Origin of the sequence: Amycolatopsis granulosa (assembly GCF_011758745.1) — a bacterium.
GTDB lineage: Bacteria > Actinomycetota > Actinomycetes > Mycobacteriales > Pseudonocardiaceae > Amycolatopsis_E > Amycolatopsis_E granulosa.
Map to the genome: position 1 here is coordinate 1,968,070 of NZ_JAANOV010000001.1, position 110,237 is coordinate 2,078,306.

At 71.3% G+C, this 110,237-nt stretch carries 120 protein-coding genes, 1 tRNA gene and 2 pseudogenes (2 of these 123 only partly in view); 47 read left to right on the top strand and 76 right to left on the bottom strand.

All coding sequences use genetic code 11. The annotated features are described in order from the left end of the window. Window positions 1-324, top strand: partial view of a mechanosensitive ion channel family protein gene (locus FHX45_RS09435; RefSeq protein ID WP_167098844.1) — the 3' end only. It extends 825 nt beyond the left edge of the window; the window shows 324 of its 1,149 coding nt (coding positions 826-1,149); its start codon lies beyond the left edge, outside the window; its stop codon occupies window positions 322-324. Between the two features lie 87 nt (window positions 325-411). On the opposite strand, the gene FHX45_RS09440 is transcribed toward FHX45_RS09435, so the two are convergent. Both FHX45_RS09440 and FHX45_RS09445 read right to left on the bottom strand, forming a co-directional pair. Next, complete coding sequence (locus FHX45_RS09440; protein WP_167098847.1) at window positions 412-1,368, bottom strand: electron transfer flavoprotein subunit alpha/FixB family protein; 957 nt, start codon at window positions 1,366-1,368, stop codon at window positions 412-414. 18 nt (window positions 1,369-1,386) lie between these two features. Then, entirely contained in the window at window positions 1,387-2,172 is a 786-nt protein-coding gene (locus FHX45_RS09445; RefSeq protein WP_167098850.1) for an electron transfer flavoprotein subunit beta/FixA family protein, read from the bottom strand. Between the two features lie 211 nt (window positions 2,173-2,383). Between FHX45_RS09445 and FHX45_RS09450 the strand changes: the two genes are divergently transcribed. The 5 genes and pseudogenes from FHX45_RS09450 to FHX45_RS09470 form a co-directional block, all read left to right on the top strand. After that, window positions 2,384-3,223: a DegV family protein gene (locus FHX45_RS09450; protein WP_167098853.1), complete on the top strand. Its 840-nt coding sequence runs from the start codon at window positions 2,384-2,386 to the stop codon at window positions 3,221-3,223. A 71-nt stretch (window positions 3,224-3,294) separates the two neighbouring features. Continuing rightward, window positions 3,295-3,465, top strand: a complete 171-nt coding sequence (locus FHX45_RS09455; protein ID WP_167098856.1) for a hypothetical protein — start codon at window positions 3,295-3,297, stop codon at window positions 3,463-3,465. 36 nt (window positions 3,466-3,501) lie between these two features. After that, the gene (locus FHX45_RS09460) at window positions 3,502-4,269 is read left to right on the top strand and encodes a methyltransferase domain-containing protein (RefSeq protein ID WP_167098859.1); all 768 of its coding nucleotides are present in this window, start codon (window positions 3,502-3,504) and stop codon (window positions 4,267-4,269) included. Next, window positions 4,266-5,747, top strand: coding sequence for a 1,4-alpha-glucan branching protein domain-containing protein (locus FHX45_RS09465; protein ID WP_167098862.1), 1,482 nt, complete (start codon window positions 4,266-4,268; stop codon window positions 5,745-5,747). The genes FHX45_RS09460 and FHX45_RS09465 overlap by 4 nt, the downstream gene beginning before the upstream one ends. Before the next feature lie 579 nt (window positions 5,748-6,326). Next, window positions 6,327-7,577: pseudogene (locus FHX45_RS09470) on the top strand (glycosyltransferase family 4 protein); the annotation flags it as partial. Between the two features lie 243 nt (window positions 7,578-7,820). On the opposite strand, the gene FHX45_RS09475 reads toward FHX45_RS09470, so the two are convergent. Continuing rightward, the gene (locus tag FHX45_RS09475) at window positions 7,821-8,279 is read right to left on the bottom strand and encodes a nuclear transport factor 2 family protein (protein ID WP_167098868.1); all 459 of its coding nucleotides are present in this window, start codon (window positions 8,277-8,279) and stop codon (window positions 7,821-7,823) included. A 90-nt stretch (window positions 8,280-8,369) separates the two neighbouring features. On the opposite strand from FHX45_RS09475, the gene FHX45_RS09480 reads away from it, so the two are divergent. After that, the gene (locus tag FHX45_RS09480; RefSeq protein WP_167098871.1) at window positions 8,370-8,909 is read left to right on the top strand and encodes a TetR/AcrR family transcriptional regulator; all 540 of its coding nucleotides are present in this window, start codon (window positions 8,370-8,372) and stop codon (window positions 8,907-8,909) included. Between the two features lie 667 nt (window positions 8,910-9,576). Here the strand turns inward: FHX45_RS09480 and FHX45_RS09485 are convergent. The 3 genes from FHX45_RS09485 to aceA form a co-directional block, all read right to left on the bottom strand. Next, complete coding sequence (locus FHX45_RS09485) at window positions 9,577-10,365, bottom strand: S1 family peptidase (RefSeq protein WP_167098874.1); 789 nt, start codon at window positions 10,363-10,365, stop codon at window positions 9,577-9,579. Window positions 10,366-10,578: 213 nt separating this feature from the next. Next, entirely contained in the window at window positions 10,579-12,186 is a 1,608-nt protein-coding gene (gene aceB, locus FHX45_RS09490) for a malate synthase A (protein ID WP_167098877.1), read from the bottom strand. A 66-nt stretch (window positions 12,187-12,252) separates the two neighbouring features. Beyond that, window positions 12,253-13,539: an isocitrate lyase gene (aceA, locus tag FHX45_RS09495; RefSeq protein ID WP_167098880.1), complete on the bottom strand. Its 1,287-nt coding sequence runs from the start codon at window positions 13,537-13,539 to the stop codon at window positions 12,253-12,255. 226 nt (window positions 13,540-13,765) lie between these two features. Here aceA and FHX45_RS09500 point away from each other — a divergent pair, with 226 nt between their 5' ends. Next, entirely contained in the window at window positions 13,766-15,190 is a 1,425-nt protein-coding gene (locus tag FHX45_RS09500) for a short-chain fatty acyl-CoA regulator family protein (protein WP_167098883.1), read from the top strand. 9 nt (window positions 15,191-15,199) lie between these two features. Then, on the top strand, window positions 15,200-15,736 hold the full coding sequence (locus tag FHX45_RS09505; RefSeq protein WP_167098886.1) for an NADPH-dependent FMN reductase: 537 nt from the start codon (window positions 15,200-15,202) through the stop codon (window positions 15,734-15,736). 125 nt (window positions 15,737-15,861) lie between these two features. Here the strand turns inward: FHX45_RS09505 and FHX45_RS09510 are convergent, their stop codons facing one another. Continuing rightward, the gene (locus FHX45_RS09510; protein WP_167098889.1) at window positions 15,862-16,617 is read right to left on the bottom strand and encodes an acyltransferase; all 756 of its coding nucleotides are present in this window, start codon (window positions 16,615-16,617) and stop codon (window positions 15,862-15,864) included. Between the two features lie 11 nt (window positions 16,618-16,628). Here FHX45_RS09510 and FHX45_RS09515 point away from each other — a divergent pair, with 11 nt between their 5' ends. Continuing rightward, window positions 16,629-17,591 carry a nucleoside hydrolase gene (locus FHX45_RS09515; RefSeq protein ID WP_167098892.1) on the top strand — a complete coding sequence of 321 codons (963 nt, stop codon included), beginning with the start codon at window positions 16,629-16,631 and terminating at the stop codon, window positions 17,589-17,591. 30 nt (window positions 17,592-17,621) lie between these two features. Here the strand turns inward: FHX45_RS09515 and FHX45_RS09520 are convergent, their stop codons facing one another. Both FHX45_RS09520 and FHX45_RS09525 read right to left on the bottom strand, forming a co-directional pair. Beyond that, window positions 17,622-19,115 carry a plasmid pRiA4b ORF-3 family protein gene (locus FHX45_RS09520; RefSeq protein ID WP_341771410.1) on the bottom strand — a complete coding sequence of 498 codons (1,494 nt, stop codon included), beginning with the start codon at window positions 19,113-19,115 and terminating at the stop codon, window positions 17,622-17,624. A gap of 111 nt (window positions 19,116-19,226) precedes the next feature. Further along, window positions 19,227-19,616, bottom strand: a complete 390-nt coding sequence (locus tag FHX45_RS09525) for a nitroreductase/quinone reductase family protein (RefSeq protein WP_167098895.1) — start codon at window positions 19,614-19,616, stop codon at window positions 19,227-19,229. Window positions 19,617-19,739: 123 nt separating this feature from the next. Here FHX45_RS09525 and FHX45_RS09530 point away from each other — a divergent pair, with 123 nt between their 5' ends. The 5 genes from FHX45_RS09530 (at window position 19,740) to dprE2 (ending at window position 23,230) form a co-directional block, all read left to right on the top strand. Continuing rightward, window positions 19,740-20,180, top strand: a complete 441-nt coding sequence (locus tag FHX45_RS09530; protein ID WP_341771411.1) for a MarR family winged helix-turn-helix transcriptional regulator — start codon at window positions 19,740-19,742, stop codon at window positions 20,178-20,180. Beyond that, window positions 20,177-20,983 (top strand): ABC transporter ATP-binding protein, encoded by an 807-nt coding sequence (locus tag FHX45_RS09535; protein WP_167098898.1) that lies wholly within the window; start codon window positions 20,177-20,179, stop codon window positions 20,981-20,983. The genes FHX45_RS09530 and FHX45_RS09535 overlap by 4 nt, the downstream gene beginning before the upstream one ends. Beyond that, entirely contained in the window at window positions 20,943-21,755 is an 813-nt protein-coding gene (locus FHX45_RS09540) for an ABC transporter permease (RefSeq protein WP_167098900.1), read from the top strand. Before FHX45_RS09535 ends, FHX45_RS09540 begins: the two co-directional genes overlap by 41 nt. A gap of 80 nt (window positions 21,756-21,835) precedes the next feature. Then, entirely contained in the window at window positions 21,836-22,468 is a 633-nt protein-coding gene (locus tag FHX45_RS09545) for a DUF4383 domain-containing protein (RefSeq protein ID WP_167098903.1), read from the top strand. Window positions 22,469-22,489: 21 nt separating this feature from the next. Next, window positions 22,490-23,230, top strand: a complete 741-nt coding sequence (gene dprE2 / locus FHX45_RS09550) for a decaprenylphospho-beta-D-erythro-pentofuranosid-2-ulose 2-reductase (RefSeq protein ID WP_167098906.1) — start codon at window positions 22,490-22,492, stop codon at window positions 23,228-23,230. Between the two features lie 56 nt (window positions 23,231-23,286). Here the strand turns inward: dprE2 and FHX45_RS09555 are convergent, their stop codons facing one another. Beyond that, a complete protein-coding gene (locus FHX45_RS09555; protein WP_243868969.1) occupies window positions 23,287-24,066 on the bottom strand; it encodes a hypothetical protein in 780 nt (259 codons plus the stop codon). A 256-nt stretch (window positions 24,067-24,322) separates the two neighbouring features. Here FHX45_RS09555 and FHX45_RS09560 point away from each other — a divergent pair, with 256 nt between their 5' ends. The 3 genes from FHX45_RS09560 (at window position 24,323) to bcp (ending at window position 25,725) form a co-directional block, all read left to right on the top strand. After that, window positions 24,323-24,505, top strand: a complete 183-nt coding sequence (locus FHX45_RS09560; RefSeq protein WP_341771649.1) for a hypothetical protein — start codon at window positions 24,323-24,325, stop codon at window positions 24,503-24,505. 199 nt (window positions 24,506-24,704) lie between these two features. Continuing rightward, a complete protein-coding gene (locus FHX45_RS09565) occupies window positions 24,705-25,232 on the top strand; it encodes a hypothetical protein (RefSeq protein WP_341771412.1) in 528 nt (175 codons plus the stop codon). Window positions 25,233-25,245: 13 nt separating this feature from the next. Then, on the top strand, window positions 25,246-25,725 hold the full coding sequence (bcp, locus tag FHX45_RS09570; protein WP_167098912.1) for a thioredoxin-dependent thiol peroxidase: 480 nt from the start codon (window positions 25,246-25,248) through the stop codon (window positions 25,723-25,725). 85 nt (window positions 25,726-25,810) lie between these two features. Here the strand turns inward: bcp and FHX45_RS09575 are convergent, their stop codons facing one another. Continuing rightward, window positions 25,811-26,500, bottom strand: coding sequence for a GntR family transcriptional regulator (locus tag FHX45_RS09575; RefSeq protein ID WP_208406848.1), 690 nt, complete (start codon window positions 26,498-26,500; stop codon window positions 25,811-25,813). A gap of 226 nt (window positions 26,501-26,726) precedes the next feature. Here FHX45_RS09575 and FHX45_RS09580 point away from each other — a divergent pair, with 226 nt between their 5' ends. Genes FHX45_RS09580 through FHX45_RS09595 form a run of 4 tightly spaced genes read left to right on the top strand, consistent with a single transcriptional unit; the run spans window position 26,727 to window position 30,311 of the window. After that, complete coding sequence (locus FHX45_RS09580) at window positions 26,727-28,049, top strand: MFS transporter (protein ID WP_243868971.1); 1,323 nt, start codon at window positions 26,727-26,729, stop codon at window positions 28,047-28,049. After that, window positions 28,046-28,822: a LamB/YcsF family protein gene (locus FHX45_RS09585; protein ID WP_167098920.1), complete on the top strand. Its 777-nt coding sequence runs from the start codon at window positions 28,046-28,048 to the stop codon at window positions 28,820-28,822. Before FHX45_RS09580 ends, FHX45_RS09585 begins: the two co-directional genes overlap by 4 nt. Continuing rightward, window positions 28,819-29,436, top strand: coding sequence for a 5-oxoprolinase subunit PxpB (gene pxpB / locus FHX45_RS09590; RefSeq protein ID WP_167098922.1), 618 nt, complete (start codon window positions 28,819-28,821; stop codon window positions 29,434-29,436). Before FHX45_RS09585 ends, pxpB begins: the two co-directional genes overlap by 4 nt. Continuing rightward, window positions 29,433-30,311, top strand: a complete 879-nt coding sequence (locus FHX45_RS09595; RefSeq protein WP_167098925.1) for a 5-oxoprolinase subunit C family protein — start codon at window positions 29,433-29,435, stop codon at window positions 30,309-30,311. The genes pxpB and FHX45_RS09595 overlap by 4 nt, the downstream gene beginning before the upstream one ends. 46 nt (window positions 30,312-30,357) lie before the next feature. Here the strand turns inward: FHX45_RS09595 and rdgB are convergent, their stop codons facing one another. Together rdgB and rph are read right to left on the bottom strand one after the other, a co-directional pair. Further along, window positions 30,358-30,966, bottom strand: coding sequence for an RdgB/HAM1 family non-canonical purine NTP pyrophosphatase (gene rdgB, locus FHX45_RS09600; RefSeq protein ID WP_167098928.1), 609 nt, complete (start codon window positions 30,964-30,966; stop codon window positions 30,358-30,360). Continuing rightward, window positions 30,963-31,739, bottom strand: a complete 777-nt coding sequence (rph, locus tag FHX45_RS09605; protein ID WP_167098930.1) for a ribonuclease PH — start codon at window positions 31,737-31,739, stop codon at window positions 30,963-30,965. Before rph ends, rdgB begins: the two co-directional genes overlap by 4 nt. A 35-nt stretch (window positions 31,740-31,774) precedes the next feature. Here rph and FHX45_RS09610 point away from each other — a divergent pair, with 35 nt between their 5' ends. After that, the gene (locus tag FHX45_RS09610; RefSeq protein ID WP_167098933.1) at window positions 31,775-32,593 is read left to right on the top strand and encodes a hypothetical protein; all 819 of its coding nucleotides are present in this window, start codon (window positions 31,775-31,777) and stop codon (window positions 32,591-32,593) included. Here FHX45_RS09610 and FHX45_RS09615 read toward each other — a convergent pair. From FHX45_RS09615 to clpS, 11 genes are all read right to left on the bottom strand, one after another. Then, a complete protein-coding gene (locus FHX45_RS09615) occupies window positions 32,581-33,348 on the bottom strand; it encodes an MBL fold metallo-hydrolase (RefSeq protein WP_167098935.1) in 768 nt (255 codons plus the stop codon). The two genes, FHX45_RS09610 and FHX45_RS09615, sit on opposite strands and share 13 nt — an antisense overlap. Before the next feature lie 19 nt (window positions 33,349-33,367). Then, the gene (gene murI, locus FHX45_RS09620) at window positions 33,368-34,168 is read right to left on the bottom strand and encodes a glutamate racemase (protein WP_167098938.1); all 801 of its coding nucleotides are present in this window, start codon (window positions 34,166-34,168) and stop codon (window positions 33,368-33,370) included. Beyond that, window positions 34,165-34,788: a rhomboid family intramembrane serine protease gene (locus FHX45_RS09625; protein WP_167098939.1), complete on the bottom strand. Its 624-nt coding sequence runs from the start codon at window positions 34,786-34,788 to the stop codon at window positions 34,165-34,167. Before FHX45_RS09625 ends, murI begins: the two co-directional genes overlap by 4 nt. A 196-nt stretch (window positions 34,789-34,984) precedes the next feature. Next, window positions 34,985-35,935, bottom strand: coding sequence for a PLP-dependent cysteine synthase family protein (locus FHX45_RS09630; protein ID WP_167098942.1), 951 nt, complete (start codon window positions 35,933-35,935; stop codon window positions 34,985-34,987). A 2-nt stretch (window positions 35,936-35,937) separates the two neighbouring features. Then, window positions 35,938-36,216, bottom strand: a complete 279-nt coding sequence (locus tag FHX45_RS09635; protein ID WP_167098944.1) for a MoaD/ThiS family protein — start codon at window positions 36,214-36,216, stop codon at window positions 35,938-35,940. Window positions 36,217-36,270: 54 nt separating this feature from the next. Next, window positions 36,271-36,696 (bottom strand): M67 family metallopeptidase, encoded by a 426-nt coding sequence (locus FHX45_RS09640; protein ID WP_167098947.1) that lies wholly within the window; start codon window positions 36,694-36,696, stop codon window positions 36,271-36,273. Window position 36,697: 1 nt separating this feature from the next. Further along, entirely contained in the window at window positions 36,698-37,198 is a 501-nt protein-coding gene (locus FHX45_RS09645; RefSeq protein ID WP_167098950.1) for a hypothetical protein, read from the bottom strand. Window position 37,199: 1 nt separating this feature from the next. Further along, a complete protein-coding gene (locus FHX45_RS09650; protein WP_341771414.1) occupies window positions 37,200-37,442 on the bottom strand; it encodes an ATP-dependent Clp protease adaptor ClpS in 243 nt (80 codons plus the stop codon). A 30-nt stretch (window positions 37,443-37,472) separates the two neighbouring features. Continuing rightward, on the bottom strand, window positions 37,473-38,462 hold the full coding sequence (locus tag FHX45_RS09655) for a P1 family peptidase (RefSeq protein ID WP_167098955.1): 990 nt from the start codon (window positions 38,460-38,462) through the stop codon (window positions 37,473-37,475). 7 nt (window positions 38,463-38,469) lie between these two features. Further along, window positions 38,470-39,027, bottom strand: a complete 558-nt coding sequence (locus tag FHX45_RS09660; protein WP_167098957.1) for a DUF2017 family protein — start codon at window positions 39,025-39,027, stop codon at window positions 38,470-38,472. Next, complete coding sequence (gene clpS, locus FHX45_RS09665) at window positions 39,024-39,323, bottom strand: ATP-dependent Clp protease adapter ClpS (protein ID WP_167098960.1); 300 nt, start codon at window positions 39,321-39,323, stop codon at window positions 39,024-39,026. Before clpS ends, FHX45_RS09660 begins: the two co-directional genes overlap by 4 nt. Before the next feature lie 97 nt (window positions 39,324-39,420). Here clpS and FHX45_RS09670 point away from each other — a divergent pair, with 97 nt between their 5' ends. From FHX45_RS09670 to FHX45_RS09680, 3 genes are read left to right on the top strand one after another with little or no spacing between them, the layout of a single operon-like run. Further along, a complete protein-coding gene (locus tag FHX45_RS09670; protein WP_167098962.1) occupies window positions 39,421-40,725 on the top strand; it encodes a nicotinate phosphoribosyltransferase in 1,305 nt (434 codons plus the stop codon). Further along, on the top strand, window positions 40,725-41,294 hold the full coding sequence (locus tag FHX45_RS09675; RefSeq protein ID WP_167098964.1) for an isochorismatase family protein: 570 nt from the start codon (window positions 40,725-40,727) through the stop codon (window positions 41,292-41,294). The genes FHX45_RS09670 and FHX45_RS09675 overlap by 1 nt, the downstream gene beginning before the upstream one ends. Next, entirely contained in the window at window positions 41,294-41,953 is a 660-nt protein-coding gene (locus FHX45_RS09680) for a bifunctional 4-hydroxy-2-oxoglutarate aldolase/2-dehydro-3-deoxy-phosphogluconate aldolase (protein WP_167098967.1), read from the top strand. The genes FHX45_RS09675 and FHX45_RS09680 overlap by 1 nt, the downstream gene beginning before the upstream one ends. A gap of 4 nt (window positions 41,954-41,957) precedes the next feature. On the opposite strand, the gene FHX45_RS09685 is transcribed toward FHX45_RS09680, so the two are convergent. Continuing rightward, entirely contained in the window at window positions 41,958-42,608 is a 651-nt protein-coding gene (locus FHX45_RS09685; RefSeq protein ID WP_167098970.1) for a choice-of-anchor P family protein, read from the bottom strand. A 162-nt stretch (window positions 42,609-42,770) separates the two neighbouring features. On the opposite strand from FHX45_RS09685, the gene FHX45_RS09690 reads away from it, so the two are divergent. Beyond that, window positions 42,771-44,816, top strand: a complete 2,046-nt coding sequence (locus FHX45_RS09690) for an ATP-dependent DNA helicase (protein WP_341771415.1) — start codon at window positions 42,771-42,773, stop codon at window positions 44,814-44,816. A gap of 73 nt (window positions 44,817-44,889) precedes the next feature. Here the strand turns inward: FHX45_RS09690 and FHX45_RS09695 are convergent, their stop codons facing one another. From FHX45_RS09695 to ctaD, 4 genes are read right to left on the bottom strand one after another with little or no spacing between them, the layout of a single operon-like run. Beyond that, complete coding sequence (locus tag FHX45_RS09695; RefSeq protein ID WP_167098973.1) at window positions 44,890-45,285, bottom strand: OsmC family protein; 396 nt, start codon at window positions 45,283-45,285, stop codon at window positions 44,890-44,892. A 19-nt stretch (window positions 45,286-45,304) separates the two neighbouring features. Continuing rightward, entirely contained in the window at window positions 45,305-46,060 is a 756-nt protein-coding gene (locus FHX45_RS09700) for a peptidyl-tRNA hydrolase (RefSeq protein WP_167098976.1), read from the bottom strand. Further along, window positions 46,057-47,280, bottom strand: coding sequence for a phosphoserine phosphatase SerB (gene serB, locus FHX45_RS09705; protein ID WP_167098979.1), 1,224 nt, complete (start codon window positions 47,278-47,280; stop codon window positions 46,057-46,059). The genes FHX45_RS09700 and serB overlap by 4 nt, the downstream gene beginning before the upstream one ends. Window positions 47,281-47,308: 28 nt before the next feature. Further along, on the bottom strand, window positions 47,309-49,090 hold the full coding sequence (gene ctaD, locus FHX45_RS09710; protein WP_167098982.1) for an aa3-type cytochrome oxidase subunit I: 1,782 nt from the start codon (window positions 49,088-49,090) through the stop codon (window positions 47,309-47,311). A 110-nt stretch (window positions 49,091-49,200) separates the two neighbouring features. Between ctaD and FHX45_RS09715 the strand changes: the two genes are divergently transcribed. Further along, window positions 49,201-50,034 carry a phosphotransferase gene (locus tag FHX45_RS09715; RefSeq protein ID WP_167098985.1) on the top strand — a complete coding sequence of 278 codons (834 nt, stop codon included), beginning with the start codon at window positions 49,201-49,203 and terminating at the stop codon, window positions 50,032-50,034. 38 nt (window positions 50,035-50,072) lie between these two features. Here the strand turns inward: FHX45_RS09715 and FHX45_RS09720 are convergent, their stop codons facing one another. Continuing rightward, window positions 50,073-50,825, bottom strand: a complete 753-nt coding sequence (locus FHX45_RS09720; protein ID WP_167098988.1) for an alpha/beta fold hydrolase — start codon at window positions 50,823-50,825, stop codon at window positions 50,073-50,075. 40 nt (window positions 50,826-50,865) lie between these two features. On the opposite strand from FHX45_RS09720, the gene FHX45_RS09725 reads away from it, so the two are divergent. Then, window positions 50,866-51,396 carry a GNAT family N-acetyltransferase gene (locus tag FHX45_RS09725; protein WP_167098991.1) on the top strand — a complete coding sequence of 177 codons (531 nt, stop codon included), beginning with the start codon at window positions 50,866-50,868 and terminating at the stop codon, window positions 51,394-51,396. Window positions 51,397-51,424: 28 nt separating this feature from the next. Here the strand turns inward: FHX45_RS09725 and FHX45_RS09730 are convergent, their stop codons facing one another. Next, entirely contained in the window at window positions 51,425-51,724 is a 300-nt protein-coding gene (locus FHX45_RS09730) for a hypothetical protein (protein WP_167098994.1), read from the bottom strand. A 16-nt stretch (window positions 51,725-51,740) separates the two neighbouring features. Beyond that, window positions 51,741-53,174 carry an MFS transporter gene (locus FHX45_RS09735; RefSeq protein WP_424923799.1) on the bottom strand — a complete coding sequence of 478 codons (1,434 nt, stop codon included), beginning with the start codon at window positions 53,172-53,174 and terminating at the stop codon, window positions 51,741-51,743. Window positions 53,175-53,301: 127 nt separating this feature from the next. Between FHX45_RS09735 and FHX45_RS09740 the strand changes: the two genes are divergently transcribed. Further along, window positions 53,302-53,865 (top strand): TetR/AcrR family transcriptional regulator, encoded by a 564-nt coding sequence (locus FHX45_RS09740; protein ID WP_167098997.1) that lies wholly within the window; start codon window positions 53,302-53,304, stop codon window positions 53,863-53,865. A 6-nt stretch (window positions 53,866-53,871) separates the two neighbouring features. Here the strand turns inward: FHX45_RS09740 and FHX45_RS09745 are convergent, their stop codons facing one another. Further along, window positions 53,872-54,993: an alkaline phosphatase family protein gene (locus FHX45_RS09745; protein WP_167099000.1), complete on the bottom strand. Its 1,122-nt coding sequence runs from the start codon at window positions 54,991-54,993 to the stop codon at window positions 53,872-53,874. Between the two features lie 57 nt (window positions 54,994-55,050). On the opposite strand from FHX45_RS09745, the gene FHX45_RS09750 reads away from it, so the two are divergent. Beyond that, window positions 55,051-55,257, top strand: a complete 207-nt coding sequence (locus tag FHX45_RS09750) for an FmdB family zinc ribbon protein (protein WP_167099003.1) — start codon at window positions 55,051-55,053, stop codon at window positions 55,255-55,257. A 66-nt stretch (window positions 55,258-55,323) separates the two neighbouring features. Here the strand turns inward: FHX45_RS09750 and dhaM are convergent, their stop codons facing one another. From dhaM to nucS, 7 genes are all read right to left on the bottom strand, one after another. Then, window positions 55,324-56,001, bottom strand: a complete 678-nt coding sequence (gene dhaM, locus FHX45_RS09755; protein WP_167099006.1) for a dihydroxyacetone kinase phosphoryl donor subunit DhaM — start codon at window positions 55,999-56,001, stop codon at window positions 55,324-55,326. Further along, window positions 55,998-56,621, bottom strand: coding sequence for a dihydroxyacetone kinase subunit DhaL (gene dhaL / locus FHX45_RS09760; RefSeq protein ID WP_167099009.1), 624 nt, complete (start codon window positions 56,619-56,621; stop codon window positions 55,998-56,000). The genes dhaM and dhaL overlap by 4 nt, the downstream gene beginning before the upstream one ends. A 4-nt stretch (window positions 56,622-56,625) precedes the next feature. Beyond that, window positions 56,626-57,627 carry a dihydroxyacetone kinase subunit DhaK gene (gene dhaK / locus FHX45_RS09765; RefSeq protein ID WP_167099012.1) on the bottom strand — a complete coding sequence of 334 codons (1,002 nt, stop codon included), beginning with the start codon at window positions 57,625-57,627 and terminating at the stop codon, window positions 56,626-56,628. 35 nt (window positions 57,628-57,662) lie between these two features. Further along, window positions 57,663-58,658 (bottom strand): DUF3558 domain-containing protein, encoded by a 996-nt coding sequence (locus FHX45_RS09770; RefSeq protein ID WP_341771416.1) that lies wholly within the window; start codon window positions 58,656-58,658, stop codon window positions 57,663-57,665. A gap of 47 nt (window positions 58,659-58,705) precedes the next feature. Next, a complete protein-coding gene (locus FHX45_RS09775) occupies window positions 58,706-58,978 on the bottom strand; it encodes a hypothetical protein (protein ID WP_167099015.1) in 273 nt (90 codons plus the stop codon). A 13-nt stretch (window positions 58,979-58,991) separates the two neighbouring features. Continuing rightward, complete coding sequence (locus FHX45_RS09780; protein ID WP_167099018.1) at window positions 58,992-60,692, bottom strand: sodium:solute symporter family transporter; 1,701 nt, start codon at window positions 60,690-60,692, stop codon at window positions 58,992-58,994. 236 nt (window positions 60,693-60,928) lie between these two features. Next, window positions 60,929-61,588: an endonuclease NucS gene (gene nucS / locus FHX45_RS09785; RefSeq protein WP_167099020.1), complete on the bottom strand. Its 660-nt coding sequence runs from the start codon at window positions 61,586-61,588 to the stop codon at window positions 60,929-60,931. Between the two features lie 88 nt (window positions 61,589-61,676). On the opposite strand from nucS, the gene FHX45_RS09790 reads away from it, so the two are divergent. After that, window positions 61,677-62,228: an NUDIX hydrolase gene (locus FHX45_RS09790; RefSeq protein WP_243869656.1), complete on the top strand. Its 552-nt coding sequence runs from the start codon at window positions 61,677-61,679 to the stop codon at window positions 62,226-62,228. Window positions 62,229-62,271: 43 nt separating this feature from the next. On the opposite strand, the pseudogene FHX45_RS09795 reads toward FHX45_RS09790, so the two are convergent. The 7 genes and pseudogenes from FHX45_RS09795 to FHX45_RS09825 form a co-directional block, all read right to left on the bottom strand. Continuing rightward, window positions 62,272-63,270: pseudogene (locus tag FHX45_RS09795) on the bottom strand (MFS transporter); the annotation flags it as partial. A 208-nt stretch (window positions 63,271-63,478) separates the two neighbouring features. Beyond that, entirely contained in the window at window positions 63,479-64,252 is a 774-nt protein-coding gene (locus FHX45_RS09800) for an enoyl-CoA hydratase-related protein (protein ID WP_167099026.1), read from the bottom strand. A 64-nt stretch (window positions 64,253-64,316) separates the two neighbouring features. Beyond that, entirely contained in the window at window positions 64,317-65,081 is a 765-nt protein-coding gene (gene ehuA / locus FHX45_RS09805; RefSeq protein ID WP_167108690.1) for an ectoine/hydroxyectoine ABC transporter ATP-binding protein EhuA, read from the bottom strand. Between the two features lies 1 nt (window position 65,082). Further along, a complete protein-coding gene (gene ehuD / locus FHX45_RS09810; protein ID WP_167099029.1) occupies window positions 65,083-65,739 on the bottom strand; it encodes an ectoine/hydroxyectoine ABC transporter permease subunit EhuD in 657 nt (218 codons plus the stop codon). Further along, window positions 65,739-66,446 carry an ectoine/hydroxyectoine ABC transporter permease subunit EhuC gene (gene ehuC, locus FHX45_RS09815; RefSeq protein WP_167099032.1) on the bottom strand — a complete coding sequence of 236 codons (708 nt, stop codon included), beginning with the start codon at window positions 66,444-66,446 and terminating at the stop codon, window positions 65,739-65,741. The genes ehuD and ehuC overlap by 1 nt, the downstream gene beginning before the upstream one ends. Before the next feature lie 22 nt (window positions 66,447-66,468). Continuing rightward, the gene (gene ehuB / locus FHX45_RS09820; protein WP_167099035.1) at window positions 66,469-67,362 is read right to left on the bottom strand and encodes an ectoine/hydroxyectoine ABC transporter substrate-binding protein EhuB; all 894 of its coding nucleotides are present in this window, start codon (window positions 67,360-67,362) and stop codon (window positions 66,469-66,471) included. Between the two features lie 154 nt (window positions 67,363-67,516). Further along, entirely contained in the window at window positions 67,517-69,538 is a 2,022-nt protein-coding gene (locus FHX45_RS09825; protein ID WP_167099038.1) for a protein meaA, read from the bottom strand. Between the two features lie 131 nt (window positions 69,539-69,669). On the opposite strand from FHX45_RS09825, the gene FHX45_RS09830 reads away from it, so the two are divergent. Next, complete coding sequence (locus FHX45_RS09830) at window positions 69,670-70,293, top strand: LysE family transporter (RefSeq protein ID WP_167099042.1); 624 nt, start codon at window positions 69,670-69,672, stop codon at window positions 70,291-70,293. 1 nt (window position 70,294) lies between these two features. Here the strand turns inward: FHX45_RS09830 and FHX45_RS09835 are convergent, their stop codons facing one another. Then, window positions 70,295-70,870: a Uma2 family endonuclease gene (locus FHX45_RS09835; RefSeq protein WP_167099045.1), complete on the bottom strand. Its 576-nt coding sequence runs from the start codon at window positions 70,868-70,870 to the stop codon at window positions 70,295-70,297. 5 nt (window positions 70,871-70,875) lie between these two features. Continuing rightward, window positions 70,876-72,150 (bottom strand): UDP-N-acetylglucosamine 1-carboxyvinyltransferase, encoded by a 1,275-nt coding sequence (gene murA / locus FHX45_RS09840; protein ID WP_167099048.1) that lies wholly within the window; start codon window positions 72,148-72,150, stop codon window positions 70,876-70,878. A gap of 153 nt (window positions 72,151-72,303) precedes the next feature. On the opposite strand from murA, the gene FHX45_RS28000 reads away from it, so the two are divergent. From FHX45_RS28000 to FHX45_RS09850, 3 genes are read left to right on the top strand one after another with little or no spacing between them, the layout of a single operon-like run. Continuing rightward, window positions 72,304-73,329, top strand: a complete 1,026-nt coding sequence (locus FHX45_RS28000; RefSeq protein WP_279588856.1) for a M16 family metallopeptidase — start codon at window positions 72,304-72,306, stop codon at window positions 73,327-73,329. Between the two features lie 12 nt (window positions 73,330-73,341). Continuing rightward, window positions 73,342-73,809 (top strand): hypothetical protein, encoded by a 468-nt coding sequence (locus FHX45_RS28005; protein ID WP_243868973.1) that lies wholly within the window; start codon window positions 73,342-73,344, stop codon window positions 73,807-73,809. Between the two features lie 10 nt (window positions 73,810-73,819). Next, on the top strand, window positions 73,820-74,395 hold the full coding sequence (locus FHX45_RS09850; RefSeq protein ID WP_167099051.1) for a cob(I)yrinic acid a,c-diamide adenosyltransferase: 576 nt from the start codon (window positions 73,820-73,822) through the stop codon (window positions 74,393-74,395). Between the two features lie 53 nt (window positions 74,396-74,448). Here the strand turns inward: FHX45_RS09850 and FHX45_RS09855 are convergent, their stop codons facing one another. From FHX45_RS09855 to prmC, 13 genes are all read right to left on the bottom strand, one after another. Further along, entirely contained in the window at window positions 74,449-74,883 is a 435-nt protein-coding gene (locus FHX45_RS09855; RefSeq protein WP_167099054.1) for a DUF2550 family protein, read from the bottom strand. A gap of 24 nt (window positions 74,884-74,907) precedes the next feature. Continuing rightward, window positions 74,908-75,273, bottom strand: coding sequence for a F0F1 ATP synthase subunit epsilon (locus tag FHX45_RS09860; RefSeq protein WP_167099057.1), 366 nt, complete (start codon window positions 75,271-75,273; stop codon window positions 74,908-74,910). A 113-nt stretch (window positions 75,274-75,386) separates the two neighbouring features. Then, a complete protein-coding gene (gene atpD, locus FHX45_RS09865; RefSeq protein ID WP_167099060.1) occupies window positions 75,387-76,811 on the bottom strand; it encodes a F0F1 ATP synthase subunit beta in 1,425 nt (474 codons plus the stop codon). Next, a complete protein-coding gene (locus FHX45_RS09870; RefSeq protein ID WP_167108693.1) occupies window positions 76,812-77,759 on the bottom strand; it encodes a F0F1 ATP synthase subunit gamma in 948 nt (315 codons plus the stop codon). A gap of 8 nt (window positions 77,760-77,767) precedes the next feature. Further along, on the bottom strand, window positions 77,768-79,411 hold the full coding sequence (gene atpA, locus FHX45_RS09875; protein ID WP_167099063.1) for a F0F1 ATP synthase subunit alpha: 1,644 nt from the start codon (window positions 79,409-79,411) through the stop codon (window positions 77,768-77,770). A 50-nt stretch (window positions 79,412-79,461) separates the two neighbouring features. Then, on the bottom strand, window positions 79,462-80,280 hold the full coding sequence (locus FHX45_RS09880; protein ID WP_167108696.1) for a F0F1 ATP synthase subunit delta: 819 nt from the start codon (window positions 80,278-80,280) through the stop codon (window positions 79,462-79,464). 11 nt (window positions 80,281-80,291) lie between these two features. Beyond that, window positions 80,292-80,846, bottom strand: coding sequence for a F0F1 ATP synthase subunit B (locus FHX45_RS09885; RefSeq protein ID WP_167099066.1), 555 nt, complete (start codon window positions 80,844-80,846; stop codon window positions 80,292-80,294). Between the two features lie 29 nt (window positions 80,847-80,875). After that, the gene (locus FHX45_RS09890; RefSeq protein ID WP_167099069.1) at window positions 80,876-81,124 is read right to left on the bottom strand and encodes an ATP synthase subunit c family protein; all 249 of its coding nucleotides are present in this window, start codon (window positions 81,122-81,124) and stop codon (window positions 80,876-80,878) included. Window positions 81,125-81,180: 56 nt separating this feature from the next. Beyond that, window positions 81,181-81,963, bottom strand: coding sequence for a F0F1 ATP synthase subunit A (gene atpB / locus FHX45_RS09895; protein ID WP_167099072.1), 783 nt, complete (start codon window positions 81,961-81,963; stop codon window positions 81,181-81,183). Between the two features lie 370 nt (window positions 81,964-82,333). Beyond that, on the bottom strand, window positions 82,334-82,765 hold the full coding sequence (locus FHX45_RS09900; RefSeq protein WP_167099075.1) for a Cg1360 family ATP-synthase-associated protein: 432 nt from the start codon (window positions 82,763-82,765) through the stop codon (window positions 82,334-82,336). Beyond that, on the bottom strand, window positions 82,762-83,922 hold the full coding sequence (locus tag FHX45_RS09905) for a glycosyltransferase family 4 protein (RefSeq protein WP_167099078.1): 1,161 nt from the start codon (window positions 83,920-83,922) through the stop codon (window positions 82,762-82,764). Before FHX45_RS09905 ends, FHX45_RS09900 begins: the two co-directional genes overlap by 4 nt. Beyond that, window positions 83,922-84,572 carry an L-threonylcarbamoyladenylate synthase gene (locus FHX45_RS09910; protein WP_167099081.1) on the bottom strand — a complete coding sequence of 217 codons (651 nt, stop codon included), beginning with the start codon at window positions 84,570-84,572 and terminating at the stop codon, window positions 83,922-83,924. The genes FHX45_RS09905 and FHX45_RS09910 overlap by 1 nt, the downstream gene beginning before the upstream one ends. Window positions 84,573-84,715: 143 nt before the next feature. After that, window positions 84,716-85,579, bottom strand: a complete 864-nt coding sequence (prmC, locus tag FHX45_RS09915) for a peptide chain release factor N(5)-glutamine methyltransferase (protein ID WP_167099084.1) — start codon at window positions 85,577-85,579, stop codon at window positions 84,716-84,718. A gap of 110 nt (window positions 85,580-85,689) precedes the next feature. On the opposite strand from prmC, the gene FHX45_RS09920 reads away from it, so the two are divergent. Next, a complete protein-coding gene (locus FHX45_RS09920; protein WP_167099087.1) occupies window positions 85,690-86,460 on the top strand; it encodes an alpha/beta fold hydrolase in 771 nt (256 codons plus the stop codon). 32 nt (window positions 86,461-86,492) lie between these two features. Here FHX45_RS09920 and prfA read toward each other — a convergent pair whose 3' ends face one another. Next, window positions 86,493-87,563 (bottom strand): peptide chain release factor 1, encoded by a 1,071-nt coding sequence (gene prfA / locus FHX45_RS09925; protein WP_167099090.1) that lies wholly within the window; start codon window positions 87,561-87,563, stop codon window positions 86,493-86,495. Between the two features lie 79 nt (window positions 87,564-87,642). Next, entirely contained in the window at window positions 87,643-87,870 is a 228-nt protein-coding gene (gene rpmE, locus FHX45_RS09930; protein WP_167099093.1) for a 50S ribosomal protein L31, read from the bottom strand. Between the two features lie 219 nt (window positions 87,871-88,089). Here rpmE and FHX45_RS09935 point away from each other — a divergent pair, with 219 nt between their 5' ends. Continuing rightward, a complete protein-coding gene (locus FHX45_RS09935) occupies window positions 88,090-88,581 on the top strand; it encodes a CHAP domain-containing protein (RefSeq protein WP_167099096.1) in 492 nt (163 codons plus the stop codon). 58 nt (window positions 88,582-88,639) lie between these two features. Here the strand turns inward: FHX45_RS09935 and rho are convergent, their stop codons facing one another. From rho to argS, 6 genes are all read right to left on the bottom strand, one after another. Then, a complete protein-coding gene (gene rho, locus FHX45_RS09940) occupies window positions 88,640-90,562 on the bottom strand; it encodes a transcription termination factor Rho (RefSeq protein WP_167099099.1) in 1,923 nt (640 codons plus the stop codon). A 392-nt stretch (window positions 90,563-90,954) separates the two neighbouring features. Then, the gene (gene thrB, locus FHX45_RS09945) at window positions 90,955-91,836 is read right to left on the bottom strand and encodes a homoserine kinase (protein WP_167099102.1); all 882 of its coding nucleotides are present in this window, start codon (window positions 91,834-91,836) and stop codon (window positions 90,955-90,957) included. Continuing rightward, complete coding sequence (thrC, locus tag FHX45_RS09950) at window positions 91,833-92,897, bottom strand: threonine synthase (RefSeq protein WP_167099105.1); 1,065 nt, start codon at window positions 92,895-92,897, stop codon at window positions 91,833-91,835. Before thrC ends, thrB begins: the two co-directional genes overlap by 4 nt. Further along, entirely contained in the window at window positions 92,894-94,201 is a 1,308-nt protein-coding gene (locus FHX45_RS09955; RefSeq protein ID WP_167099108.1) for a homoserine dehydrogenase, read from the bottom strand. The genes thrC and FHX45_RS09955 overlap by 4 nt, the downstream gene beginning before the upstream one ends. 5 nt (window positions 94,202-94,206) lie before the next feature. Next, on the bottom strand, window positions 94,207-95,643 hold the full coding sequence (lysA, locus tag FHX45_RS09960; RefSeq protein ID WP_167099111.1) for a diaminopimelate decarboxylase: 1,437 nt from the start codon (window positions 95,641-95,643) through the stop codon (window positions 94,207-94,209). A gap of 6 nt (window positions 95,644-95,649) precedes the next feature. Further along, complete coding sequence (argS, locus tag FHX45_RS09965; RefSeq protein WP_167099114.1) at window positions 95,650-97,305, bottom strand: arginine--tRNA ligase; 1,656 nt, start codon at window positions 97,303-97,305, stop codon at window positions 95,650-95,652. Between the two features lie 102 nt (window positions 97,306-97,407). Between argS and FHX45_RS09970 the strand changes: the two genes are divergently transcribed. Together FHX45_RS09970 and FHX45_RS09975 are read left to right on the top strand one after the other, a co-directional pair. Continuing rightward, on the top strand, window positions 97,408-98,214 hold the full coding sequence (locus FHX45_RS09970; RefSeq protein WP_167099117.1) for a DUF3105 domain-containing protein: 807 nt from the start codon (window positions 97,408-97,410) through the stop codon (window positions 98,212-98,214). Window positions 98,215-98,219: 5 nt separating this feature from the next. Next, the gene (locus FHX45_RS09975) at window positions 98,220-98,930 is read left to right on the top strand and encodes a DUF305 domain-containing protein (protein WP_167099121.1); all 711 of its coding nucleotides are present in this window, start codon (window positions 98,220-98,222) and stop codon (window positions 98,928-98,930) included. 12 nt (window positions 98,931-98,942) lie between these two features. Here the strand turns inward: FHX45_RS09975 and FHX45_RS09980 are convergent, their stop codons facing one another. Continuing rightward, the gene (locus tag FHX45_RS09980; RefSeq protein WP_167099124.1) at window positions 98,943-99,860 is read right to left on the bottom strand and encodes a cation diffusion facilitator family transporter; all 918 of its coding nucleotides are present in this window, start codon (window positions 99,858-99,860) and stop codon (window positions 98,943-98,945) included. Window positions 99,861-100,045: 185 nt separating this feature from the next. On the opposite strand from FHX45_RS09980, the gene FHX45_RS09985 reads away from it, so the two are divergent. Beyond that, a tRNA-Arg gene (locus FHX45_RS09985) sits at window positions 100,046-100,118 on the top strand. A 99-nt stretch (window positions 100,119-100,217) separates the two neighbouring features. Here the strand turns inward: FHX45_RS09985 and FHX45_RS09990 are convergent. After that, complete coding sequence (locus tag FHX45_RS09990) at window positions 100,218-100,793, bottom strand: CGNR zinc finger domain-containing protein (RefSeq protein ID WP_167099127.1); 576 nt, start codon at window positions 100,791-100,793, stop codon at window positions 100,218-100,220. Between the two features lie 91 nt (window positions 100,794-100,884). On the opposite strand from FHX45_RS09990, the gene FHX45_RS09995 reads away from it, so the two are divergent. Continuing rightward, window positions 100,885-102,057, top strand: a complete 1,173-nt coding sequence (locus tag FHX45_RS09995) for an epoxide hydrolase family protein (protein ID WP_167099130.1) — start codon at window positions 100,885-100,887, stop codon at window positions 102,055-102,057. Window positions 102,058-102,120: 63 nt separating this feature from the next. Beyond that, entirely contained in the window at window positions 102,121-102,543 is a 423-nt protein-coding gene (locus tag FHX45_RS10000) for a VOC family protein (protein WP_167099133.1), read from the top strand. Here FHX45_RS10000 and FHX45_RS10005 read toward each other — a convergent pair. The 3 genes from FHX45_RS10005 to pdxR form a co-directional block, all read right to left on the bottom strand. Next, window positions 102,533-103,744, bottom strand: coding sequence for a cytochrome P450 (locus tag FHX45_RS10005; RefSeq protein ID WP_167099136.1), 1,212 nt, complete (start codon window positions 103,742-103,744; stop codon window positions 102,533-102,535). The genes FHX45_RS10000 and FHX45_RS10005 overlap by 11 nt on opposite strands. Before the next feature lie 101 nt (window positions 103,745-103,845). Then, window positions 103,846-104,757, bottom strand: a complete 912-nt coding sequence (locus tag FHX45_RS10010; protein WP_167099139.1) for an NADP-dependent oxidoreductase — start codon at window positions 104,755-104,757, stop codon at window positions 103,846-103,848. A 40-nt stretch (window positions 104,758-104,797) separates the two neighbouring features. Then, a complete protein-coding gene (gene pdxR, locus FHX45_RS10015) occupies window positions 104,798-106,315 on the bottom strand; it encodes a MocR-like pyridoxine biosynthesis transcription factor PdxR (RefSeq protein ID WP_167099142.1) in 1,518 nt (505 codons plus the stop codon). Between the two features lie 28 nt (window positions 106,316-106,343). On the opposite strand from pdxR, the gene FHX45_RS10020 reads away from it, so the two are divergent. Genes FHX45_RS10020 through FHX45_RS10035 form a run of 4 tightly spaced genes read left to right on the top strand, consistent with a single transcriptional unit; the run spans window position 106,344 to window position 109,438 of the window. Beyond that, the gene (locus FHX45_RS10020; RefSeq protein ID WP_167099145.1) at window positions 106,344-106,943 is read left to right on the top strand and encodes a LysE family translocator; all 600 of its coding nucleotides are present in this window, start codon (window positions 106,344-106,346) and stop codon (window positions 106,941-106,943) included. Beyond that, window positions 106,940-107,620, top strand: a complete 681-nt coding sequence (locus FHX45_RS10025) for a B3/B4 domain-containing protein (RefSeq protein ID WP_208405867.1) — start codon at window positions 106,940-106,942, stop codon at window positions 107,618-107,620. The genes FHX45_RS10020 and FHX45_RS10025 overlap by 4 nt, the downstream gene beginning before the upstream one ends. Before the next feature lie 31 nt (window positions 107,621-107,651). After that, window positions 107,652-108,248, top strand: a complete 597-nt coding sequence (locus tag FHX45_RS10030) for a PadR family transcriptional regulator (protein ID WP_167099148.1) — start codon at window positions 107,652-107,654, stop codon at window positions 108,246-108,248. Further along, window positions 108,245-109,438, top strand: a complete 1,194-nt coding sequence (locus FHX45_RS10035; protein WP_167099151.1) for an FAD-dependent oxidoreductase — start codon at window positions 108,245-108,247, stop codon at window positions 109,436-109,438. The genes FHX45_RS10030 and FHX45_RS10035 overlap by 4 nt, the downstream gene beginning before the upstream one ends. Window positions 109,439-109,481: 43 nt before the next feature. Here the strand turns inward: FHX45_RS10035 and fdhA are convergent, their stop codons facing one another. Continuing rightward, window positions 109,482-110,237, bottom strand: partial view of a formaldehyde dehydrogenase, glutathione-independent gene (gene fdhA, locus FHX45_RS10040; RefSeq protein WP_167099154.1) — the 3' portion only. It continues 465 nt past the right edge of the window; only the last 756 of its 1,221 coding nucleotides appear in the window; the start codon falls outside the window, past its right edge — the gene reads right to left on this strand; the stop codon is at window positions 109,482-109,484.

The window sequence follows — 110,237 nt, forward strand, 5'->3', positions numbered from 1 at the left end:
GAGTTGACCGACCTGTGGGACGGCCGGGTGAGCGTGTTGCAGGTGACGGACGCGACGCACACGCTGGTGCGGGTGCGCGCGCTGGTGAGCGCGGTGGACGCGCCGACCCTGTGGGACCTGCGATGCCTGGTGCGGGAACGGCTGGTGCACTGGGTCCGCGGCAAGCACCCCTACGCGGTGCCGCGGCTGCGGGCCGAGCAGGTGCCGGCCACTCCGGCCCACCGGGTCGAGGAGCAGCCCTCCGGCCACGACGCCCGGGTGTTCGGCGACAGCGTCGACGGCGTGGTGCGCGAGCACGCGTTCAACGGGCCGGGGAAAGCCTGACGCCGTGGCCACACGGACCGCGGGCCCGCGAACGCCGGAGGGCCACCGCCGGATGCCGGCGATGGCCCTCGGGCAGTGCGCGAGACGTCAGCTCTTGCGCTTGGTGACCTCTTCGGTCAGCTGCGGCGCGACGTTGAACAGGTCGCCCACGACACCGAAGTCGGCGATCTCGAAGATCGGCGCCTCCGGGTCCTTGTTGACCGCGACGATCGTCTTCGACGTCTGCATGCCGGCCCGGTGCTGGATCGCACCGGAGATGCCCAGCGCGACGTACAGCTGCGGCGAGACCGTCTTGCCGGTCTGGCCGACCTGGAACTGCGCCGGGTAGTAGCCGGAGTCGACCGCGGCGCGCGAGGCACCGACCGCGGCGCCGAGCGAGTCGGCCAGCTTCTCCACGACCTCGAACTTCTCGGCCGAACCGACACCGCGGCCACCGGACACCACGATGGTCGCCTCGGTCAGCTCGGGCCGGTCACCGCCCACGACCGGCTCGACGCCGGTGATCTTCGCGGACTTGGCGGCGTCCACCGCGGGCAGCTCGACGGCCTCCTCCGCCGCCGCGCCCTCGGCCTGCGCGGCCTCGACCGCACCGGGCCGCACCGAGATGATCGGCAGCCCCTGGGCCTTGGACTTCACCGAGTACGCGCCACCGAAGATGGACTGCTCCACGGTGCCGTCGGAGTTCACGCCGACCGCGTCGTAGACCAGGCCACCGCCGACGCGGATCGCCAGCCGCCCGGCGACCTCCTTGCCCTCGGCGGACGCGGTGACGAGCACCGCCGCCGGGGAGGTCTGCTCGACCAGCTTGGCCAGCGCGTCGACCTTCGGCGTTACCAGGTAGTTCGCCGCGTCCTCGGACTCGGCCACGTACACCTTCTGCGCGCCGTAGGCGCCCAGCTGCTCCTTGAACTTGCCGGCGGTGCCCGGGGCACCGACGACGACGGCCGACGGCTCGCCCAGCTCGCGGGCGGCGGTGAGCGCTTCCAGCGTGGTCTTCTTCAGCTCGCCGTTCAGGTGGTCGACGAGAACCAGAACTTCAGCCATTGCTCCGTTGCTCCTGCCTCAGATGATCTTCTGGCCGACCAGGTACTCGGCGATCTTGACGCCGCCGTCGCCCTCGTCCTCGACGCGCTCACCCGCGGTGCGCGGGGGCTTCGGCGCCGCTTCGACCACAGTGGACAGCGCGCTGCCCAGGCCGACCGCGCCCGCGTCCACACCGAGATCGGCGATCGTCAGGGTCTCGACCGGCTTCTTCTTCGCGGCCATGATGCCCTTGAAGGACGGGTACCGCGGCTCGTTGATCTTCTCGGTGACGCTGACCACCGCGGGCAGGCTCGCCTCGAGGTGGGTCAGGCCGTCGTCGGTCTCCCGGTCCGCCTTGACGGTGCCGCCCTCGACCGTCAGCGACCGCACCTGGGTCAGCTGCGGCAGGCCGAGCAGCTCGGCCAGCATCGCGGGGACCGCACCGGCGCGGCCGTCGGAGGCCTCGTTGCCGGCGATGACCAGGTCGAAGCCCTCGACCTTGCCGACGGCGGCGGCGAGCACCTTGGCGGTGGCCACGGCGTCGGAGCCGTGCAGTGCCTCGTCGGAGACGTGGATGGCCTTGTCCGCGCCCATGGACAGGGCCTTGCGGATGGCGTCGGTGGCACGGTCCGGGCCGACCGAGATCACGGTGACCTCGCCCTCGCCGGCTTCTTTGATCTTCAGCGCCTCCTCGACGGCCTTCTCGTTGATCTCGTCGAGCACGGCGTCCGCGGATTCGCGGTCAAGCGTGTGGTCACCGTCGGAGAGCTTGCGTTCCGAATAGGTGTCCGGTACCTGCTTGACCAGGACAACGATGTTCGTCATTGGTCCCCTTCGACCTCCCTGAACCAGCCTTACTGGTCGGTAGCGTAGGGAGATTTCACTGTCCTGGCGCCCCGAGGTGACGGCATTCACCCGGAATCCCGATTTACCGGGACGATCGTTCAGCTTTATCTCCGACCACCTCAGGCTACCCGGGCGCCGCCCGGGGCAGACGGGTTACCCGGGTGGCGCTTTCCGTCTAACCTCACTTCCCGTGTCCCACGTCGCCATCGTCACCGACTCGACCGCATCCATCCCGGAGCAGCTCCGCAGGCAGTGGGACATCACCGTGATCCAGCTCCAGCTGCAGGTCGGGGACCACGCCGACGCGGAGAACCGCTTCGACCGCGGCGCTCTCGCGGCGGCCCTGCGGGCCGGTCGGCGGATCAGCACCAATCCCCCGGACCCCGGGGCGTTCTTCTGGGCCTACCAGGAGGCCGCGAGCGCCGGGGCGAGCGCCGTGGTCAGCCTGCACATCTCGCAGCGCATGTCCGGCACCCTGCAGGCCGCGCAGGAGGCGGCCCGGCAGGCGCAGATCCCGGTCCACGCGGTGGACAGCGGCACGACCGGGATGAGCCTGGGGTTCGCGGTGCTGTCCGCGGCCAGGGCCGCCGCCGCGGGCGGGCGGGTCGAGCGCGTGCTCGAGGCGGCGCACCGCCGGTTTTCCACCAGCAGCGAGCTGGTCTACGTCGACACGCTGGAGTACCTGCGCCGCGGCGGCCGCATCGGCAGCGCGGCGGCACTGCTGGGCAGCGCGCTGTCGATCAAGCCGCTGCTCACCGTGCGCGGCGGTGAGGTGGCCCCGCTGACCCGGGCGGCCGGCAGCAGGCGGGCACTCGCGAAGCTGGTCGACCTGGCCGCCGAGCGGGCCGGGAACCGTCCCGCCGACCTGGCCATCTCGTGCTTCCGCCCCAGTGATCGCGAGCTGACGCTGGTGCAGCGGCTGCGGGAACGGATCCCCAATCTCAAGGAGCTGAGCATCGTCGAGGCCAGCACCGTGATCGGTGCGCACGTCGGCCCGGGTGCGCTGAGCATCACGGTCTCCGCGGGGTAGCCGCGGAACCGGCGGGGTAACCGGTTCGTTGACCCGGTGACGAAACCGGCAAATCGCCCAGGAGGACGGCCATGGCTTCGCTGTTCGGCAAGATCGCCCGCTTCGCCAACTCGCCGCAGGGCCGGCGTGCCATCGAGCAGGCGAAGGAGTTCGCGAACGACCCGCGGCGCCGCGCCCAGGCGAAGTCCGCGCTGGACAAGCTCAAGGCCCGGGTGAACGGACGTGGTCCCCGGCCGCGCTGACCTTCCTCCGCATTACCACCCAGTAGGGTCGCCGGGGTGAGCACGTCACGCGCCGAAGCACTGCACCTGACCGGGGAACGCACCGTTCCCGGCGTCGCCGAGGAGAACTACTGGTTCCGGCGGCACGAGGCTGCCTACCACGCGCTGCTGCCGTGGTGCGCGGACGCGGTGGTCCTGGAGGCCGGCTGCGGTGAGGGCTACGGCGCCGGGCTGATCGCGACGGCGGCGGAAGCCGTGCTCGCACTCGACTACGACCAGCCGACGATCGAGCACGCCGCCCGGCGCTATCCCCACGTGCGGACGGCGCGGGCGAACCTGGTGCACCTGCCGGTGCGCGACGCCTCGGTGGACGTGGTCGTCAACTTCCAGGTCATCGAACACCTGTGGGACCAGGGCGCGTTCCTCGCCGAATGCCGGCGGGTGCTGCGGCCGGGTGGCCGGCTGCTGGTGACGACGCCGAACCGGCTCACGTTCACGCCGGACAGCGACACGCCGCTGAACCCGTTCCACACCAGGGAACTCGCGCCGGCCGAGCTGCATTCGCTGTTGCGCGAGGCGGGGTTCGCCGTCGAGCTGATGCACGGGCTGCACCACGGTCCGGGGGTCCGGGCACTGGACGCCCGTTACGGCGGGTCGCTCATCGACGCCCAGCTGGAGGTCGTGATGGGCCACCTGCCCGGACGGGCTCCGTGGCCGCCGGAGCTGCTCGCCGACATCGCATCGATCGGGGCAGCGGATTTCGAGATCCACGGTGCGCGCCTGGACGAGAGCCTGGACCTGGTCGCGGTGGCGGTGCGGCCGTGACCGGCGAGGGCACGTTCTGCCTGGTGCTGCACAGCCATCTGCCGTGGCTACCGCACCACGGGTCGTGGCCGGTCGGCGAGGAGTGGCTGTACCAGGCGTGGGCGCACTCGTACCTGCCGGTGGCGGACCTGTTGCACCGGTTCGCGTCCGAGGGCAGGCGGGACGTGCTGACGCTGGGTGTGACGCCGGTGCTCGCGGCGCAACTGGACGATCCGTACGCGTTGCGGGCGTTTCACGAGTGGCTCGGGCACTGGCAGCTGCGGACGGTGCAGGCGGGCACCTTGTGGCGTGCCGACCCCTTGCTGCGTGAGCTGGCCGCGGTGGAGTACCGCACGGCGACGCGGTCGTTGGCTGACTTCGAAACCCGGTGGCGGCACGGCTTTTCCCCGTTGCTCCGGTCGCTTGTGGACTCGGACGTGATCGAGCTGCTGGGCGGCCCGTACGCGCATCCGTTCCAGCCGTTGCTGGAACCGCGGATCCGGTCGTTCTTCCTGCGGGGCGGCCTGGCGGACACCGCGTTGCGCATCGGGCACCGGCCGGCCGGGATCTGGGCGCCGGAGTGCGGTTACGCGCCGGGCATGGAGAGCGGCTACGCGGCCGCCGGGGTGCAGCGGTTCCTGGTGGACGGTCCGGCGCTGCACGGGGACACCGCGTTCGCCCGGCCGGTGGGTTCGTCGGACGTGCTGTGCTTCGGGCGGGACCTCGACGTCACCTACCGGGTGTGGTCGCCGCGCGCGGGCTATCCGGGACACGCGCACTACCGGGATTTCCACACGTGGGCGCACGAGGTCGGGTTGAAACCGTCGCGGGTGACGGGCAAGCAGGTGGAGCCGGCGGACAAGGCACCCTACGACCCGGCGCTGGCGGCGGACACGGTGCGCACCCACGTGAAGGACTTCGTCGAGACCGTGGTGTCGAGGCTGCGCACGTTGCGCTCGGCGCACGGCCGGGAAGCGATGGTGGTGGCGGCCTACGACACCGAGTTGTTCGGCCACTGGTGGCACGAGGGCCCGGCGTGGCTGGAAGGCGTGCTGCGCGCGCTGCCGGAGGCGGGGGTGCGGGTGACCACCCTGCGAGGCGCGGTGGAGGCCGGGCTCCTCGGAGCGCCGGTGGAGCTGCCCGCGTCGTCGTGGGGGTCGGGCAAGGACTGGCGCGTCTGGGACGGCGAACAGGTGGCCGACATGGTGGCCGACAACGCGGCGTTGCAGCAGCGGTTGCTGGCGCTGCCCCGCCCGGACGTGCGCGACCGGGTGGCGGACTGGGCCGTCGGCGAGGCGATGATGGCCCTGTCGAGCGACTGGGCGTTCATGGTGACGAAGGACAGCGCGGCGGACTACGCCCGCCGCCGGGCCGCCGTGCACACGTCCCGCTTCGACGAGCTGGCCGGCTGGATCGGCCGCGGCCCCGTGCCGGCGGCCGTGGAGCGATGGGCGCGTCAGGACAATCCCTTCGGCCAGCTGGACGCGCGCCTGCTCTGACACACGCCTGCTCTGACGGAAGCCGCGGAACTGCCGCCGCCCGCCAGCCGCCCGCGCACCGCCCGGCCGTGGCCGGTCGCGGCCGGGCAGGTTCGTCGGGCCGGACAGCCTCGGCACGCCCGCGCACCCGGCCACCTGCCCACGCCAGGCGAGCCACCCCAGCACCTCCGCGCAGCAAGCGACTTCCCCGCCACGGCAACGCATCCCCGCCACCTCCGCGCAGTCAGCCCCCTCCGCACCCCAGGGCAACACACCCTCCGCTCGCCCAGCCGCCTCCCCACGCCACGGCCACCCACCCTCGCACCTCCGCGTCCGGCCACCTGCCACGCCAGGTGCGCGCCGCACAAGCGTCACCGCTCGGTCACCGCACCACCCGCGGCGCCGACCGTGCGCCCACCGCTCGACACCCGCGCAGCCACACCGCCACCAGCCATCCCCTCGCCACTCGGTGTCCCGGCACCATCACCAGCCACCACGGCGCCGACGTCCACTCGCCCAAGTTGTGATCGACATCACGCCCGTCCACGTGGGTCGTTCAGGTGGTTCTGTTCTTAGTTGACCAGTGAGTAACCTCCTGGCATGCGCGTGCTGATGCTGTCCTGGGAGTACCCGCCCGTCGTGGTCGGCGGGCTCGCTCGCCATGTGCACGCGCTCGCCCGGCACCTCGCCCGGGACGGGCACGAGGTCGTGGTGCTCTCCCGCCACCCGGCCGGCACCGACGCCCACACGCATCCCACGACGGACCTCGTGGTCGAGGGCGTGCGGGTGATCCGGGTGGCCGAGGATCCGATGCACGTGACGTTCGAGCGCGACCTGGTGGCGTGGACGCTGGCGATGGGCCACGCCATGGTCCGCGCCGGGCTCGAGCTGGCGCGCACATGGCAGCCGGACGTCGTCCATGCCCACGACTGGCTGGTGGCGCACCCGGCGATCAGCCTGGCCGGCACCCTGCGCCGGCCACTGGTGGGGACGGTCCACGCCACCGAAGCCGGCCGGCATTCCGGGTGGTTGTCGCAACCGCTCAACCAGCAGGTGCACTCCGTGGAGTGGTGGCTGGCGAACCGGTCGGACGCGCTGATCACCTGCTCGCAGGCGATGCGCGCCGAGGTCGCGAAGCTGTTCGACGTCTCCGCGGACGAGATCACGGTCATCCACAACGGCATCGAGGAACGGGGCTGGCAGGTCGCGGCGGACGAGGTCGCCCGGGCGCGGGAGAAGTACGTGCCGCGCGGTGAGCCGTTGCTGTTGTTCTTCGGGCGCCTGGAGTGGGAGAAGGGGGTCCAGGACCTGATCGCGGCGCTGCCGAAGATCCGGCGGGCGCATCGCGGGACGCGGCTGGTCGTCGCCGGGCGGGGACGGCACCTGGACGAGCTGGTCAAGCAGGTGCGGCGGATGCGGATGCAGCACGCGGTGGAGTTCGCCGGGCATCTGCGCGACCGCGAGTTGCGCGCGGTGCTGGCGGCGGCCGACGCCGTGGTGCTGCCCAGCCGGTACGAGCCGTTCGGGATCGTCGCACTCGAAGCGGCAGCCGCGCGGGCACCACTGGTGGCTTCGACGGCCGGCGGGCTGGGCGAGGTCGTCGTCGACGGTGTCACCGGATTGTCGTTCTCGCCAGGTGATGTGGCCGCGCTGACGACGGCGGTGAACTCGGTGCTCCGCGATCGCGACGCCGCGGCGAGCCGGGCCCGCACCGCACAGGCCCGCCTCGCCGACGACTTCGACTGGGCCCGGATCGCCGCGACGACCGTGGAGGTCTACCGGCGGGCGCGGGTCCGCGATCACGGTGAGCTCGGCCGGCCCAAGATCCCGACGGGCAACGTGCTCAACCCGGAACCACCGCAAGCCCCCGCGCCCAGGGAGGCCCCTGCGGCACTGAACACCCCGGCGGCACTAAGCACCTCGGCAGCACGGAACACCTCCGCGGCGCGGAAGAGGGTGCCGCAGGGAAGTCCAGCGGGGACACGCAAGTCCGCGCGCTGACCGTTCCACCGTCCAGCCGCGGCCGGCGCCCGGATCACCCGCCCGCCGGCCGCCGCGTTCCGGCCTCACTGGTCCGTACCGATCCCGCGCCGCTCAGAACACCGGCAGCGAACGGCCCCGTTCGGAATCCGGGCGGGGACCGAAGATGCGGCGCTCGGACTCGGCGATGGGCACGTCGTTGATGCTGGCCTCGCGGCGGCGCATCAGGCCGTTGTCGGTGAACTCCCAGAGTTCGTTGCCGTAACTCCGCCACCACTGGCCGGCGGCGTCGTGGCATTCGTACTGGAAGCGGACGGCGATGCGGTTGCCGCGGAAGCCCCAGAGCTCCTTGCGCAGCGCGTAGTCGAGCTCGCGTTCCCACTTGCCGCGCAGGAACTCGACGATGGCGTCGCGGCCGACGACGTGCTGATCACGGTTGCGCCAGACCGAATCGACCGTGTAGGCGAGCGCGACCTTTTCCGGGTCCCTCGTGTTCCACGCGTCCTCGGCGGCTTGGACCTTCTGGGCGGCGGTGTCCTCGTCGAACGGCGGGAACGGCGGGCGGTCGGACATGACGGCTCCTCACGACAGGTGGAGAACGATCGTTCTCCGTTCGTGCGATACGATAGAGAACGAACGTTCTCCACACAAGGACCGGGTGTGATGGACCACGACGAGGCACGGACCAAGCTGCTCGACGCGGCGGAAGCGCTGTTTTATGCGCGTGGAATTCAGGCGGTGGGCATGGACGCGATCCGCGCGGCGTCCGGTGTGTCGCTGAAGCGGCTGTACCAGTGTTTCCCGGCGAAGGGTGATCTGGTCGAGGCATACCTGCGCCGCCGGGACGAGCGGTGGCGGAAGTCGCTGACGGAGTACGTGGAGGCCCGGCCGCCGGACGAGCGGGTGCCGGCGGTGTTCGACTGGCTTCGGCGGTGGTTCAGCGAGGACGGGTTCCGGGGGTGCGGGTTCATCAACTCCTTCGGCGAGCTGGGCGAAGCGGCGCCCGGTGTCGTGGCGGTGGTGCGGGAGCACAAGGATCTGCTGCGGGACTACCTGCGAGCACTTGCTGGTTCCGAGGCGCTGGGCGACCAGATCTTCGCGCTGGTGGAGGGCGCGACCGTGATCGCCGGAATCACCGGCGACCCGGCCGCGGCCGACAGCAGCAAGACGGCGGCGGAGACCCTGCTGCGGACGGCTTCCTAGCGCGGCGCCAGCCGGATCCCGCGCCGGTGTGCCACCGGAGTAGCTGCACCGAATCGGGGACAGCCGGCCGACCGAGCGGCCCAACCAGTCGGCGTCAATCCCACCGGAGCGTTCGGCCGCCCACCGGGGAACGCCAGCCGAGCGAGTGCATGAGTCAGCGCCAACCGGGCCCAGCCATCCGGTGGGGGCCGGCCGGGCCGGCCGCCACCGACCGAAAGCCCTGCCGGGTTGGCCACCGATCCAGGCAACCCCGGCCGTGACGGCCACCATCCGAAGCAGCCCCGCTCAGTTCGCCGGTGCCCGCAGCCTGCCCGGCCAGTCCGACTACCCAAGCCAGCCCCGCCAGGCCGACCACAAACCGAACCAGCCCGGCCCGGTTCGGCCAGTGAACGAGGTGACCAAGCCGGCTGGACCACCCCACTGACCACCTGGCAGCCCGACCAGGCGGCCGGCGGAACCGGCCAGGCGGACGCCGCTCCCACGCTGCCGCAAGGAAGACCGGGCAGTAAGCAGGAGACCGCGCCCGCACACCCGCAAGACACCACCAGTCCGCGCGCAACCCAATCCCGCAAGAACCCCGAGACCATGGGCAGTGCGACCGGAAGTGGCAGGAGCCACGGCAGCGCTGGTGTGGCTGCCGCAGGGTCCAGACCTGGGCGCCGCAGGGTTAAGGCAGCACCTCCGGCGGGGTCAGCTGCGCTTGCAGTTCGTCGTGATAGGAGCCAACGCGGGCGTAGACTCCGGGCTTCCCCGGTTCGGCACAGCCCTCACCCCAGGAGACGACTCCGATGAGGTGTCCGCCGGCCACCAGAGGACCTCCGGAGTCACCCTGGCAGGTGTCCACCCCACCCTGGGGAAACCCCGCGCACACCATCGCCGTGGGGACGTATTGCGAGTACGCCTTCGCGCAATAATCGTCGCTCGTGATGGGGACCGTGGCCTTCAGCAGGACGTCCGACGAGTCGCCCATCGGCGCCGTGTTGCCCCACCCCAGGATCGTCGCGTCCGTGCCCGCCTGGTAGCCGGGATCGTCCTTCGTGGCCATCGGCAGCGGCTGCCCGGACGCGGGCTGTGTCAAGGACAGCATGGCCACGTCGTAGCCCTTCGTGGCGTCCCTGAACTTCGGGTGCACCCAGACGCGGGACACAGTGGACACCGTGCCGTCACGTCCACTGAGGCGCGTCCGACCGCTCACGACCCGCAGGGCGGACGGGCTTTCCCCTTGTGCGCAGTGCGCCGCCGTCAGCACCTTGTCCGGCGCGACCAGGGTGCCACCGCAGAACTGGAGGCCGGTGGGATCGGTCAGCGCCACGATGAACGGGTAGTCGGCGATGTTCGCGGGTGCGCCACCCACGACCCCCGGCTCCGCCTGTGCGGCCGGCGCGAAGGCACACGCGGCGACCACGGCCGCCAGCACGGCCATCGAACGGGTGAAACGGCGGACGACAGGGATCATGACCAGCTCCTTCGGCACCCCTGGATCAACATTGCTGCACTCCAGGATTGCGCTTCGAGCCGGTTCTACACATCTACCGAAAGACAGAAATTTCCTGGCACAAGTCGGGCCCGGTAGGCGGAGCATACCTACCGGGCCCGAGTGTCCGCGCTGTCCGGCCACAGCCAGCGCGAGCCGGCTTTCCCCGTCAGGAGAGGGAAAACCGGAGTCCCTCTACACCAGATCGGTCAGATAACGCGCGTACGCACCGGTGGTGAGGAAGTTCGGCAGCTTCTCGCCGAGAGCCGTCTCGACGAAGATCGCCCGCGCGTCGTCCAGTTTGGCCTCCGCACCCAGGTCGGCGCGGATCCCCGCGAGCTCCTCGTCCAGCATGGACCGCACCAGCTCCGGGGTGACCGCGGTGCCGTCGTCGAGCTTCGTGCCGTTGCGGATCCACTGCCACACCTGCGCCCGCGCGATCTCCGCGGTCGCCGCGTCCTCCATCAGGTTGAAGATCGCCGCGGCTCCCGTCCCCCGGAGCCACGAGTCCACATAGCGCAGAGCGACGTTGATGTTGGACCGCAGACCCTTCTCGGTGACTTCGCCACCCGCACCAGCGACGTTCAGCAGATCCGCGGCGGTCACCGAGACGTCCTCACGCAGCCGGCCGAGCTGGTTCGGCCACCCGCCCAGCACCTCGTCGAAGACCTCGCGGCAGACCGGCACCAGGCCGGGGTGCGCGACCCACGAGCCGTCGAACCCGTCGTGCGCCTCGCGCTCCTTGTCCTGCCGGACCTGCTCGAACGCCAGCGCGTTCGCCTCCGGGTCCTTGCTCGGGATGAAGGCCGCCATGCCCCCGATGGCATGCGCACCGCGCTTGTGGCAGGTCTGGACCAGCAGCTCGGTGTACGCACGCATGAACGGCGCGGTCATCGTCACCTGGGCGCGGTCGGGCAGGACGAAGTCCGCGCCCGCATCGCCGAAGTTCTTGATGATGCTGAAGATGTAGTCCCAGCGCCCGGCGTTCAGGCCGGCCGCGTGCTCCCGCAGCTCGTAGAGGATCTCGTCCATCTCGAAGGCCGCGGTGATCGTCTCGATCAGGACGGTCGCCCTGATCGTGCCCTGCGGGATGCCCAGTTCCTGCTGCGCGAAGCGGAACACGTCGTTCCACAGCCGCGCCTCCAGGTGGTTCTCCAGCTTGGGCAGGTAGAAGTACGGCCCGCTGCCCCGCGCCAGCAGCTGGCGCGCGTTGTGGAACAGGTAGAGCCCGAAGTCCACGAGGCTGGCCGAGACCGGCCGGCCGTCGATGCGCAGGTGCTTTTCGACCAGGTGCCAGCCCCGCGGCCGGACCACGATGGTTGCCGGGTTGTCACCGATGGTGTAGCGCTTGCCCGACTCGGTGGTGAAGTCGATGTTGCGCCGGATGGCGTCGTACAGGTTCAGCTGCCCGCCGATGACGTTCGGCCAGGTCGGCGAGGTCGCGTCCTCGAAGTCGGCCAGCCACACCTTCGCGCCGGAGTTCAGCGCGTTCACGGTCATCTTGCGGTCGGTCGGGCCGGTGATCTCCACGCGGCGGTCCTCCAGGCCGGGCGCCGCGGGCGCCACCTGCCAGGAGTCGTCGTTGCGGATCCACCGGGTCTCCGGGCGGAAGTCGAGGGGCTCCTCGCCGCTGGCGAGCTTCTCCCGCCGCAGCCGCCGCTCGTCGAGCAGTTCGCACCGCCGTCCCGCGAACTCGTTGTCCAGCTGCGCGATGAAGGCCAGCGCCGCCGGGGTGAGGATCTCGTCGTACCGCTCGCCGGCCGGGCCGGCGACCTCGATCTGCGAGGTGAACCTGTGAGACATGGCAAGCCTTCCTGGAGGGGCCGCGAGCGGCCAGGGCGAGCGCACCCTGGCCGCTCGCGACTCTTTCTAGAACTGGGCTTCTTCGGTGGAACCGGTGAGCGCGGTGGTCGAGCTCTCCGGGTTCAGCGCGGTGCTGACCAGGTCGAACCAGCCGGTGCCGACCTCGCGCTGGTGCTTCGTGGCGGTGTAGCCGCGCTCCTCCGAAGCGAACTCGCGCTCCTGCAGGTCGACGTAGGCGGTCATGCCCTCCCGGGCGTAGCCGTGCGCCAGGTCGAACATCGAGTAGTTCAGGGCGTGGAAGCCGGCCAGCGTGATGAACTGGAACTTGTAGCCCATGTGGCCCAGCTCCCGCTGGAACTTCGCGATGGTCGCGTCGTCGAGGTGCTTGCGCCAGTTGAACGACGGCGAGCAGTTGTAGGCGAGCATCTGGTCCGGGTACTTCGCCTTGATCGCCTCGGCGTACTGGCGGGCGACCTCGAGGTCCGGCGTGGAGGTCTCCATCCACAGCAGGTCGGCGTACTCGGCGTAGGCCAGGCCGCGGTCGATGCACGGCTCGATGCCGTTGCGGACCTTGTAGAAGCCCTCGGAGGTGCGCTCACCGGTGATGTACTTCTGGTCGCGCTCGTCCACGTCGCTGGTGATCAGCGTGGCGGCCTGCGCGTCGGTGCGGGCGACGACCAGGGTCGGCACGTTCAGCACGTCCGCGGCCAGGCGAGCCGCGTTCAGCGTGCGCTCGTGCTGCTTGGTCGGGATGAGCACCTTGCCGCCGAGGTGGCCGCACTTCTTCTCGGACGCGAGCTGGTCCTCCCAGTGCACGCCCGCGGCGCCGGCGGCGATCATGCCCTTCATCAGCTCGAACGCGTTCAGCGGGCCACCGAAGCCGGCCTCGGCGTCGGCGACGATCGGCGCATACCAGTCGATGTCGTTGTTGCCCTCGGCCCAGTTGATCTGGTCGGCGCGGCCGAGCGCGTTGTTGATGCGGCGGACGACGGCGGGCACCGAGTTGGCCGGGTACAGGCTCTGGTCCGGGTAGGTCTGCCCGGCGAGGTTCGCGTCGGCCGCGACCTGCCAGCCGGACAGGTAGATGGCCTTGAGGCCGGCCCGCACCTGCTGAACCGCCTGGTTACCGGTCAGGGCGCCGAGCGCGTGGATGTAGTCCTCGCTGTGCAGCAGCTTCCAGAGCTTCTCCGCGCCGCGGCGGGCGAGCGTGTGCTCCTCGACGACGCTACCGCGCAGCTTCACCACGTCGGCTGCGCTGTAGGAGCGCTTGACGCCCTTCCACCGCGGGTTGGTCGCCCACTCCTGCTCCAGCTTCGCGGCTTCCTGCTGCAACTCGTTGGGCTGCTCTGCCATGGGAGTTCTCCACCTTTGCGAACGTTGCGATGACTCGCTTGCTGTCTCGACCATGACATGCGCTGCGCAAACACCGCCAGCGCTCCAATTTGCCAATTTCTGCGAATTTTGGCGTAGCATGTTGTGAAGGTTGCGAAACAGCGTTTCGCAGCCGCCGCAAAGTCCGGGGACTGAATCGGTCACGTGATCGGTGCGGTCTGGAAAAGCTCTTCGGAAAGGGCCTGTCGTGGAGAAGACTTTCGCCGGCGCGAAGCTGCGCCACCTGCGGGAGAGCCGGTCGATGAGCCAGGCGGACCTGGCCAGGTTGCTCGAAATCAGCCCCAGCTACCTCAACCAGATCGAGCACAACTCGCGTCCCTTGACCGTTCCGGTGCTGCTGCGCATCACCGAGGCGTTCGGCGTCGACACCGAGTTCTTCGCCAACAACGACACCAGCCGCCTGGTCGCCGACGTGCGCGAAGCCCTGCTCGACGAGGCGATCGGCATCGACGCGACGACCAGTGAGCTCAACGAGCTGGCGAAGAACCTGCCCACGATCGCGCAGGCCCTGGTCCGGCTGCACCGCAGCTACCGGGCGGCGGTGGAGAGCACGGCCGCGCTGGTCACCGAGAACGGCCTGGGACCGCACGGCAGCGCCGCGGCCCCCCTGCCGCACGAGGAGGTCCGCGACTTCTTCTACGAGCGGGAGAACTACGTCGCCGAGCTGGACGAACGCGCCGAACGCATGGCCGAGGACATCGGCCTGCGGCGCGGAGCCGTGCACAACACCCTGCAGGAACGGCTCGCCAACCACTACGGCGTGCAGGTGACCAGCGAGGGCATCGACGAGGCAGCCGGGCAGCAGCACCGCTACTCCCCCGACGCGAAGATCCTGCGGCTCGCCCCGAGCCTGCGCGTCGGCCAGCGGGCGTTCCGGATGGCTTCGCAGATCGCGCTGCTCGAGTACGACGACCTGATCACCGAGCTCGCCGACTCGTGGGCGTTCTCCGGCCCGGCGGCCCGGTCACTGGCCAGGGTGGGGCTGGCCAACTACTTCGCCGGGGCACTGATCCTGCCGTACGGGCCGTTCCTGTCCACTGCGGAGAGCTTCCGCTACGACATCGAGCGGCTGTGCGACCACTTCGGCGTCGGCTTCGAGACGGTGTGCCACCGCCTGTCCACCCTCCAGCGGCCGAAGCGGCGCGGCGTGCCGTTCTCCTTCGTGCGGGTGGACCGTGCGGGCAACATGTCGAAGCGGCAGTCGGCGGCCGGCTTCCACTTCTCCCGCGTCGGCGGGTCGTGCCCGCTGTGGAACGTCTACGAGGCGTTCAGCTCCCCGGGCAAGATCCTCACCCAGATCGCGACGCTGCCGGACGGCAAGAGCTACTTCTGGATCGCGCGGACGGTGTCCCGCAACATCGGCGGGTACGGCAGCCCGGGCAAGATGTTCAGCGTCGGGCTCGGCTGCGAACTCCGCCACGCCGGCCGGCTGATCTACTCGACGGGCCTGGACCTGGACGCCAGGGCGGCCGCCACCCCGATCGGCATGGGCTGCAAGGTGTGCGAACGCCCGGCCTGCCCGCAGCGCGCGTTCCCGACGATCGGCAAACAGCTCACGGTCGACGAGAACACCAGCACCTTCGTTCCGTACCCGGCGGTGCCCAAGGGCTGACGTAGCGACATGACGAAGATCTTTCGGATCCTTGCGATCAGCGGGAGCACGCGGGCGGGCTCGACCAATTCGGCGATGCTCGCCACCGCGCGAGCCGTCGTGCCCGAAGGCGCTGCGGTCGACATCTACGAGGGTCTGCGGTCGCTGCCGCACTTCGATCCGGACGACGACCGGGACCCGTTGCCGGCGGCCGTTGCCGACCTGCGCGGACAGCTGACGGAAGCGGACGCGGTGCTGCTGTGCACCCCGGAGTACGCGGGTGCACTGCCCGGGTCCTTCAAGAACCTCCTGGACTGGGCGGTCGGCTCCGAGGCGATGGACGGCAAGCCGGTGGCATGGATCAACGTGTCGTCCTCGATCACCGGAGCCGCCGGGGCGCACGCGTCATTGCGGACCGTGCTCGGCTACCTGAGCACGCGGATCGTCGAGGACGCATGCGTGCACATCCCCGTCCCGCGGAACGCGGTCGGCGTGGACGGTCTCGTCCACGACGACGCCGTCCGCGAGCAGGCGCGGAAGGCGCTCAGCGCGCTGGCCACCGGCTGAGCCGGCCAACACTCCGGCAAACACGGCGCCACGAGCGGCGAACACGGCGCGACCAACGGCAAACACGCGCACCTACCGGCGTGTTCGCCGCTCCCGGCGGCGGCTTGGCCGACCGCGGCTGCGCGCTAGTGCTGTTCCAGCGTTTTCTGCAGCGCCTTGCTCGCCTTGCGGGCCATGTCCGCGACGGCCTCGCGGCGGGCGGCGTCGGCCTCGTAGTCGGCCCGCCGGTCCCGCACCACCCGGGCCGGGGAGCCGACCGCGATGGCGTAGTCCGGGATGTCGCCGCGCACGACCGCGTGGGCGCCGAGCACGCAACCGCGGCCGACACGGGTTCCGCGGAGGACCGACACCTTGGTGCCGATCCAGGTGTCCGGTCCGATCCGGACCGGGGTCTTCACGATGCCCTGGTCCTTGATCGGCAGGTTGATGTCCGCTGTGACGTGGTCGAAGTCACAGATGTAGACCCAGTCGGCCACCAGTGTCGCGGCGCCGAGTTCGATGTCGAGGTAGCAGTTGATGACGTTCTGCCGCCCGAAGACCGCCTTGTCGCCGATCCGCAACGAACCTTCGTGGCAGCGGATGGCGTTGCCGTCGCCGATGTGCACCCAGCGGCCGATCTCCAGGCGGCCGTATCCGGGCCGGCAGTGGATCTCCACGTCCTTGCCGAGGAAGACCATGCCGCGCAGGATGATGTGCGGGTTGGCGAGCCGGAACTTGAGCAGCCGCCAGTACCGCACGAGGTACCAGGGCGTGTAGGCCCGGTTGCGGAGGACCCAGCGCAGGGACTCGGCGGTCAGGAACCTCGCCTGTCGCGGATCGCGCCGGGCGCGGCGCCAGGCCTGCACCCGGGACAGCACCGGCGATCCCCACATCGATGTCATAGGTTGACAGTATGCCGCTCCCGTTGATCATCGATACGGACCCGGGCGTGGACGACGCCTTCGCGATCGCCATGGCGGCGCTGAGCGAGGACGTGGAACTGCTGGGTATCACCACCGTGTTCGGCAACGTCCCGCTCGAGGCGACCACGCTCAACGCCCGCCGGGTGCTGGCGTTGTGCGGGCGTGCCGACGTGCCGGTGGCCGCCGGTGCCGCGCGCCCGCTGGTGCACGCGCAGCTGCGGCGCGCCAGTCACGTGCACGGGCCGGACGGGCTGTCCGGGCGCTCGGCGGCGCTGCCCGAGCCGCACCGGGCGCTGGAGCCGGGCGGCGCGGTCCGCCTGCTGGTGTCGCTGCTCGAGGCCGCCGAGGAGCCGGTGACGATCGCGCCGATCGGCCCGTTGACGAACATCGCGCTGCTGCTGGCCGCACACCCGCAGGTGCGGGAGAAGATCGGCCGGATCGTGATCATGGGTGGCGGCCTGGCCGGTGGCAACTCGACCGGTGCGGCGGAGTTCAACATCTGGAGCGACCCGGAGGCGGCGCGGCGGGTGCTGGTCGAGGAGACCGTGCCGTGCGTGCTGGTGCCGATGGACCTGACGTACCGGTGCGCGGTGGACAGCGCGTGGCTGGGCGAGCTCGCCGCGTCCGGCCCGGTCGGTGCCGCGCTGGCGGCCCTGACCCCGGACTACCTGGCGCACTACCGCACAGCCCTCGGGTGGGACGGGATCGTGCTGCACGACGCGGTCGCGGTCGCCGAGGCGATCCGGCCCGGCATCCTGCGCACCGAGAGCTATCCGGTGGAGGTGGAGTGCTCGCTGGGCCCGGCGCGCGGCGCGACGCTGGTCGACCGGCGGCGGCAGGCGCTGCGTGCGGACGCGGAGGGCGGTGTGGTGCCGGGCCGGATCGAAGTCGCGGTGGACACCGACCTGGACGGGCTGCGCGCGTTCATCCTGGAGCGTCTGGCCCGCGGCTGAGGTCCCGGCGGCCGGACGGGCGAGTCGCCGCTAGGGCTGGGCGGGGTGCGGGATGCGCACCGCGGCGAGGCGGCGGTTGCGCGAGGAAACGCTTTCCGCGCCCTTGGCCACGCTCGTGCAGCGCGGGTAGTCCGCGTTCGGATCCGGGTCGAGGATCTTCTCGCAGGTCACCACGTGTTCGGCGCCGCCGAGGACGAACCGCAGGCTCGTGCCCGGCCGCACCAGCACGTGCGACAGCCGGACGTCGTGGGAGTCCCTGTCCTCGCCGAGGCCGAAGAACGGGTCCGCGTACCGCACACCGTCGGCTTCGAAGAGGTGCTCCTCGCCGGCCGCGTCGAGCGCTTCGGCCAGCACGCCGAGCGTCACGCTCGCCGGGATCAGCAGCCGCCACCACCGCGGTGGCTTGCGGCCCGTCACCGTGATCTTCAGCTGGTACACGCTGAGCCGCACCGAGGCGGCGAAGGCGGCGAGCTCGCGCCGCAACGCCGTGGCTTCGGGCTCCAGCGCGTCCAGCCCGCCCCGGTCGCGGACGTAGTGGTACGCCTCCTCGACCCCGCTGCGCTCCCGCGCGGACAAGGCGTACTCGGTGACCATGCGCCGCCGCTCCGCTCCGGTCAGCCCGGGACCGTCGTCCCACATCGCCAGCATCGCGGCGGCGTGCGGCCGCACGTTGCGGTAGCTCAGGGCGCTGTGCCACGCCGGCAGCACCTCGTCACCGAAGCCGGCGGCCACCTCGACGGCCGCGACGCGTTCGACGGGCGAGGCGAATTCGGCGGCGTAAAGCAGTTGCGCCGCACCATCCACCGGCCGCCGGCCCTCGAACCAGCGCAGCGCCTGGTGCCACGCCTCGTCGGCGGGCAGCGGCGCGAGACGGTTCAGCAGCTGTCCGGCCGGCAGATCGGGCGTGACCGGGCGCGGTTCCCGCGCCGCCCACTCCTCCAGCGCCCACTGGCCCAGCGGCGTGACCTTCCGGTCCCCGTCGAGGGCGCCGAACTCGGTGAGCACGTCGAGCGCCGCGTCCAGCGGGAACGGCCCGGTGCCGCCGAAACTCGCCGCGGCCGCGTGGGCGTCCTCGCTGCCCTTGAGCAGCCGGTGCACCGAGAACACCAGATCGTCGAGCAGCGGCCCGTTGGCCAGCGCCGTGAGCACCGCGCGGCACAACGCGAACGCGCCCCGGCGCCGCGGGTCGGCCGACTCCGCGCGCAGCACCGCGTCCAGGCCCTTGAGCCACAACTGCGCCGGATCGTCGTGTGCGGGCCGTGCGACCGCCTCCTCGACGCCGACCTCGATCAGCCCGGCGCCTTCCGCGGCCACCCACGGGCGGTGGATCGTGACGACATCCGCGGCGGACCGGACCTTCTCGCCCACCTCGACGCCCAGCACCCCGGCGACCGAGGGCACGTCGGCGGGGCGCAGAACTCCGTTGGGCGTAACGGGTCTCCCGTCGCCGACCCAGCTCGCCAGCGCCCTGGTGCGGGAGAGCGCGCGGCACTGACTCGCCAAGGTGGAGATTCCGGTACTCACCCACAGGACTTTAGCGAGCGCGCCGCCGGACCCGGACGGGTGCTTTCCGTCCACAGTAGCCCGAGCGATGTCGACAAGTCGATCATGGGACGCGCGGTCTCGCCACGCGCGCTAGTCCAGGTCGACCCGCACGGTCAGCGGCGCGATCCCCAGGCGGCGCACGACCCAGCTGTTGAACGACGGCAGTTTCCTCAGCCGCTCGTCCGGGTCGTCGTCCGGCAGCAGGTGGGCCGTGCCGGCGCGCCAGGTCCGGCCCAGCCGCACCCGCACCTTGGGGTTCGCCTCGATGTTGCGGACGTAGGCCGCGTGCCTGCCGTCGCCCGCCACAAACCAGAACGAGTCTCCGGTGACCTTCCCGCCGACCGGGGTCTGGCGGGGCACGCCGGTGCGGCGCCCGATCGTCTCGAGCACCACCTGCCCGGGCATGCGCCTGGTCACCGGGTTGATCAGCCGGTGGAACGCGTCCGCCGCCCGCTTCTTCTCCTCTGCGCTCTTCGCCACCGTTCATGCTTACCAAGGTTTCCGATCACGCGGCGGCGACTTCGCGGCCGTCCGGCCACTTCCGGCCGGCCAGTAATATGATGAGCATTGCTAATAGCTCCTAGACAGAGCTATCGTGAAGGCGTGCGAGACCTGGCCGAGAACCTCATGACGACCACCGCCGGACTGCGGCGGGTGGTGCGGCGCCGGGTGCGGGAAACCCTGCCGCACGCTCCGCTGCGCGCCGGGCAGGTCGAATTGCTCCGCGTGGTCGAGAGCCACCCCGGTATCGGCGTCGCCGCGGCCGCGCGGGCGTTGCACCTGGCCGGCAACTCGGTGAGCACGCTGGTCAACCAGCTCGTCGACGCCGGCCTGCTGGAGCGGCGCGCCGACCCCGCCGACCGGCGCGCGGCCCGCCTCGAGCTCACCGGCGCGGCCCGGACGAGGCTGGCGAGCTGGCGCCGCACGCGCACCGAGTTCGTCGCCTCGGCGGTCGCCACCCTGCCGGCCGCGGACCGCGACGCGATCGAGGCCGCACTCCCCGCGCTCGGCCGGCTGATCGACGCACTCCAGGAGGAGAGATGACCACACCCGCCGTGCGCTGCGCCGGCCTCCGGCACGCCTTCGGCGACACCGTCGCCGTCGACGGCGTCGACCTGGAGATTCCGGCCGGTCAGGTGTTCGGGCTGCTCGGCCCCAACGGCGCCGGCAAGACCACGACGATCCGGATGATCACCACCCTGCTGCCGGTCCGGACCGGCACGGTCGAGGTCTTCGGGCTCGACGTCACGCGCCGGAAGATGGCCGTGCGGCGCTTGATCGGCTATGTCCCGCAACAACTCTCCGCCGACGGCTCGCTCAGCGGCCGGGAGAACGTGTCGTTGTTCGCGCGCCTGTTCGACGTCCCCCGGCGTGAGCGCGCGGAACAGGTCGGCACCGCGCTCGGCGCCGTGGGCCTGCTCGACGACGCCGACCGCACGGCCGCGACGTACTCCGGTGGGATGATCCGCCGCCTCGAACTCGCGCAGGCGCTGGTCAGCTCGCCGCGGCTGCTCATCCTGGACGAGCCGACCATCGGGCTCGACCCGGTGGCCCGCAGCGGTGTGTGGGAGCGCATCGGCCAGGTTCGCGCCGAGACCGGGATGACGGTCCTGGTCACCACGCACTACATGGAGGAGGCCGAGCAGTACTGCGAGCAGGTCGCGCTCATGCACCGCGGCCGAGTCCGCGCCCTGGGCAGCCCCGCCGACCTGCGGGCGCAGCTGGGGCCGGGGTCCACTTTGGACGACGTCTTCCGGGCGGTCACCGGTGACGCGTTCGACGACACCGACAAGGGAGGGATGCGAGGTGTCCGCGCCGCTCGACGCACCGCCCGCCGCCTGGGCTGAACCCGATCCGGTCCGCCGCCTGCTGTCCCGCGTGGGCACGATGTGCCTGGTGGAGCTGCAGAAGCTGCGCCGCGACCGCTCCGAACTCGTCACCCGCGCGATCCAGCCGGCGCTGTGGCTGCTGATCTTCGGCGAGACCTTCACCCGGCTGCGCGCCATCCCGACCGGGGACACGCCCTACCTGGACTTCCTCGCACCCGGGATCCTCGCGCAGTCCGCGTTGTTCATCGCGATCTTCTACGGGATCCAGATCATCTGGGAACGCGACGCGGGCGTGCTGGGCAAGCTGCTGGTCACGCCGACACCGCGCGCCGCGCTGGTCACCGGCAAGGCGTTCGCGGCCGGGGTGCGGGCGTTCGTGCAGGCGGTGATCGTGCTCGTCCTCGCCGCGATCCTGGGTGTCGGCCTGACCGCCAACCCGCTGAAACTGATCGGCGCCGCGCTCGCCGTGGTGCTCGGTTCGGCGTTCTTCTGCTGCCTGTCGATCGTCATCGCCGGGCTCGTGCTGTCCCGCGAACGGCTGATGGGCATCGGGCAGGCGATCACGATGCCGTTGTTCTTCGGCTCCAATGCGCTCTATCCGGTGGACCTGATGCCGGATTGGCTGCGTGTACTCAGCCGCGTGAACCCGCTCAGTTACGAGGTGGACGCCCTGCGCGGCCTGCTCATCGGCACCCCGCACCACCTCTGGGTGGACTTCGCGGTGCTCACCGGGTCCGCCTCGGTCGCCATCGCGGTCGCATCCGCCCTGCTCGGACGGCTCGTGAGGTGAGTTTGCCCACTCCACGCCGGGGGTAGTCCAGCGGGCACATCACGCAACCGTGGTGACGTCGGACGAAGGGGACAGGCGCCATGTCTCGTACCGAACACACCCGCGTGCGGGCCGCCGGCTTCCAGCCGGCCCAGGGACTGGCCGCGCTCGTCGGCCTGGTCTACCTCGCCGTGGGGATCGTCGGGTTCGTGCGGACCGGGCTCGGCAGCTTCACCGGCAACCAGCACCAGATGCTCCTGGGCTTCATGATCAACCCCTTGCACAACCTGGTCCACACGGTGATCGGTGTGCTCGGCCTGGTGTTCGCCGCGAGCTCACCCTCGGCCCGCACCTTCGGCTGGATCCTGTTCATCGGGTACGGGCTGATCGGCATCTGGGGCCTGATGGTCACCGGGGTGATCTCGTCGAACCCCGTGTCCGGCCTCGGCAACCCGCTCAACCTGAACGGGGCCGACAACTGGCTGCACCTGGTGACCGCCGTCCTGGGCCTGATCATCGCGATCATGCCGGCGCGCAAGCGGGCGCAGATGGAGTCCACGGACACCGGTACGACGGGCGCCGGGATGCAGCAGCCGGTGGTGACCGGGAACGACGTGCCGGGCAACGCGGACGTCCCGACCCGTCCGGTGCCGCAGCAGACCGGCGCGGACGAACCCGGCCGGCACCGCACCTCGCGGTGGCGGGCGCGCCGACCGGGGCACACCACGCACTGATCGTCGGGCAGACTGCCGGGCGTGAGCGGAACAGTGCTGGTGCTCGGCGGGCGCAGTGAGATCGGCCTCGCCGTGGCGCGGAAACTCGCGGGCGGCGGAGGAAAGTTCGTGCTCGCGGCCCGGCGCTGCGGCGACCTCGATGACGAGGAGGCGTCGCTGCGCCGGGCCGGCGCGTCGGACGTGGCGCGGGTCGAGTTCGACGCCGACGACGTGGCCCGGCACCGCGCGGTGCTGGACAGGGTCGTGGCCGAACACGGTCCACTGGCGACCGTGGTGGTCGCGTTCGGCGTCCTGGGCGACCAGGAGCGGGCCGAACGCGACGCCGCGCACGCGATGGCCGTGATCCACACGGACTACGTGGCGCACGTGAGCATCCTGACCGAGCTGGCGAACCTGTTGCGCGCGCAGGGCCACGGCCGGCTCGTGGTGTTCTCCTCGGTGGCCGGCGTGCGGGTGCGGCGGGCGAACTACGTGTACGGCTCGGCGAAGGCCGGGCTGGACGGCTTCGCGAGCGGCCTCGCCGACGCGCTGCACGGCAGCGGCGTGCGGCTGCTGCTGGTGCGGCCCGGTTTCGTCATCGGCCGGATGACCGAGGGCATGTCGGCAGCCCCGTTCGCCAGCACACCGGAGCAGGTGGCCGCGGCGACGGTCCGTGCCCTGCACCGCGGGCGTGGGGAAGTGTGGGTACCGCCCGTGTTGCGCCCGGTGTTCTTCCTGATGCGGCTGCTGCCGCGGGCGGTCTGGCGGCGCCTGCCCCGCTGATCGGCGACGGCCACCTCGCGGCGAGCGCGAGGTGGCCGTCGGTACGAGGTCCGGCGTCAGCCGCCGAGGAGCCCGCCCACCAGGCCACCGACGACACCCAGCAGGCCGTCGTCGTGCTTCGTGGTCGTCGTGGTCGGGGTTCGCGAGGACGAGCTGGACGGCTGCGGCGAACTCGGCTGGGTCGTCGTGCTCTGCGCAGTGGTGCTCTGCGCCGTGGTGGTCGTGGTCGTCGCCGCCGGGGGGTTGCTCCTGCCGGTAGCGGTACCGGCCGCGGGAGCGGCGGGCTGCGTCGACGTCGAGGCGGGCGCGGCGGCCGAGCCACTGGGGGTGGACGACAGGTCCGTCCGCGCGTGGCTGCTCGTGCTGCTGGTCCCGCCGGGCCGAGTGGCCGCCGACTGCGACGACGCGCTGCCGGGCGGCGGCAGGTCCGGGCTCACCGGCGTCGGCGTGCTACTGGCCAGCAGCTGCTGCTGCGGCGCCGCGATGGTGCTCGTGCTCGTGCTCGCCGACGCGTTCCCGGTGCTGGTGTCCAAGCTGCCGCCGCCCACGCCGCCCGGCGCGGCCGTGTCGTGCAGCTGCCCGGTGGTCAGCGTGGTCACCGCGACGCCGGCCAGCGCGGCCACACCCGCGGCGAGCGCGCCGATCCGGCCGGCCTTGCGCTTGTCCCACCGGCTGCCCGGCTCGCTCTCGCGCCGCAGGATGCTCGCCGCGGGGATGCGCACGGTCGGCGCCTCAGCCACCTCCGGGGTGATGCCGGAGTCGTCCGGCTGCGGCTCGGGATCCTTCGGCAGCTTGACGGCGGTGAACTCCTGTGTGACGCCCTCCCGGCGCAGCAACTCTGCGACACTGACCTGTCGCGTCTTGGCACTCCGTCGAGTGTCTGTGCCGTCGCTCGTCACGCTGAACCTCTCCACTTCCGCTACTGCCCGCGACATAATTACCGTTGTTATCAGTTCGTTGCCTTCTATCGTGTGCGAGGTCACATCCGATAGGCCAAATGTCGTACGGATCGTGACAAGTCGATCGCGGAGCCGACCCGATAGCCGACCCGATACTGTGAGCCTGATCGCGGGGATGGCGGAGGTGACGAGCGTGGTGGGCCGCAACCCTCTTTCGTGGGTGAGCCGCGTCGCCGACTGGTTCGAGCAGCGCGGCGTCTACGTCCCGGGCGAGGACAACCACACGGTCGACCCGTGGCGCGATTTCGGCTGGTTGATCGTGGCCTGGCTGGTCGGGTGCGGCACCTTCATCCTCTTCCTCGCACTCGCGGTCTGATCCGGGGCGTGAGAGCGCGATCACCATCGGTGCCGCTCCGATCACGGATCGGCCACAGCCCGACACCAGGTCCGCGTCAACCCCGTGCGGTGACTCGCACGTGCATGGGAAGACCGACAAAGTGGAGCGCGCCCGGCGGAAATACCTACCCCGTTCGGACCAGTCGGGCGGCAGCTGAAGACGTGAGGAAGTGGCCCCTGTGCGCACCCCGAGGCACGCGATGGCCGCTCTCGTCCTGGTGGCGGTGACCGCGTGCGGTGCACCCGCGCAGGTCGGGAGCGGGTCGACGAGCACCGGTGGGGACATCGCGGCACAGCAGGCCCTGCCCGCGCTGCGCACGCTCGATTTCGGCGGCCAGTTCCGGTTCGCCGACGGGATCGCCGTATCGGTGTCCGCGCCCAAGCCGTTCAAACCCAGCGACAGCGCGTACCCGCACAGCGATCGCGCCGTCGCGTTCGAGATCATCATCCGCAACGAGGGCGCCCAGCCGTACCGGCTGTCCGGCCTGAGCGTGTCCGCGACGGTCGGGAGCGTCCCGTCCAAACAGGTCGTGGACTCCACCCAGGGCTACAGCGGGATCGTGGAGGCAGGCAAGGACGTGCAGCCCGGGCGCGACGTGCGGGTGAACCTCGCGTTCACCGCGCCACCGCAGACGGCCGAGATGAAGCTGACCCTGCGGCCCACCGCGACCAGCCCGGTCATCGCGGTGTACTGCGGGCGCGCCTGAGTACGCTCGGGCCATGACTGACCCGCAGCGGCTCACCGCCGGTGAGAAGGCCCCCGACTTCACCCTCCCCGACAGCACGGGCAAGCAGGTGTCGCTGTCCGACTTCCGTGGCAGCCACGTCGTCGTCTACTTCTACCCCGCGGCGGGCACGCCCGGGTGCACCAAGCAGGCGTGCGACTTCCGGGACAACCTCGCCGAGCTCGACGGCGCCGGCTACCAGGTGCTCGGCATCTCCCCGGACAAGACGGAGAAGCTCGCGAAGTTCGCCGAGGCCGAGGGGCTGACGTTCCCGCTGCTGTCCGATCCGGACAAGACCGTGCTCACCCAGTGGGGTGCCTTCGGCGAGAAGAAGAACTACGGCCGCATCGTCCAGGGCGTCATCCGGTCGACCTTCGTGATCGACCCCGAGGGCACGATCGTCAAGGCGATGTACAACGTCCGCGCGACCGGCCACGTGGCGAAGCTGCTCAAGGACCTGCAGATCGCCGGCTGAGCCACATCGGCCAACACCCCACCCGGACCAGCAAACACGCCGACGCGCGGCGTGTTCGCCGCGGGGGGCGGTGGGTTGGCTGGCGCTACATCCCCGTGCGGTAAGCGGCGACCAGCTGGTTCTCCGCGTCGTCCAGGTAGGCGGCGAGCAGGCGCTCCGCGGCGGCGCCGTCACCGGCGTGCAGCCGGTCCAGGATCTCCCGGTTGCGCTCCAGGTACGGCTCGTGGAACGGCTGCGGGTCGGCCATCACGTGGAAGACCAGCCGCAGCTCGGCGAGCAGCCCGCGCACCAGCTCGTCGACCCGGGGGCTGCCGGCAAGCGTGATCAGCGCCTGGTGGAAGTGGATGTTGGCGGTGCCCAGCTCACGCCAGGCCTGGCGCTTCTTCGCGTCCTCACCGTCGGCCACCGCGGCCTCCACCGCCCGCAGCTTGTCCCCCGGCGGGCTGTCGATCTCCCGCAGCACCGCGCACTCGACGAGCTTGCGCACCTTGTACAGGTCGATCACGTCCTCGACCGACAGGCGGCGCACGAACACGCCCCGGTTCAGCTCGTGGACCAGCAGCTTCTCGTGTGTGAGCAGCCGGAACGCCTCGCGCAGGGTGTTGCGGGAGACGCCCAGCGCCCCGCCGATCGCCTCCTCGGACAGCCGGCTGCCAGGCTCGAAGTAGCCCTCCGTGATGCGCGTACGCAGGATGTCCGCCAGGCGTTCGGCGGTGCTGGTGCGCCCGAGCAGCAGGCGGTCCGCTTCGAGCCCGGTGCTGAGCATCGAGCCCATGGACTCCGCGTCGGTGGTCACTCGAGGCCTCCGGTTTTTCAGGGTCGGACCGTGTAACGGAAACTTAACCATCCCTCGAAGGACAGTCCAACCTGCGACTTGTTCTACGAAAAGTCTATCCGGATGCTTCGAAGCCCGGAGCATGTTCCTCGAAAGTATTGACGGATCGTTCAACAATCCCTAACTTCATGACCTACCTCACTCCCTTCGATGGATGGACATCGTGATGACCGCTTCAACTGAGACCACGGACAAGCGCTCCCTGCGCCGCGCGTTCGTGGCGAGCTTGTCCGGCACCACCCTCGAGTACTACGACTTCGCGGCCTACTCCGTGGCGGCCGCGACCCTGTTCGGCAAGCTGTTCTTCCCCTCGGGGGACGCGCTCGCCGGCACCATGGCGGCGTTCTCCACCTACGCGGTCGGCTACCTGGCCCGCCCGCTCGGTGGGTTCGTCTTCGGGCGGCTCGGCGACAAGCTGGGCCGCAAGCAGGTGCTCGTGTTCACCCTGCTGCTGACGGGTATCGCCACGTTCCTCATCGGCGCCCTGCCGACCCACGCCTCGGTCGGCGGCTGGGCCGCCGTGCTGCTGGTGCTGCTGCGCTTCGCGCAGGGTGTCGGTGTCGGTGGTGAGTGGGGTGGCGCCGTGCTGCTCTCCAGCGAGTTCGGCGACCCGAAGAAGCGCGGCTTCTGGGCCTCGGCCGCGCAGATCGGCCCGCCGGCGGGCAACCTGCTGGCCAACGGTGTGATCGCCCTGCTGACCGCGCTGCTGAGCACTGCCGCCTTCGAGTCCTGGGGCTGGCGCGTGGCGTTCCTGCTGTCCGGTGTCCTGGTGCTGTTCGGCCTGTGGCTGCGGATGAAGCTCGAGGAGACCCCGGTCTTCAAGAAGATCGCCGAGAGCGGCGAGAAGCCGAAGGCCCCGCTCCGGGAGGTCTTCACGCAGGAGCCGCGGGCGCTGATCGCCGGCATCCTGGTCCGCATCTGCCCGGACGTGCTCTACTCGCTGTTCACGGTCTTCGTCCTCACCTACATGACCAGCGAGCTGCACATGACCCGCAGCCAGGGCCTGACCGCGGTGATGATCGGTTCGGCGTTCCAGCTGTTCCTGATGCCGGCCGCCGGCGCGCTGTCCGACCGGTTCAACCGCCGCACGATGTACATGGTGGGCACGATCGCCGCGGCGGTCTGGCCGTTCCTGTTCTTCCCGCTGGCCGGCACCAAGTCCTACCTGGCCATCGCCGTCGGCATGGTCGTGGCGCTCGCGATCCACGCCCTGCTCTACGGCCCGCAGGCGGCGCTGATCACCGAGCAGTTCTCCGAGCGCCTGCGCTACACCGGCAGCTCGCTGGCCTACACCCTGGCCAGTGTGGTCGGCGGTGCGGTCGCCCCGCTGATCTTCACCGCACTGATCGCCAGCTACCACTCCTGGGTCGCGGTGGCGCTGTACGTCGTGGTGACCGCGGTGCTGACCGGCATCGGTGTCACGCTCGCCCGCAAGGCGCCCGTGGAGACCGTCGCGATCCCGGCTCCGACGGCGGAAGTCGCACGATGAGCGCCCCCGCGACCACCGCCACCATCGATCTGAACTGCGACGTGGGCGAAGGGTTCGGCGCCTGGCGGATCGCCGATGACGAGGCGCTGCTGGACGTCGTGACCGGCGCCAACGTGGCCTGTGGCTTCCACGCCGGTGACCCCTCGACCATGCGGCACGTGTGCGAGGCGGCGGTGCAGCGCGGGGTCACCATCGGCGCCCACGTCGGGTACCGGGACCTGGCCGGGTTCGGCCGCCGGTTCCTCGACGTGGACCCCGTCGAACTGATCGACGAGATCCTCTACCAGCTGGGTGCGCTCGACGCGCTGGCCGGCGCGTCGGGCGGCGAGATCGCCTACGTCAAGCCGCACGGCGCGCTGTACAACGCCATCGCCACGCACGAGAAGCAGGCGGGCGCGGTGGCCGAGGCGGTGTGGCAGTACGACCCGACGCTGCCGGTGCTCGGGCAGCCCGGATCCCGGTGGCTGGCGCGGGCCGCCGAGATCGGGCTGACCACGATCGCGGAGGCGTTCGCCGACCGCGGGTACTCGCCCGACGGGCGGCTCCTCCCCCGGCGCGAGCCGGGGGCGGTGCTGACCGACCCGGACGAGGTCGCGCGGCGATGCGTCCGGCTGGTGCGGGACGGCGAGGTGGTGGCCGTGGACGGCACGGTCATCCCCCTCCAGGCGGGTTCGCTGTGCGTGCACAGCGACACCCCGGGCGCGGTGGCGCTGGCCACCGCGGCCCGTACCGCGCTGGTGTCGGCCGGGGTCGAGGTGCGGAGTTTCGCATGAACATCCGGCGATGCGGGGACCAGGCGCTGCTCGTGGACGTCGGCGACGGCGGGATCGACGCGGTGCTCGGGCTGTACTCCGCGCTGTCCGACCCCCGGCCCGACGGCGTGACGGAACTGGTGCCGGCGGCGCGCACGCTGCTGGTGCGCTTCGACCCGGCGATCATCGGCGCCGGCGAGCTGGCGGAGCTGCTGGCGGGCACCGAACCGGTGCCCGCCCAGGAGATGCGCGGCGAGCTGGTGGAGATCCCGGTGCACTACGACGGCGCGGACCTGGCCGAGGTCGGCAAGCACACCGGCCTCGGCCCGGACGGTGTCGTCGAGATGCACACCGCCGCCGAGTACACGGTGGCGTTCGGCGGCTTCGCTCCCGGTTTCGGGTACCTGACCGGGTTGCACCCGAAGCTGCACCTGCCGCGGCGGGCCACGCCGCGGACGCACGTGCCCGCGGGTGCGGTCGCCATCGCCGGTGAGTTCACCGGCATCTACCCGCGGTCGTCCCCGGGCGGCTGGCAGCTGGTCGGCCGGACCGACATCCCGCTGTGGGACCCGGCCCGTCGTCCGCCGGCCCTGCTGCGGCCGGGTACCCGCATTCGCTTCCGGGAGGTTCGATGATCGAGGTGGTGCGGCCCGGGCCGTTGACCACGGTGCAGGACCTGGGGCGTCCCGGACTGGCCGCCCTGGGGGTCGGCCGGTCCGGGGCCGCTGACCGGCGGTCGGCGGCGCTGGCGAACCGGCTCGTGGGCAACCTCGACGGCGCCGCCGTCCTGGAGACCACGTTCGGCGGCCTGGTGCTGCGGTTCCGGCAGGTGGCGCGGGTCGTGGTGACCGGCGCGCCGTGCCCGGTCCGACGCGGCCGCCGTGGCGAGGCGATGAACGCGCCGTTCACCGTGTGGCCGGGCGAGGAACTGGTGCTCGGTGCGCCGACCTCCGGCCTGCGCACCTACCTGGCGGTGCGCGGCGGGATCGGCGTGGACAAGGTGCTGGAGTCCCGGTCGACCGACCTGCTGGCCGGGCTGGGGCCGGCCGCGCTGAGCGAGGGCGACGTCCTGCCGGTCGGGCGCGACGAATGCGGTCCGCTGCCGTCGGTGGAGGTCGCGCCCGTGCCCGATCCGGCCGGGTTCGGGCTGACGGTGCGCGTGATGCCCGGTCCGCGGGACGACTGGTTCACCGCGGAGGCGCTGCGGACCTTCGCCACCGCGACCTACGAGGTCACCTCCGAGAGCAACCGCGTCGGCGTGCGGCTGACCGGTCCGGTGCTGGAGCGCGCGCGGGAGGGCGAGCTGCTCAGCGAGGGCATGGTGCCGGGCGCGATCCAGGTGCCGCCGTCGGGGCTGCCGCTGGTGTTCCTCGCCGACCACCCGGTGACCGGTGGCTATCCGGTGATCGGCGTCGTGCTGACCGACGACCTGCCGGTGATGGCCCAGGCGCGGCCCGGGCAGACCGTCTCGTTCCGGCTCGTGTCCGCCGCTCTCCCGGCTGCGGCCTGAAGCTCCCGGGAGCCGTCCGCACGGGCGGCTCCCGGGTCTCCACTTCTCATTGTCCGGCCAGCTCCCGCAGCGCGGGCAGCAGCGCCCGCAGCGCCCGTCCGCGGTGCGAGGCAGCGTCCTTTTCGGCCGGTGCCATCTCCGCCGAGGTGCGGTTCTCCCCCTCCGGCCGGAAGACCGGGTCGTAGCCGAACCCGTTGCTGCCGCGGGCTTCCCGGAGCAGGGCACCGCGCCACTCACCGCGCACGACGGTCTCGGTGCCGTCCGGCAGCACCAGTGCGGCCGCGCACACGAAAGCCGCGCCGCGCCGCTCGTCCGGCGTGTCGGTGAGCTGCGCCAGCACCAGGTCGAGGTTGGCCTGGTCGTCGCCGTGCCGGCCGGACCAGCGGGCGGAGAGCACGCCGGGCATGCCGTTCAGCGCGTCGACCGTCAGGCCCGAGTCGTCCGCCACCGCGGGCAACGACGTGGCGGCCACCGCGTCCCGCGCCTTGGCGAGTGCGTTCTCCTCGAACGTCGCGCCGGTCTCCGGCGCCTCGGGGAACTCCGGCACGTCGGACAGGCCCACGACCTCGAGCCCGTCGATGCCTTCGGCCGCGAGGATGCGCCGCAGTTCACCGAGCTTCTTGGCGTTGCGCGTGGCCAGCAGGACGCGGCTCACTTCACGCCCTTCTTCTTGCCGGTGGCCGGCTCGGGCAGCTCGTGCGGGTAGGGCTGCGCCAGCGCGGCCTGCTGCAACCGGGTGAGCTCCGCGCAGCCGGCCTGCGCGAGGTCCAGCATCTTGTCCAAAGTAGAGCGGGTGAAGGTGGCGCCCTCGCCGGTGCCCTGCACCTCGATGAGGGTGCCGGCATCGGTGCAGACCACGTTCATGTCGACCTCGGCCCGCGAGTCCTCCTCGTACGGCAGGTCCACGCGCACGCGCCCGTCCACCACGCCGACGCTGACCGCGGACACCATCGCCGACAGCGGTTGCGGATCGGCCAGCCGGCCGGCCGCGGCCAGCCAGGTGACCGCGTCGGCCAGCGCCACGTACCCACCGGTGATCGCGGCCGTCCGGGTGCCGCCGTCGGCCTGGATCACGTCGCAGTCGAGCTGGATCGTGTTCTCGCCGAGCGCCGACAGATCGATGCAGGCCCGCAGTGAACGGCCGATGAGCCGGCTGATCTCGTGGGTGCGGCCGCCGATGCGGCCCTTCACCGATTCGCGGTCGCTGCGGTCGTGCGTGGCCGAGGGGAGCATCGCGTACTCGGCCGTCACCCAGCCCAGGCCCGATCCGGCGCGCCACCGGGGCACGCCCTCGCTGACGCTGGCCGCGCAGAGCACCTTCGTGTTGCCGAACTCGATGAGCACCGAGCCGGCGGGCCACTGCTGGAATCCCCGCGTGATCTGCACGTCGCGGAGCTGGTCGTCGTTCCTGCCGTCTTTTCGCACCACGCGTGCAGCGTAGAACCCCGCTACCGTGGCTGCTCATGCGCGCTGCCTTCGCGACCGTGCTCGCCTGCCTGCTGTGCCTGACCGCCGCACCGGCCACCGCCAGCACAACCACCTGCGCGAACACCCTGACCTGCACCGCCGCGGACATCGACGGCATGACGATCGCGCAGCGGCTGGCGTTTTTACGCGCCCTGTCGGCCGGACCGGCGGCGGAAATCGTCCCCGGGTACGCGCCGCGCTGGCGCAACATCGAGGGCGTGCTGGAGTTCTTCGCCGACCGCGGACTCGGCTCGCCCGGCAGCTGGGTGTCCTTTGTGGATGCGGGCATCCTGGAGGGCGTCGAACGGGGTATCGCGCTCGCCCGCGGGGACAGCGCGGACACCTTCGGCAACCCCGGGGCGCCGCTGTGGGCCGCCTACCTCACCCGGTTGCGTGACGGACGGCTGTCCGGGCGGTCCGCGCACGACCGCGCCTGGAGCACCGCCGAGCAAGCGTCGACGGAGTACGGCGTGGGGCTGGCCGAGCGGGTGCACGGCCGCACCGCCACCCCCGTCGAGCAGCGCTTCTACCAGTTCTCCGAGTTCTACCGCTGGACGCTGCGTGCCCGCCCGGTGCTGCTGGACCTGCTGTCCCCGCCGGTCGGTCCCGGCCGGGCGCGGCAACTCACCTTCCTCGACTGGTTCACCGACGTCACCAACGACGTCCCCGCCCGCCGCGGCGCGCATCTGGCCTACGACCTGGCCGGGTTCGGCGCACCGGGCGGGGCGCTGGACTTCGCCGCCCTGTTCCGCGCCTACGCCGACGCCCTCGCGGCGGACTACCTTCCGGCGCCCGGGATGTATCAGACGTCGTAGACCGCGCCGCGCTCGACGAGCGCCGCGCCCGGGAACGCCGCGGTGGCCTCGGCGCGGATGGCGTCCCGGTCGCTCCACGGCGCGACGTGCGTGATCAGCAGCCGCGACACGCCCGCGTCGCGGGCGAGCTCGCCCGCCTGCCTGCCGGACAGGTGCACGCCCGGCGGCCGGTCCGCCGCGTCGGTCCAGGACGCCTCGGCGAGCAGCACGTCGGCGTCGCGTACCAGCTCGGTGAGGGCGTCACACGGCCCGGTGTCGCCGGTGTAGGCCAGCGTCCGGCCGGCGTGGCGCACCCGCAGCCCGAACGCCTCGGTCGGGTGGGACACCGGAACCGCGGTGACCTCGAACGGGCCGATCTTCACCGGATCGGCGGTCAGCGCGTGGAACTCGTAGACGTCGGACAGATCGGTCCCGGCCAGTTCCGTCTCGTTCGGCGCGTAGGCCATCGCCAGCCGCACCGGCGCGTTCGCGGGAGCGTGCACCGGCAGGCGGCGCGCGGCCGGGTCGTAGGGCGGCGCGGGGTGGTAGCGCCGCAGCACGGTCAGCGCGGTGAAGTCGGCGCAGTGGTCGGGGTGCAGGTGCGACAACAGGAGCGCACCGAGGTCGAACGGGTCATGCCGCGTCTGCAGCTCGGCGAACACGCCGTTGCCGAACTCGACACCGAGCAGGAAACCGTCCGCCTCGAGCAGATATCCGGACGCGGGCTCGCCCGGGCCCGGCACGCTGCCCGAACAGCCGAGGATCGTCAATCGCACGAGATGACACCCTGCCAGCTCAGGCGCTGAGGGGCGAGAGCACGCCGGGCGCGAAGCCCATGAACCGCTGCGCGAGCCGGACGAACGGTTCCGGCGAGCCGGTGGCGATGAACTCGTGCCGCGGCGGGGTGTCCCGTTCGGCGAGCAGGTCCTGCTCGGTGAGCACGCGGACCACGTCCTTCGCGGTCTCCTCGGCGCTGGAGACGAGCGTGACCTCCGGGCCCATCACGATCTGCAGGACGCCCGTCAGCAGCGGGTAGTGCGTGCAGCCCAGCACCAGCGTGTCCACCTCGGCGCGCAGCAGCGGTTCGAGGTAGCCCTGCGCGAGCCCGAGCACCTGGCGCCCCGAGGTGACGCCCCGCTCGACGAAGTCGACGAACCGCGGGCAGGCGACGGTGGTGATGGCCATGTCGCGGGCCGCCGCGAAGGCGTCCTCGTAGGCGCGCGACCGGATGGTGCCCAGCGTGCCGATCACGCCGATCCGGCCGGTGTGGGTGGCGGCGACGGCCCGACGCACGGCCGGCAGCACGACCTCGACGACCGGCACGTCGTAGCGCTCGCGGGCGTCACGCAGGCACGCCGCCGACGCCGTGTTGCAGGCGATGACGAGGGCCTTCACCCCGCCGTCGACGAGGTCGTCCAGCGCTTTCAGCGCGAGTTCGCGCGCCCGCGCGATGGGCAGCGGGCCGTACGGGTTGTGCGCCGTGTCCCCCACGTAGCGCAGCTGCTCGGACGGCAGCTGGTCGAGGATCGCGCGGGCGACCGTGAGGCCCCCGACGCCGGAATCGAACACACCGATCGGGGCCTCGCGATTGCTCACGGGGTCGAGGGTACCGTCCGCCGCCGTCCCGCCCGGGCGCCGAACCAGGCGGCGAGGATGCCACCGAGCGCGCCGAAGGCGTGCGCCTGCCAGGAAACGCCCGGGTGCCCGGGTAACACGCCCCACAGCATCCCGCCCCAGCCGATCAGCAGCACCGCGGCCACCACGATCTGCGCGAACGCCCGGTTGAACAGGCCGCGGACCAGCAGGTACGCCAGCCACCCGAAGGCCAGCCCGGACGCGCCGATGGTGACCGTGCCCGGCTCCGCGGTCAGCCACACCCCCAGCCCGCTGACCAGCCAGATCGTCGCGGTCACCAGCGCCCAGCGGACGAGCCCCGCCGCCATCGCGAGGAACGCGAACACCACCACCGGCACCGTGTTCGCCAGCAGGTGCGGCCAGCCGGCGTGCAGCAGCGGCGCCCACACCACACCGTCGAGCCCACCCAGCGTGCGCGGCACGATGCCCTCGGCGTCGAGCCGGTGGTGCAGGACCGTGTCCACGGCCTCAGCCAGGTACAGCAGCGCGGTGAACACCAGCACGACGAGCGCGGCGGTCTTCGGCTTCGCGGGCAGGACACGGTTCGCCTGGTCGTACCGGGGCGCGGGCAACGTGCTCATGCCATCCACGGTACGAGCGGCGCGGCCCGGCGGAATCGGGAGAAAACCCTGAACCCGCGGTGCGGATCCCCGGCCCGGCACCGGGCGCGATCACCGCTTGCGATCGCCCCGCTGCCGCAGGACCTCGTCTCCGCCACCGCCGGAAACACGGCGGCGCCCCGCTCCCGCACGGGAAAGGGGCGCCGTCCGGGTCCGGTCAGGCCCAGAGCTGGCCGTCGAGACGCTCGGCGGCCTCGTCCAGCGTGCCGCTGTAGGCGCCGGTGGACAGGTACTTCCACCCGGCGTCGGCCACGATGAACGCGATGTCGGCCTTCTCGCCCTTCGCCGCCGCCTTCTCGGCCACGCCGAGCGCGGCGTGCAGGACCGCGCCGGTGGAGATCCCGGCGAAGATGCCTTCGTGCTCCAGCAGCTCCCGCGTGCGGCGCAGCGCGTCGTAGGCGCCCACCGAGTAGCGGCCGTTGAGCACGTCCGGGTCGTACAGCTCCGGCACGAACCCCTCGTCCAGGTTGCGCAGCCCGTACACCAGTTCCCCGTAGCGGGGCTCAGCGGCGATGATCTGCACGTGCGGCTTCTGCTCGTGCAGGTAGCGGCCCACGCCGACCAGCGTGCCCGTGGTGCCCAGGCCACCGACGAAGTGCGTGATCGTCGGCAGGTCCTTGAGCAGCTCCGGGCCGGTCGTCCGGTAGTGCGCGTCCGGGTTGGCCGGGTTGCCGTACTGGTAGAGCATCACCCAGTCCGGGTTCTTCTCCGCCAGCTCCTTGGCTCGCCGCACGGCCTCGTTGGACCCGCCCGCGGCGGGCGAGAACACGATCCGGGCGCCGTAGGCCTGCAACAGCTGCTTGCGTTCGGCGGAGGTGTTCTCCGGCATCACGCACACCAGGCCGTAACCCTTGAGCTTCGCCGCCATGGCCAGCGAAATGCCGGTGTTGCCCGACGTCGGCTCGAGGATCGTCGATCCCCGGCGCAGTCTGCCGTCACGCTCGGCGGCCTCGATCATCGCCAGCGCGGGGCGGTCCTTGATCGAGCCGGTCGGGTTGCGGTCCTCCAGCTTGGCCCACAGGCGCACGTCGTGCGTCGGGGACAGCCGGGGCAACCCCACCAGCGGCGTGCCGCCGAGGGCGTCCAGCAGCGACTCGTACCGGGCCATGCCTAGCGGGCGCCGCCGGCGACCGCGGGCAGGATGGTCACGGTGTCGCCGTCCTTGACCTCGGCGTCCAGACCGCCGGCGAAGCGCACGTCCTCGTCGTTGACGTAGACGTTCACGAAGCGGTGGAGCTTGTCCTCCTTGACCAGACGGCCCTTGATGCCGCTGTGCCGGGCCTCGATGTCGTCGATGACCTCGGCGACGGTCTTGCCGGACGCCTCGACCGACTTCTGACCACCCGTGTGCGTACGCAGGATGGTGGGGATGGACACGGTCACGGCCATGGGTAACTACCTCCGCTTGGGTTTCTTCCAGCTCTGACGTCCGGCTGCCCGGCGTTATTCCGTGAGATCGGCGATCTCCACCGGCTCCTCGGTGACGACACCGTCCACGATGCGGTACGACCGGAACTCGTGGGTCTCCGGGTCGCGGGTCGAGACCAGCACGTAGTGCGCGTCGGGCTCGGAGGCGTAGGACACGTCGGTGCGTGACGGGTAGGCCTCGGTCGCGGTGTGCGAGTGGTAGATGACGACCGGGACCTCGTCGTTCGCGTCCATCTCGCGGTAGAGCTTGAGCAGGTCGCCGGAGTCGAACTCGTAGAACGTCGGCGAGCGCGCCGCGTTGAGCATCGGGATGAACCGCTCCGGGCGGTCGGAGCCCGCGGGACCGGCGATCACCCCGCACGCTTCGTCCGGGTGGTCCCGGCGGGCGTGCGCGACGATCTCGTCGACGAGTTCACGGCGGATCCGAAGCACGAGGGTCATCTTACGTGCCGGACTCCAGGGGTTCACAGAGTGAGAGTGCGCACGCCAGCGCCACGGCGTCCTGCGCGTGCGACAGCCACTCGAGTGTGACGCCCCGGGCGCTGACCGGGAACCGCGCCCAGGCGCGCCCATCCCGCCACCGCGGTTTGCGCAGGTAGAGGGTCTGGGCGTGGCCGAAGGTGATCAGCCAGGCCCGCTGCCAGGCCGGATCCAGGGTGACCGCCGTCGCGCCCGTCCAGCCGCGCACGACCGCCCGGACCGCGGTCGTCACACTCCGCCGCATCGCCGCACCGTGCCGCGCCCGGAACTCCCGGGCCTCGCGGATCAGCAGGTGAGCGTCGGGGAACAGGTCCTCGTCCCGCAGCGGGCGCCGGCCGTGCCGGCCGGTCTCCAGCGCGGTCAGCAGTTCACCCGCGATCGCGTGGAGGCACTCCCCGACGTTCGGCGACATCTCGACCAGGACCTGCCCGCCCGGCAACGGGTGCGCGTCCAGGAAATCCACGTCACACGCCCTGCAGCGTGGCGTGCAGGCCGAGCACCTGCAGCTCGGCGACCAGCGCCTCGGCCTGCTCGCGGGAGGCGAACCGGGTGAGCTCCGCGGCGCCCTGGTGGTCCACGACGTGAGCGAACTCCAGAGCCCTCGCCGCGGGGAGCCCGAGCACGGCGTGCACCGCGCAGACCACCGTCTGGTAGGAGTTCACGTGGTCGTTGTGGACGACCACCAGCCACGCCCGCGCACCCTTCACGGCCACATGATCGCGGCCCGCCCGCCGCCGTTACGCGAACGCCTCCGGCCACACGTCCCGGTACGCCGGTACCCCCGCGACACCCTCCGCACGCAGCAACCCGTGCACGCAGGCCCGCGCGAAGACCCGCGCCGCCGCCCCGCACAGTTCGTCCAGTGCCGCCGCCCGGGTCGTCACCCCGAACGGGCCCGCGGCCGCGGGCAGCTCCCGGGCGCCGGTGGCGAGCGCGAACACGGTGTCACCGTCGAACATCGAGTGCGCCGGCCGCACCGCCCGCGCGAGGCCGTCCTGCGCCGCCACCGCGAGCCGCCGGCTCTCGGCCTTCGACAGGTCCGCGTCGACCGCGACCACGCCGATCGTGGTGTTCAGGTCCGTCTCCCGCCCGGGCACCGACGCCGCCCGCTCCGGCCACCGCACGCCGAACTCGCCCGCGACCTCGTGATCCGCCGCGAACGGCAGCCCGTTCTCGAACGACACCGCCTCACCCCGCGCGTTGACGACCGCCAGCGCGCCGACCACGAACTCACCCACGCGCTCGCTCGCCGTGCCGATGCCGCCCTTGAGCGACCCCACGGCCGCCCCGGCACCGGCGCCGACCGAACCCTGTGCGACGGAGATCCCCGCGGCCTCGCACGCGGCGTATCCGAACGACGGGTCCGGCCGGTTGCCCCAGTCACCGCGCGGCAGGTCGAAGATCACCGCGGCGGGCACGATCGGCACCACCTCGTGCGGACCCGCGCCGACGGCGAACCCGCGATTCCGCTCCGCGAGCCAGCGCATCACGCCGTCGGCGGCGGCGAGGCCGTAGGCGCTGCCGCCGGACAGGCAGATCGCGTCGACGTGCCGGACCAGGTTCTCCGGCTCCAGCAGGTTCGTCTCCCGGGTACCGGGCGCGCCGCCGCGCTGGTCGACCGCCCCGGTGGTGCCCGGCGGCGCGAGCACCACCGTGGTACCGGTGGCCCAGCCCGCACCGATCCGGTGGTGGTGCCCGACGAGCACCCCCGGCACGTCCGTGATCACGGCCGGATCACCCGGTCAATGCCTGGACGAGGCTTTCCTGCACCCACGTCAGCCAGTGGTAGACGCCCAGGTGCGGCGCCCGCGGATCGTCCTCGGGCAGCTCGTCGGGCATGTCCTCGGTGACGTCGAGCGCCGTGCCCAGCGCCAGCCGGACGTCGTTGATCGCGGCCAGCCACGCGTCGGCCTGCTCGTCGGTGAGCTGCACGTCGCCGCCGTCGCGCGGCAGCGTCTCCATGACCACCGTGGCCACGCCGACCTTCGCGTCGACCAGTTCCGGTTCGTGCAGCGACCGCAGCGCGCTCGCCGAGTCCAGGACCTCCTGGCTCGGCGTGTCCGGGTCGATCTTGTGGTAGTCCGGCAGCAACCGGGACAGCACCGGGTCGTCCGGGGACTGGGGCGATCCGGTGCGGATGCCGGTCAGCTCGGCCAGCGGGTCCTGCGGCGCCTCCTCGGCGCGCGCCCGCAGCATGTCCTCGAGCTGGCTCACCAGGCCGCGCAGCACCGCGGCCTCCTGCTGCTCGAACCCGGCGCGCACGCGGCCGCCCGTTCGCTGCCAGCCCCTCACGAAGTGTGCTCCATCGTCGCCCACAACCCCGCGGCGTGCAGTCTGGTCACGTCCGCCTCGACCTTCTCCTTCGTCCCCGACGACACCACCGCACGCCCCCTGTGGTGCACGTCGAGCATCAGCTTGGTGGCGTGGTCCCGGCTGTAGCCGAACAGCTTCTGGAAGACGTACGTCACGTACGACATCAGGTTCACCGGGTCGTTCCAGACGATCGTCTGCCACGGCTCGTCCTCGGCACCGGCCTCGGTGCCGATGGGTTCAACCTGCGTCTGTTCGGATGCGACAGGCGTGGTCATGCGATCCATGGTGTCACGGAACCCACATGCCGGGGACCGGTGGTGGCTCTGTTCGGGTGATTCAGCCGAACGCGCAAGTACCTCATAGTCTGATCCCATGGGTTTCCCCGAGACGCACGGCAGCACGGCCCTGCTCACCGACCACTACGAGCTCACCATGCTGGGCAGTGCCCTGACCGACGGCACCGGCGACCGCCACTGCGTGTTCGAGGTGTTCGCCCGGCGACTGCCCGCCGGGCGGCGGTACGGCGTGGTCGCGGGCACCGGGCGGCTGCTGGAGGCGATCGCCGACTTCCGGTTCACCGACGCCGAGCTCGACCTGCTCGCCGCGAACGCGGTGGTCGACGACGACACCCTGTCGTGGCTAGCGAACTACCGGTTCAGCGGCGACATCGACGGCTATCCCGAAGGGGAGCTGTACTTCCCGGGCTCGCCGGTCCTCACCGTCCGGGGGACCTTCGCCGAAGCGGTCCTGCTGGAGACCCTCGCGTTGTCCGTCCTCAACCACGACAGCGCGATCGCCTCCGCGGCCGCGCGCATGTCCTCGGCGGCGCACGGCAGGCCGATCATCGAGATGGGCGGCCGCCGCACGCACGAGATGGCCGCGGTGGCCGCGGCGCGGGCCGCCTACATCGGCGGGTTCGCCACCACCTCCAACCTGGAGGCCGGCCGCCGCTACGGCATTCCCACCCGCGGCACGGTGGCGCACGCGTTCATGCTGTTGCACGACAGCGAGGAGGACGCCTTCCGCGCCCAGGTCGAGAAGATGGGCACCGACACCACCCTCCTGGTCGACACCTACGACATCACGCGCGGCATCGAAACCGCGGTGCGCGTGGCCGGACCCGAGCTGGGCGCGATCCGCATCGACTCCGGTGACGTGGGCGTGCTGGCCCGCAAGGCGCGCGAACAACTGGATTCCCTGGGCGCCAGGGACACCCGCATCGTGGTGTCCGGCGACCTCGACGAGCACGCCATCGCCGCCCTGCGCGCCGAACCGGTGGACGCCTACGGAGTGGGCACGTCGGTGGTCACCGGTTCGGGCGCGCCGACCGCGGGGATGGTCTACAAGCTGGTCGAGGTCGACGGCCGCCCGGTCGCGAAGCGCAGCGAGAACAAGGCGTCGCGCGGCGGCGAGAAGTCGGCGCTGCGCCGCCACAAGCCGACCGGGACGGCGCTGGAGGAGGTCGTGTACGCGGCCGGCCGGCGTCCCGAGCCCGGCGAGAACGACCGGGAGCTGCCGATTCCGCTGGTGCGCAGCGGCAAGCCGGTCGACGACCTGCCCTCGCTGGACGACAGCCGTCAGCGGCTGCGCGACGGCCTGGTCAGCCTGCCGTGGGAGGGATTGAAGCTCTCCAGCGGCGAACCCGCGATCCCCACCGTGTTCCCCCAGGAGGCCTGATGAGCCGCGCACTGATCGTCGTGGACGTGCAGAACGACTTCTGCGAGGGCGGCGCGCTCGCGGTCGCCGGCGGCGCCGAGGTGGCCGCGCAGATCAGCGAGCACCTGGCGCGCGGCGGCTACCCGGCGGTGGCCGCGACCCGCGACTACCACATCGACCCCGGCGCGCACTTCAGCGACAACCCGGACTACGTACGGTCCTGGCCGCGGCATTGCGTGGCCGGGACACCGGGCGCGTCGTTCCACCCGGCGCTCGACGTCGGCCCCATCACCGCGGTGTTCTCCAAGGGCCAGTACAGCGACGGCTACTCCGGCTTCGAAGGGCACACCGACGCCGGCGAGAAACTCGTGGACTGGTTGCGGGAGCGGGAGATCACCGACGTGGACCTGGTCGGCATCGCGACCGACCACTGCGTGCGGGCCAGCGCGCTGGACGCCGCGGCCGCCGGGTTCACGGTGCGGGTCCTGCTGGACCTGACCGCGGGGGTCGCGCGGGAGACCGTGGACGCGGCACTCGACCGGCTACGAGCCGCCGGGGTGGAGCTCGTGGGCACCCCGCGGGTCGGCTGATGCGGACGGTGCTGCGCAAGCAGAACAACCGCTTCCGGGAGCGGCTCGCCACCGGCCGCGTCCTGGCGCTGCTGCGCGCGGACTCGCCGACCTGGTTCGCCGACGCCGGTCTCGTCCTGTACGACGCCGGCCTGCGTGTGATCGAGGTGGATCTGGCGACGCCGGGCGCGCTGGACGTGATCGCGGTGCTGAAGGCGGAACTGGGGCGGGACGCGGCGATCGGCGCGGGCGGGGTGCGCACCGCGTCCGCGGTCGACCGCTGTGTGGCGGCCGGGGCGGACTTCGCCGCGACGCCCACGTTCTCGCCCGAGGTGCTGTGGCGGGCGCAGGAGTACGCGCTGCCGATCGTGTGCGGTGCCCTGACGCCGACCGAGATCGACGCGGCGTGGCGCTACGGACCGGCCGCCGTGCAGGTCTTCCCGGTCGCCACCGCCGGCGGTGCGCGGTACCTGGACGAGGTCCAGTCCACGCTGCCGGAGGTGCCGCTGGTGCCGGCCGGCGGGGTGTCCTTGTCCGATGTGGACGACTACCTCGACGCGGGTGCGCTCGCGGTCGGGCTCGGCCCGGCCCTGCTCGGCGACGCGACCGGCGGCGGCCGGCTCGACGAGCTGGCCGAGCGGGCCACCCGGGTGGCGGCGGCCGCCGGCCGCTACGCCTGAGGCGTCAGAACCCGAACGGCGAGCAGCGGGCCGAGCCGACCAGGATGTCGCCGGAGGCCGGGCCGCCCTGCGGGAACAGCTTGATGTGCATGGCGTTCGTGGTCAGGCTGCCGTCCGCCGGAGCGGGCACGATCAGCTCGTTCAGGACGACCTCGGCCATCGGCGGCGCGCCGGGCGTGGTGCCCGGGATGGTGATCGTGTGGTTCGGCGGGATGTTCTGCGGAACCGTGATGCCGGTGACGTTGCCCAGCTCCATGGTGCCGTTGCTGCCGTTGGCCGTGGTGGTGCAGCCGGCGCCGAACGTCCGCACCTTGATCACCGGGCCGCCGAACTGCTGCAGCACGCTCGTTTCGAACCGCTGACCGGTCACCTTGACGCTCGCGGTGCCGTCCGCGTTGCGGGTGCACGTGCTGCTGCCCAGGCCGTACTTCGTGCGGGTGCCGACGGTGATCGGATCGGTGCGGCCCGCCGGCGTGGCGTCCACGACGCACGGCGCGATCGGGTCCGCGTGCGCCGGGGTGCCGTTCACGGCGATGTCGGCCGCGCCCACCGAACCGGCGCCGGTCGCGCCGGGCTGCGCCTGCGCACTCCCCGGGGCCGCCACCAGGCCCCCGCAGAGCACCGCTGCCGTCACGATCCGCCTGGCCCGCCTCATGAGCCGCTCCTTTCGCCTGGGAAATCCTCCTCGTCAATCGGCAGCACGCCCGGCCTGCCTGACCCACCCGGCCGGATGCCACCCGGACGAGTGGATCTCCACGTTGCCGCGGGCGCGGGGCGGCGGCCCGGTTCTGACAGTGGTCCCCGGTACCGTGTCCTGGTGGCCGTCCGAACTGCGTTCCCCGGTGTCAACGAGCTCCTCTCGACCGCTGTCGAGGCGCTCGGCGGTGCGGAGCGCGCCGGCCAGGTCACCATGGCCGAGGCGGTCGGGCGGGCGATCCGCACCGGTGAGCACCTGGCCGTGCAGGCGGGCACCGGCACCGGGAAGTCGCTGGCGTACCTGGTGCCGGCCATCCGGCACGCGGTCGAGAAGGACACCACCGTGGTCGTGTCGACGGCCACGATCGCGCTACAGCGGCAGCTCGTGGACCGCGACCTGCCCCGGCTGGCGAAGGCGCTGAAGAAGCCGCTGGGCCGTACGCCGACGTTCGCGATCCTCAAGGGCCGCCGCAACTACCTGTGCCTGCACCGGCTGGATTCGGGCGCACCGGAGGAGCCCGAGGACCCGGCGCTGTTCGACCCGTTCGCCGTGTCGCGGCTGGGCAAGGAGGTCACGCGGCTGCGGGAGTGGGCGTCCGACACCGAGACCGGCGACCGGGACGAGCTGGTGCCCGGGGTGTCCGAGCAGGCGTGGCGGCAGGTCTCGGTCACCGCGAAGGAGTGCCTGGGCGTGGCGCGCTGTCCGATCGGGCAGGACTGCTTCGCCGAGCGGGCGCGCGGTGAGGCGGGCAGGGCCGACGTGGTGGTCACCAACCACGCCCTGCTGGCGATCGACGCGTTGCAGGGCTACCAGGTGCTGCCGGAGCACGACCTGGTGATCATCGACGAGGCGCACGAGCTGGTCGACCGGGTGACGTCCGTGGCGACCGGCGAGCTGACGTCGTCGGCGGTCGCGGTCGCGGTGCGGCGCTGCGGGAAGCTGATCGACGCGGGCACGGCCGACCGGTTGCAGGAGGCGAGCGAGGGCCTGGCGCTGATCCTGGAGGATCTGCCGGCCGGGCGGATGGACACCCTGCCGAAGGCGCTGGGCGGAGCGGTCGCCGCGGTGCGGGACGGGGCGCACGCCTGCCTGTCCGCGCTCGGGTCGGACCGCAAGGAGGACGTGGAGGAGGCCACCGCCCGCAAGCTCGCGCGGTCGCAGCTGGAGGAGGTGCACGACACCGCGGTGCGGCTGCTCGACGCGTTCGGCGAGGACGCGGCGCACCAGCGGGACGTGGTGTGGTTGTCCAACGACAAGTTCTCGTTCGGCAACCGGCCACCGACGCTGCACGTGGCGCCGCTGTCGGTGGCCGGGCTGCTGCGGGAGCGGGTGTTCGCGCAGAGGACCACGGTGCTGACGTCGGCGACACTGGCGCTGGGCGGTGCGTTCGACACGCTGGCGCGGCAGTGGGGGCTGCCGCCGTCGCAGGCACGGGTGGTCAAGGCCGAGGGCACCGCGTCCGACAAGGCCCCGCCGGCGGACGACGACGAGCTGAAGTGGTCCGGATTGGACGTCGGGTCGCCGTTCGACCACCGGCGCAACGGGATCCTGTACGTGGCCAAGCACCTGCCGCCGCCGGGGCGGGACGGCCTGGGCGAGAAGACGCTGGACGAGATCGCCGCGCTGATCGAGGCCGCCGGCGGCCGCACCCTGGGGCTGTTCTCGTCGATGCGGGCGGCGAAACAGGCGACCGAGGAGTTGCGGGACCGGATCGGGTTCCCGATCCTGTGCCAGGGCGAGGACGCGACGTCGCTGCTGGTGACGAAGTTCGCCGAGGACCCGCGGACCTGCCTGTTCGGCACGCTGTCGCTGTGGCAGGGCGTGGACGTGCCCGGGCCGTCGCTGCAGCTGGTGATCGTGGACCGCATCCCGTTCCCGCGCCCGGACGATCCGGTGTCCTCCGCGCGCCAGCGCGCGGTCGAAGCCCGCGGCGGCAACGGTTTCCTGCAGGTGGCGGCCACCCACGCGGCGCTGCTGCTGGCGCAGGGCACCGGGCGGCTGCACCGGTCGGTCGGCGACCGGGGTGTGGTGGCGGTGCTGGACTCCCGCCTGGCGACGGCGCGCTACGGCGGCTTCCTGCGCTCCTCGCTACCGCCCCTGTGGCCCACCTACGACCCGGAGGTGGCCAGAGCAGCGCTCCAGCGCCTCGACGCGGCCGCCGGCTGATCCCCGCCCGAGCGTGCCCGTGCCCCGCTTCGGACAGAGTGCGAGCACGCCGGCCGTGCAAGCGCTCGCCGGTCTAGCCGGCGAACTCCTCGGTCACCGGAATGCCCTTCTTGAGGGTCCGGGACACCGTGCACAACCGCTCGATCGCCCGGTCGACCGACGTCACCAGCTTCTCGCGCTCCTCGGCGCCGAGGGCGGACAGGTCGACGTCGAAGAGCACGTGCACCGCATCGAGCTCGGAGGCACCCTCCCGGCGGTCGGCGCTCACCGCCACCCGCAACGGCGCGTCGGTCCGGCGGGTGATCAGCTCCTCGGCCGTCACCGCCGCGCATCCGGCCGTGGCGATCTGCAGCAGCTCGGCCGGGGAGAACGCCCCCGCCGCACCCTTGCGACCGATCCGCACCGTCGCGCCACGCTCATTGCGTCCCACGAACTCGTGCTCGCCTTCGCGGCGGACGTCCAGGTTCACCAGCACTCCTCGATCGGGGTCAGCGCCACTGGGCGAGGACCGTGACGGTCCCGGGCTCGACCTCGGTGAACCCGGCGTCCCGCACGGCGACCACGCGCCGCTCACGCCAGGCACCTGCGGGGTCGTCGCCCGGGTGCAGTTGCTTCCACTGGCCGATGGTCGCCGTGCGTACCGCGCAGGCGTAGCCGCGCTCCGCCCACGCCGCGAGTTCGGCGGCGCCGAGCAGCGACGCGAGGATCATGGTGCCGTGCCCGACCTGGGCAGCCGCCTTGCCGACGGTCATCGCGACCTCCGGGTTGAGCAGCAACAGCGGCAGGTCGTCCGCCGCCGGGCCGGGCTCGTCCGGCGGCAGGTCGCTGCCCGAGATCTGCAAGCGGCCGATCTCCTTGGGCACGTCGACGACCCGTCCCGGTACGAGGGCCCGGACCTCCGCCCCGCCGGTCGTCACGGTGATCCCGGGGAAGTCCTGCGCCGCGGCCCAATGCGCGCCGCGCGCCCGGCGGGCGACCTTGCGGATGTGCCCGGACACCCAGTCGTGCACCGGCTCGTGCCACTCCCCGCCGGGCTGCGCACGCTCGTCCAGGCAGACCGCCAGGGCCGCGGTGGCGGCGGCCTCCAGCAACGGGGTGCGTGCGGGCGGTTCGGCCTTCTCCAGCCGCAGGATCACCGGCATCGCCCGGACCTCGCCGGGCGCGGCCTCCGGCAGCGCGGTCTCCTCGGCGGGCAGCCCGAGCCACGACGCGTAGCGGGCGGCGAGCGGATCGAGGACGCTCATGGCCGGGCGAGGGAGAGACCGTCTGCCGCGTCGGCCGCTTCGACCTCCGCGCGGCTGACCCCGAGGACGAAGAGGACGGCGTCGAGGTAGGGGTGGGACAGCGCGGTGTCCGCGACCTCGCGCAGGGCGGGCTTCGCGTTGAACGCGACACCCATCCCGGCCGCCTTGAGCATGTCGATGTCGTTGGCCCCGTCACCGACCGCGACGCACTGCACCAGGGGGATCCCGTAGTGGTCGGCGAACCGGCGCAGCGCGGTCGCCTTGCCGGCGCGATCGATGATCTCGCCGACGACCCGCCCGGTGAGCTTGCCGCCCACGACCTCCAGCTCGTTGGCCGCGACGAAGTCGAGGCCGAGCTCGTCGGCGATCGGCCGGATGATCCGGGTGAACCCGCCGGACACGACGCCGCAGCGGAACCCGAGCCGCTTGAGCGTGCGGACCGTGGTGCGTGCACCGGGGGTGAGCTGGATGGCCTCGCCCACCTCGTCGAGCACCGACTCGGGCAAGCCGGCCAGCAGGCCGACCCGGCGTTCGAGCGACTCGGTGAAGTTCAGTTCGCCGCGCATGGCGGCCTCGGTGATCTCGCGGACCTTCGGCTCGACCCCGGCGTGCGCGGCCAGCATCTCGATGACCTCGCCCTGGATCAGGGTCGAGTCGACGTCGAACACGATGAGCCGCTTGGCCCGCCGCGCGAGCCCGCCACGCTCGATCGCGATGTCCACCCCGCCGCTGCTCGCAACGTCCGCGACCGCGGCCCGCAGCTCGGTGTCCGCCTGCTCGGTGTCGTCGGCGACCGAGAGGTGCACCTCGAGCCCGGTGACCGGGTAGTCGGCGATGCGCCGGATGGCGTCGATGTTGGCGCCGAGCGAGGCCAGCCGGCCGGCGAAGTCGGTGAACGCCCGGGCGGTCAGCGGCCGCCCGAGGATCACGGCCACGTGCGTCGAGCCCTGCCGGGCGGGGGCGAACGGGTCCTCCCCGATCTCGTCCCCGATCCGCACGTCGACGTGCATGGCGACGCTGGCCATCGCCTGCTCGACGGACTCCTGCAGGCCCTCCGGGTCGTCGGCCACCGCGACCAGCACACCGAGGGTGAGCCGGCCGCGGATGACGACCTGTTCGACGTCGAGCATTTCGACGCCGTGCCGCGTGAGGGCCGCGAAGAGGACCGACGTGACGCCGGGCTTGTCCGGCCCGGTGGTCGTGATCAGGACCGGCGTCATGATCTGCTGCCTGCCCGGACGCCGTTGGTCACTGCTCGCTCGCGTTGTCCTTGTCGTGGTCACCCGGGATGACCGCGTCGGTGAGGGCCTGCGACGGGGCCTTGACCCCGGCGTGGACCTTCGGCTTGCCGAAGAAGCCGATCTCACCCTCGTGGTGCATCCGCTCGACCATGTGCGGGTAGTGCATCTCGAACGCCGGCCGCTCGGAGCGGATCCGCGGCAGCTCGGTGAAGTTGTGCCGCGGCGGCGGGCACGAGGTGGCCCACTCCAGCGAGTTCCCGTAGCCCCACGGGTCGTCCACCGTGACGAGCTCACCGTACCGGTAGCTCTTGAACACGTTGTAGATGAACGGCAGCGTCGACGCGCCGAGGATGTAGGCCCCGATGGTCGAGATGGTGTTCAGCGTGGTGAAGCCGTCGCTGGCCAGGTAGTCGGCGTAGCGGCGCGGCATGCCCTCGGCGCCCAGCCAGTGCTGGACCAGGAAGGTGCCGTGGAAGCCGAGAAACGTGGTCCAGAAGTGCAGCTTGCCCAGCTTCTCGTCCAGCATCCGGCCGGTGATCTTCGGGAACCAGAAGTAGATGCCGGCGAAGGTCGCGAACACGATCGTGCCGTAGAGCACGTAGTGGAAGTGCGCCACCACGAAGTAGCTGTCGGACACGTGGAAGTCGATCGCGGGGGCGGCCAGCAGGATGCCGGTCAGACCACCGAAGAGGAAGGTCACGAGGAAGCCGACCGAGAAGATCATCGGCGTCTCGAAGCTCAGCTGGCCCTTCCACATGGTGCCGATCCAGTTGAAGAACTTCACCCCGGTCGGGACCGCGATCAGGAAGGTCATGAAGGAGAAGAACGGCAGCAGCACCGCGCCGGTGGCGTACATGTGGTGCGCCCACACCGCGACCGACAGGGCCGCGATGCCCAGCGTCGCGAAGACCAGGCCCTTGTAACCGAAGATCGGCTTGCGCGAGAACACCGGGATGATCTCGGAGACGATGCCGAAGAACGGCAGCGCGACGATGTACACCTCGGGGTGCCCGAAGAACCAGAACAGGTGCTGCCAGAGGATCACGCCGCCGTTGGCGGGGTCGAACACGTGCGCCCCGATGTGCCGGTCGGCCATCAGGCCCATCAGCGCGGCGGTGAGGATCGGGAACGCGAGCAGCACCAGGATGCTGGTGACCAGGATGTTCCAGGTGAAGATCGGCATCCGGAACATGGTCATCCCGGGCGCGCGCAGGCACACGATCGTCGTGACCATGTTGACCGCGCCCAGGATGGTGCCCAGACCGGAGACCGCGAGGCCGGCGATCCACATGTCCGCGCCGATGCCGGGCGAGTGGATGGCGTCCGACAGCGGGGTGTAGGCGAACCAGCCGAAGTCCGCCGCTCCGCCGGGCGTGAGGAAGCCGGAGACGGTGATGAGGCCGCCGAACAGGTACAGCCAGTACGAGAAGGCGTTCAACCGCGGGAACGCCACGTCCGGCGAGCCGATCTGCAGCGGCATGACGAAGTTCGCGAAGCCGAACAGGATCGGGGTGGCGTACAGCAGCAGCATGATCGTGCCGTGCATGGTGAACAGCTGGTTGTACTGCTCCTGCGACAGGAACTGCTGTCCCGGGCGCGCCAGCTCGGTACGGATCAGCATCGCCATCGCGCCGCCCACCATGAAGAAGGCGAACGACGTGACCAGGTACATGATGCCGATCTGCTTGTGGTCCGTCGTGCGGAACAACCGCAGCAGCAACGAACCCTTGGCCTCCTGTCGCGCCGGATAGGGACGCGTGACAATCGGCTGCGGGGCTACGGCTGTCACTCCTGCCTCCAAGTTCTGCTTCGGTGTGTCAGCGGCCGCGGCGGGGCGACCAGTCCGGATGGTATCCCTCGGCTCCGACACTGTTGCGCACCGGCTGGGAAGATCACGCCATGGGAGACCCGTTCGTCACCGCGGCGGTGGCCGCGGCGGTCGAGGTCGGGAACCGGTTCCACCTGCCGACCGAATTCCCGGAAGTGCTGGCCACGCGATCGAACGTGCTGGTGAGACTGGGTGCGATCGTGGCCAGGGTACCGGCGACGACGCTGGTCGCGAGGCCGGAGGTGCACCGGTCACTGGCCCGCGAAGTGGCACTCTCGTCGTTTCTCGAGACGCGGGACGCTCCGGTCGTACCGCCCTTCGAAAGCCCGGGGCCACACGTCGCGGGGGGCCTCCCCGTCACACTGTGGCGTTTCACACGTCACGATCCGGATCACGTCTTCGCCCCCGCCGTGGTGGCCTGGTCGCTCGCCGAGCTGCACGCGGCGCTGCGGGAGTTCCCGGACGAGCTGGCGGCGCCCGGCCCCCTCGCCGAAGTCCGGTGCTGGGTCGAGCGGCTCGCCCTGCCCGCGGAGCTGGCGGACGAGGTGGCGGCGATCGCGGCGGCCCTGCCGGCCGCTTCCGGCCGGCCCCTGCACGGCGACGCGCATCCCGGCAACGTGCTGGCGACCGCGAGCGGGCCGCGGTGGATCGACTTCGAGGACGCGTGGGCGGGGCCGGTGGCCTGGGACCTGGCCTGCCTGGCGGCCTCACCCCGGCCGGACGGCCGGGCCGCGGCGGCCGCCTACCCGCACGGCCCCGATCCGGACGAGCTGGCGCCGTGGGTGCGCCTGCGCGAGCTGTTCGCAGTGTGCTGGCGGTTCGTGGTCGCGCGCCGGTTCCCCGACCGGCTCCCGGACGCGCACGCCGGGCTGCGGCGGTTCCTGGCCGCTCGCGGCCCCCGCTAGCCCCGGCGACGGCGACCGCGGGATCCGGTCCCGCACGGCTAGGCGAAAGGCCACCACCCGAGGATCGCCTCGGTGATCATCGCCGGCGCCTCGACCGGCGTGAGGTGCGCGGCCTGCGGCACCACCACCAGCTCGCCGCGGGGCAGCGACTCGGCCATCGCCCGGGCGGCGCCGGGCGGCGTGAGGGTGTCCTGCTCACCCACGACGACCAGCGCGGGAACTTCGGTCGCGGCCAGCAGGTCCGTCGAATCGGGACGGTCGGCCATCGCCAGGGCGGCCCACGCCACACCCGCCCCCAGCTGGCTGTCGATCAGCTCACGCACCGCCTCCACCACCTCCGGCCGCGTCTGGCGGGTCTCGGCGCTGAGCAGGTTCGGCACCATCGACTCGGCGAGCCAGCCGGAGACACCCGCGGACTCGGCGCGCCCGGCCAGCTCGCGGCGCGCCTGGGCCGCCTCCGGGGTGTCGGCGGTGGCCTTGGTGTCGATGAGGACCAGCCCGGCGACCCGCTCGGGGGCGGCGCGCAACACGGCCATCGTGACGTAGCCGCCCATCGAGCAGCCGCCGAGCACGACCTGGTCGAGGCCGAGCTTGTCCAGCAGCGCGAGCACGTCCCGCGCGGCGTCGTCGAGGCTCGGGGCGCGGCCGGTCTCGGGTAGCGGTGTCCGGCCGAGGCCGCGCTGGTCGGGCGTGATCAGGCGGTGGCGCATGGTGAGACCGTCGCGCAGCGGCCGCCACATGCGGGCGTCCACCGGGAACGCGTGGAGGAGAACCAGGGGAAGATCAGCCATGACGGCGATTGTGCTGGACGAACGTGGGTACCGTCGCGTCGTGAGCGTCGAGTGGCGGGACATCCGCACGCAGCGGCTGCTGCTGCGGCCGCTGCGCCCGGACGACCGGGACGACGTGGTCGCGATCCAGACCGACCCGCGCACCAACCGCCACGACCCGGCCCCGCCCACCCCCGCGAAGGCCGAGGTCAAGCTCACCGCCTGGCTGGAGCACTGGACGGCGCACGGCTTCGGCTACCTCGCGGTGGTGCCGCTCGACTCCGGCGAGGTCGTCGGTGTCGGCGGCCTGCAGCACGTGGAGTTCGGCGGCACGCCGCTGCTGAACCTCTACTACCGCCTGCGGCCCGCGGTCTGGGGCCGCGGTTACGCGACGGAGATGGCCTCGGCCGTCGTCGAGTGGGCCGAGCGGGAGCTGCCGGACTTCCCGGTGCAGATCAGCGTGAACATCACGAACGAAGCGTCGCTGCGCGTCGCGGAACGGCTCGGGTTCACCGCCTGCGCCGAGGGCTTCTACGACGGCGCCCTCTCCCGGCACTTCCGCAGACCGCGCCGACCGGGCCGACCGGGCTGACCGGGCTGACCGGGCTGACCGGGCGGTCCTAGAACCGCTTCCGGGTGGGGCCGCGGCGGCTGCGGGCCTGCCAGCAGGCGCGGTGCCAGTGGCGGCGGTCGGCGACGGAGCCGAGTTCGTCGGCGGGCCAGGCGACCACGTGCGGCACGCCGGGCTGGATCTCGTGGTCGCAGCCGGGGCAGCGGTACACCTTGGTCGCCTGGCTGCCCGGCACGCTGCGCACCAGCCAGTCGCCGTCCGGGCCGGACTCCGCACGCGCCCAGCCGGAAGCCGCCCCGGCGCGGTCGGCGTCGGGGCGGCCGCGGTGTGGTCGGTGGCGGCGCGGCACCCGGCCACGGTATCGCCTACGCGGCGCGCTCCGCCCCGCGGCGGAAGGTGAGTGCCACCACGAAGGTGAGGCACGCGATGACGACCGACCCGGTGAACGCGGCCGTCATCCCGGTGACCATCACCTCGTGCGGGCCGCCGGTCGCGGCGCGGGTGGCGGTGCCGAAGATCGTGACCAGGATGGCCAGGCCGAGCGTGCCACCGGTCTGCTGCAGTGTCTGCATCACGCCGCCGGCGGCCCCCGCGTCCGGCCCCGGCACGTTGCTCATGATGATCATGCTGAGCGGCGAGAACGCGAGGCCCATGCCGAGGCCCATGAGGATCATGGGGCCGAGCACGCCGCTGGTGTAGGTCGAGCCGGCCGCCAGCCGCGTCGCCCACACCAGCCCGGCGATCATCGACAGGGTGCCCGCGATCGCGATCGGCTTGGGCCCGAACCGGGGCAGCAACCGCGGGATGATCCGGCTCAGCGCGAAGACCAGCGCGGCCATCGGCAGGAACGCGAATCCCGTGCCCAGCGCGCTCATCCCCCGCACGTCCTGCAGGTACTGCGTGAGGAAGAAGAACATCGACATGCCGATCATCGGCGCGAAGAAGAAGTTGGCGTAGGCGGCGGCGCGGTTGCGGTCGCCGAACAGGCGCAGCGGCAGCAACGGCTGCGCGCTCCGCGACTCGATGGCGAGGAACGCCCCGATCAGCACCGCACCGGCGACGAGCGCGGCCAGCGTGAGCCCGTTCGTCCAGCCCGCTTCGGCGGCCCGGATGAACCCGTAGACCAGCGCCGCGACCCCGACCGTCCCGGTCACGGCTCCGGGCAGGTCGAGCCGGGCCGGGTGCCGCTCCGGCTCCACCACGAACCGGGCGGCCAGCGCGGCCACCACGAGCCCGAACGGCACGTTGATGAACAGCACGGCGCGCCAGGACAGCCATTCGGTGAGCAGCCCGCCGAGGATCAGGCCGACCGCGAACCCGGCGCTGGACATGCCGGAGAACAGGGCCAGCGCACGCAGCCGGGCCCGGGGTTCGGTGATGGTCGTGGTGAGCAGGGCGAGGGTGCTCGGCCCCGCGGCGGCGGCGCCGAGGCCCTGCGCGATCCGGGCGGCGATCAGCAGGGCCGCGGATCCGGCCAGCCCGCCGACGAACGAGGCGACGGTGAACAGCAGCACACCGCCGATGAACATCCGCTTGCGGCCGAACAGGTCGCCGGCGCGCCCGCCGAGCAGCAGCAGGCCGCCGAAAACGAGGGTGTAGCTCGACATGACCCAGCTCAGGGACGCCGGCGTGAACCCCAGATCGGCCTGGATGCGGGGCAGCGCGACGTTCATGACGGTGACGTCGAGGACGAGCATGAGCTGGCAGGTGAGCAGGATGGCCAGCGCCACGCCGGTGCGTGGCCGCGCGGTGGTCGCGGCCACGGCCGTGCCGGACGTGGGCAGCATTGTCTCGGGCAAGAAGGCTCCAGTGGACGAACGGAAAACAAGCGGACAGTCTCTCCGCTTGACTGGGGTTAGCATATGGAGAAGGTCTCCGGTTGCGCAAGAGTATCCGGAGAATGTGTCCGGTTCTGAGGTGAGGCGCATGATGGCACCGCGGCCGATGCGCGCCGATGCGCGGCGCAACTACGAGCGGCTCCTGGCGACCGCGCGCGAGGCGTTCCGCGAGCACGGCCCGGACGCGCCGCTGGACGACATCGCCCGCCGGGCCGGTGTCGGCGCCGGCACCCTCTACCGGCACTTCCCCAACCGCGAGGCGCTGATCGAAGCCGTCTACCGCGACGACATCGAACGGCTCTCCGCGGGCGCGCACCAACTGCTGGCCGAGCACGAACCGGGCAAGGCGCTGGAGCTGTGGATGCGCGACCGGCTGGCGTTCATCCTGCAGAAGCGCGGGGTCGCACACACCCTCAAGGCGGCGATGGACCGGGATTCGGAGACGTTCGCATACTGCCGGTCGCTGATGAACGACGCCGCCGCGGAGATCCTGCGGCGCGCGCAGGAAGCCGGCGCCGTGCGGACGGACCTGAAGCCACGCGACCTGCTGATGCTCGGGCACGGGGTCTGCGTCGCCGCCGAGGATGACGAGGAGCTGGGCGACCGCCTGCTCACCGTGATGCTGGACGGCCTGAAGCCGCAGCCGGCCTGAGCCGCCTCAGGCCCGCGCGATCGCCAGCGGGACCAGTTGTTCGGCCGGGGTCAGCGAACCGTGCTGCCCGATCAGCGCGGACTCCAGCGGCTCGGCGGTGCGGCGCACCATGCCGAACTGGTCCCGCGCCGCCGCGATGACATCACCGAACCGGGGGCGCACCCGGTCGCTCACCCGTGGCCCGAACCAGCCCGCCGCGATCGCCTCGGCGCGGGAGACCACCCAAGCCCGGCTGCCCAGCGTCTCCCGCCAGGCGGCCAGCACGTCCTCCGCCGCACCCGGCCGGGCGTAGACGTGCCGGATCCGGGGGTCCCCGCCCAGCTCGCGCACGCCCGCCGACAATGCGGGCGTGCGGTCGAGGTCGACGACGTCGTCCAGGGCGACCATCCCGTGGTCGGCCACCACCGCGAGCACCCGGCCGGGCGGCAGGCCGTCCACCAGCGACTCCACCAGGCGGTCGACCTGCCGCAGCTGCATCAGCCAGGCCGGTGAGCCCGGCCCGTAGCGGTGGCCCAGCTCGTCGAGCTGACCGTGGTAGGCGTAGCAGAACCCGGCCGGTTCACGCAGGGCACGCAGGGTCTCCGCGGCGAGGTCGCCCATCGCGTACACCCCGCGGTAGTCCCCGCCGCGCTGGACCGCACGGGTGAGCGGCGACTTCGCGAACTTCGCCTCGGCGACCACCACCGCCCCGACACCGGCCGCCACCGCGCGCTCGAACGTCGTGGGCAGCGGCTGCACCTCCTCCGGCACCAGGTCCAGCTCGCCGCCGCCGGGATGACGCCGCCAGCGCAGGGCGTTGAGCACGCCGCATCCCGGGACCTCGAAGGTGTAACCCGCCATGCCGTGCTCGCCCGGCGCCAGGCCCGTGCCGATCGCGGCCAGCCCGGCGACCGTGGTCGACGGGCACCCGACCGTGAGGGTGGCCCGCGTCAGCTCGGCCAGCACCGGCGCGTGCGCGGCGTGGGTCCGCAGCAGTTCCGCGCCGAGGCCGTCGATGAGGAGCACGCACGCGCCGGCGGCCTCGGGCAGGGCGAGCGTGTTCGCGTACCCGGGGACGCCGAGAGTGGCGAGGACGGAGGGCACCACCTCGGCGAGGTGCCCCCGGCCGGACACGGTTGGCAGGTCCACGGGGTCAGCTTGGCAGCAAGGTGGCTGCCCGCGCACGCTCTGCCGGATAATGACGGCATGCCGACCTACGCCTACCGCTGCCGCGAATGCACGGGCACCTTCGAGGTGAACCGGCCGATGAGCGAATCGAGCGATCCGGCTCGCTGCCCGGAGGGGCACGCGGACACCGTCAAGCTGCTCACGACCGTCGCGCTGACCGGCTCGGCCACCGGCGCGCCGTCGGGCGGCGGGTGCTGCGGCGGCGCCTGCGGGTGCGGCCACTGAGCCGGTAGGCCGAGGCCGCCCACCCGGGCGGCGCTGAACCGTGCGGCCCGGGTGCAAGTGGGACGGTCAGGCGGGTTCGCCGAAGTTGTCCGCCACCATCTCCTGCACGACGCGCAGCGCTTCGGCGGCCTGGGGGCCGACGGCGCGGACCTGGATCCGGTCGCCCTTGCGCGCGCCCAGCGACATCAGCGCCAGCACGCTGTGCGCGTCGGCCTCCTGATCGCCCAGCCGGACGGTCACCTCGGCCTCGATGCCGGCCAGGCCACGGGCCAGGACCGCCGCGGGCCGGGCGTGCAGGCCCACCTCGTTGCTCAGCGTCAGCTCGACGCTGTCCCCGGACGGTTCCGGCGCGGCGGCCGCGAGTTCCGGCGGCGCCCCCGCCGCGGACGCGGCCTCCAGCACGCCGGCGCGGTCGGCCCCGTTCTGCGCCGCCACCGCGGCCGCGACCGTACCCTCCACCAGCGGCGCGTCGGCGACCACCACGGCCTCCGGGTCGGGCAGCGACTCCACCGCGAGCTCCGCCGTCATCTGCGCGCTGCCCAGGTCGTAGAGCAGCACGACCCCGGCCCCGGAATCCGCGCGCTGGACGGCGGCGACGACCGAGTCGTAGTCCGTGCCGATGCCACCACCGGGCATGCCGCCCGCCGGCACGATCGTCACGTCCGGCGCCATCTGCTCGGCCACCTCGGCGACCCCTTCGGCGAGCTTGGCGCTGTGCGAAACCAGGACCAGGCCGACGGTCATCGGGCCGCCTTCGCGAACGCCTCGAGCAGCAACGCCGTCGAGCGGGCGCCCGGGTCGAGGTGTCCCGCGCTGCGCTCGCCGAGGTAGGACGCACGGCCCTTGCGCGCGACAAGATCCACAGTGGACTCGGCACCGGCCGCGGCACCCTCGGCGGCCGCGGCCAGGACCGCCGCGACGTCCCCACCGGCCGCCTTCTCCGCCGCCGCGACCGCGGGCAGCAGGGCGTCCACCATCGTCTTGTCGCCCTCGACCGCCTTGCCCCGCGCCTGGACGCCCTCCAGCCCGGCCCGCAGCGCGGCGACGATCTCCGCCGCACCCAGCTCCGGCTGGCTCGACACCACCGTGGCCGCACGCAGGAAAGCCGTCCCGTACAACGGTCCGGCGGCGCCGCCCACCTTCGAGATCAACGTGGTGGCCACGAGCTTGAGCACCGCGCCCGGGGTCTCGGGCGCCCCGCCGTCCAGCGCGGCGACCACCGCCTGGAAACCACGGTTCATGTTCTCGCCGTGGTCACCGTCCCCGATCGCGCGATCGAGGGCGATCAGCTCGGCGCGGTGCTCGGCGATCGTGGCCGCCGCGTCCCGCAGGGCGTTCACGACGCCGTCGGGCGTGCATCCCATGTCTTCATGCCTTCCAGCGCAGTGCGGCGGTGTTCACCGGCGCGTCCCACAGTTCCGTCAGCTCGTCGTCGAGTCTGAGCAGGGTCAGGCTGATGCCCTGCATCTCCAGGCTGGTGATGTACGGCCCCACCAGCCGACGCTCGACCATGATGCCCCGATCGGCCAGCAGCCGCTCGGCGATCCCGTGCGCGAGGTACAGCTCGACCAGCGGGGTGCCGCCCATCGAGTTGGTGAACAGCAGCACCCGGTCGCCGCGCTCGAACGGCAGGTCGTCGACGATCGCGCCGACCATCCGAGCCACCAGGGCGTCGGCCGGCTCGGCCGCGATGCGCTCCCGGCCCGGCTCGCCGTGGATGCCGATGCCGAACTCGATCTCGTCGGCGCCGAGGTCGAAGCTCGGCTCTCCCACGTGCGGCACGGTGGGAGCGGTGAGCGCGACCCCGATCGAGCGGACCTGGCCGACGATCTTGCGGGCCAGCGCCTCGACCGCGTCCAGCGAGTCGCCGCGTTCGGCCGCCGCGCCAGCGAGTTTCTCCAGCAGCACGGTGCCGCCGACACCGCGGCGCCCGGCCGTGTACGTCGAATCCGCCACCGCCACGTCGTCGTCGATCACCACGCTGCGCACGTCCAGGTCCTCGGCCGCGGACAGCTCGCCCGCGGTCTCGAAGTTCAGCACGTCACCGGTGTAGTTCTTGACGATCAGCAGTGCGCCCGCCTCGCCGGTGGTCGCCGAGATCGCGGCCTGCACGGCGTCGGGGGTGGGCGAGGTGAACACCGCGCCCGGCACGGCGGCGTCGAGCATGCCGGCACCGACGAACCCGCCGTGCAGCGGCTCGTGCCCGGATCCACCGCCGGAGATGACCGCGACCTTTCCCGCCACGGGCGCGTCGGCGCGGACCACCACGTTCGGGTCCTCCTGGACCCGCAGGATGTCCGCGTGCGCGGCGGCCAGCCCGCGCAGCGATTCGGTGACCACGTTCGCCGGATCGTTGATGATCTTCTTCATGCCCGCCTCCTGACTCCGTCGTCGCACTCTTCCTATCAGGCCCTGGGCAGCTTGGGCAGGATCGTGTCGACAATTCGCCGGGCTTTGCCACACGAATCGTCCCCGGCGGCGTCATCGTGGTAGTTCTCGTATTGGAATTTGACGACCTCCCCCTCGTCCGCACCCTCCAGGTCACCGATCTGCAGATGGGTCCAGGTGATGGTGCAGGTGTTGCCGGACTTGGTCTCCTTCTTCTGGTACGCCGTGATGCCACCAGCGAGGGTGATGCGGGAACCGTTCCAACCCTCGGACGGCTCGTAGGTTTGCGAGATCCCCAGCCAGCCGTAGGCGGTGCCGCCGGTCCAGTGGCAGTCGTGCAGGCTGCTGGGTTTGGCGGTGGCGCGGCCGAGGACCTCGGTCAGCACGGCGTCGTCCGCGAGCGCGCACGGGTCGAGGGACACCGCCGAGTTCGCCGGGCGCCGCTGCTGGGGCGGGCCGGCGTGCACCTCGCGGAGGACCTCACGCAGCACCGTCATCCCCGCGCCGCAGGCGTCGCCGCCCTCGTAGCTGACCTGGACGGCGATGCCCAGCCTGTTCGCGGGGTCCGTGAGCGCCGAGACGACGCACCCCTCGTTCTTCGGCGTGTCCTTGTCGTCCAGGTCGTTCTCAACGACGGGCAGGCCGTCGACCGTGCCAACCTGGGGGGACGCCGTATCGACCAAGTCGCCCATGGTGAGGGCCAGCCGGGCCTCCTTCCCGCCGGCGTCGGTCACCTTGATGCTGCACCCGTCGAAGCTGTCCGTGTACATGCTGTCGGGTACCGGAGTGCCGACGCCGGTGACCGTGTCGCCCCGCAGGATCCCGCACGGGTCGACGGTGCGCAGCGCGTCCAGCCGCACCGCCGGATCGTCCACCGGCCCCGGGGCCACGCTGATCTCGGTGACCGTGGTGCGGGGGAAGTTCTGCCTGGCCAGGTCGGGGCCGCAGGCGGACACGGTCAGGGCGAGCAGGACCAGCGGCACGAAACGGCGGGGCCGGGCGACACGGAACACGCGATGCACCGTAGCCGCCCGACCCCGCCGGGTCGTGGGGAACCTGCCTATTCCGCCGGGGTCTCGTCCCCTTCCGTCACCGGGACCCGGATCGGCCGCACGAGCGCCCAGATGACCATCAGGGCGGTGAACACCAGCAGGCCGATGCCGGCCCACAGGTTGATGTTCACGCCCGCCGCCTTACGCAGGTCCGCGTCGTCGGTGAACGCGATGCCCGAGACGGTGAGGACCACGCCGTACACGCCGGTCAGCAACGCGATGATCAGCCGGATGTCGAACGCGCCGGCCCGGCGCGTTCCCACGCGGGTTTCGCTAGCCATGTGTGCCAACCTCCTAGAAGGCGATGTTCAGCGCGATCGTGACGACCAGGACGATGCCGGCGAGCAGACCCGGGTTGCGGTACCAGCCCGCGTCCGCGCCGGTGGTGGTGTGCCGGCGCGACTCCTTCGGGGTCAGCGAGTAGACCAGGCCGACGAGTTCAGCGTCCGGGCGCGGCTGCGTCACCGCGGTGATGGCGACGCTGACGACGATGTCGACCACGAAGGCGGCACCGGCGCCGATGAAGCTCGCGCCCTGCCCGGGCAGATCCCACACCTTGGTCTCGGCGAGCAGGAACACCACGATCGCCGACGCGGTGCCGGCCAGGAGACCGATCCACGCGGCCTTCGGCGTCATCCGCTTCCAGAACATGCCCAGGATGAACGTGGCGAACAGCGGCGCGTTGAAGAACGAGAACAGCTGCTGCAGGTAGTCCATCAGGTTGGAGTACTGGGAGGCGATGGCGGCCGTGCCGATGGCCAGGATCGTCGCGCCCGCGGTCACCCAGCGGCCCATGTTCAGGTAGTACGAGTCCGGCTTGTCCTTCTTGACGTAGGTCTGCCAGAGGTCGTAGGTGAACACTGTGTTGAACGAGCTGAGGTTCGCCGCCATGCCGGCCATGAACGAGGCGAGCAGCCCGGCGATCGCGACGCCCAGCACCCCGTTGGGCAGCAGGTCACGCATGAGCAGCAGCAGCGCGTTGTTGAAGGTCGCGCCGCTGGGTGCGGAGCCGCCGTCGAGCAGCGCCTGCTTGTTGGCGCCCTGCAGCTCGGTGACCGTGACGGCGGCGATCATGCCCGGGATGATCACGATGAACGGGATCAGCATCTTCGGGAAGGCACCGATGATCGGCGTGCGGCGCGCGGCCGACATGCTCTTCGACGCCATCGCGCGCTGGACCTCGACGAAGTTCGTGGTCCAGTAGCCGAAGGACAGCACGAACCCGAGTCCGAACACCAGGCCGAGGACCGACAGGAAGTTGCTGCTGAACCCGGTCAGCTGGTTACCCGGCCAGGAGGTCAGCTGCTCGGCGCCACCGGGGCTGTTCGTGACCTTGTCGACCAGGCCGTTCCAGCCGCCGACCTTGTAGAGGCCGACGATGGTCAGCGGCACCAGGGCGGCGACGATGACGAAGAACTGGAGCACCTCGTTGTAGATCGCCGCGGACAGGCCGCCGAGCGCGGTGTAGGTGAGCACGATGACCGCGGCGATGACGATCGAGAGCCAGATCGGCCAGCCGAGCAGCAGGTTCACCACGCTGGCCAGCAGGTACAGGTTCGCCCCTGCGATGAGGATCTGCGCCAGGGCGAAGCTGATGCCGTTGGTCAGGTGTGCGCCGGTGCCGAAGCGGCGCCGCATGAACTCCGGCACGCTGCGGACCTTGGAGCCGTAGTAGAACGGCATCATCACGATGCCGAGGAACAGCATCGCGGGGATCGCGCCGATCCAGAAGTAGTGGGCGGTCGGCAGGCCGTACTGCGCACCGTTGGCCGACATCCCCATCACTTCGATGGCGCCGAGGTTGGCGGAGATGAAGGCGAGCCCGGTGACCCACGCCGGCAGCGACCGTCCGGACAGGAAGAAGTCGATGCTGCTCGACACCTGTTTGCGGGCCAGGTAGCCGATGCCGAGCACCAGCACGAAGTAGAACGCGAGCAACACGTAGTCGATCGCGTGCGCATCAAGTCGCAGGTTCGCTGCGGCTAGGACATGCACCGATGCACCTCCGGGAAGTCCAACATCTCCGAACAAAAATCACCACGATCGAGTGACAAACGCACATTACTACGCGGTAGCCCGACTGTGCACATCAACAGGCGCGACTTGACCGTGTCGAAATCAAATTCGTGATCACCCAACCCCGCAGCGTTACCAGCCGCAACTCAGCAGCCCGGACGCACGACGGCCCCCGCGCGGCGCGGGTGCGCCGGGCGGGGGCCGCCGGAGCCGGGTCAGAACAGCCGGAGGTCGTCGGACTCGGTGCCCCGCAGGGCGTCGTAGTCGAGCGTGAGGCAGCGGATGCCGCGGTCCTCGGCGAGCGTGCGGGCCTGCGGCTTGATCAGCTGCGCGGCGAACACGCCCTGCACGGGGGCGAGCAGCGGGTCGCGGTTGAGCAGCTCCAGGTACCGGGTGAGCTGTTCCACACCGTCGATCTCGCCGCGCCGCTTGATCTCCACCGCAACCGAACCGCCGTCGGCGTCCCGGGCGAGGATGTCCACCGGCCCGATCGCCGTCGGGTACTCCCGGCGGACCAGGGTGTAGCCCTCGCCCAGGGTGGTGATGTGCTCGGCCAGCAGCTCCTGCAGGTGCGCCTCGACGCCGTCCTTCTGCAACCCCGGCTCGGCGCCGAGGTCGTGGCTGATCTCGTCGATCCGTTCCGCGATCGTGATGACGAGCTTCTCACCGGCCTTGTTCTGCACGGTCCAGATGTCGCCGTCCTCGATCAGCCAGCACGGCGGGCTCATCCAGTTCAGGGGCTTGTAGGCGCGGTCGTCGGAGTGCACCGACACCGAGCCGTCCGCCTTGATGAGCAGCAACCGGGTGGCCATGGGGAGGTGGGCCGTCAGCCGGCCGGCGTAGTCCACTTGGCATCGAGCGATCACGAGACGCACCCGGCGAGGGTAGAAGATGCTTCGGCAGACTGGACGCGTGGATCCCATCGAACGGCTCGGCTCCCGCGAGGTGTACCGGAACAACTGGATGACCGTGCGCGAGGACGACATCCGGCGCCCGGACGGCTCACCCGGCATCTACGGCGTGGTGGACAAGCCCGACTACGCGCTCGTGGTCCCGCTCGACGGCGACCGGCTGCACCTGGTGGAGCAGTACCGGTACCCGCTGGGCCTGCGGCGATGGGAGTTCCCGCAGGGCACCGCGCCGGACCTGGCGGAGCTGGACACGCTCGAACTGGCCGCGCGGGAGCTGCGGGAGGAGACCGGGCTGGTGGCCGGGTCGCTGATCGATCTCGGCCGGCTCGACGTCGCGCCGGGCATGTCCAGCCAGCGCGGCCGGGTGTACCTCGCCACCGGCCTGACGGAGGGCCCGCACGAGCGCGAGCACGAGGAACAGGACATGCGCACCGCCTGGTTCAGCCGCGCCGAGTTCGAGAAGATGATCGAGCGCGGGGAGGTCACGGACGCGCAGTCGATCGCGGCGTACGGGCTCCTGCTGCTGCACGAGCGCCGGCCATCGCCAGAGCGCCGAGCACCGGACCGATCGACAGCAGGGTCACCGCGTCCCGCCAGCCCGTGACGTCGGCGAGCAGCGGGAGCAGCTGGATGGTGACCGCGCTGACGACGAAGCCGGCGGCGGTCATCGCGGTGAGGGCGGTGCCGACGTAGCGGGGATCGGCCACTTCGGACAGCGCCGCGGAGAACTGGGCCGAGTCGGCGATCACGGCCGCGCCCCAGAGGAACAGCAGCGGGACCAGCAGCGGGGTGCCCCAGGCCACGACGGACAGCACGCCGCATCCGGCGCTGAGCAGCATGGCGCCGATGGTGACCGCGGTGCGCCCGGCTCGGTCGGACAGCAGTCCGCCGAGCAGCGAACCGGCCGCGCCCGCGAGACCGATGACGGTGAACGCGCTGCCGGTCCCGGCGGCCGGGAGGTAGACGGGCAGCCAAGCCCACAGCGCGTACAGCTCCCACATGTGTCCGAAGTAGCCGAGGCAGACGAGCCGCTGCAGGCGGGCGCGGGCCATGCGCAGCAGGTAGCGCGGTTCCCAGCGCGGGGCCGGCTGCCAGTCCGGGCCGGGCCGCACGCAGGCGACGGCGACGAGGGCGGCGAGGAGTGCGAGCGCCGCGGCGACGTCCAGGACGGCCCGCCAGCCGCCGATGCCGGTGAGCAGGCCGGGCAACGCCGAGCCCACGGTCAGCGCGCCGACCAGTATGCCGAGCGCGAGGCCGCGGGCGCGGCGGAACCAGGACACCACGATCTTCATGCCGACCGGGTAGACGGCGGCGAGCGCGAAGCCGGTCAGGAAGCGCAATGGAGCGGCGGCGGCCGGACCGGCCAGCGGGAAGGCGGCCGTCGCGGCCGCGCCCAGGGTCGCGCCGCCGGCGAGGAGCCGCTGCGGCTCGAGCCGGTCGGCGAGGTTGAACGCGGCGGACACGACCGCACCGGCGGCGAACCCCAGCTGCACGGTGACCGACAGCAGGATCCCCGCCTCCCGGGACAGGCTCCAGTCCACTCGCAATGCCGGCACGACGGTGGAGGCGGAGAACCACAGGCTCATCGCGAGAACCTGCACGACCGCGATGACAGCCAGCTGCGCCCCACGCCGTCGGAAGATCACCCGTCGTGCCTATTGGCGGCAACTCGCCGACGTCAACGAAGCGGAGTGCCGGTCATCCGATCGCGTGGATTCGATCCCACGGCGCGGAACCACGCACCCGGGCACGCGACCGCCACCCCCGTGACCCCGGCCCCGGGTGGGACACGCCCGACGCTCACGGGCGAACACGCCGACCGGAGCGGTGAACACGGCGGCGGGGGCGGCGCGGTCAGGCGGGCCACTCCGGCTTGCGCTTCTCCAGGAACGCCGCCATCCCCTCGCGGGCCGCGGGGGTCTGTGAGGCCGCCGCCATGACCTCGACCGCGATGGCGTACGCGTCGGCCTCCGGGCGGTCCAGCTGGGCGTAGAGGGTCTGCTTGCCGAGTGCCTTGCTGGCCCGGCTGCCGCGTGTCGCGCGGGCCAGCAGGTCGGTCACCGCCGGGTCCAGCTCCGCGTCCGGCACCACGCGGTTCACCAGGCCCCACTCCAGCGCCGTCGCCGCGTCCACGACGTCCCCGGTGAGCGCCAGCTCCATCAGCCGCTTGCGCCCGATCGCCCGCGCCACCGGCACCGCCGGGGTGTGGCAGAACCAGCCGCCCTTGCCGCCGGGCAGCGCGAAACCGGCCGACTCCGCCGCGACGGCGAGGTCGCACGAGGCGACCAGCTGGCAGCCGGCCGCGGTCGCGAGCCCGTGCACCCGAGCGATGACGACCTGCGGCACCGACTCCATCGTCCGCATCAGGCGCGTGCACAGCGTCAGCAGCCGCCGGACGCCGTCGTGGTCGCGGGCGGCCACGTCACCGAAGTCGTGCCCCGCCGAGAACACCGGCCCCGCCCCGGCGAGGACGATGCCCGTCGCATCGGTGGCGGCGGTCTCCTCGAACGCGGCCAGCAGCTCGGCCAGGTGGGCCTCCGACAGGGAGTTGCGGCGGGCGGCCCGGTTCATCGTGATCGTGACCGTCGCGTCGTCGCGCTTGACCAGGATGTGCTCGTACTCGGCCATGGTCCGACGCTACCCCGCGACACCGGTGCCGCGCTTCCCCCTGGCGGCGGACGGGCGGGGACGCTCAGCCCCGGTCCAGCACCGCGTGCAGGAATTCCCGGGTCCGCTCGTGGTCCGGGTCGGTGAACAGCTTGTCCGGCGGCGCGTCCTCGATGATCTGCCCGTGGTCGAACATCAGCACGCGGTCGGACACGTCCCGCGCGAACTGCATTTCGTGGGTGACGCACAGGAACGTGATGTCGGTGGTCGAGGCGATCTCCTTGAGCACCTTGAGGACTCCCGCCACCAGCTCGGGGTCCAGGGCGGAGGTCACCTCGTCGAGCAGCAGCACCTCGGGCCGCATCGCGAGCGCCCGGGCGATCGCCACGCGCTGCTGCTGCCCGCCGGAGAGCTGGGACGGGTGGGCGTCCGCCTTGTCGCTCAGCCCGACCATCTCCAGCAGCTCCCGGCCGCGCTGCTCGGCCTCCACGCGCGGCAGCCGCAGCGCCCGGATCGGCGCCTCGGTGACGTTCTGCAGCACCTTCATGTTCGGGAACAGGTTGAACTGCTGGAACACCATCCCGATCCGGCGGCGCATCCGGCGCTGGTGCTTCTCCCCCGCGGGCACGAACCGGCCGTTCTTCTCCACGTGCGACAGGCATTCCCCGCCGACGTAGATGCGGCCGGAGTTCACCTGCTCCAGGGTCATCAGCAGCCGCAGGATCGTGGTCTTGCCCGACCCGCTGGGCCCGATCAGCGTCACGAACTCGCCCGGGCGCACGGTGAAGTTCAGCTCCCGCAACACCACCTGGTCGCCGAACTTCTTGACGACCCCCTCGAACCGGATCATCTCAGAGCTGTCCGACACGGCGTTCCAACCTTCGCACCAGGATCGACGACGGGTAGCTGATGAGCAGGAACAGGATGCCCGCCAGCGTGTACGGCTCGAGCACCTGGAAGGTCTGCGCGCCCTGTTCCTTGGCGCGGTTGAGCACCTCGAGCACGCCGATGCTGAGCAGCAGCGGGGTCTCCTTGAACATCGAGATCATGTAGTTGCCCAGCGCGGGCAGCACCCGCGGCACGGCCTGCGGCAGCACGATCCCGGTCCACACCCGGGTCCGCGGGATGCTCAGCGCGGTCGCGGCCTCCCACTGTCCTTTCGGGACGGCGTCGATGCCGGCCCGGTACACCTCCGCGGTGTAGGTCGCGTAGTGGATGCCGAGCGCGATCACCCCGGTGAGGAACGCCGACGGCGTCACGCCGAGCGCCGGCCAGAGCAGGTAGAAGATGAAGAACACCTGGATCAGCAGCGGCGTCGAGCGCACGACCTCGATGAACAGGTACACCAGCTGGCTCAGCACCGGTATCCGCGCGCGCCGGAGCAGGGCGAGCACCAGCCCCAGCACGTAGGCGACCAGCGAGCCGAGCACGGTCAGCTCGACGGTGACCAGCAGTCCCATCAGCAGCAGCGGGATGGATTCGGCGACGTAGTTCCAGTGCCACGTCATCAGGTGGTCACCCCCACCCTGGCGAACGCCTTGTCCCGCTTGGGCGGCTGCCGTCCGAGCCGTCTGGCGAGCACGCGTTCGGTCAGGCGCATGACCACGGTGATCACGATGGCGATCACCAGGTAGCAGACCAGCTCCACGCCGTAGATCAGCACCAGCTGGCTGCCGTACACCGGCCGCAGCAGCTCGCCCTTCTCGGTGATCTCCCCGGCCGAGATGAAGTACAGCAGCGCCGTGCTCTTGAGCAGCTGGATGAAGAGGTTGTTGAACGGCGGCAGCATCTCCACGACCGCCTGCGGCAGGATCACCCGGACCATCCGCTGCGCGGGGCTGAACGACAGCGCGACCGCGCCTTCCTGCTGCGCGCGCGGCACGGACTGCACCGCGCCACGGACGATCTCCGCGCCGTAGGCGCCGTGGTTCAGCCCGAGCACGATGATGCCGGCGAACAGCGGGACCAGCTTGAACCCGACCAGGGCCGGCAGCACGAAGTACAGCCAGAACAGCTGCACCACCTCGGACGTCCCGCGGAAGCCCTCCACATACACCCGGCTGACGAACCGCACCGTGCGCGACCGCGAGAGCATCGCGAGCCCGGCGAGGAAGGACAGCACGATGGTCAGCGCGATGCCACCGGCCGCCGCGGTCACGGTCGCGCCGAGTCCACCGAGGATGGTGCTGATGATGTTGCCCGTCGAGCCGGACACGACGCGTCCCCGCCCTCGGGCGTCAGGCCGAGCAGAGCTTGTCGGTGGTCAGACCGGGCTTGGGCAGGTTGCTCTGGTCGAACCCGAACGGCGACGCGATGCGGAGCCATTCCCCGTTGTCGTGCAACGTTTTCAGCTGTGCGTTGAACGCGTCCCGCAGCGAGGTGTCATCCTTCCGGAAGACGAAACCACCCGCGGTCTGCACCGGCTGCCCGTTCTGGGTGGGCTGGAACCCCGGCGTCACCTCGACCCCCGCGTTCGGGTTCTGCTTCGCCAGCCACTTCAGCGAGATGTCGGTCAGCGCGGCGCAGTAAACGCGCCCGGTGGTCACCGCGCGCAACATGTTGTCCTGCGTGTCCAGGGTTTCGATCTGGTCGTCGGTCACCCCGGCGGCGGTGGCGAAGCCCTTCTCCACCGCGGCCGAGAGCACCGCGAGCTTGACCTTCTTGGCGGCGACGTCGGCGAGCGTGTTGATGCCCTGCGGATTCCCCTTGGGCACCAGCAGCGCGGTCAGCGCCGAGTAGTCGGGATCGGAGAACAACGCCGCGTTGCAGCGCGCGGGGGTGATGTTCATGCCGGCGGCCACCACGTCGAACTGTTTGGCGTTGAGCGCCGGGATCAGCTGGTCGAACGGCACGACGTTCGCCTGCACCGTGTCGATCCCGATCCCCTTGAACACCGCGCGCGCCACTTCCGGCGCCTCACCCGTGGTGTTGCCGGAGGTGTCGGCGAAACCGTAGGGCGCCTCGTTGGCAATGCCGATGCGGATCGTTTTCGCATTCTTCGCGGATTGGAGCGTGTCGCCGCTCCCCGTGCTCTGACAGGCCGCCAACAAGGTCGGCCCCGCGACCGCGGCGGCGCCCAGAACCGCCGATCGCCGGAAGAAGTCCCGTCGCGTCCATTGACCGTGCGTCATCTTCGTCGCACCCCTTGTTCGGTTCGGCCGGTTCACCGAACGTAGGTGCTTCGATCGGAACGGTCAAAAGAAGCAATGAGATCGCCACTTGCTGTTATCGGAAAGAGATCAACGTTGAGTGTGGACACGAGGCACGGAACGTGACAGATGTGGCTCAGTCCTGGGGCAGGTCGTGGCGTTCCCGGATCACCGTGACGATTTCGTCCATGATCCCGGTCAGCTCGTAGTCCTTCGGCGTGAAAACGCGCGCGATGCCTCGTTCGCGGAGCAGCCGGGCGTCCCCGGGTGGGATGATTCCGCCGACGATCACCGGGATGTCCCCGGCGCCCGCGGCGCGGAGCCCGTCGACCACCTGCGGCACCACCTCGAGGTGCGAACCGGACAGCACCGACAGACCGACGACGTGCACGTCCTCCTGCACCGCGGCCGCCACGATCTGCTCCGGGGTGAGCCGGATGCCCTGGTAGACCACCTCGAACCCGGCATCCCGGGCGCGCACCGCGACCTGCTCGGCGCCATTGGAGTGGCCGTCCAGTCCGGGCTTGCCAACCAGGATCCGCAGCTTCTCGCCCAGGTCTTCCCCGGTCGCCCGCACCCGGTCACGCACCCGGGACAGCTCGCCCGCGTCCCCGGACATCGCCGCCGCGGACACCCCGGTGGGTGCCCGGTACTCGCCGAACACCTCGCGCAGCGCCCCGGCCCACTCCCCGGTGGTCACGCCGGCCGCCGCGCACGCGAGGGTGGCTTCGAACAGGTTCCCGGAGGTCTTCGCGACCTCCCGCAGGTGCGCCAGCGACGCATCGGCCACGGCCTGGTCACGGTCGGCACGCCACCGCGCCAGCGCCGCGACGGCCTGCTCCTCCACAACCGGGTCGACGGTCTCGATCGCCTGGGCACCCTCGGCCTGCAGCGGGCTCGGTTCGGTGGTGGCGAACCGGTTGACCCCGACGACGATCCGCTCGCCGGTCTCCACCTCCCGCCGGTACTCGGCAAGGGAGGAGACCAGCTGGGACTTCAGGTATCCGCTCTCCACCGCGGCCACCGCACCACCGAGATCCTGCACCTGCTCGATCTCGGCGCGCGCCCCCGCGACGATCTCTTCCACTTTGGACTCGACGACGTGCGATCCCGCGAAGATGTCCTCGTACTCCAGCAGATCCGTCTCGTAGGCGAGCACCTGCTGCATGCGCAGCGCCCACTGCTGGTCCCACGGGCGCGGCAGGCCGAGCGCCTCGTTCCACGCCGGCAACTGGATCGCGCGGGCCCGTGCGTCACGGGACAGCACCACGCCGAGCATCTCCAGCACGATCCGCTGCACGTTGTTCTCCGGCTGCGCCTCGGTCAGCCCGAGCGAGTTGACCTGGACGCCGTAGCGGAGCCGGCGCGCCTTCGGGTCCGCTATGCCGTACCGGTCGCGCGTGATCTCGTCCCACAACCGGGCGAACGCGCGCATCTTGCACATCTCTTCGACGAACCGGACACCGGCGTTGACGAAGAACGAGATCCGGCCGACCACCCTGGCCATGTCGCCCGGCTCGACCTGACCGGAGTCGCGCACCGCGTCCAGCACGGCGATCGCGGTGGACAACGCGTAGGCGACCTCCTGCGTCGGGGTCGCGCCCGCCTCCTGCAGGTGGTAGCTGCAGATGTTGATCGGGTTCCACTTCGGGACGTGGTGCACCGTCCAGGCGATCACGTCGGTGATCAGTCGCAGGCTCGGCGCGGGCGGGAAGATGTGGGTGCCGCGGGACAGGTACTCCTTGATGATGTCGTTCTGGGTGGTGCCGGTGAGCTGCGCGAGCACCTCGTCCCGGTCGCGGCCGGCCGCGTCGGCCTGCTCCCGCGCGACGGTGACGTAGAGCGCGAGCAGCCACATCGCGGGGGCGTTGATCGTCATCGAGGTGTTCGCCTCGGCCAGCGGGATACCTTCGAAGAGGCGGCGCATGTCGCCCAGGTGCGCGACGGGCACCCCGACCTTGCCGACCTCGCCGCGAGCGAGCGGATGGTCCGGGTCGTAGCCGGTCTGGGTGGGCAGGTCGAAGGCCACCGACAGGCCGGTCTGCCCCTTGGCGAGGTTGCGGCGGTAGAGCTCGTTGGAGGCTGCTGCCGACGAATGCCCGGCGTAGGTGCGCATGACCCAGGGGCGGTCCCGGTCACGGTCGGTGGGGTAGGGCATCGGTGCACCTCCTGCGGAACGACACCCAGAGCGTACTGGGCGGTAACTCGCGTGCAGCCCCGCAAGGACGCACGTCACGTGTGCGAAATCGGCCTGACGTCGCCCGGGCCGCCGGAGTTAGCCTGACAGACGTGACGTGGAGCCTGTACCTGAGCTATCTGGTGTTCGCCCTGATCATCGCGGCATTGCCGGGCCCGGACACGATGGTGGTGCTGAAGAACGCCCTGTCCGGTGGTGCGCGGGGCGGGCTGTTCACGTGCGCGGGCATCGCGCTGGGCAACTTCGTGCAGGCCACCGCGGTCGGGCTCGGGCTGGGCACGCTGATCGTGCAGGTGCGGCCGCTGTTCGAGGGCGTGCGGTGGGCCGGTGTGGCGTACCTGTGCTGGCTCGGGTTCCAGGCGCTGCGCGGGGCGCGGCGCGGCGACTACGAGACGGTCGGCGCGCTGGAACGCCGCCGGGCGAGCGGCCTGCGCCGGTTCCGCGAGGGGTTCCTGTCGAACATCACCAACCCGAAGGTGATCGCGTTCTACCTGTCGGTCCTGCCGCAGTTCCTCGACCCGGCGACGACCGGGGCCGGCGATGCGCTGCTGCTGGCCTACACCGTGCTGGTGGTGGGCACCGTGTGGCAGCTGATGCTGCTGGCCGTGGTGCGCCAGGTGAGCGGTTGGCTGAGCCGGCGCCGCGTCCGCCGCACCATGGACGCCCTCACCGGCACCGCGTTGATCGGCTTCGGGATCGGGCTGGCCGTGGAGTGAGTCAGAGCAGGGCGGCCAGGTCGAGCGTGACGGCGAACGGCTCGGCAACGGCCGCCTTGCCGGTGTCCGCACCCGCCGGGGTGTAGACCCGCGTGGCCGGGTCGAGGCGGTAGCGGAACAGGGAAACCTGCTGGGGATCGTCGGTGAGGTTCTCGATCCGCCAGAAGTGCGGGATTCGCGCATCAGCGTATTCGCCCGGCTTGTCGATCCGGTCCGCGACGACAGAGCCGGGCGACATCACCTCGACCACGAGCAGGCAATGCTCCGGCCGGAGCACGGCGTCCTCGTCCAAGGAGCCGTCGTACACGACGAGGTCCGGCCTCCGGTTGAGCAGAGGCACGTCGCGGAGCCGGAGATCGACGTCGAAGTCGACTTCGTACGCCGGCCCGCACACCCCGGCCAGGACGTAGGAGAGATTGCGGATGATCCGCTGGTGCGCCCTGCGAGGAGCCGGAGCCACGACAACGGCTCCATCGACGATTTCCAGACCGCGGCAGACTTCCTCCGGAAGGGCTTCGTAGTCTGCCGCCGTGAGTCCGTCAGGCGGGAGCACCATCCACTCGGGCAGCGCCGTCATCGCGCTCAGCAGCGCTCCGCCGCGCCGATCACCCGCTCCACCCTGGCCCCCAGCCGGTTCAGGTTCTCGACGAAGTACGGGTACCCGCGGTCGATGTGGAACACGTCCCAGATCTCGGTGATCCCGTCGGCGCACAGGCCGGCCAGCACCAGGCCCGCGCCGGCGCGGATGTCGGACGCCCAGACCGGCGCGCTGGACAGCTTGTCGACCCCGCGCACCACGGCGTGGTGACCGTCGGTGCGGGCGTCGGCGCCCAGGCGGACCATCTCCTCGATGAACCGGAACCGCGCCTCGTACACGTTCTCGGTGATCATCGACGTGCCCTCGGACACCGCGGAGAGCGCGACGGCGAACGGCTGCAGGTCGGTGGCGAACCCCGGGTAGGGCAGCGTCACGAAGTCGACCGACTTGGGCCGGTCGTTCTGCACGACCCGGAACCCGCTGTCGTCGAACGTGGTCACGTCGGCGCCGGCCATGCGCAGCTTCTCCAGCACCAGGTCCAGGTGGTGCGGGTTGACGCCCTTGACGGTCACGTCGCCCCGGGTCATCGCCGCGGCGAAGGCCCATGTCGCGCCCACGATCCGGTCGCCGATCACCCGGTGCTCGGTCGGGTGCAGCTCGGACACGCCGTGCACGGTCAGCGTCGAGGTGCCGGCACCCTCGATCCGCGCGCCCATCTCGTTGAGCATCACGCAGATGTCGACGATCTCCGGTTCCCGCGCGGCGTTGTCGATCACCGTGGTGCCCTCGGCCAGCACCGCGGCCATCAGGATGTTCTCGGTCGCCCCGACGCTCGGGAAGTCCAGCCAGATCTGCGCGCCCTTGAGCTCGTCAGCCTTGGCCACCACGCAGCCGTGCTCGATCGTGCTGGTCGCGCCGAGCGCGCGCAGCCCGTTCTGGTGCATGTCCAGCGGGCGCGACCCGATCGCGTCGCCACCGGGCAGCGCGACGACGGCGCGCTTGAGGCGTCCCACCAGCGGCCCGAGTACGCAGACCGAGGCACGCAGCTTGCCCATCGCGGGCGAGTCGGCCCGGTGCGACAGCTCGGGCGGGGTCGTGATCTTCGCGGTACCGCCGTCCAGGACCACCTCGCACCCGACGCTGCGCAGCACGTCCGCCATCAGGGGGACGTCGAGGATCTGCGGGCAGTTGGTGATGGTCGTGGTGCCCTCGGCGAGGAGGGCGGCCGCCATCAGCTTGAGAACGCTGTTCTTGGCCCCGACGACCTCGACCTCGCCCACCAGCCGCGCACCACCGTGCACGTCGAAGTGCTCGCTCATGGCCGCCATCATGCCTTCCGGTTCGGACACTCGAACGGAGGGGCGGGACATAACGGAGGGCGACGGGGTTCGCACTATCGTGTCTCACGCTGTGCCCATTTTCCGGCGATCATGTACCTGGCTCCGCACCCGACTGGGGGATCTTTGAGCGAAATGTTGACCCCACCGGCTTCTCCGTCGCTGCCGGAGGTGCACCGCACCGAGATCGACGGGGTCCCGGTCTTCTGGACGGGCCAGCCCGGCAGGCTCAGCGCGAGCCTGCTGTTCGGGGTCGGCCTCGCGCACGAGACGTTCCTCGAGACCGGCGTCACGCACCTCGTCGAGCACCTGGCGATGCGGCGCGTGCGCACCAGCCGCTACGACAACAACGCCACCACCGGGGTCCTCTGCACCAGCTTCGACGTCAGCAGCGCCCCGGAGACCGTGACCGGGCACCTGCGGCGGGTGTGCGAGTCGCTGGCCGACCTGGACACCGGCCCATTGCGGCTGGAGCGCGGAGTGCTGCTGGCCGAGGAGCGCGGCACCGACGGTCCCGGGGTGACCGCGTGGCTGCCGTCCGCGCTTTGGTTCGGCAACCGGGCGTTCGGGCTGGCCGGCAACGTCCAGCTGGCGGCCGTCAACGCCGGCCCGCAGCAGGTGCGTGACTGGTGCGCGCGCTGGTTCCACCGCGGCAACGCCGCGCTCGTGCTGTCCGGCCCGCCCCCGGCCGGCCTGACGCTCCCCCTGCGCGACGGTCCGCCACGGCAGCCCGTCGAGGTCCCACCGTTCGACCTGCCCACGCCCGCGTACACGACCATCCCCAACGGCGTGGTGGGCTGTGCGCTGGTCGACTGGACCGCGGAGACGGCGTGCGCGGCCGGGGTGCTCATCCACCGCCTCACCGACCGGCTGCGCCACCTCGAGGGCCTGGTCTACGACATCGCTTTCGACCACCAGATGGTCGGCCCGCGACGGGCGGCGCTCGGGTTCGGCGCCGACGTGCCGGACCAGCACGCCGCCCGGGTGGCCGACGCGATCCGCACCGAGCTGGCCGAGCTGGGCCGCGGTGGGCCGACGGAGGAGGAGCTCGCCGTGGACCGGGCCGGGCTCGCCGAGGAGATCGCGGAGCGCGAGTTCGGGGTGTCCCGGGCGTTCGACGCGGCGATGAGTGAGCTGACGGGGTGGCCCTCGGCTGCCTAGCACCAGCGTCGCGTGCTGGCCGGGCTGGACCCGGGCGCGGTCGCCTCGGCGGCCCGCGACCTCGCCGGCCGGCTGGTGCTGTGCGTCCCGGAACCGCACGTCCCGCGCGACCTGCCGGAGCTGCCCGGCAGCCCGCTGCCCGCCCCGCCCGGGCGCGAGATGAAGCGCGCGCTGGTGGGTGCGACCACGCCGCGCGGGTACCGGCTCGTGGTTGGCGAGGAGGGCCTGTCCACCTACTACGGCTCCAGCACCGTGCCCGCGGCAGTCGTGCGGTTCGACGACCTGGCCGGCGCCGGGATCGAGCAGACCGACGGGCAGCTGCCGATCCTGCACCTGTTCGGACGGCACGGCGGGGCGATCACGGTGCGGCCCGGCGACTGGCGCGGTGGCCGGGCCCTGGTGCGGGAACTGCGGGCCCGGCTGGACCCGGCGGTGTGTTTCGACGTGCCGGAGGCCATGCGGATGTTCGAACAGTCGTAGAGTTCTGCCCATGCCGGTACGGATCAACCGCGTGTACACCAGGGTCGGCGACAACGGGACGACGGCGCTCGGCGACGGGTCGCGCGTGCCCAAGACCGACCCGCGGCTGGCGGCCTACGCCGACGTCGACGAAACGAACTCGGTGGTCGGGCTGGCGCTCGCGATGGGCGGTCTGGACGAGGAGATCGCCGCGGTGCTGCGGCGCGTGCAGAACGACCTGTTCGACGTCGGCGCCGACCTGTGCTCGCCGGTGGTGCCCGATCCGGAGTTCCCGCCGCTGCGGATCACCGACGCCTACATCGAGCGGCTGGAAGGCTGGTGCGACCGGTTCAACGAGCGCCTGCCCAGGCTGACGTCGTTCATCCTGCCGGGCGGCACTCCCGGCGCGGCGTTCCTGCACCAGGCCCGCACGGTGAGCCGCCGGGCCGAGCGGGCCGGCTGGGCGCTCGTCGAGGCCGACCCGGACCGGACGAACGTGCTGGCCGTGAAGTACCTCAACCGGCTGTCGGACCTGCTCTTCATCCTCGCCCGGCTGGCCAACCCGGGCGGCGACGTGCTCTGGCAGCCGGGCGGCGCGGACGCCTGACCCAGGACCGCCCGCGGGGCCGTGCCCAGCACAGCCCCCGGAAGATGCGGCCCTCAGGAGGCCCGCGGCACCTGACGCCCCGGCGGCGCGGACTCCAGCCAGGACAGGAACCCGGTGAGCGCGTCCGGGCCCATCGCGATCTCGATGGGCTTCTGGCCTGCGGACTCGCAGCGCAGGACCGTGGCGTCCGAGGGCACCGCATACGCCTCGGTACCGACCGGGTCACGCCGGTCGGCGATCATCAGCATCTCGCGCTCGAAAACCCGGTCCGGGCCGGTGCGCAGGCCCCACACCCGGTACCAGGCGAACACTTCACCCTCGTAACGACCCATGCCCAGGTGCCAGCCGGCGCGCGCGTTGTCCGGGTCCCATCGCAACGCGACGCTCACGCCGCCGTTGCGGCGCATCCGGACCCACCGCAGGCTGTACCAGAAGGCGAGAACGGCAAGACCGAGCAGGACGACCAGGACAACGAGGGCGATTTCCACGGCCGGCTCCCGCTCGTCGCCGGATCAGACCGACTGACCGGCCGCGCGGAGCCGGGCGGTCGCTCTGGCGCGCTCGGCCTCGTCCTCGGCGCCCAGCGCGGAGCGGGCGGCCTCGACGTCGATCTCCTCGGCCAGCTCGGCCGACTCGGCGAGAATGCTCACCCGCTCGGCGGTCACGGAGAGGAACCCACCATGCACCGCCGCACGCACGGTCTCACCGTCCGTGGTCGTCACCTTGACGACGCCACCCTCGACGAGCTGACCGAGTACCGGTTCGTGGCCCGGCATCAAGCCGATCTCACCCTCGGTGGTCTGCGCGACCACGAACGTCGCCTGACCGGACCAGAGACGGCGCTCGACGGCGACGAGCTCGACGGTCATCTCAGCCACGTGGTTCTCCTTCGTTCCCGCGCGATGAGCGCAGTCTAATAGGTTCGCGACCGGTTACGACAACGGCGGGGTGGGAGTCCATAAAGGACACCCGCCCCGCCGTCGCCCCGACATCACTTGCCGGTGAGTTCCTTGTACTTCTTCTCGAGGTCGTCGAGGCCACCGATGCCCAGGAACGCCTGCTCCGGGTAGTGGTCGAACTCGCCCTTGGCGATCTTGTCGAACGCCTCCACGGTCTCCGCGCGCGGCACGGTCGAGCCCGGCTGGCCGGTGAACTGCTCGGCGACGAGCATGTTCTGCGACAGGAACCGCTCGATGCGGCGGGCCCGCTGCACGGTCAGCTTGTCCTCTTCGGACAGCTCGTCCATACCGAGGATCGCGATGATGTCCTGCAGCTCCTTGTACTTCTGCAGGATCCGGATGACCTCGGACGCCACCCGGTAGTGGTCCTCACCGACGATCGCCGGGTCGAGGATCGTCGAGGTGGAGGCCAGCGGGTCCACGGCCGGGAAAATGCCCTTCTGGAACACCGACCGCGACAGCTCGGTGGTGGCGTCCAGGTGGGCGAACGTGGTGGCCGGGGCCGGGTCGGTGTAGTCGTCCGCCGGCACGTAGATCGCCTGCATCGAGGTGATCGACCGGCCCTTGGTCGACGTGATCCGCTCCTGCAGCTCACCCATCTCGTCGGCCAGCGTCGGCTGGTAACCCACGGCCGAAGGCATGCGGCCCAGCAGGGTCGACACCTCGGAACCGGCCTGGGTGAACCGGAAGATGTTGTCGATGAACAGCAGCACGTCCTGGTTCTTGACGTCGCGGAAGTACTCCGCCATCGTCAGCGCGGACAGCGCGACCCGCATACGGGTGCCCGGCGGCTCGTCCATCTGGCCGAACACGAGCGCGGTGTCGTTGATGACACCGTCCTCGCTCATCTCCAGGAACAGGTCGGTGCCCTCGCGGGTGCGCTCGCCGACTCCGGCGAACACCGAGGTGCCACCGAAGTTGCGGGCGACACGGGTGATCATCTCCTTGATCAGCACCGTCTTGCCCACGCCGGCACCGCCGAACAGGCCGATCTTGCCACCCTGCACGTACGGGGTGAGCAGGTCGATGACCTTGAGGCCGGTCTCCAGCATCTCGGTCTTGCCCTCGAGCTGGTCGAACGCCGGCGGCTTGCGGTGGATGCTCCAGCGCTCCAGGTCCGCGCCGTACCCCGGCTGGTCGAGGCAGTCGCCCAGCGCGTTGTAGACGTGACCCTTGACCTCGTCGCCGACCGGCACCGAGATCGGGGCGCCCGTGTCGATCACCTCGGCGCCGCGGACGAGACCGTCCTGCGGGGCCAGCGAGATCGTGCGGACGAGGTTGTCGCCGAGGTGCTGCGCCACCTCGAGGGTGACCGTCTTGCGCAGCTGCTCGAACTCGACCTCGACCTTCAGCGCGTTGAACAGCTCGGGCACGGCGCCGCGCGGGAACTCCACGTCGACGACCGGGCCGGTCACCGAGACGATCCGGCCCTTGGTCCGGGTTTCAGTGGTGGTCATCTACTCATCACTTCCTACAGCGGCGAGCGCATCGGCCCCACCGACGATTTCGCTGATCTCCTGCGTGATCTGGGCCTGCCGGGCCTGGTTGGCCAGCCGGGTGTAGGTGTCCACGAGGTCCTTGGCGTTGTCCGACGCCGACTTCATGGCGGTGCGGCGGGCGGCCAGCTCGGAAGCGGCCGACTCCAGCAGCGCCGAAAAGATCCGCGTGTTGATGTACTTCGGCAGCAGGGCCGACAGCAGCCGGTCCGCACTGGGCTCGAACTCGTACGCGGGAAGGATGTCGCCCGGGGCGGGCTCGGCACCCTCCTCGGCGTACTCGATCTCCAGCGGCGCCATCCGCTTCGCGACCGGGGTCTGGGTCAGCATCGACTTGAACTCGGTGTACACGATGTGCACCTCGTCCACGCCGAGAACGCCGTCCTCGCCCGTACCGGCCCCGGTGTCGTCCGCACCGGCGAGGAACGCCTTGGTCAGGGTCTCCCCCGCCGCCGCGGCGTTCTCGTAGTGCGGCTGGTCCGAGAAGCCCGTCCAGCTGCCGGCGACCTCGCGGCCCCGGAACCGGTAGTAGTTCAGGCCCTTACCGCCGATCACGTAGACCAGCGGCTCCTTGCCCTCGGACCGCAGCAGCGAAAGCAGCTCCTCGGTCGCCCGCAGCACGTTGGTGTTGTAACCACCGCACAGGCCCTTGTCACTGGTCACCACCAGCACGGCCGCCCGCTTCGGGTTCGGCCGCTGCACGAGGAACGGGTCGTCGAGGCTCGCGGCCCCGCCCGCCAGGGCGGAGAGCACCTTGGTGATCTCCGTGGCGTACGGGCGCGAAGCCTCGACCCGTGCCTGCGCACGGCCGATCCGCGAGGTGGCGATCAGCTCCATCGCCTTGGTGATCTTGCCGATCGATTTCGTCGCCCGGATCTTTGCCCGGAGCTCGCGAAGTTGCGCCATCAGCTATCCGGTCACTTCGTCGGGGCGGGCTTGTTGACCTTGACGGTCTCCTGCCCCACCTTGTCGGCGTCCATCGCCTCGGCCTCGGCCTCGTTCACGAGCTGCTCACCCGAGGAGGTGGTGAAGCCCTTCTTGAACTCCGTGGTCGCGGTGATGACGCGCTCGGCGAGCTCGTCGGTCCACTTACCCTTGTCGCGGATCTCGGCGAGGATGTCGTCGTGCTTGTGGCGGATGTTCTCCAGCAGCTCGGTGTTGAACCGGGCCACGTCCTCCACCGGCACGTCGTCGAACTGGCCCTTGGTGCCGAGGAACACCGTGACGACCTGCTGCTCCACCGGGATCGGCGAGTACTGCGGCTGCTTGAGCACCTCGTAGAGGCGGGCACCGCGGTCCAGCTGGGCGCGCGAGGTCGGGTCCAGGTCGGAGGCGAAGGCGGCGAACGCCTGCAGCTCCTGGTACTGCGACAGGTCGATCCGCAGCGAACCGGACACCGTCTTCATCGCCTTGATCTGCGCGTCACCACCCACCCGGGACACCGAGGTGGTCACGTCGACCGCGGGGCGCTGACCCGAGTTGAACAGGTCGGACTGGAAGAAGCACTGCCCGTCGGTGATCGAGATGACGTTGGTGGGGATGTAGGCCGAGATGTCGTTGGCCTTGGTCTCGATGACCGGCAGACCGGTCAGCGAGCCGCCACCCAGCTCGTCCGACAGCTTCGCGCACCGCTCGAGCAGCCGCGAGTGCAAGTAGAAGACGTCGCCGGGGAACGCCTCGCGGCCCGGCGGGCGGCGCAGCAGCAGCGAGATGGCGCGGTAGGCGTCGGCCTGCTTGGTCAGGTCGTCGAACACGATCAGGACGTGCTTGCCCTGGTACATCCAGTGCTGGCCGAGCGCCGACCCGGTGTAGGGGGCGAGCCACTTGAAGCCGGCGGAGTCCGACGCGGGGGCCGCGACGATCGTGGTGTACTCCAGCGCGCCCGCGTCCTCCAGGGACTTGCGGACACCGGCGATGGTGGAACCCTTCTGGCCGACCGCGACGTAGATGCAGCGGACCTGCTTGCTCGGGTCACCGGTCGCCCAGTTGGCCTTCTGGTTGATGATCGTGTCGACGCAGACCGCGGTCTTGCCGGTCTTGCGGTCGCCGATGATCAGCTGACGCTGTCCGCGGCCGATCGGGGTCATCGCGTCGATGGCGGTGATGCCGGTCTGCAGCGGCTCGGACACCGGCTGGCGCTGCACGACCGACGCGGCCTGCAGCTCGAGGGCGCGGCGGTCCTCGGCCACGATGTCGCCGAGGCCGTCGATCGGCTTGCCGAGCGGGTCGATGACCCGGCCCAGGAAGCCCTCGCCGACCGGGATCGAGAGGATCTGGCCGGTGCGCTTGACCTCCTGGCCTTCCTCGATCGACTCGTAGTTACCGAGGATGACGACACCGATCCGGCGCGGCTCCAGGTTCTGGGCCACGCCCAGGATGCCGCCGGGGAACTCCAGCAGCTCGTTGGCCATCGTCGAGGGCAGACCCTCGACGTGGGCCACGCCGTCGCCGGTGTCCACGACGACGCCGACCTCTTCCCGGTTGACTTCGGGTGAGTAACTCGAGACGTAGTTCTCGATCGCGCTACGGATCTCGTCCGAGGAGATCGTCAGCTCCGCCATGTCGTTCCCGCTCTCTCGTTCCTGCAGGTGTGCAAAGTCTTGTTGTGGTGTCAGGCCAGCTGCCGGCGCAGCTCGGCGATCCGGCCCGCGGCGCTGCCGTCGATGACCTCGTCGCCCACGCGGACGACGAGCCCGCCACCGAGGCGGCGGTCGACCTCGACGTGCAGCCCGATCGGCCGCCCGTAGATCCGGCGCAGCTGCTCGGCCAGCCGCTCCCGCTGCTCCGCGGACAGCTCGCTCGCGCTCGTGACGTACGCGACCGAGCGCTCACGGCGCTGCGAGGCCAGCTCGACCAGCTCGTCCAGGCTGTACCCGACGCTGCGGCCCGCCGACCGGCCGACGACCTGCTCCACGAGGGCGAGGGCGACGTCGTCCACCTTGCCCTGCAGCAGCTCGCGCACCAGCCTGCGCTTCGCGTCGCCGGATGCCGTCTGGTCGGACAGCGTCTGCTCCAGCTCCGGGTTGCTCACCACGATACGGGCGATGCGGAACAACTGGTCCTCGACGGCGTCCAGTTTTCCGGCCCGCTCCGCGGCGGTGAGCAACGCGTTGCGGCCGAGCGACTCCACTCCGTCGACCAGTTCCCGCGGGCTGGACCAGCGGGCCTCGACCACGGCGTCGAGCACACGCAAGGTCTGCTCGGACACCTTCCCGGTCAGCACCGCGTGAACCAGCCGTGTGCGGGCGCGCGGGTCGGACGAGGCGTCGGCGACCGCGCGACGCAGCCCGATCTCCCTGCCGAGCAGGTCGACCACGGCCAGCAGCTCGTTGCCGAGGGCGGCCGGGTCGGTGCCGGCCCCGCCGGTGACCTCGGCGAGCCGGGTCTCGGCCGAGGCGAGCGCCTCGCGGCTCGCGGCGTGCAGCGTCAGCGTCATCTGGACTACTTCCCCGCTCCGTTACCGGCGCTGCTGCCGAGCTCGGCGAGGAACCGGTCGACCGTGCCCCGGCGGCGAACCTCGTCCTCGAGGTGCTCCCCGACGATCCGGCTCGCCAGCTCGATCGAGTTCCGGCCCAGCTCGTTGCGCAGCTCCGTGACGATCTGTGCCTTCTGCGCCTGCAGCGCGGCGTGACCCTGCGCGATGATCCGGGCGGCCTCGTCCTGGGCCTCGGCCCGCAGCTCCTCCTTGATCCGCTCCGCCTCGAGACGGGCGTCGTCACGGATCTTGGCGGCCTCGGAGTAGGCGTCCTTGAGCTGCGCCTGGTACTTCGCGAGCGCCTCTTCGGCTTCGGCCTGCGCCTTCTCCGCCTTGGCGATGCCACCCTCGATGGCCGCGGTGCGCTCTTCGTACATCTTCTCGAAGCGCGGCACGGCGAACTTCTTGAGCAGCCACAGCAGGATCAGGAAGGCGACCAGGCCGAGGATGATCTCGCTGACGTGCGGCAGCACCGGGTTCGGCGCTTGCTCGGCGGCCAGCACGATCTGGGTCTTCACCACAACGACTCCTTCAGCGGTGAGCGGTTAACTCAGGCGGCGGAGGCGATGAAGTAGACGACCAGACCGATCAGGGCGAGCACCTCGGTAAGCACGAAGGTGGTCCAGGCGATACCCATGAGCTTGCCCTGGGCCTCCGGCTGACGGGCGGTGCCGTTGATGACCGCGGCCCAGATCAGACCCACACCGATGCCCGGCCCGATCGCGCCGAGGCCGTAGCCGATGGCGGCGAGACCGGGGTTGATGCTGCTGGCGGCCTCGGCGAGAACGATGTTGCTCACTTGCGTTTCCCTTTCAGTCGGTCCGCTACCACGCGGATCGGGGGCTTCGGTTTCTTCTAGTGGTCTTCGGCGAGCGCGGCGCCGATGTAGTTCGCCGACAGCACGGCGAACACGTACGCCTGGATCACCTGGATCAGCGCTTCCACGAAGGTCATCAGGATCGCGAACGCCCACGAGACCACCGAGATCGGCTTGAACACGCCTCCGGCGTGGAGAAGCAGGAACTCACCCGCAACCGTGAACACGAGCAGGATCAGGTGGCCGGCGAACATCGCGGCGAACACCCGGACCGCCAGGGTGAGCGGGTTGAGGACGAACTTCTGCAGGAACTCGATCGGCGTCAGCAGCAGGTAGATCAGGGCCGGCGCGCCCGGCGGGACGGTCGCGTGCTTGAGGTAGCCGACGAAACCGTGCCGCTTGAACCCGACGTAGTGGTAGACCGGGTACACGACGAACAGCGACAGCGCGAGCGGGAAGCCGATGTGCGCGAAGGTGGGGAACTGGAAGATCGGGATGATCCCGAACACGTTGTTCACCAGCACGAAGCTGAACAACGTCAGCACCAGCGGGATGAACGGCTTGAAGTCCTTCGACCCGATCTGCTCACGGGCGATGCCGTTGCGCGCGAAGTCGTAGACGTACTCGGCGACGAACTGCCCCTTGCCCGGGACGACCTTCAGCTTGCGGGTCGCCAGCAGGAAGAAGGCCGCGATGATGATCACCGACAGCACGATGAGGATCATCGGCTTGGTGACGCCGAGGAAGATCGACGGCAGCTCGAAATCTCCGGCACCCGGGGGCGTGAACGTGTCGCCCGCGGCCAATACCAGCGCGCCCAACTGGGCTCCTTCCGGTTCTCCCGGCCGGCGTTCACTCCGCCGGGGGAATCGTCACGATCTGGACTTAACGTACCCGATACGTTTCGGGTAGTTGGAGGCGGATCCCCTGAGTGAACACCAGGTGTACAGTCAGCCACTTGGGGGTTTCGGTACTACGATCGCCGACGGCAGAATCAGGCCTTCCGGTTCAGGGGCCATCCGTCTCGATCGCCACGTTGCCGGTCGGGGTTCCGCATCGGGAGCGCGACCCGGGGGCCCACCTCCACAATGCGGACGATACCAGCTGGTAAAACGACACCGTACGGGCGTACTCCTTAACGGCTCCGCACTTCGTTCCAGATCTGGAAAAAACCGCTGCGACCTGCGCGGATCAGCCGGGGATGATCGTCGGGATCTTGGTCTTGCGGAAGGCGAGGAATTCCGCGGCCGCCCACACCAGGATGACCGCGAGCGTGGTGAAGGCCAGTGCGTAGCGGTTGAACGCATCCACGCCCTTGAGCGCGGTCATCACCCCGAACAGCACGAGCACCTTGAGGATGTAGCCCCCGACGGCCACCGCCATCACCATGAACGGGTCCAGCGCCGCGGACTTGCGCATCATGAGCAGCGTGACCAGCGAAGACGCGAAGGCGATGGCCCCGCCGACGAGCGAGCCGAGCAGACCGGGCACCCCGCTGAGCACCGTGGAGACGACCACGCCGACCACCACCGTGGCCACCGCGGGCCAGAGCGCGAAACGCAGCATCGCGTCGGCCAGCTTGAGCACCGACTGCGCGTGCGGGTTCTCGGTCTTGTCGGTCATGACACTCCCTGGTTCCGCGATCGCAGGCGCGGAATGACGGACACGATGCCGGCGAGGACGAGGCCCACGCCGACAATCCAGAATACCGCCGTGGTGTCGAACAGCGTCACCGAGACCGCGCCGAAGCCGAGCAGACCGGCCCACAGGTAGATCAGCAGCACCGCCCGGCGCTGCGAGTGCCCGATCTCCAGCAGGCGGTGGTGCAGGTGCATCTTGTCCGCCGCGAACGGGCTCTCGCCGCGCCGGGTGCGCCGCACGACCGCCATCAGCAGGTCCAGCACCGGCAGGAACAGCACCGCGACGACGACCAGCAGCGGCGACAGCAGAGCCAGCGCGTCCGAGCCGCCGAACCGGGTGTAGCTGATCTTTCCGGAGGCGGAGGTCGTGGCACCGGCCAGCATCAGGCCGATCATCATCGAACCGGAGTCGCCCATGAAGATCTTGGCCGGCTGGAAGTTGTGCGGCAGGAAGCCCAGGCACGCGCCGGCCAGCGTCGCGGCGATCAGCGCCGGCGGGTAGACGCCGACGTCCCCGCCCTGCGAGTGGAGCAGGCCGAGCGAGAACGCGCAGGTCGCGGCCGCCGCGATGAACCCCAGCCCGGCGGCGAGCCCGTCCAGTCCGTCGACGAAGTTCAGCGCGTTGACCAGCACCACGACCAGCAGCACCATCAGCAGGCCGCCCTGGTTGTTGTCCAGGGTGACCACAGAACCGAGCGCGTCGCCGTTGCCACCCCACGGCACCCAGAAGACGTTCCACTGGACACCGAAGATGACCAGGATCCCGGCGCACATGACCTGTCCGGCGAGCTTGGTCCAGGCGTCGATCTCGAACCGGTCGTCCAGGGCGCCGATCAGGACGATCACGCCACCGCCGATCAGGACGCCGACCGGGTCGAGCGAGAAGTCGAACGCGCGGCGCAGCACGGGCAGCTGGTGAGCCATCGCCATCCCGCCGACCACGCCCAGGTACATGCCGACGCCGCCCATGCGCGGGATCGGGATGACGTGCACGTCGCGGGCGCGCGGGTTGGCGATCGCACCGAGGCGGATCGCCAGGCGGCGGATGACGCCCGTGAGCAGGAAGGTCAGGGTCGCGGCGATGAGGCCGACCAGGATGTACTCCCGGATCGGGAGGCCGGCGGTCGTTACGGGAGTCATCAGGCCGCGGTCTTCACCGGCGCGCCGAGCACCTCCGAGATCGCCTCGGCACCGACCGCGCCCGCCCGGAGCAGGACGGGCTCAGCCCCGGTCAGGTCGATGACCGACGAGGGCACCGGTTCACCGCTGGGCCCGCCGTCGAGGTAGACCGCGACCGACTCCCCCACCTGGTCCTGCGCCTCCGGCACGCTGGTCGGCGCGGGCCGCCCGGCCACGTTGGCGCTGGAGACGGCCATCGGGCCGACGTCGCGCAGCAGCTCCAGCGCGACCGGGTGCAGCGGCATCCGGAGCGTGACGGTGCCGCGGGTGCTGCCCAGGTCCCAGCGCAGGCTCGGCGCGTGCGGGAGCACAATGGACAGATCCCCGGGCCAGAACGCCTCGATCAGCGCCCGCGCCTGCGGCGGCACGCCGAGCACCAGACCGTCTACTGTGGACCAAGAGCCGACCAGGACGCCGACGGGCAGGTCCGGCCCGCGGTGCTTCGCCCGCAGCAGCGCGCCGACGGCGGACGAGTCGAAGGCGTCCGCGCCGATGCCGTACACCGTGTCCGTGGGCAGCACGACCAGGCGCCCCGAACGCACCGCGCTCGCCGCCGCGGCCAGCCCCTCCGCCCGCGTTTCCGGACGGTTGCAGTCGTACACCGCGCTCATGGGGTGAAGACTATTCCGGAGCGCGTAACGACTTGGTTGCGGGTCGCGGTCACGCTTCGGCAAACACGGCGCCGCGAGCGGCAAACACGCGGACGTGGCGTGTTCGCCGGTGCGGGCGGCGTGTTGGGCAGTGCGGGAGGGGGTCAGCCGCGGAGGGCGGTCACGAAACGGGGGCGTCCGGCGAGGTCGCGGTGGTCCTGGACGTCCGTCAGCACCTTGCGGGACGCCAGCAGCGCCGGCGCGGCCGAACCGTGGGTGTCGTCGTGTTCCACGGCCACCCCGCCGCCGGGCTTGAGCAGCCGGCAGGCGGTCGCGACGGCCTGCCGGACCACCGCCAGCCCGCCGTCCGGGGCGAAGACCGCCTGCGGCGGGTCGAAGTCGACCACCTCGGGCGGCAGGTCCCCGCCCGGCGGGACGTACGGCGGGTTGCACACCACCAGATCGACCAGGCCGTCCAGCTCGGCGAAGATCGTGTTGTCCCCGACGTCGCCGGAGTACAGGCGGATCGGGGTGTCGCCCGCCGCGGCTTGCTTGTCGGCGTTGTGCCGCGCCCACGCCAGCGCGTTCGGGTCGACGTCCACGGCGTAGACCACCGCATCGGGCCGCTCGTGCGCGATCGCCAGCGCCAGCGCCCCGGATCCGGTGCACAGATCGACCACAACCGGGTACTGGCGGCCGTGGATGTGCCGCAGACCCCACTCGACCAGCAGTTCCGTCTCCGGCCGCGGGATGAACACACCGGGGCCGACGTCCAGGGTGATGCCGGCGAACCCGGCCCACCCGGTCAGGTGCTGCAGCGGCACGCGCTTGGCCCGCTGCGCGACCAGCTTGCCGATCGCCTCCACCACCGGCGGGTCGACGAGCGGCACCAGCGGCAGGCGGCCGCGCTCGACACCCAGCACGTGCGCGGCGATCAGCTCGGCGTCCGCGCGCGGGGACGCCACCCCCGCATCCTCCAGGATGCGCATCGCCTCGAGGATCGCCAGTCGCAACGGTTGCCGCTTCACGTACCCAACTTTTCCACAGCGCCCGCCCGGTGGTGGGGACGTGTGCTGCGAGCGGCCCGCGCGTCCGCGGGCTTGACCTTCACACCGGTATGAACGCTTACGTTCGCGGCATGACCGAACGTTTCTCGCATCTCGTCCGCGGGTCCGGCCCCGGCCTGCTGCTCGCGCACGGCGCGGGTGGCAGCGTCGAGGCCAACTTCGGCCCGATCCTGGACGACCTCGCCCGCATCCGCACCGTCGTCGGCCCGGACTACCCCGGCACCGGGGCGACACCGCGCAGCCGACGGCCGCTGGACCTGGACGAGATGGCCGATTCCCTCGTGGCCACCGCCGTGGACGCCGGGGTGGACCGGTTCACCCTCCTCGGCTACTCGCTCGGCACCGCGGTGGCGGTGCGGGCGGCGACGCGGCACCCCGACCGGGTCACCGGCCTGGTGCTGACCGCCGGCTTCGCCCGCCTGTCGAACCAGATGCGGCTGGCCGTCGGCGTGTGGCGGGAGCTGCTCGACGCGGGGAACCCGGGGCTCCTCGCGCAGTACATGACGTTCGTGGCGACCGGCCGGGACTTCCTCAACGCGCTGTCCGGACCGGAACTGGACGCCGCACTGTCCGGGCTGGTCGTGCCGCCCGGGACGCCGGACCAGGTGGACCTGGTGGCCGCCGTGGACACGCGCCCCGACCTGCCCCGGATCGCCGTGCCCACGCTGGTGATCGGGACCCGGCAGGACCTGCTGGCGCCACTCGACCTGCAGCGCGAACTGGCGGCGGGTATTCCCGGCGCGGAGTACGTGGAGATCGAGTCGGGGCACCTGATGCAGATCGAGGCCCGCGACGACTGGCTCGCGCACATCCGGAAGTTCCTGGAGCGGGACCCGTCCTGAACCGACCGGTGAGCTGACCCGTGCCGCCGCCGTCACTGGCCGGCGGCGGCCAGGCGCTCCTCGCGGTCGGCGGCGGCCAGCGCGTCCAGCACGGCGTCCAGATCGCCGTCGAGGACCTGGTCCAGGTTGTACGCCTTGTAGTTGACCCGGTGGTCGGAAATGCGGTTCTCCGGGAAGTTGTACGTCCGCACCCGCTCCGAGCGGTCCACCGTCCGGACCTGCGACTTGCGCGCGTCGGCGGCCTTGGCGGCGGCCTCCTCCTCCGCCATGGCCTGCAGGCGGGCCTGCAGCACCTGGATGGCCCGCGCCCGGTTCTGGATCTGCGACTTCTCGTTCTGGCAGGACACCACGATGCCGGTGGGCAGGTGGGTGACCCGCACCGCGGAGTCGGTGGTGTTCACGCTCTGGCCACCGGGCCCGGACGACCGGAACACGTCGATGCGCAGGTCGTTGGGGTCGATCTCGACCTCGACCTCCTCCGGTTCCGGGTAGATCAGGACACCGGCCGCGGACGTGTGGATCCGGCCCTGCGACTCGGTGGCCGGCACGCGCTGCACGCGGTGCACGCCACCTTCGAACTTCAGCCGCGCCCAGACCCCGTCGGTATCGCCGGCCTTGCTCTTCACGGCCACCGTGACGTCCTTGTAGCCGCCCAGGTCGGAGTGCACGGCGTCGAGGACCTCGGCCTTCCAGCCGTGCCGCTCCGCGTAGCGCAGGTACATGCGCAGCAGGTCGCCGGCGAACAGGGCCGACTCCTCGCCGCCCTCACCGGACTTGATCTCCATGACCACGTCGGAGCCGTCGTAGGGGTCGCGCGGCAGCAGGAGCTCGGTCAGCCGCGACTCCAGCTGCGGGATGCGGGCGGCGATCTCGTCGGCCTCGTCGGCGAACCCCGGGTCCTCCCCGGCCAGCTCGCGGGCCGTGGTCAGGTCCCCGCGCGCGCTGTCGAGCTCGGTGATGACCTTCACGATCGGGCTGAGCTCGGCGTACCGGCGGCCGAGCTTGCGCGCCCGGCCCTGGTCGGCGTGCACGGCCGGGTCCGCCAGCTGCTTCTCCAGCTCGGCGTACTCGTCGAGCAGCCCGTGCAGGGAAGACGAGTCCACGACCGTCCCTTCCTCTCGTTGCCGGAACACAAAAGCGGCGCCCACCCCCGATGCTCGGGAGCGGGCGCCGTCGGTGGAGCTACTTGGCGTCGGCCTGCTTCTGGCGCTTGCCGTAGCGCGCCTCGAACCGCGCCACCCGGCCACCGGTGTCCATGATCTTCTGCTTGCCGGTGTAGAAGGGGTGGCAGTTCGAGCAGATTTCGACCGTGATGGCACCGGAGGTCTTGGTGCTGCGGGTCGTGAAGGTGTTGCCGCAACCACAGGTGACGGTGGTGGGCACGTACTCGGGGTGGATACCGCTCTTCATGGAGTCCTCTCATCGTGGCCGCCGGGTCCCCGCGCAGATCTCTCATCACGTGGGGTGAACCGGAGCCGGACGTTAGCGGGTTGATTCTGCCAGATGCACTGACGTGCAGGTCAACGCCCCCCGCACCGCGCATATTCCGAATACCGGGAGTGTACGGGTTTTGTACGGGCGCGCGGGAGCCTCTCACCAGACCCGGACCCGCCGGGTGAGGAGGAGCCGATGTCCCGCACCGTCAAGTCCCTGACAGTCGCCGCGCTCGCGGCCGCGGCGCTCACGCTGGTCCCGCTCACGAGCGAGGCCACCACCACCGAGGCCGCGACCAGCGACCTGTCGGTCCTCAGCGCCGGTGACGGTACCGTCTCCGGCGCGATCGAGTGGTTCCAGAACCGCAACGGCAGCAGCGCCTACGAGGGCATGTGCGAAAAGGCCGTGGAGAACGCGTACGGCACCACCGGGGTGTGGTCGTCGGCCAACGCGCACTGGGAAGGCGCGAGCCCCAAGCACGCCGGTGACCACAACCCGCCGCGCGGCGCGTTCGTGTACTGGAACATCGGCGGGGGTTACGGCCACGTCGGCATCTCCGACGGTGCCGGCGGCTTCTGGTCGACCAGCGTGAACAACAAGATCGGGCACGTCACCAAGGCCATGGGCGGCTACGACTACTTCGGCAAGTACCGGGGCTGGACACCCGCGGCGGTGCCGAGCCGGTAGTGACGCGAAAACGGCCACCCTCCGCGCGGAGGGTGGCCGTTTTCGTCCGTCACCAGGCTCAGTCGTCGTCCGACGCCAGCGCCGTCTTGGAGACCTGCATCAGGAACTCGATGTTGGTCTTGGTCTTGCGCAGGCGGGACAGCAGCAGGTCGATGGCCTGCTGGGAGTCCAGCGCGTGCAGGACCCGGTGCAGCTTGTGCGTCACCGCCAGCTCGTCCGGCGAGAGCAGCAGCTCCTCCTTGCGGGTACCGGACGGGTTGACGTCCACCGCGGGGAAGACTCGCCGCTCGGCGATCTTGCGGTCGAGCTTGAGCTCGGCGTTGCCGGTGCCCTTGAACTCCTCGAAGATCACCGTGTCACCGGTGGACCCGGTCTCGACCATCGCCGTGGCGAAGATCGTCAGCGAGCCGCCGTTCTCGATGTTGCGCGCCGCGCCGAGGAACCGCTTCGGCGGGAACAGCGCGGTCGAGTCGACACCACCGGACAGGATCCGGCCGGACGCCGGGGCCGCCAGGTTGTAGGCGCGGCCGAGGCGGGTGATCGAGTCGAGCAGGACCACCACGTCCATGCCCATCTCGACCAGGCGCTTGGCCCGCTCGATGGACAGCTCGGCGACCGAGGTGTGGTCTGACGGCGGCCGGTCGAAGGTCGAGGCGATGACCTCGCCCTTCACCGAGCGCTGCATGTCGGTGACCTCTTCCGGACGCTCGTCGACGAGGACGACCATCAGGTGGCACTCGGGGTTGTTCGTGGTGATCGCGTTCGCGATGTCCTGCATGATCGTGGTCTTGCCCGCCTTCGGCGGCGACACGATCAGGGCACGCTGCCCCTTGCCGACCGGCATGACCAGGTCGATCACACGGGTGGTCAGCTTGTGCGGTTCGGTCTCCAGGCGCAGCCGCTCGTTCGGGTAGAGCGGGGTCAGCTTGGTGAACTCGGGACGGCGCTTCGCCTCGTCCGGGTCCAGGCCGTTCACGCTGTCGACGCGCACCAGCGGGTTGAACTTCTGGCGCTGCTGCTCACCGTCGCGCGGCTGCTTGACCACACCGGTGATCGCGTCACCGCGGCGCAGGCCGTGCTTGCGGACCAGGGACAGCGACACGTACACGTCGTTCGGCCCGGGCAGGTAGCCCGAGGTGCGCACGAACGCGTAGTTGTCCAGGACGTCCAGGATGCCGGCGACCGGCAGCAGGACGTCGTCCTCGCGGATCTCGGTGTCCGTGCCGCCCTCACCGCGGTTGCCGCGGCGGCGGCGGTCCCGGAACCGGCGGCCGCGGCGGCCGCCCTCGTCGTCGTCCCCGCCGCCGGAGTTCTGACCGCCGCCCTGGTTCTGCTTGGGCTGGCCACCACCGGCGTTGTCGCGCTGGTTGTTCTGCTTGCGCTGGTCGCCACCGCCCTGCTGGGACTGGTCGCCACCGCGCTGGTCACGCTGGTCGCGCTGGTCCCGCTGGTCACCGCGCTGCTGGTCGTTGCCCCGGTTGTCCGGGCTGCCCGCCGCGCGGTTGGCACCGCGGCGACGGCGGGCGCCGCCCTCCCGCCGGGGGCCGTCCTCGTGCTGCTGGGGCGCCTCGGCACCGTTCACGGGCTTCTCGGCCTGCGCCGGCTTGTCGGCCTTCTCCGCCACAGGGGCGGCCTTGCCGGCCGGCACCTCCTCCTGCCGGGGCGCCCTGTCGATCGGCTTGCCCGCCGCCGGAGCATCCACCTTCGCGGCGATGCCGTCGAGGGGCAGGGTCTCGTCGGCGGCGCGCTTGCGCGGGGCCTTGCCCTGACGCTCGCGGATGGCGGCGATCAGGTCGCCCTTGCGCATCCCCTTGGTGTCGCCGATGCCCAGCTGGGCGGCGAGTTCCCGCAGGTCGGCGATCACCATGCCGGACAGGCCGCCACTGCGGCGCTTCGGCGCGGCCGTACCGTTCTGCTCCCCTGGTTCAGCGTTCGACGGGGCGGTCGCCACGTCGCCGCTCAAAAGATCGGTGTTGCTCACACATGTCCTTCCTGACCGATCCACGCCTCCAGGTGGATCAGCGGACTACCGCCCGCGTCCGATCGCGGAACGGTCTGCTCCTGCCCGGTGTGGCTTCCCCGGCCGGGACACGCGGGTCACAGCGGCCGAGCCGCCACACGGGGTTCTCGCGTGTTCCAGGTGGAACGCGCCGAATTCGTGTCACCGTAGCTACCGGAAACCCGCCTAGGTCAATCCCTGCACCAGCTATGCGGAATTATCGACTCGACGAGAGAATGCGATCCGGGATGGAGTCCCCGGGACCGACACCGGGTGCGGATTGCCCGCGGTGATCGAACGCCCCCGAGGGTAGACCGACGCGGCACGTGGTGCAACAACCACCCCCCGGCGCGCCGCGAATCTCCGCACGGAATCTACCGGCTGGTGACCCGGACCCCGGCCTGGTCGACCGCGAGCTCGATGACTTCGAAACCTTCAACGCCGGCCACGGGCGGGATTATTCCGTCGGTCGTCAGGGCCAGCACGGTCGGCCCGGCGCCGGACACGGTGGCCGCGACGCCCGCGGCGCGCAGGTCCCGCACCAGGCGGCCGGTCCCCGGATACGCGGGCTCGCGGTAGTGCTGGTGCAGGCGGTCCTCGGTGGCCGGCAGCAGCAGCGACGGGTCGGTCGTCAGCGCGTGCACCGCGAGCGCCGTGCGGCCCGCGGAGAACGCCGCGTCGGCGTGCGGCACCTCGGCGGGCAACAGGCCGCGCGTCGCCTCGGTCGACGACTTCACCGGCGGCACCGCCACGACCGGCCGGATCGACGGGTGCGGCGTGAGCCGTTCCGCGTGGAAGCGGCCGTGGTCGCACCAGGCCAGCACGAAACCACCCAGCAGGCTGGCGGCCGCGTTGTCGGCGTGGCCCTCGAACTCCGCGGCCAGCTGCACCGCGTCCCCGTCGAGAGAGTGGCCGGCGAGCGCATAGCCGGCCGCGATGCCGGACACCACCGCCGCGGCCGAGGAGCCCAGCCCGCGCGCGTGCGGGATCTTGTTGAAGCACCGCAGGTGCAGACCCGGCGGGGTGACGCCGAGGTACTGGCACGCGCGCCGCAGCGCCCGCACGACCAGGTGGGTCTCGTCGGTGGGGACGTCCTCGACCCCGCCGGCCCCGGCGTCGAACACCTCGACCTTGAGACCGGCGTCGGTCACCTGCACCTCGACGACGTCGTGCAGCCCGAGCGCCAGCCCGAGCGCGTCGAAGCCCGGGCCGAGGTTCGCGCTCGACGCCGGGACGGTGACACGCAGAGCGGTCACGCCAGCTCCAGCGCGGCGGCCACGGCGCTCGGGTCCACCGCCAGCGGCTCGACCTCGACGTTGCCCTCCAGCGCGGTGCCCGGGTCCTTCAGGCCGTGACCGGTGACCGTGCACACCACCGTCGAGCCCTTCGGGATGCGGCCATCGGCGGCGGTGGCGAGCAGGCCCGCGACGCTGGTCGCCGACGCCGGCTCCACGAACACGCCCTCCTTGCCGGCCAGCAGCCGGTAGGCGGCGAGGATCTGCTCGTCGGTCACCGCCTCGAACAGGCCGGCGGAGGCGTTCTTCGCCTTGACCGCACCCTCCCACGAGGCCGGGCTGCCGACGCGGATCGCGGTCGCGATCGTCTCCGGCTCGGCCACCGGCTCACCGTGCACCAGCGGCGCGGCTCCGGCGGCCTGGAAGCCGAACATACGCGGCGTGTTCTTCACCACACCGTCCGCGGCGTACTCGGAGTACCCGGCCCAGTAGGCGGTGATGTTGCCGGCGTTGCCGACCGGCAGGCAGTGGATGTCCGGCGCCTCGCCCAGGACGTCGCAGACCTCCCACGCGGCGGTCTTCTGGCCGATCAGGCGCACCGGGTTGACGGAGTTGACCAGCGTCACCGGGTGGTCGATCGCGGTCTTGCGGGCCAGCTCGAGGCAGTCGTCGAAGTTGCCGTCGATCTGCAGGATGCGGGCACCGTGCAGGATGGCCTGCGCGAGCTTGCCCATCGCGATCTTGCCCTGCGGGATGAGGACCGCGCAGGTGAGCCCGGCGCGCGCGGCGTAGGCGGCGGCCGAGGCCGAGGTGTTGCCGGTGGAGGCGCAGATGACCGCCTGCAGCCCGCTGGCCTTCGCGTGGGTGATCGCGACCGTCATGCCGCGGTCCTTGAACGAGCCGGTCGGGTTGGCCCCTTCGACCTTCAGGTAGACCGTCGAGCCGGTCAGCTCGGACAGGTGCGGTGCGGGCATCAGCGGCGTGTTGCCCTCACCGAGGGTCACGACCTCCGCCCCGGCCGGAACCGGCACCCGGTCGGCGTACGCCTCGATGATCCCGGGCCAGCCGGCCTTCGCAGTCATGAATCCTCGCCTTCCACCCGCATCACGCTGACGACCTCGTTGACGACGTCCATTGTCCCGATGGCCTCGACGGTGGCTTGCAGTGCCGCGTCCGGTGCGAGGTGCGTCACGATGACCAGGCTCGCCGTGTCGTGCCGGTCCCGCTGCCGGACCGCCGCGATGCTCACCCCGTGGTCCGCGAACACGTGCGCGACCTGGGCGAGCACACCCGGCTTGTCGGCGACGTCGAGGCTGACGTGGTAGCGGGTCGGGGTCTGGCCCATCGGCCGCACCGGCAGCGCGGCGTGCGCGGACTCGCGCGGGCCGCGTCCGCCGATCACCCGGTTGCGCGCCACCGCCACCAGGTCGCCGAGCACCGCGCTGGCGGTCGGCGCCCCGCCGGCACCCTGGCCGTAGAACATCAGCTGGCCGGCCGCGTCGGCCTCGACGAACACCGCGTTGAACGCGCCGCCGACGCTGGCCAGCGGGTGGCTGCGCGGGATCATCACCGGGTGCACCCGCGCGGAGACCGACTCGGTGCCGTCCGCGCTCTCCACGCGCTCGCAGATGGACAGCAGCTTCACCGTGCGGCCCAGCGCCTTCGCCGCCGCGATGTCCGAGGCCGAGACGTTCGCAATGCCCTCGCGGTGCACGTCGGAAGCGGTGACCCGGGTGTGGAAGGCGAGTGAGGCGAGGATGGCCGCCTTCGACGCCGCGTCGTAGCCGTCCACGTCCGCGGTCGGGTCCGCCTCGGCGTAACCCAGCCGGCTGGCCTCGTCCAGGGTCTCGGCGTAACCGGCACCGGTGGAATCCATCGCGGAGAGGATGAAGTTGGTGGTGCCGTTGACGATGCCCATCACCTTGGTGATGCGGTCACCGGCCAGCGACTCGCGCAGCGGGCGCAGCAGCGGGATCGCCCCGGCCACCGCGGCCTCGAAGTAGAGGTCGGCGCCGGCGGAGTCGGCTGCCTCGAACAGCTCCGCGGAGTGCTCGGCCAGCAGCGCCTTGTTCGCGGTGACGACCGACTTCCCCTTGCGCAGCGCGGTGAGCAGCCACTCGCGCACCGGGTCGACGCCACCGATCAGCTCGACCACGACGTCCACATCGGACTCCACGAGCGCGGCCGCGTCGTGGGTCAGCAGGTGCTGCGGCAGCTCGGGGTGCTTGTCCGGGCGGCGCACCGCGATGCCGGCCAGCTCGACCGGGGCGCCGGCGCGGGCGGCCAGCTCGTCGGCGTGCTCGGTGAGCAGCCGGGCCACCTCGGTACCCACCGTGCCGCAGCCCAGGAGCGCCACCCGTACCGTTTTGCCGTCTACAGTGGACATTGCAGTCACGACACCTCCAGCTGCAGCATGTCGTCGATCGTCTCGCGGCGCAGCAGCAGCCGCGCGCTGCCGTTGCGGACCGCGACGACCGCCGGGCGCGGCTGCCGGTTGTAGTTGCTGGCCATGGAGTAGCAGTAGGCGCCCGTCGCGGCGACCGCGAGCAGGTCGCCCGGGGCGAGGGTGTCGGGCAGCCAGCAGTCGCGCACCACGATGTCACCGGACTCGCAGTGCTTGCCCACCACCCGGCTCAGCGCCGCGCCGACCTGCTCGTTCGTCCCGTCGTCGCTCGCGCGTGAGACCAGGCGGACGTCGTACACCGCGTCGTAGAGCGGCGTGCGGATGTTGTCGCTCATCCCGCCGTCGACGCTGACGTACCGCCGCGACTCGGTGTCCCCGAGCGACACGTCCTTGATGGTGCCGACCTCGTAGAGCGTGACCGTGCCCGGGCCGGCGATGGCGCGGCCCGGCTCGCCCGCGATGCGCGGCACCGGCAGGCCGGCGAACTCGCACTCCTTGCGCACGATCTCGCGGATCTGGGTGATCATCTGCGCCGGCGGCGGCGGGTTGTCCTTGTCGGTGTAGGCGATGCCGAAGCCACCGCCGAGGTCCACCAGCGACAGCTGCTCCAGCAGCCCCTCGCCGTGCTCCTTGACCAGCTCGGCCATCAGCCCGATCACCCGGCGCGCGGCGACCTCGAAGCCGTCGGCGTCGAAGATCTGCGAGCCGATGTGGCTGTGCAGGCCGACCAGCCGCAGCGACGGCGCGTTGAGCACGCGGCGTACCGCCTCGGCCGCGTCGCCCGCCGCGAGCGAGAACCCGAACTTCTGGTCCTCGTGGGCGGTGGCGATGAACTCGTGGGTGTGCGCCTCGACGCCGACCGTGACGCGGATGAGCACCTTCTGCTCCACGTCCAGCCGGGCCGCGACGTCGGCCAGCCGCGCGATCTCGTAGTAGGAGTCGAGCACGACCGTGCCGACCCCGGCGCCGACCGCCGTCTCCAGCTCGGCGACCGACTTGTTGTTGCCGTGGAAGGTGATCCGCTCCGGCGGGAACCCGGCGCGCAGCGCGACCGCCAGCTCACCGCCGCTGGCCACGTCCATGCTCAGGCCCTGCGCCGCGACCCACCGGGCCACCTCGGTGCACAGGAACGCCTTGGCCGCGTAGTGCACCAGCGACGGGTCGTCGAACGCCTCCGCGTACTCGGCGCAGCGGGACTTGAAGTCCGCCTCGTCCACGACGAACAGCGGGGTGCCGTAGGTCTCGGCCAGCTGCCGGACGTCGACACCGGCGATGCGCACCACACCGTCCGGGGCGCGGTAGGTGTTGCGGGGCCAGACCTTCGGGTAGAGCCGGTCGAGCTCCTCGGAACTGGAGGGTGGGAAACCGGAGGCGTCGGCGTGCGGGTAGACCTCCGCGTGCCGTGGGCCGGCGGGGTGTGCCATCAGAAGTTACATCCGTTCCGGAGCGGAGACACCGAGCAGGGCGAGACCGTTGGCGAACACCTGGCGCGCCGCCTCGCACAGGGCGAGCCGCGCGAAGGTGAGGGGCGTGGCCTGTTCGTCGCCCTTGGGGAGGACCTGCGCGACGGCGTAGAACTTGTGGAACGCGCCGGCCAGGCTTTCCAGGTAGCGCGCGACGCGGTGCGGTTCCCGCAGCTCGGCGGCGCGCTGCACGACCGTGGGGAACTCCCCGATCGTGCGGATCAGGTCACCCTCGCGGTCGAGGGTGAGCAGCCCGAAGTCGGCGTCGTCGTCGAACTCGAGGCCCAGTTCCGCGGCGTTGCGCTGCAGCGAGGCGAGCCGGGCGTGCGCGTACTGCACGTAGTACACCGGGTTCTCGTCGCTGCTCTTGCGCAGCAGGTCGAGGTCGATGTCCAAAGAGGAGTCCACCGAGTAGCGGCTCAGCTCGTACCGGGCGGCGTCCACGCCGACGGCCTCGACCAGGTCCTCCATGGTGATCACCGTGCCGGCGCGCTTGCTCATCCGGACCGGCTTGCCGTCGCTGACCAGGTTCACCAGCTGGCCGATCAGCACCTCGACCACGGCCGGGTCGTGGCCCATCGCGGACGCGGCGGCCTTGAGCCGGGCGATGTAGCCGTGGTGGTCCGCGCCGAGCATGTAGATGCACAGGTCGAACCCGCGGTTGATCTTGTCCTGCAGGTAGGCGATGTCACCGGCGATGTAGGCGGGGGCGCCGTCGCTCTTGATGACCACGCGGTCCTTGTCGTCGCCGAACTCGGTGGAGCGCAACCACCAGGCACCGTCGGCCTCGTAGAGGCTGCCGTTCTCCTTCAGGCTCGCCACGGCCTTCTCCACCGCGCCGCTGCTGTGCAGCGAGTCCTCGTGGAAGTAGACGTCGAAGTCGGTGCCGAACTGGTGCAGGCTGTTCTTGATCTCGGCGAACATCAGCTCGACGCCGACCCGGCGGAACGTCTCGTTCCGCTCGCCCTCCGGCAGCGACAGCGCACTGGGCTCCTGGCGCAGGACCTCGGCGGCGATGTCGGTGATGTAGCCACCGGCGTAGCCGTCCTCCGGCGCGGGCTCGCCCTTCGCGGCGGCGATCAGCGACCGGACGAACCGGTCGATCTGCGCGCCGGCGTCGTTGAAGTAGTACTCGCGGGTCACCTCGGCGCCCTGCGCGTCGAGGACGCGGCCGAGCGCGTCGCCCACCGCGGCCCAGCGCGTGCCGCCCAGGTGGACGGGCCCGGTCGGGTTGGCCGAGACGAACTCGAGGTTGATGCGGCGGCCGGCCAGCGCGGTGCCGCGGCCGTAGGCGTCGCCGAGGGTGAGCACCTGGCGGATCTGCTCGCCCTGCGCGTCGGCGGCCAGCCGGAGGTTCACGAAACCCGGGCCGGCGATCTCGGCCGAGGCGATGCCGCCCGCTTCCGCGAGCGCGCCCGCGAGCTCCTGGGCGAACTCGCGCGGGGCGAGGCCGGCCTTCTTCGCCACCTGGAGCGCGACGTTGGTGGCGTAGTCTCCGTGGTCCGGGTTGCGGGGGCGCTCGACCGTCACCGTGGCGGGGAGCACGGCGGTGTCGGCGCCGCGGGCGGAGAGCACCCGCTCGGCGGACGTACGGACCAGGTCAGCTAGGGCCTCGGGAGTCACCAGCCGAGTGTAAGGGCCACGACCTCGGGCGTTGACAGGGACCGAACACGCGGACCCTAAACTCTACCCCGGTATATCCAGTTGACAGGAGACGCGGGAGCCATGGCCAGCGGCACGAAGAAGAAGGGCGCACCGAAGAAGGGCAGCGTGACGGCTGCCCGCGGTTCGGTGGTGTCCAAGAAGGGCGTGCCCTGGGGCACGATCATCTCGGTGGTCGCGGTCGTCGCGCTGGCCGCCGTGGTGGTCACCTACTACCTGGTCCAGTCGGCGCCCAAGCGCGCGCTGGCGAGCTGGACACCCTCCGCGGACAACCCGGACCCGTCGCTGAAGATCTCCGGCATCGTCACCGCGCAGTACCAGGGCAGCGTGCACGTCCTGCCGACCGAGCGGGTGGCCTACGACCACACGCCGCCCTTCGGCGGCCCGCACGACGGCTACTGGGCGGCGTGCAACGGCATCGTCTACCCGAAGGCGGTGCGCACCGAGAACATGGTGCACTCGCTCGAGCACGGCGCGGTGTGGATCGCCTACAACCCGGACCAGGTCACCGGTGACGCGCTGAACACCCTCAAGGGCAAGGTCGAGGGCAAGCCGTACACGATGATGTCGCCCTACCCAGGCCTGGACAAGCCGGTCTCGCTCCAGTCGTGGGGGCACCAGCTCAAGGTCGACTCGGCCGGCGACCAGCGCATCGACGAGTTCATCGCGGCCCTGCGGACCAACCAGAACACCTATCCGGAGGTCGGTGCCTCGTGCGACGCGCTCGGCCCGGGCGCGTTCGACCCGGACAACCCGCCGCCGTTCGACCCGGCCCCGCCGGGGCCGGACGCCAAGCCGATGAACTACCAGGGCTCGACCGGCACGCAGCAGGACTCGGGCATGCCGTCGGCCCCGGCGCCGACGTCCTGATCGTGATGGCCGGCGAAGACGAGTCCCCGGCGGCGGACCGCCCGGGTCCCCGGCCGGTCGTCCTCGGCGCGACGGTGGTCGTGGTCCTGCTGGTCGGCGCGGTGCTGGGGATGTTCCTGACGCAGCTCGCCCTGCGGCCGGACTCGTCGGCGACGCCGGCCGCCGGGTCGGTGGAGACCGGGTTCGCGCAGGACATGTCGGTGCACCACCTGCAGGCGGTGACGATGGCGAGCTGGGAGCGGGACCACACCACCGACCCGGAACTCAAGCAGCTCGCCTTCGACATCGAGTCCACGCAGCGCGAACAGGTCGGCCGGATGAAGGGCTGGCTCATGCTGTGGGGCCAGCCGGAGCAGGCCGCCGGCGCGCCGATGACCTGGATGACCTCCGACGCGGGGCACGGTCACATGGCGATGGCGCCGCCAACGGCCGCCGCGGGCGGTTCCGACGGGGCGGTGATGCCCGGCATGGCCACCAACACGGAGCTGGCCCGGCTGCGGTCGCTGTCCGGTCGTGACCTGGACGTGTACTTCCTGCAGCTGATGCTGCGGCACCACCAGGGCGGCACGGAGATGGCGCAGTACGCGCACGACCACACCACCGTGGCGGCGGTCAAGGCGCTGACCCAGAGCATCCTCACCTCGCAGGGCGCGGAGATGACGCAGATGCGGACGATGCTCGCCGCGCGTGGCGCGCAGCCACTCCCCTACCCCTGACGCGCCGGTCCGTCACCAGCGGAGTTCGTTGCAGCGCGCCGCCGATTCGCGCGGTTCGCACTGGAGCGTGGCGTGTTTGATGGAGTACTCGTCCGCCAGGAGTGTCTGCGCGGCGGCGAGCACCTCGGCCGGCTGCGCGGCGCGCTCCAGGGTGAGGTGCGCCGAGGCGACCTCCATGCCCGAGGTGAGTGTCCACACGTGCAGGTCGTGCACGTCGCACACCCCGGCCAGGGCGGCGAGGTCCCCGCTGATGCGCTCGACGTCGAGGTCCGCGGGGGCGTGCTGGAACAGGATGCGCAGCGCCCGCCGGGCCAGCGCGACGGTCCGCGGCAGCACGAACAGTCCGATCGCCACACCCACGATGGGGTCGGCGTACCGCCAGCCCGTGGTGAGCGTGATCGCGCCGCTGATCAGCACACCGATCGAGCCGATCAGGTCGGCGAGCACCTCCAGGTACGCGCCGCGGAGGTTGAGGCTTTCCGTGGCGCCCTTTCGGAGCAGCGCGAACGCGACGACGTTCGCGGCCAGCCCGCCGGCCGCCACGAGCAGCACCGGGAGCCCGGGCACCTCGGGCGGGTCCGCGATCCGCTGGACGGCTTCGAAGACCACGTAACCGGCCACCGCGAAGAGCAGAAGGGCGTTGGCCAGGGCGGCGAGCACCTCGGCGCGGTACAGCCCGAACGTGCGGCGGTACGTCGGCCCCGACCGGCGCGCCAGGACGATCGCGGTGAGGGCCATGCCGAGACCGAGGACGTCGGTCAGCATGTGACCGGCGTCGGAGATCAGCGCGAGCGACCCGGTGGCCACCCCGACGACGACCTCGAGGACCAGGAACGCGACCCCGATCCCGAGCGCCGCCGCCAGGCGTGACAGATGGCGGCCCGATGCGCTGGCGGGCAGCTGGTGCCCGTGTCCGTGGCCGTGTCCCATGTGCGCTCGTACCTCCTTCGCCCGCACCCGGAATATATAGTGATATGCGCATGTATGCAATGAGAGGTGAGGCTTACCTTGCTCCCCGCGCCCCACAGCCTAGCCACCCCCGCCGCCGTTAGGGGAGTCGCTCACCGGGCGGAAACCCGGGTGCGCTAGGCTGTACCACGTCGCACAGCGATGAAGCCCTCGTAGCTCAGGGGATAGAGCACTGCCCTCCGGAGGCAGGTGTCGCAGGTTCGAATCCTGCCGAGGGCACCCCCGTCCTGATCTCGAAAAACCGGCCCCGGCCAGCGGAAACGCCAGTCGGGGCCGTTCTCGTTCCGGCGCGATGGGTGGACGTCCATCCGGTGACGATCACTCCGCCGATTCCGGGTTCTTGCGCTGCTTGGCGATGAAGCGCGCCTTCTTCTGACGATTCCCGCACGTGTTCATGTCACACCATTTGCGGCTGCGGCTCTGGCTGGTGTCGAAGAAGGCGGCCCGGCAGGTGGGCGAGGCACACAGGGCCAACCGTCCGTCTCGTTCGCCCGCGATGATGCTGATCGCGTCCGCGGCGATCACGCCGAGGGCGTCTTCCACCGCGGAAGGCGAGCTGAGCTGCCAGCGCCGGCTGCCGTCGGGCGTCAGGACGGCCGCGGCCCGGCCCTGAGCGCTGCGGTCGTTGATGACCCGGACAGCATCGGCGGGGAGAGGGTCCCGGGTCGCGGCCGCTGTCGCGGCGGCGTGAATCGACTCCCGCAGTTCCCGGGCGAGTTCGAGCTGCGCGGTGGTGCAGGACGTCACGGTGAGGTCGTTCACCGCCAGCCAGTCGACGAGCCGCTGCGGGGTGGGAATGCGCTCCACCGGGTTGCCATGACGCTCCGACAAAGTCCCCGTGAAGCTGGTCGCGAGCACGGTGCCGAGGCGGAAGTCAGGGAACTCGGCGGGCATGGAACCACCTTAGCAGGTTGCCCGGGGTCGGCCGACGTGTTAGAACCGTCTTAGCCGGTTCCAGCCGGCTCCGTGACGGTCAGGAGGTCTCATGCCCAGCCCAACCAGCGACGTACAAGCGTTTGAAGCCCGTGCAACTGACGCCGACCTCGACGATCTGCGCGCACGACTGGCCGCGGCGCGGCTACCGGAGGCCGAGACGGTCCATGGCGCCGCGCCCGGCCCGCGCCGATGGGAACAGGGCGTGCCGCTCGCCGACCTCGTCGATGTCGTGGACTACTGGCGCACCGGGTACGACTGGCGGTCGTTCGAAAAGCGCCTCGACCGCATCGGCCAGTTCCGCACGACCATCGACGATCTGGGAATCCACTTCCTGCACCGCCGGTCCGCGCGCGCGGATGCCACTCCGCTGATCTTGACGCACGGCTGGCCGGGCAGCGTCGCCGAGTTCGTCGACGTGGTGGACGAGCTGGCGGGTCCGGACGACGCGAACGCGCCGGCGTTCCACGTCGTGGTTCCGTCGCTACCGGGCTTCGGCTACAGCGACAAGCCGGCCACCACCGGGTGGGGAACCGAAAAGATCGCGGCCGCCTGGGTGGAACTGATGGGACGGCTGGGCTACCACCGCTTCCTGGCCCACGGCGGCGACTGGGGCGGGAACATCACCACGGTTCTCGGCGGCAGGTTCCCGGAGCACGTGCTCGGCATCCACACGACGTTCGCGGAGGGACCGCCCGGGTTGACCACGGACGGGCTGACGGTGCTCGAACGCGAGTGGGTCGAGGACACCCGCGATTTCTGGCACCACCGCGCCGCGTACGCGAAGCAGCAGGCGACCCGGCCGCAGACCGTCGGCTACTCGCTCGTCGACTCACCGGTCGGGCTGCTCGCCTGGATCCTGGACAAGTTCGCCGAGTGGTCGGACACCGAGGACAGCCCGTTCGAGACGATCCCCCTGGACCGGGTGCTCGACGACGTGACCCTGTACTGGCTGACGCGGACCGGAGCATCGGCGGCGCGCATCTACTACGAAAGCCACAACTCGCTCGACCCCGAACTCCGGGTCGACGTCCCCTCGGCGATCACCATCTATCCCCGCGACATCGAGAAGTACCCGCGCCCCTGGGCGCAGCAGCGGTACCGGCAGATCGTCCGGTGGCGCGCACCCGAAACCGGGGGCCATTTCCCGTCCCTGGAAGTTCCCGGGTATTTCGTCAAGGACCTGCGAGAAGGGCTCGCCGCGGTGCTGGCCGCCACTCGCTGAACGCACCGCGAACCTCGGCTTCGCCACACCGCAGCCTGGCGGAACACGCGAGGTCGCGCCAAGATGATCGACATGACGCTACCGACCCTGAGCCAGATCGTCCTCGACTGCACCGACCCCCGCCGCCTCGCCGAGTTCTACCGCGAGCTGCTCGGGCTCGTGTACCGGGCGGGCGACGAGGACGGCGATCTCGACTGGCTGGTGCTGCGGACCCCGGACGGCGTTCCCCAGCTGGCGTTCCAGCAGGTCGGCTCCCTGCCGGAGGCGACGTGGCCGGACGGCCCGGTCCCGCAGCAGCTGCACCTCGACATCACGGTGCCCTCGAAGCACGACCTGGACGCCCAGCACGAACGGGTCCTGCGCCTGGGTGGACGGCTGCTGCGCGACCAGAGCGACGACCCCGTGGAGCCGCTGCGCGTGTACGCCGATCCGGCCGGTCACCCGTTCTGCCTCTTCGTACCGCCGTCGTTGGCCGCTACCAGGTGACCGGGAGTTCGTGCACGCCGTAGATGTTCATGTCGGTGCGCAGCTGCACATCAGCGGCGGGCACGGCGAGCGCGAGGCCGGGGAACCGGCGGAGCAGCCCGTCCAAACCGGCCCGCATCTCGATCCGGGCCAGTTGCTGGCCGAGGCACTGGTGGACGCCGTGGCCGAACGACAGGTGCCCGCGCGCCTTGCGGTGCACGTCCAGCACATCCGGGTTCTCGAAGCGCCGCGGGTCGCGGTTCGCCGCGAGCAACGACACCACGACGGTCGACCCCTTCGTGATGAGTTCACCGCCGAGCTCGACGTCCTCGGTCGCGTAGCGGTAGAAGATGTCGGCGACGGACAGGTAGCGCAGCAGTTCCTCCACCGCGCCGGGCATCAGGCCGGGATCGGCACGCAGTTCGGCCAGTTGTTCCGGGTGTTCCAGGAGCGCGAACGCGCCCAGCCCGAGCATGTTGGCGGTGGTCTCGTGGCCCGCGAGCAGCAGCAGGAAGGCGGCACCGGTCAGCTCCTCGATCGTCAGGTCGTCGTGGCGGGCCAGGTCGGACAGGATGTCCTCGCCCGGGGCGGCGCGCTTGGCGGTGACCAGTTCGGACAGGTACGTCATCATCGCGCCGTAGGCGGCCATCTTCTCGTCGATCGCGAGGTCCCGGACCATGAAGCGGGCGGCGTTGGTCTGGAAGGTGTCCCGGTCGGCGTAGGGCACGCCGAGCATCTCGCAGATCACCAGCGACGGCACCGGCAGGGCGAACTCCCGGACCAGGTCGGCCGGCGCCGTCAAGGACGCCAGGTGGTCCAGCTGCCGCTCGACGATCCCGGCGATGTGCTCCTCGAGCGTCTTCATTCGCTTGACCGTGAACGCGCCGGTCAGCCGGCGCCGCAGCCGGGTGTGCTCCGGCGGGTCCATGGCGATGAACAGGCCCGGGATCGGCGGGGACGGCTCGGTCTGGACGGGCATGCCGGGCACCTCATACGGCACGTGGAGGACACCGATGTCCTGCCGGGAGCTGAACCGGATGTCGGTCATCATCCGGCGCACCTCCTCGTAACCGGTGACCAGCCAGCCCTCGTGGCCGTCCGGGAAGATCAACGGACTGACCGGGCGGGCGCCCCGCAGCCGGGTGATCTCGGCGGGCGGGTCGAAGGGACCGGCGTCGCGTTCCGTCGGAAGACCGTGCGGGACCGGAACCGGGTGGGTCATCGGGTGTCCTCTCGTCGCGGTTGTGCCGCCACGATGACCGGCGCGCCTGACACGGCCCTGACACGACTCTGACACCGGCCCCGCCCGACCCGCGCCGCGACCTACACGGTCAGGACGATCTTGCCCCGGGTCCGGCCCGACTGGCTGAGCCGCCACGCCTGAGCCGCCTCGGCGAGGGGCAGCGCGTGATCGACGTGCACGGTCAGCTTGCCGTCGTCGGCCAGGCGGGCCAGCTCGGCCAGTCCGGCGTCGTCCGGACGGACCCACACGTAGTGGCCGCCGCGGGTCTCGGCTTCGGGGTTGGCGACCGACGCCACCCGTTCGGGGCGCACGAACTCCAGGGACACCTCGACCGCGTCGCCACCGACGAAGTCCACGGCCGCGTCGATCCCACCGGCCGCGCGCAGCCGCTCGGCCAAGCCCTCGCCGTAGGCGACCGGCTCGGCGCCCAGCGACCGCAGGTAATCGTGGTTGCGCTCGCTCGCCGTACCGATCACGCGGGCGCCCAGCGCCACCGCGATCTGCGTGGCGAAGGACCCGACACCACCCGCGGCGGCGTGGATCAGCACCGTGTCGCCGGCCCGGACACCCACCCGCTTGAGCGCGCGGAGAGCCGTCAGGCCCGCGAGCGGCACGCCGGCGGCCTGCGCCCAGTCGAGGGAACGCGGCTTCTTCGCCAGCATCCGGACGTTCGCCGACGCCAGCTCCGCGTACGCGCCCTGCTGCACCCAGTCCTTGCGGATGTACCCGAAAACCTCGTCACCGACGGCGAACTCGCCCGCGTCCAGCCCCACCTTCTCGACCACGCCCGCGACGTCCCAGCCGGGCACGAGCGGGAACCGGACCTCCATCAGGCCGTCCAGCCCACCGGCGGCGAGCTTCCAGTCGACCGGGTTGACCGCGGCCGCCTTCACGCGGATCAGCACCTCGGCCGGGCCGACCTTGGGATCCGGGAGGTCGATCAGCTGGAGGTCGTCTGCGGAACCGTACGCGCGCAACGCGATTGCCTTCATGTGCTGGGCAACGACCCGGTCCGGAAGAGATATTCCCGCGCTAGGGCGGCCCGCCCTGGCCCCCGGCGACCGGCCCGGCCAGCTCCGCCACGACGGCGATGCCGTCGGCGATCTCACCCGGAGGTGTGGCGCCGTAGCCGAGCACGAGGCCCGGCGGCCCGGGGAGCTGCCGGTGCCAGGACAACGGCTGGACCTTCACGCCGCGGGCCAGCGCCGCGGCGGCGAGCTCCACATCGGACAGTCCGGGGCGGAACGTGATCGTCAGGTGCAGGCCCGCCGCCGCGCCGTGCACGGTCGCCGACGGGAGGTGGCGGGCCAGTGCGGCGATCATCGCGTCCCGGCGGCGCCGGTGGCGGCGGCGCAGCAGCCGCAGGTGCCGCTCGAGTTCGCCGGACTCCATCAGGTGCCCCAGCACCAGTTGCGGCAGCACGGCGTTGCCCAGGTCCGCGTGCCGCTTGACGTCGACCACCTCCCGCTGGTAGCGAGGGGGCACCAGCACCCAACCGATCCGCAGCGCCGGGGCGAGCAGTTTCGAGATGCTGCCGGCGTAGCAGACGCGTTCCGGCAGCATCGACCGCAGCGCGGGCACCGGCGCGCGGTCGTAGCGGTGCTCGGCGTCGTAGTCGTCCTCGATGATCAGGCCGCCGTCGCCCGCCCACCGGATCAGCTCGCGCCGCCGCCCACCGGCGAGCACGACCCCGGTCGGGAACTGGTGCGCGGGCGTCAGCAGCACCGCGGGTGACCGCAGACCGGTCACCCGGATGCCGTCGTCGTCCACCGGCACGGGTGGTGTGGTGAGGCCGGAGTTCCGCAGGTGCTGCCGCACGCCCAGCGACCCGGGGTCCTCCACCGCGACCTCGGTGATGCCGTGCCCGGTGAACACCGTTGCGAGCAGTCCCAGCGCCTGCGCGACGCCGGCCACCACGACGACATCGCCGGGACCGGCCCGGATTCCCCGGTTGCGGGCCAGCCAGTTGACGACCGCGAGCCGGAACGCCGGCGCGCCCCGCGGGTCGCCGTACCCGAGGTCCGGCGCCGACAGGTTGTCCAGCACGGCTCGTTCCGCACGCAGCCACGCCGTCCGCGGGAACGCGGCGAGGTCCGGCAGGCCGGGAGTGAGGTCTATGCGCGCCGGGGCGGCGCGCAGGCGGTCGAACACGTCCGGCCCGGGGTCGAAGCCGGTGACGGTGCTCGTTGCCGTGCTCGTTGCCGTGCCTGTTGCTGTGCCCGTTGCCCGGACCGGGGCGGGTACCGGCGCCGTCACCGGCACCGCGACGACCACTGTGCCGGCCCGCCCGCGCCCGGCAACGTGCCCCTCCTCCACCAGTCGCTGGTACGCCTCGGTGACCACGCCGCGCGACACGCCCAGCTCGGCGGACAGCGTGCGCGTCGCGGGCAGCCTGCTGCCCACCGGCAGGCGGCCGTCGGCGATCGCGTCCCGCAGCCGCGCCGCGAGCCACGCCGATCTGCCGCCCGGGGGCGCCGCGCCGATGTCGAGCTGGAGGAAGTCCGAGCCCGTTATGGTCCCCTCGACCGGCTCCCCTTTGGACCTGTGCACCGGACCAGTATCCCGTCAGGGTGGTGTCATGTCCGTCGAATTCCTGCTCACCGCGCTGGTCATCGTGGCCACGCCGGGGACCGGCGTCCTGCTGACCGTCAACGCCGGTCTGACCCGCGGCCCACGGGCGAGCGTCGTCGCCGCGCTCGGCTGCACGCTCGCGATCGTCCCGCACGCGGTCGCCGCGATCACCGGACTCGCCGCCCTGCTGCACGCCGGCACGGTCGCGTTCCAGGCGATCAAGTGCGCCGGCGTGGCATACCTGCTCTACCTGGCGTGGTCGTCGTTGCGCGAGAAGGACCAGCCGCCCGGGACGGCCGCGCCGAAGTCCCCGGGCCGGGTGATCCTCTCCGCGGTGCTGGTGAACGTGCTCAACCCGAAGGTCACGATCTTCTTCTTCGCGTTCCTGCCGCAGTTCGTGCGCCCCGGGGACCCGCGTTCGCTGCTCACCATGATCGAGCTGAGCGGGGTGTTCATGGCGCTGACGCTGGTCGTGTTCCTCGGGTACGGGGTGGCGGCCGCCGCGGTGCGCGACCGCGTGCTGGCCCGGCCGCGGGTGCGGGCGTGGATGCGCCGGGTCTTCGCGGGCACGCTTCTCGCCCTCGCCGCCCGGCTGGCCGTCGAATGATCCGCTTCCGGCACGCCCCCGCGATCTGGTCGGACTTCCCCCAGCTGGTCCCCGGCGTCCTCCACGCGCAGCACGCCGGCACCACCGGCGAGCACCTCGAGCACTACTGGCGGATCGCGGCGGAGCGGCTCGCGGCCGGTACCGAATCGGGGCTGCCGGAGATCCAGGCGTGGCGCCACGCCTTCGCGCGGATGGGCCTGAAGCCGACGCGGTACCGGTGCGCGGCGGAGTCGCTGTTGCGCCGGTTCCGGCGGGAGGGGTCGCTGCCGTCGATCCACCCGCTGATCGACCTGGCCAACGCGGTCTCGCTCGCCTACGCGATCCCGGTCGCCGTGTTCGACGCGGACGCGATCGACGGCCTGCTCGAAGTCCGCTACGCCACCGGGGACGAGACGTACCTGGCGTTGTCCGGGGAGACCGAACACCCCGAGCCCGGGGAGGTGATCTTCGCCGACGAGCACGGCCAGGCGCACGCACGGCGGTGGACGCACCGCCAGAGCGCGCGCTCGGCCGTCTCGGCCGGCACCGGGTCGGTGCTGATCGTCGCGGAAGCCCTGCACGCCGGCGCCGCGCGGGACGTGCCCCGGCTGCTCACCGCGCTGGGCGACGAGCTGCCGGGATCAGTGGCCGCACTGCTGACCCCCGGCGCCCCGGAGTTCCGCACGAGCAATAGTTGACTCTGACTAATCAGTCCTGGATAGTCGAGTCATGGCGAAGAAGCGACCGGTGGGGAACCTGCTGGCACTGGCCGTGCTGGCCTACCTCACCCGCGAACCGATGCATCCGTACGAGCTCAGCCGCACCCTGCGCACCAACGGCGACGCCCGCAGCATCAAGTTCACGCACGGCTCGCTCTACATGGTCGTGCAGCAGCTCGCCAAGGCCGGCTTCATCGCCGCGCACGAAACCCGGCGTGAGGGCCTCCGGCCCGAGCGCACCACCTACGCCCTCACCCCGGAAGGCCGCGCGGAACTGCGGGACTGGCTGCGGGAACTGGTCGAAGAACCCCGGCACGAGTACCCGCACTTCGTCGCCGCGCTGTCGCTGATCGGGGCGTTGCCGCCCGACGACGTGGTGACGCTGCTGCGCAACCGCAAGCGCCACCTCGGCGAGCAACGCGCCGGGATCACCCAACTGATCGAGTCGGCGACGGCCGATGGCGTGCACCCGCTGTTCCTGGTCGAGGAGGACTACCGGCTGGCGGTGCTGGACGCGGAGATCGCGTTCGTCGACCGGTTCCTCGACCGGATCGGCGACTGGCGGGACACGTGGGCGAAGTTCCACGAAGAGAGGGGAAACCCATGACCAGAACCGCAGTGGTCGCCGGCGGCGGCATCGCCGGACCGGTGGCCGCGATGGCGTTGCGGCGGGCCGGCATCGAGGCCGTCGTGTACGAGGCGTACCCGGGTACCGCCGACGGGGTCGGTGGCGGGCTGAGCATCGCGCCCAACGGCCTGGATGCGCTGGCGGTGGTCGGCGCGCATGCGGCCGTGGAGCGGATCGGCACCCCGATCGCGGGCATGGTCATGCAGAGCTGGACCGGCAAGCGCCTGGGCGAGTTCGGCAGCCCGGCGCACCTGCCGGCGATGCAGTTCGTCTGGCGCGACGAGCTGTACCGGGCGCTGTACGACGAAGCCGTCCGCGCCGGTGTGACCTTCGCACACGGCAAACGGCTCGCCGGCGCCGAGGACCTCGGCGACGCCGTCCGCGCCCGCTTCGCGGACGGGACCACCGCCACCGCGGACATCCTGGTCGGCGCCGACGGAATCCGCTCCACCGTCCGCGGCCTGATCGACCCCGCGGCGCCCGGACCGCGCTACACCGGTCTGCTCGGCTTCGGTGCGCGCACGACCGCGAGCGGGCTGCCGGGCACCGGCGGGCGGATGCACCTGGTGTTCGGCAAGCGGGCCTTCTTCGGCTACCAGATCGAGGCCGACTCGTCCGGCGGCTGGTTCGCGAACCTGCCGCGGCGCACCCCGATGAGCCGCGCCGAGGCCGCCGAGATCCGCGCGGAGGACTGGCTGCGCGTCCTGCGTGACGCCTTCGCCGCCGACCGCACGCCGGCGACGCGGCTCATCGACCTCACCGACCCGGCCGACCTCGTGATCACCGGTGCGCTGGAGGACATTCCCCGGGTGCCGGTGTGGAGCCGGGGCCGGATGGTCCTGATCGGCGACGCCGCGCATCCCACGTCACCCAGCTCGGGCCAGGGCGCGTCACTGGCGATCGAAAGCGCTGTCGAACTCGCCCGCTGCCTGCGCGATCTGCCGCACGGCACAGCGTTCGCCGCATACGAGCGGGCGCGGCGGTCGCGTGTCGAACGGATCATCGCCCTCGCCGCCCGCACCAACAGCGACAAGGCGGCCGGGCCGGTCGCGCGCGTCCTGCGCGACCTGCTGATGCCGGTCGCGATGCGGTTCGCCAAGCCGGAGAAGTTCGCGTGGCAGTTCGAGCACCACATCGAGTGGGACTCCCCGGCCACGGTGCCCGCCTGACCGGCTGTGCCGGGGACCGGCCGGCCCCCGGCACCACTTCCGCTCAGGCGTTGACCAGCATCCCGTGCGGGTCGAGCACGTACTTGCGCGCCGCACCCTTGTCGAACTCCTGGTACCCGCGCGGAGCCTCGGCCAGCGGGATCGGCGTCGCGTTGACCGCCTTGGCGATGTGCACCCGGTCGTGCAGGATCGCCATCATCAGCCGCCGGTGGTACCGCATCACCGGGCACTGCCCGGTGGTGAACGCGTGCGACTTCGCCCAGCCCAGGCCGATCCGGATGGACAGCGAGCCCTGGCGCGCCGCCTCCTCGGACGCGCCCGGGTCGCCCGTCACGTACAGGCCCGGGATGCCCAGGGCACCGCCGGCGCGGGTGATGTCCATCAACGAGTTCAGCACCGTGGCCGGGTGCTCGGTCGCCGCCTCCTTGCCGTGCCCGCGTGCCTCGAACCCGACGGCGTCGACCCCGCAGTCCACCTCGGGTACGCCGAGGATCTGCTCGATCTGGTCCTTCGGGTCACCCTGGGACACGTCCACCGTTTCGCAACCGAAGCTGCGGGCCTGCGCCAGCCGCTCCTCGTTGAGGTCGCCGACGATGACCACGGCCGCACCGAGCAGCTGCGCGGACGCCGCCGCCGCGAGACCGACCGGCCCCGCGCCCGCGATGTACACCGTCGACCCGACACCCACGCCCGACGTGACACAGCCGTGGAACCCGGTCGGGAAGATGTCGGACAGCATGGTCAGGTCGAGGATCTTCTCCATCGCCTGGTCGCGGTCCGGGAACTTCAGCAGGTTCCA

Excerpts from the sequence above, each read along its gene's own strand:
- FHX45_RS09445 (WP_167098850.1), bottom strand. The coding sequence starts at position 2,172 with ATGACGAACATCGTTGTCCTGGTCAAGCAGGTACCGGACACCTATTCG.
- FHX45_RS09825 (WP_167099038.1), bottom strand. The coding sequence starts at position 69,538 with ATGCCCTACCCCACCGACCGTGACCGGGACCGCCCCTGGGTCATGCGC.
- FHX45_RS09850 (WP_167099051.1), top strand. The coding sequence starts at position 73,820 with ATGCCGGTACGGATCAACCGCGTGTACACCAGGGTCGGCGACAACGGG.
- ehuD (WP_167099029.1), bottom strand. The coding sequence starts at position 65,739 with ATGACGTGGCACTGGAACTACGTCGCCGAATCCATCCCGCTGCTGCTG.
- FHX45_RS09750 (WP_167099003.1), top strand. The coding sequence starts at position 55,051 with ATGCCGACCTACGCCTACCGCTGCCGCGAATGCACGGGCACCTTCGAG.
- clpS (WP_167098960.1), bottom strand. The coding sequence starts at position 39,323 with ATGACCACGCCTGTCGCATCCGAACAGACGCAGGTTGAACCCATCGGC.
- aceA (WP_167098880.1), bottom strand. The coding sequence starts at position 13,539 with ATGGCAGAGCAGCCCAACGAGTTGCAGCAGGAAGCCGCGAAGCTGGAG.
- dhaL (WP_167099009.1), bottom strand. The coding sequence starts at position 56,621 with ATGGGATGCACGCCCGACGGCGTCGTGAACGCCCTGCGGGACGCGGCG.
- FHX45_RS09995 (WP_167099130.1), top strand. The coding sequence starts at position 100,885 with ATGCCCAGCCCAACCAGCGACGTACAAGCGTTTGAAGCCCGTGCAACT.
- FHX45_RS09545 (WP_167098903.1), top strand. The coding sequence starts at position 21,836 with ATGTCTCGTACCGAACACACCCGCGTGCGGGCCGCCGGCTTCCAGCCG.
- FHX45_RS09800 (WP_167099026.1), bottom strand. The coding sequence starts at position 64,252 with ATGGCCGAGTACGAGCACATCCTGGTCAAGCGCGACGACGCGACGGTC.
- FHX45_RS09630 (WP_167098942.1), bottom strand. The coding sequence starts at position 35,935 with ATGGCCCGGTACGAGTCGCTGCTGGACGCCCTCGGCGGCACGCCGCTG.
- FHX45_RS09535 (WP_167098898.1), top strand. The coding sequence starts at position 20,177 with ATGACCACACCCGCCGTGCGCTGCGCCGGCCTCCGGCACGCCTTCGGC.
- FHX45_RS09700 (WP_167098976.1), bottom strand. The coding sequence starts at position 46,060 with ATGAGCGTCCTCGATCCGCTCGCCGCCCGCTACGCGTCGTGGCTCGGG.
- FHX45_RS09955 (WP_167099108.1), bottom strand. The coding sequence starts at position 94,201 with ATGTCCACTGTAGACGGCAAAACGGTACGGGTGGCGCTCCTGGGCTGC.
- lysA (WP_167099111.1), bottom strand. The coding sequence starts at position 95,643 with ATGGCACACCCCGCCGGCCCACGGCACGCGGAGGTCTACCCGCACGCC.
- FHX45_RS10035 (WP_167099151.1), top strand. The coding sequence starts at position 108,245 with ATGACCAGAACCGCAGTGGTCGCCGGCGGCGGCATCGCCGGACCGGTG.
- FHX45_RS09625 (WP_167098939.1), bottom strand. The coding sequence starts at position 34,788 with ATGAGCACGTTGCCCGCGCCCCGGTACGACCAGGCGAACCGTGTCCTG.
- FHX45_RS09935 (WP_167099096.1), top strand. The coding sequence starts at position 88,090 with ATGTCCCGCACCGTCAAGTCCCTGACAGTCGCCGCGCTCGCGGCCGCG.
- thrC (WP_167099105.1), bottom strand. The coding sequence starts at position 92,897 with ATGACTGCGAAGGCCGGCTGGCCCGGGATCATCGAGGCGTACGCCGAC.
- FHX45_RS09790 (WP_243869656.1), top strand. The coding sequence starts at position 61,677 with ATGACCGTGCGCGAGGACGACATCCGGCGCCCGGACGGCTCACCCGGC.
- FHX45_RS09685 (WP_167098970.1), bottom strand. The coding sequence starts at position 42,608 with ATGAGGCGGGCCAGGCGGATCGTGACGGCAGCGGTGCTCTGCGGGGGC.
- FHX45_RS09510 (WP_167098889.1), bottom strand. The coding sequence starts at position 16,617 with ATGACATCGATGTGGGGATCGCCGGTGCTGTCCCGGGTGCAGGCCTGG.
- FHX45_RS09905 (WP_167099078.1), bottom strand. The coding sequence starts at position 83,922 with ATGACTCCCGTAACGACCGCCGGCCTCCCGATCCGGGAGTACATCCTG.
- FHX45_RS09575 (WP_208406848.1), bottom strand. The coding sequence starts at position 26,500 with ATGGGCTCGATGCTCAGCACCGGGCTCGAAGCGGACCGCCTGCTGCTC.
- FHX45_RS09585 (WP_167098920.1), top strand. The coding sequence starts at position 28,046 with ATGAGCGCCCCCGCGACCACCGCCACCATCGATCTGAACTGCGACGTG.
- FHX45_RS09680 (WP_167098967.1), top strand. The coding sequence starts at position 41,294 with ATGCGGACGGTGCTGCGCAAGCAGAACAACCGCTTCCGGGAGCGGCTC.
- bcp (WP_167098912.1), top strand. The coding sequence starts at position 25,246 with ATGACTGACCCGCAGCGGCTCACCGCCGGTGAGAAGGCCCCCGACTTC.
- FHX45_RS10010 (WP_167099139.1), bottom strand. The coding sequence starts at position 104,757 with ATGAAGGCAATCGCGTTGCGCGCGTACGGTTCCGCAGACGACCTCCAG.
- FHX45_RS09990 (WP_167099127.1), bottom strand. The coding sequence starts at position 100,793 with ATGCCCGCCGAGTTCCCTGACTTCCGCCTCGGCACCGTGCTCGCGACC.
- FHX45_RS09920 (WP_167099087.1), top strand. The coding sequence starts at position 85,690 with ATGACCGAACGTTTCTCGCATCTCGTCCGCGGGTCCGGCCCCGGCCTG.
- serB (WP_167098979.1), bottom strand. The coding sequence starts at position 47,280 with ATGACGCCGGTCCTGATCACGACCACCGGGCCGGACAAGCCCGGCGTC.
- murA (WP_167099048.1), bottom strand. The coding sequence starts at position 72,150 with ATGAGCGAGCACTTCGACGTGCACGGTGGTGCGCGGCTGGTGGGCGAG.
- FHX45_RS09595 (WP_167098925.1), top strand. The coding sequence starts at position 29,433 with ATGATCGAGGTGGTGCGGCCCGGGCCGTTGACCACGGTGCAGGACCTG.
- FHX45_RS10020 (WP_167099145.1), top strand. The coding sequence starts at position 106,344 with ATGTCCGTCGAATTCCTGCTCACCGCGCTGGTCATCGTGGCCACGCCG.
- FHX45_RS09580 (WP_243868971.1), top strand. The coding sequence starts at position 26,727 with ATGACCGCTTCAACTGAGACCACGGACAAGCGCTCCCTGCGCCGCGCG.
- FHX45_RS09910 (WP_167099081.1), bottom strand. The coding sequence starts at position 84,572 with ATGAGCGCGGTGTACGACTGCAACCGTCCGGAAACGCGGGCGGAGGGG.
- FHX45_RS09670 (WP_167098962.1), top strand. The coding sequence starts at position 39,421 with ATGGGTTTCCCCGAGACGCACGGCAGCACGGCCCTGCTCACCGACCAC.
- ehuA (WP_167108690.1), bottom strand. The coding sequence starts at position 65,081 with ATGATCCGGTTCGAGGGGGTCGTCAAGAAGTTCGGCGACCAGGTGGTG.
- FHX45_RS09970 (WP_167099117.1), top strand. The coding sequence starts at position 97,408 with ATGGCCAGCGGCACGAAGAAGAAGGGCGCACCGAAGAAGGGCAGCGTG.
- FHX45_RS09515 (WP_167098892.1), top strand. The coding sequence starts at position 16,629 with ATGCCGCTCCCGTTGATCATCGATACGGACCCGGGCGTGGACGACGCC.
- FHX45_RS10000 (WP_167099133.1), top strand. The coding sequence starts at position 102,121 with ATGATCGACATGACGCTACCGACCCTGAGCCAGATCGTCCTCGACTGC.
- dhaM (WP_167099006.1), bottom strand. The coding sequence starts at position 56,001 with ATGACCGTCGGCCTGGTCCTGGTTTCGCACAGCGCCAAGCTCGCCGAA.
- FHX45_RS09975 (WP_167099121.1), top strand. The coding sequence starts at position 98,220 with ATGGCCGGCGAAGACGAGTCCCCGGCGGCGGACCGCCCGGGTCCCCGG.
- ehuB (WP_167099035.1), bottom strand. The coding sequence starts at position 67,362 with ATGACGCACGGTCAATGGACGCGACGGGACTTCTTCCGGCGATCGGCG.
- FHX45_RS10005 (WP_167099136.1), bottom strand. The coding sequence starts at position 103,744 with ATGACCCACCCGGTTCCGGTCCCGCACGGTCTTCCGACGGAACGCGAC.
- FHX45_RS09610 (WP_167098933.1), top strand. The coding sequence starts at position 31,775 with ATGCGCGCTGCCTTCGCGACCGTGCTCGCCTGCCTGCTGTGCCTGACC.
- FHX45_RS09640 (WP_167098947.1), bottom strand. The coding sequence starts at position 36,696 with ATGACCCTCGTGCTTCGGATCCGCCGTGAACTCGTCGACGAGATCGTC.
- FHX45_RS09480 (WP_167098871.1), top strand. The coding sequence starts at position 8,370 with ATGGACCACGACGAGGCACGGACCAAGCTGCTCGACGCGGCGGAAGCG.
- rpmE (WP_167099093.1), bottom strand. The coding sequence starts at position 87,870 with ATGAAGAGCGGTATCCACCCCGAGTACGTGCCCACCACCGTCACCTGT.
- FHX45_RS09475 (WP_167098868.1), bottom strand. The coding sequence starts at position 8,279 with ATGTCCGACCGCCCGCCGTTCCCGCCGTTCGACGAGGACACCGCCGCC.
- FHX45_RS09440 (WP_167098847.1), bottom strand. The coding sequence starts at position 1,368 with ATGGCTGAAGTTCTGGTTCTCGTCGACCACCTGAACGGCGAGCTGAAG.
- FHX45_RS09775 (WP_167099015.1), bottom strand. The coding sequence starts at position 58,978 with ATGGCTAGCGAAACCCGCGTGGGAACGCGCCGGGCCGGCGCGTTCGAC.
- FHX45_RS09835 (WP_167099045.1), bottom strand. The coding sequence starts at position 70,870 with ATGACGGCGCTGCCCGAGTGGATGGTGCTCCCGCCTGACGGACTCACG.
- FHX45_RS09720 (WP_167098988.1), bottom strand. The coding sequence starts at position 50,825 with ATGGCTGATCTTCCCCTGGTTCTCCTCCACGCGTTCCCGGTGGACGCC.
- atpA (WP_167099063.1), bottom strand. The coding sequence starts at position 79,411 with ATGGCGGAGCTGACGATCTCCTCGGACGAGATCCGTAGCGCGATCGAG.
- FHX45_RS09740 (WP_167098997.1), top strand. The coding sequence starts at position 53,302 with ATGATGGCACCGCGGCCGATGCGCGCCGATGCGCGGCGCAACTACGAG.
- FHX45_RS09900 (WP_167099075.1), bottom strand. The coding sequence starts at position 82,765 with ATGACCGACAAGACCGAGAACCCGCACGCGCAGTCGGTGCTCAAGCTG.
- FHX45_RS10030 (WP_167099148.1), top strand. The coding sequence starts at position 107,652 with ATGGCGAAGAAGCGACCGGTGGGGAACCTGCTGGCACTGGCCGTGCTG.
- dhaK (WP_167099012.1), bottom strand. The coding sequence starts at position 57,627 with ATGAAGAAGATCATCAACGATCCGGCGAACGTGGTCACCGAATCGCTG.
- atpD (WP_167099060.1), bottom strand. The coding sequence starts at position 76,811 with ATGACCACCACTGAAACCCGGACCAAGGGCCGGATCGTCTCGGTGACC.
- FHX45_RS09485 (WP_167098874.1), bottom strand. The coding sequence starts at position 10,365 with ATGATCCCTGTCGTCCGCCGTTTCACCCGTTCGATGGCCGTGCTGGCG.
- FHX45_RS28000 (WP_279588856.1), top strand. The coding sequence starts at position 72,304 with ATGTTGACCCCACCGGCTTCTCCGTCGCTGCCGGAGGTGCACCGCACC.
- FHX45_RS09675 (WP_167098964.1), top strand. The coding sequence starts at position 40,725 with ATGAGCCGCGCACTGATCGTCGTGGACGTGCAGAACGACTTCTGCGAG.
- aceB (WP_167098877.1), bottom strand. The coding sequence starts at position 12,186 with ATGTCTCACAGGTTCACCTCGCAGATCGAGGTCGCCGGCCCGGCCGGC.
- FHX45_RS09455 (WP_167098856.1), top strand. The coding sequence starts at position 3,295 with ATGGCTTCGCTGTTCGGCAAGATCGCCCGCTTCGCCAACTCGCCGCAG.
- FHX45_RS10025 (WP_208405867.1), top strand. The coding sequence starts at position 106,940 with ATGATCCGCTTCCGGCACGCCCCCGCGATCTGGTCGGACTTCCCCCAG.
- FHX45_RS09635 (WP_167098944.1), bottom strand. The coding sequence starts at position 36,216 with ATGGCCGTGACCGTGTCCATCCCCACCATCCTGCGTACGCACACGGGT.
- FHX45_RS09715 (WP_167098985.1), top strand. The coding sequence starts at position 49,201 with ATGGGAGACCCGTTCGTCACCGCGGCGGTGGCCGCGGCGGTCGAGGTC.
- pxpB (WP_167098922.1), top strand. The coding sequence starts at position 28,819 with ATGAACATCCGGCGATGCGGGGACCAGGCGCTGCTCGTGGACGTCGGC.
- FHX45_RS09980 (WP_167099124.1), bottom strand. The coding sequence starts at position 99,860 with ATGGGACACGGCCACGGACACGGGCACCAGCTGCCCGCCAGCGCATCG.
- FHX45_RS09505 (WP_167098886.1), top strand. The coding sequence starts at position 15,200 with ATGACGAAGATCTTTCGGATCCTTGCGATCAGCGGGAGCACGCGGGCG.